The organism is Flavitalea plasmicola, assembly GCF_030546645.1.
Taxonomy (GTDB): Bacteria; Bacteroidota; Bacteroidia; order Chitinophagales; family Chitinophagaceae; genus Puia.
The window spans coordinates 1-115,343 of record NZ_JAUOTO010000013.1 but is presented as its reverse complement, the minus strand read 5'-3'; the positions used below and the strand labels follow the sequence as shown (position 1 = coordinate 115,343).

88 protein-coding genes (1 of these 88 running past the window's edge) are annotated in these 115,343 nt (G+C 50.5%); 50 read left to right on the top strand and 38 right to left on the bottom strand.

Annotated elements, in window-relative coordinates:
* On the top strand, nucleotides 1–416 hold the 3' portion of the coding sequence (locus Q4E93_RS34075) for a hypothetical protein (protein ID WP_303592559.1). It extends 178 nt beyond the left edge of the window; 416 of the gene's 594 nt are visible here — the last part of the coding sequence; the start codon falls outside the window, past its left edge; its stop codon occupies nucleotides 414–416.
* Nucleotides 417–488: 72 nt separating this feature from the next.
* Here Q4E93_RS34075 and Q4E93_RS34070 read toward each other — a convergent pair whose 3' ends face one another.
* The 3 genes from Q4E93_RS34070 to Q4E93_RS34060 all read right to left on the bottom strand — a co-directional run bounded on the left by Q4E93_RS34070 (nucleotide 489) and on the right by Q4E93_RS34060 (nucleotide 1,921).
* Nucleotides 489–1,190 (bottom strand): DUF1826 domain-containing protein, encoded by a 702-nt coding sequence (locus Q4E93_RS34070; RefSeq protein ID WP_303592557.1) that lies wholly within the window; start codon nucleotides 1,188–1,190, stop codon nucleotides 489–491.
* Nucleotides 1,191–1,445: 255 nt separating this feature from the next.
* Nucleotides 1,446–1,736 carry a hypothetical protein gene (locus tag Q4E93_RS34065; RefSeq protein WP_303592555.1) on the bottom strand — a complete coding sequence of 97 codons (291 nt, stop codon included), beginning with the start codon at nucleotides 1,734–1,736 and terminating at the stop codon, nucleotides 1,446–1,448.
* Complete coding sequence (locus Q4E93_RS34060; protein ID WP_303592554.1) at nucleotides 1,733–1,921, bottom strand: hypothetical protein; 189 nt, start codon at nucleotides 1,919–1,921, stop codon at nucleotides 1,733–1,735. The genes Q4E93_RS34065 and Q4E93_RS34060 overlap by 4 nt, the downstream gene beginning before the upstream one ends.
* 358 nt (nucleotides 1,922–2,279) lie before the next feature.
* On the opposite strand from Q4E93_RS34060, the gene Q4E93_RS34055 reads away from it, so the two are divergent.
* Entirely contained in the window at nucleotides 2,280–2,780 is a 501-nt protein-coding gene (locus Q4E93_RS34055) for a cupin domain-containing protein (protein ID WP_303592552.1), read from the top strand.
* Nucleotides 2,781–2,843: 63 nt separating this feature from the next.
* Here Q4E93_RS34055 and Q4E93_RS34050 read toward each other — a convergent pair whose 3' ends face one another.
* Entirely contained in the window at nucleotides 2,844–3,542 is a 699-nt protein-coding gene (locus tag Q4E93_RS34050; RefSeq protein WP_303592550.1) for a response regulator transcription factor, read from the bottom strand.
* Between the two features lie 10 nt (nucleotides 3,543–3,552).
* A complete protein-coding gene (locus tag Q4E93_RS34045) occupies nucleotides 3,553–4,986 on the bottom strand; it encodes a sensor histidine kinase (protein WP_303592549.1) in 1,434 nt (477 codons plus the stop codon).
* A 102-nt stretch (nucleotides 4,987–5,088) separates the two neighbouring features.
* On the opposite strand from Q4E93_RS34045, the gene Q4E93_RS34040 reads away from it, so the two are divergent.
* The 5 genes from Q4E93_RS34040 to Q4E93_RS34020 are packed head-to-tail and all read left to right on the top strand — an operon-like array spanning nucleotide 5,089 to nucleotide 13,864.
* On the top strand, nucleotides 5,089–6,870 hold the full coding sequence (locus Q4E93_RS34040; RefSeq protein WP_303592545.1) for an alpha-L-fucosidase: 1,782 nt from the start codon (nucleotides 5,089–5,091) through the stop codon (nucleotides 6,868–6,870).
* Between the two features lie 35 nt (nucleotides 6,871–6,905).
* Entirely contained in the window at nucleotides 6,906–10,043 is a 3,138-nt protein-coding gene (locus Q4E93_RS34035) for a SusC/RagA family TonB-linked outer membrane protein (protein WP_303592543.1), read from the top strand.
* A 16-nt stretch (nucleotides 10,044–10,059) separates the two neighbouring features.
* On the top strand, nucleotides 10,060–11,949 hold the full coding sequence (locus tag Q4E93_RS34030; protein WP_303592542.1) for a RagB/SusD family nutrient uptake outer membrane protein: 1,890 nt from the start codon (nucleotides 10,060–10,062) through the stop codon (nucleotides 11,947–11,949).
* 21 nt (nucleotides 11,950–11,970) lie between these two features.
* Complete coding sequence (locus tag Q4E93_RS34025) at nucleotides 11,971–13,158, top strand: DUF5000 domain-containing lipoprotein (RefSeq protein ID WP_303592540.1); 1,188 nt, start codon at nucleotides 11,971–11,973, stop codon at nucleotides 13,156–13,158.
* Nucleotides 13,159–13,168: 10 nt separating this feature from the next.
* Nucleotides 13,169–13,864: a DUF4998 domain-containing protein gene (locus Q4E93_RS34020; RefSeq protein WP_303592538.1), complete on the top strand. Its 696-nt coding sequence runs from the start codon at nucleotides 13,169–13,171 to the stop codon at nucleotides 13,862–13,864.
* A 41-nt stretch (nucleotides 13,865–13,905) separates the two neighbouring features.
* On the opposite strand, the gene Q4E93_RS34015 is transcribed toward Q4E93_RS34020, so the two are convergent.
* The gene (locus Q4E93_RS34015) at nucleotides 13,906–16,410 is read right to left on the bottom strand and encodes a YfhO family protein (RefSeq protein WP_303592536.1); all 2,505 of its coding nucleotides are present in this window, start codon (nucleotides 16,408–16,410) and stop codon (nucleotides 13,906–13,908) included.
* A 341-nt stretch (nucleotides 16,411–16,751) separates the two neighbouring features.
* On the opposite strand from Q4E93_RS34015, the gene Q4E93_RS34010 reads away from it, so the two are divergent.
* A complete protein-coding gene (locus tag Q4E93_RS34010; protein WP_303592534.1) occupies nucleotides 16,752–17,066 on the top strand; it encodes a hypothetical protein in 315 nt (104 codons plus the stop codon).
* Between the two features lie 106 nt (nucleotides 17,067–17,172).
* Nucleotides 17,173–18,354: a metallophosphoesterase gene (locus tag Q4E93_RS34005; RefSeq protein ID WP_303592532.1), complete on the top strand. Its 1,182-nt coding sequence runs from the start codon at nucleotides 17,173–17,175 to the stop codon at nucleotides 18,352–18,354.
* Between the two features lie 33 nt (nucleotides 18,355–18,387).
* Here Q4E93_RS34005 and Q4E93_RS34000 read toward each other — a convergent pair whose 3' ends face one another.
* The 4 genes from Q4E93_RS34000 to Q4E93_RS33985 all read right to left on the bottom strand — a co-directional run bounded on the left by Q4E93_RS34000 (nucleotide 18,388) and on the right by Q4E93_RS33985 (nucleotide 22,944).
* Nucleotides 18,388–20,322 (bottom strand): tetratricopeptide repeat protein, encoded by a 1,935-nt coding sequence (locus Q4E93_RS34000; protein WP_303592530.1) that lies wholly within the window; start codon nucleotides 20,320–20,322, stop codon nucleotides 18,388–18,390.
* Nucleotides 20,323–20,458: 136 nt separating this feature from the next.
* A complete protein-coding gene (locus Q4E93_RS33995; protein ID WP_303592529.1) occupies nucleotides 20,459–20,944 on the bottom strand; it encodes a hypothetical protein in 486 nt (161 codons plus the stop codon).
* 22 nt (nucleotides 20,945–20,966) lie between these two features.
* Nucleotides 20,967–21,992: an aldo/keto reductase gene (locus Q4E93_RS33990; RefSeq protein WP_303592528.1), complete on the bottom strand. Its 1,026-nt coding sequence runs from the start codon at nucleotides 21,990–21,992 to the stop codon at nucleotides 20,967–20,969.
* A gap of 130 nt (nucleotides 21,993–22,122) precedes the next feature.
* Nucleotides 22,123–22,944 (bottom strand): alpha/beta fold hydrolase, encoded by an 822-nt coding sequence (locus Q4E93_RS33985; RefSeq protein WP_303592527.1) that lies wholly within the window; start codon nucleotides 22,942–22,944, stop codon nucleotides 22,123–22,125.
* Nucleotides 22,945–23,135: 191 nt separating this feature from the next.
* On the opposite strand from Q4E93_RS33985, the gene Q4E93_RS33980 reads away from it, so the two are divergent.
* On the top strand, nucleotides 23,136–27,248 hold the full coding sequence (locus Q4E93_RS33980; protein WP_303592525.1) for a T9SS-dependent choice-of-anchor J family protein: 4,113 nt from the start codon (nucleotides 23,136–23,138) through the stop codon (nucleotides 27,246–27,248).
* A gap of 48 nt (nucleotides 27,249–27,296) precedes the next feature.
* Here Q4E93_RS33980 and Q4E93_RS33975 read toward each other — a convergent pair whose 3' ends face one another.
* The 3 genes from Q4E93_RS33975 to Q4E93_RS33965 all read right to left on the bottom strand — a co-directional run bounded on the left by Q4E93_RS33975 (nucleotide 27,297) and on the right by Q4E93_RS33965 (nucleotide 29,891).
* Complete coding sequence (locus tag Q4E93_RS33975; RefSeq protein ID WP_303592523.1) at nucleotides 27,297–28,394, bottom strand: Gfo/Idh/MocA family protein; 1,098 nt, start codon at nucleotides 28,392–28,394, stop codon at nucleotides 27,297–27,299.
* Nucleotides 28,395–28,438: 44 nt separating this feature from the next.
* Complete coding sequence (locus Q4E93_RS33970; RefSeq protein ID WP_303592522.1) at nucleotides 28,439–29,074, bottom strand: hypothetical protein; 636 nt, start codon at nucleotides 29,072–29,074, stop codon at nucleotides 28,439–28,441.
* A 73-nt stretch (nucleotides 29,075–29,147) separates the two neighbouring features.
* The gene (locus Q4E93_RS33965; protein WP_303592521.1) at nucleotides 29,148–29,891 is read right to left on the bottom strand and encodes a ThuA domain-containing protein; all 744 of its coding nucleotides are present in this window, start codon (nucleotides 29,889–29,891) and stop codon (nucleotides 29,148–29,150) included.
* Between the two features lie 174 nt (nucleotides 29,892–30,065).
* Here Q4E93_RS33965 and Q4E93_RS33960 point away from each other — a divergent pair, with 174 nt between their 5' ends.
* The gene (locus Q4E93_RS33960) at nucleotides 30,066–30,353 is read left to right on the top strand and encodes a hypothetical protein (protein ID WP_303592520.1); all 288 of its coding nucleotides are present in this window, start codon (nucleotides 30,066–30,068) and stop codon (nucleotides 30,351–30,353) included.
* A gap of 21 nt (nucleotides 30,354–30,374) precedes the next feature.
* On the opposite strand, the gene nifJ is transcribed toward Q4E93_RS33960, so the two are convergent.
* Entirely contained in the window at nucleotides 30,375–33,947 is a 3,573-nt protein-coding gene (gene nifJ, locus Q4E93_RS33955) for a pyruvate:ferredoxin (flavodoxin) oxidoreductase (protein WP_303592519.1), read from the bottom strand.
* Nucleotides 33,948–34,000: 53 nt separating this feature from the next.
* Between nifJ and Q4E93_RS33950 the strand changes: the two genes are divergently transcribed.
* Nucleotides 34,001–36,517: an outer membrane beta-barrel family protein gene (locus Q4E93_RS33950; RefSeq protein ID WP_303592517.1), complete on the top strand. Its 2,517-nt coding sequence runs from the start codon at nucleotides 34,001–34,003 to the stop codon at nucleotides 36,515–36,517.
* Between the two features lie 63 nt (nucleotides 36,518–36,580).
* On the opposite strand, the gene Q4E93_RS33945 is transcribed toward Q4E93_RS33950, so the two are convergent.
* From Q4E93_RS33945 to Q4E93_RS33930, 4 genes are all read right to left on the bottom strand, one after another.
* The gene (locus tag Q4E93_RS33945; RefSeq protein ID WP_303592515.1) at nucleotides 36,581–37,144 is read right to left on the bottom strand and encodes a hypothetical protein; all 564 of its coding nucleotides are present in this window, start codon (nucleotides 37,142–37,144) and stop codon (nucleotides 36,581–36,583) included.
* A gap of 133 nt (nucleotides 37,145–37,277) precedes the next feature.
* Nucleotides 37,278–37,586 (bottom strand): helix-turn-helix domain-containing protein, encoded by a 309-nt coding sequence (locus Q4E93_RS33940; RefSeq protein WP_303592513.1) that lies wholly within the window; start codon nucleotides 37,584–37,586, stop codon nucleotides 37,278–37,280.
* A gap of 340 nt (nucleotides 37,587–37,926) precedes the next feature.
* Nucleotides 37,927–39,381, bottom strand: coding sequence for a M56 family metallopeptidase (locus Q4E93_RS33935; protein WP_303592511.1), 1,455 nt, complete (start codon nucleotides 39,379–39,381; stop codon nucleotides 37,927–37,929).
* Nucleotides 39,378–39,749, bottom strand: coding sequence for a BlaI/MecI/CopY family transcriptional regulator (locus Q4E93_RS33930; RefSeq protein WP_303592509.1), 372 nt, complete (start codon nucleotides 39,747–39,749; stop codon nucleotides 39,378–39,380). Before Q4E93_RS33930 ends, Q4E93_RS33935 begins: the two co-directional genes overlap by 4 nt.
* A gap of 103 nt (nucleotides 39,750–39,852) precedes the next feature.
* Here Q4E93_RS33930 and Q4E93_RS33925 point away from each other — a divergent pair, with 103 nt between their 5' ends.
* Genes Q4E93_RS33925 through Q4E93_RS33915 form a run of 3 tightly spaced genes read left to right on the top strand, consistent with a single transcriptional unit; the run spans nucleotide 39,853 to nucleotide 44,200 of the window.
* Nucleotides 39,853–42,360: a circularly permuted type 2 ATP-grasp protein gene (locus tag Q4E93_RS33925; protein WP_303592508.1), complete on the top strand. Its 2,508-nt coding sequence runs from the start codon at nucleotides 39,853–39,855 to the stop codon at nucleotides 42,358–42,360.
* Nucleotides 42,357–43,178: a transglutaminase family protein gene (locus tag Q4E93_RS33920; RefSeq protein ID WP_303592506.1), complete on the top strand. Its 822-nt coding sequence runs from the start codon at nucleotides 42,357–42,359 to the stop codon at nucleotides 43,176–43,178. The genes Q4E93_RS33925 and Q4E93_RS33920 overlap by 4 nt, the downstream gene beginning before the upstream one ends.
* The gene (locus Q4E93_RS33915; RefSeq protein ID WP_303592504.1) at nucleotides 43,175–44,200 is read left to right on the top strand and encodes a zinc-binding metallopeptidase family protein; all 1,026 of its coding nucleotides are present in this window, start codon (nucleotides 43,175–43,177) and stop codon (nucleotides 44,198–44,200) included. Before Q4E93_RS33920 ends, Q4E93_RS33915 begins: the two co-directional genes overlap by 4 nt.
* On the opposite strand, the gene Q4E93_RS33910 is transcribed toward Q4E93_RS33915, so the two are convergent.
* Nucleotides 44,197–47,628 (bottom strand): transglutaminase family protein, encoded by a 3,432-nt coding sequence (locus Q4E93_RS33910; RefSeq protein WP_303592502.1) that lies wholly within the window; start codon nucleotides 47,626–47,628, stop codon nucleotides 44,197–44,199. The two genes, Q4E93_RS33915 and Q4E93_RS33910, sit on opposite strands and share 4 nt — an antisense overlap.
* A gap of 118 nt (nucleotides 47,629–47,746) precedes the next feature.
* Nucleotides 47,747–49,165: an AAA family ATPase gene (locus tag Q4E93_RS33905; protein WP_303592500.1), complete on the bottom strand. Its 1,419-nt coding sequence runs from the start codon at nucleotides 49,163–49,165 to the stop codon at nucleotides 47,747–47,749.
* Between the two features lie 221 nt (nucleotides 49,166–49,386).
* Between Q4E93_RS33905 and Q4E93_RS33900 the strand changes: the two genes are divergently transcribed.
* From Q4E93_RS33900 to Q4E93_RS33890, 3 genes are read left to right on the top strand one after another with little or no spacing between them, the layout of a single operon-like run.
* A complete protein-coding gene (locus tag Q4E93_RS33900) occupies nucleotides 49,387–49,896 on the top strand; it encodes an RNA polymerase sigma factor (RefSeq protein ID WP_303592498.1) in 510 nt (169 codons plus the stop codon).
* On the top strand, nucleotides 49,886–50,443 hold the full coding sequence (locus Q4E93_RS33895) for a hypothetical protein (protein WP_303592496.1): 558 nt from the start codon (nucleotides 49,886–49,888) through the stop codon (nucleotides 50,441–50,443). The genes Q4E93_RS33900 and Q4E93_RS33895 overlap by 11 nt, the downstream gene beginning before the upstream one ends.
* A gap of 33 nt (nucleotides 50,444–50,476) precedes the next feature.
* Entirely contained in the window at nucleotides 50,477–50,833 is a 357-nt protein-coding gene (locus Q4E93_RS33890; protein WP_303592494.1) for a hypothetical protein, read from the top strand.
* A gap of 50 nt (nucleotides 50,834–50,883) precedes the next feature.
* Here the strand turns inward: Q4E93_RS33890 and Q4E93_RS33885 are convergent, their stop codons facing one another.
* Nucleotides 50,884–51,081 (bottom strand): hypothetical protein, encoded by a 198-nt coding sequence (locus Q4E93_RS33885; protein WP_303592491.1) that lies wholly within the window; start codon nucleotides 51,079–51,081, stop codon nucleotides 50,884–50,886.
* Between the two features lie 100 nt (nucleotides 51,082–51,181).
* Between Q4E93_RS33885 and Q4E93_RS33880 the strand changes: the two genes are divergently transcribed.
* Nucleotides 51,182–53,836 carry a T9SS type B sorting domain-containing protein gene (locus Q4E93_RS33880; RefSeq protein ID WP_303592489.1) on the top strand — a complete coding sequence of 885 codons (2,655 nt, stop codon included), beginning with the start codon at nucleotides 51,182–51,184 and terminating at the stop codon, nucleotides 53,834–53,836.
* On the opposite strand, the gene Q4E93_RS33875 is transcribed toward Q4E93_RS33880, so the two are convergent.
* Nucleotides 53,727–55,301, bottom strand: a complete 1,575-nt coding sequence (locus Q4E93_RS33875) for a lipase maturation factor family protein (protein ID WP_303592487.1) — start codon at nucleotides 55,299–55,301, stop codon at nucleotides 53,727–53,729. The two genes, Q4E93_RS33880 and Q4E93_RS33875, sit on opposite strands and share 110 nt — an antisense overlap.
* A gap of 192 nt (nucleotides 55,302–55,493) precedes the next feature.
* On the opposite strand from Q4E93_RS33875, the gene Q4E93_RS33870 reads away from it, so the two are divergent.
* Entirely contained in the window at nucleotides 55,494–56,291 is a 798-nt protein-coding gene (locus Q4E93_RS33870) for a hypothetical protein (protein ID WP_303592485.1), read from the top strand.
* A gap of 22 nt (nucleotides 56,292–56,313) precedes the next feature.
* On the opposite strand, the gene Q4E93_RS33865 is transcribed toward Q4E93_RS33870, so the two are convergent.
* Nucleotides 56,314–57,492 carry a LacI family DNA-binding transcriptional regulator gene (locus Q4E93_RS33865; RefSeq protein WP_303592484.1) on the bottom strand — a complete coding sequence of 393 codons (1,179 nt, stop codon included), beginning with the start codon at nucleotides 57,490–57,492 and terminating at the stop codon, nucleotides 56,314–56,316.
* Nucleotides 57,493–57,669: 177 nt separating this feature from the next.
* Between Q4E93_RS33865 and Q4E93_RS33860 the strand changes: the two genes are divergently transcribed.
* The 17 genes from Q4E93_RS33860 to Q4E93_RS33780 all read left to right on the top strand — a co-directional run bounded on the left by Q4E93_RS33860 (nucleotide 57,670) and on the right by Q4E93_RS33780 (nucleotide 85,737).
* Complete coding sequence (locus tag Q4E93_RS33860) at nucleotides 57,670–60,708, top strand: SusC/RagA family TonB-linked outer membrane protein (RefSeq protein ID WP_303592483.1); 3,039 nt, start codon at nucleotides 57,670–57,672, stop codon at nucleotides 60,706–60,708.
* A gap of 51 nt (nucleotides 60,709–60,759) precedes the next feature.
* Nucleotides 60,760–62,244 carry a RagB/SusD family nutrient uptake outer membrane protein gene (locus Q4E93_RS33855; RefSeq protein WP_303592482.1) on the top strand — a complete coding sequence of 495 codons (1,485 nt, stop codon included), beginning with the start codon at nucleotides 60,760–60,762 and terminating at the stop codon, nucleotides 62,242–62,244.
* Nucleotides 62,245–62,295: 51 nt separating this feature from the next.
* Entirely contained in the window at nucleotides 62,296–63,192 is an 897-nt protein-coding gene (locus Q4E93_RS33850; protein WP_303592480.1) for an alpha/beta hydrolase, read from the top strand.
* A 5-nt stretch (nucleotides 63,193–63,197) separates the two neighbouring features.
* Nucleotides 63,198–65,213 (top strand): glycoside hydrolase family 2 protein, encoded by a 2,016-nt coding sequence (locus Q4E93_RS33845; protein ID WP_303592479.1) that lies wholly within the window; start codon nucleotides 63,198–63,200, stop codon nucleotides 65,211–65,213.
* Nucleotides 65,214–65,225: 12 nt separating this feature from the next.
* Nucleotides 65,226–67,502, top strand: coding sequence for an FAD-dependent oxidoreductase (locus tag Q4E93_RS33840; RefSeq protein WP_303592478.1), 2,277 nt, complete (start codon nucleotides 65,226–65,228; stop codon nucleotides 67,500–67,502).
* Entirely contained in the window at nucleotides 67,495–70,041 is a 2,547-nt protein-coding gene (locus tag Q4E93_RS33835) for a glycoside hydrolase family protein (RefSeq protein ID WP_303592477.1), read from the top strand. Before Q4E93_RS33840 ends, Q4E93_RS33835 begins: the two co-directional genes overlap by 8 nt.
* Nucleotides 70,042–70,051: 10 nt before the next feature.
* Nucleotides 70,052–71,713 carry a sodium:solute symporter family protein gene (locus tag Q4E93_RS33830; protein WP_303592475.1) on the top strand — a complete coding sequence of 554 codons (1,662 nt, stop codon included), beginning with the start codon at nucleotides 70,052–70,054 and terminating at the stop codon, nucleotides 71,711–71,713.
* Nucleotides 71,714–71,769: 56 nt separating this feature from the next.
* On the top strand, nucleotides 71,770–73,182 hold the full coding sequence (locus tag Q4E93_RS33825; RefSeq protein WP_303592474.1) for an amidohydrolase family protein: 1,413 nt from the start codon (nucleotides 71,770–71,772) through the stop codon (nucleotides 73,180–73,182).
* Nucleotides 73,183–73,198: 16 nt separating this feature from the next.
* A complete protein-coding gene (locus tag Q4E93_RS33820; protein ID WP_303592473.1) occupies nucleotides 73,199–74,929 on the top strand; it encodes a tetratricopeptide repeat protein in 1,731 nt (576 codons plus the stop codon).
* Nucleotides 74,930–75,199: 270 nt separating this feature from the next.
* The gene (locus Q4E93_RS33815; RefSeq protein ID WP_303592472.1) at nucleotides 75,200–75,769 is read left to right on the top strand and encodes a restriction endonuclease subunit S; all 570 of its coding nucleotides are present in this window, start codon (nucleotides 75,200–75,202) and stop codon (nucleotides 75,767–75,769) included.
* Nucleotides 75,769–77,364, top strand: coding sequence for a type I restriction-modification system subunit M (locus tag Q4E93_RS33810; protein WP_303592471.1), 1,596 nt, complete (start codon nucleotides 75,769–75,771; stop codon nucleotides 77,362–77,364). Before Q4E93_RS33815 ends, Q4E93_RS33810 begins: the two co-directional genes overlap by 1 nt.
* An 11-nt stretch (nucleotides 77,365–77,375) precedes the next feature.
* Nucleotides 77,376–78,359 (top strand): virulence RhuM family protein, encoded by a 984-nt coding sequence (locus tag Q4E93_RS33805; RefSeq protein ID WP_303592469.1) that lies wholly within the window; start codon nucleotides 77,376–77,378, stop codon nucleotides 78,357–78,359.
* Between the two features lie 52 nt (nucleotides 78,360–78,411).
* Complete coding sequence (locus Q4E93_RS33800) at nucleotides 78,412–78,726, top strand: hypothetical protein (protein ID WP_303592467.1); 315 nt, start codon at nucleotides 78,412–78,414, stop codon at nucleotides 78,724–78,726.
* A complete protein-coding gene (locus Q4E93_RS33795; protein WP_303592465.1) occupies nucleotides 78,723–79,961 on the top strand; it encodes a restriction endonuclease subunit S in 1,239 nt (412 codons plus the stop codon). Before Q4E93_RS33800 ends, Q4E93_RS33795 begins: the two co-directional genes overlap by 4 nt.
* Nucleotides 79,962–80,033: 72 nt before the next feature.
* Nucleotides 80,034–83,195 (top strand): type I restriction endonuclease subunit R, encoded by a 3,162-nt coding sequence (locus Q4E93_RS33790; protein WP_303592464.1) that lies wholly within the window; start codon nucleotides 80,034–80,036, stop codon nucleotides 83,193–83,195.
* On the top strand, nucleotides 83,192–83,887 hold the full coding sequence (locus Q4E93_RS33785; protein WP_303592462.1) for a M48 family metallopeptidase: 696 nt from the start codon (nucleotides 83,192–83,194) through the stop codon (nucleotides 83,885–83,887). Before Q4E93_RS33790 ends, Q4E93_RS33785 begins: the two co-directional genes overlap by 4 nt.
* Before the next feature lie 119 nt (nucleotides 83,888–84,006).
* The gene (locus Q4E93_RS33780; RefSeq protein WP_303592461.1) at nucleotides 84,007–85,737 is read left to right on the top strand and encodes a TolB-like translocation protein; all 1,731 of its coding nucleotides are present in this window, start codon (nucleotides 84,007–84,009) and stop codon (nucleotides 85,735–85,737) included.
* Here the strand turns inward: Q4E93_RS33780 and Q4E93_RS33775 are convergent.
* The gene (locus Q4E93_RS33775; protein ID WP_303592460.1) at nucleotides 85,734–87,890 is read right to left on the bottom strand and encodes a molybdopterin cofactor-binding domain-containing protein; all 2,157 of its coding nucleotides are present in this window, start codon (nucleotides 87,888–87,890) and stop codon (nucleotides 85,734–85,736) included. The two genes, Q4E93_RS33780 and Q4E93_RS33775, sit on opposite strands and share 4 nt — an antisense overlap.
* A gap of 33 nt (nucleotides 87,891–87,923) precedes the next feature.
* Nucleotides 87,924–88,721 carry a hypothetical protein gene (locus tag Q4E93_RS33770; RefSeq protein WP_303592459.1) on the bottom strand — a complete coding sequence of 266 codons (798 nt, stop codon included), beginning with the start codon at nucleotides 88,719–88,721 and terminating at the stop codon, nucleotides 87,924–87,926.
* Nucleotides 88,722–88,889: 168 nt separating this feature from the next.
* Here Q4E93_RS33770 and Q4E93_RS33765 point away from each other — a divergent pair, with 168 nt between their 5' ends.
* The gene (locus tag Q4E93_RS33765; protein ID WP_303592458.1) at nucleotides 88,890–89,252 is read left to right on the top strand and encodes a TfoX/Sxy family protein; all 363 of its coding nucleotides are present in this window, start codon (nucleotides 88,890–88,892) and stop codon (nucleotides 89,250–89,252) included.
* On the opposite strand, the gene Q4E93_RS33760 is transcribed toward Q4E93_RS33765, so the two are convergent.
* The gene (locus Q4E93_RS33760; RefSeq protein WP_303592456.1) at nucleotides 89,249–91,636 is read right to left on the bottom strand and encodes an ABC transporter permease; all 2,388 of its coding nucleotides are present in this window, start codon (nucleotides 91,634–91,636) and stop codon (nucleotides 89,249–89,251) included. The two genes, Q4E93_RS33765 and Q4E93_RS33760, sit on opposite strands and share 4 nt — an antisense overlap.
* 294 nt (nucleotides 91,637–91,930) lie before the next feature.
* Here Q4E93_RS33760 and Q4E93_RS33755 point away from each other — a divergent pair, with 294 nt between their 5' ends.
* Both Q4E93_RS33755 and Q4E93_RS33750 read left to right on the top strand, forming a co-directional pair.
* A complete protein-coding gene (locus tag Q4E93_RS33755; RefSeq protein ID WP_303592454.1) occupies nucleotides 91,931–92,686 on the top strand; it encodes an SDR family oxidoreductase in 756 nt (251 codons plus the stop codon).
* Nucleotides 92,687–92,884: 198 nt separating this feature from the next.
* Nucleotides 92,885–93,076 (top strand): hypothetical protein, encoded by a 192-nt coding sequence (locus tag Q4E93_RS33750; protein WP_303592452.1) that lies wholly within the window; start codon nucleotides 92,885–92,887, stop codon nucleotides 93,074–93,076.
* A gap of 37 nt (nucleotides 93,077–93,113) precedes the next feature.
* Here the strand turns inward: Q4E93_RS33750 and Q4E93_RS33745 are convergent, their stop codons facing one another.
* The 5 genes from Q4E93_RS33745 to Q4E93_RS33725 form a co-directional block, all read right to left on the bottom strand.
* On the bottom strand, nucleotides 93,114–93,392 hold the full coding sequence (locus tag Q4E93_RS33745) for a hypothetical protein (protein WP_303592450.1): 279 nt from the start codon (nucleotides 93,390–93,392) through the stop codon (nucleotides 93,114–93,116).
* Between the two features lie 26 nt (nucleotides 93,393–93,418).
* A complete protein-coding gene (locus tag Q4E93_RS33740) occupies nucleotides 93,419–94,561 on the bottom strand; it encodes an NAD(P)/FAD-dependent oxidoreductase (RefSeq protein ID WP_303592448.1) in 1,143 nt (380 codons plus the stop codon).
* A 24-nt stretch (nucleotides 94,562–94,585) separates the two neighbouring features.
* On the bottom strand, nucleotides 94,586–95,245 hold the full coding sequence (locus Q4E93_RS33735; RefSeq protein WP_303592446.1) for a peroxiredoxin: 660 nt from the start codon (nucleotides 95,243–95,245) through the stop codon (nucleotides 94,586–94,588).
* Nucleotides 95,246–95,578: 333 nt separating this feature from the next.
* Entirely contained in the window at nucleotides 95,579–96,319 is a 741-nt protein-coding gene (locus tag Q4E93_RS33730) for a response regulator (RefSeq protein WP_303592444.1), read from the bottom strand.
* Nucleotides 96,320–96,324: 5 nt separating this feature from the next.
* On the bottom strand, nucleotides 96,325–99,528 hold the full coding sequence (locus Q4E93_RS33725; protein ID WP_303592442.1) for a histidine kinase dimerization/phosphoacceptor domain -containing protein: 3,204 nt from the start codon (nucleotides 99,526–99,528) through the stop codon (nucleotides 96,325–96,327).
* A 218-nt stretch (nucleotides 99,529–99,746) separates the two neighbouring features.
* On the opposite strand from Q4E93_RS33725, the gene Q4E93_RS33720 reads away from it, so the two are divergent.
* Nucleotides 99,747–100,073: a hypothetical protein gene (locus Q4E93_RS33720; protein ID WP_303592440.1), complete on the top strand. Its 327-nt coding sequence runs from the start codon at nucleotides 99,747–99,749 to the stop codon at nucleotides 100,071–100,073.
* 17 nt (nucleotides 100,074–100,090) lie between these two features.
* On the opposite strand, the gene Q4E93_RS33715 is transcribed toward Q4E93_RS33720, so the two are convergent.
* From Q4E93_RS33715 to Q4E93_RS33705, 3 genes are read right to left on the bottom strand one after another with little or no spacing between them, the layout of a single operon-like run.
* Nucleotides 100,091–100,612, bottom strand: a complete 522-nt coding sequence (locus Q4E93_RS33715; protein ID WP_303592439.1) for an SRPBCC family protein — start codon at nucleotides 100,610–100,612, stop codon at nucleotides 100,091–100,093.
* A 41-nt stretch (nucleotides 100,613–100,653) separates the two neighbouring features.
* Entirely contained in the window at nucleotides 100,654–101,034 is a 381-nt protein-coding gene (locus tag Q4E93_RS33710; RefSeq protein WP_303592437.1) for a nuclear transport factor 2 family protein, read from the bottom strand.
* Between the two features lie 41 nt (nucleotides 101,035–101,075).
* Nucleotides 101,076–101,543 (bottom strand): SRPBCC family protein, encoded by a 468-nt coding sequence (locus tag Q4E93_RS33705; protein WP_303592435.1) that lies wholly within the window; start codon nucleotides 101,541–101,543, stop codon nucleotides 101,076–101,078.
* A gap of 157 nt (nucleotides 101,544–101,700) precedes the next feature.
* Here Q4E93_RS33705 and Q4E93_RS33700 point away from each other — a divergent pair, with 157 nt between their 5' ends.
* The 6 genes from Q4E93_RS33700 to Q4E93_RS33680 all read left to right on the top strand — a co-directional run bounded on the left by Q4E93_RS33700 (nucleotide 101,701) and on the right by Q4E93_RS33680 (nucleotide 106,466).
* Nucleotides 101,701–102,690: a GlxA family transcriptional regulator gene (locus tag Q4E93_RS33700; protein WP_303592433.1), complete on the top strand. Its 990-nt coding sequence runs from the start codon at nucleotides 101,701–101,703 to the stop codon at nucleotides 102,688–102,690.
* 39 nt (nucleotides 102,691–102,729) lie between these two features.
* Nucleotides 102,730–103,179, top strand: coding sequence for a Cif family virulence factor (locus Q4E93_RS33695; RefSeq protein ID WP_303592431.1), 450 nt, complete (start codon nucleotides 102,730–102,732; stop codon nucleotides 103,177–103,179).
* Nucleotides 103,133–103,240, top strand: coding sequence for a nuclear transport factor 2 family protein (locus Q4E93_RS34515; protein WP_368501919.1), 108 nt, complete (start codon nucleotides 103,133–103,135; stop codon nucleotides 103,238–103,240). Before Q4E93_RS33695 ends, Q4E93_RS34515 begins: the two co-directional genes overlap by 47 nt.
* A 127-nt stretch (nucleotides 103,241–103,367) precedes the next feature.
* Nucleotides 103,368–104,480, top strand: coding sequence for a hypothetical protein (locus tag Q4E93_RS33690; protein WP_303592429.1), 1,113 nt, complete (start codon nucleotides 103,368–103,370; stop codon nucleotides 104,478–104,480).
* A 142-nt stretch (nucleotides 104,481–104,622) separates the two neighbouring features.
* Entirely contained in the window at nucleotides 104,623–105,468 is an 846-nt protein-coding gene (locus Q4E93_RS33685) for an SDR family NAD(P)-dependent oxidoreductase (protein ID WP_303592426.1), read from the top strand.
* Between the two features lie 80 nt (nucleotides 105,469–105,548).
* Entirely contained in the window at nucleotides 105,549–106,466 is a 918-nt protein-coding gene (locus Q4E93_RS33680) for a helix-turn-helix domain-containing protein (RefSeq protein ID WP_303592424.1), read from the top strand.
* A gap of 18 nt (nucleotides 106,467–106,484) precedes the next feature.
* On the opposite strand, the gene Q4E93_RS33675 is transcribed toward Q4E93_RS33680, so the two are convergent.
* On the bottom strand, nucleotides 106,485–108,884 hold the full coding sequence (locus Q4E93_RS33675; RefSeq protein ID WP_303592422.1) for an ABC transporter permease: 2,400 nt from the start codon (nucleotides 108,882–108,884) through the stop codon (nucleotides 106,485–106,487).
* A gap of 151 nt (nucleotides 108,885–109,035) precedes the next feature.
* On the opposite strand from Q4E93_RS33675, the gene Q4E93_RS33670 reads away from it, so the two are divergent.
* The 3 genes from Q4E93_RS33670 to Q4E93_RS33660 all read left to right on the top strand — a co-directional run bounded on the left by Q4E93_RS33670 (nucleotide 109,036) and on the right by Q4E93_RS33660 (nucleotide 111,027).
* On the top strand, nucleotides 109,036–109,896 hold the full coding sequence (locus Q4E93_RS33670; protein ID WP_303592420.1) for an SDR family oxidoreductase: 861 nt from the start codon (nucleotides 109,036–109,038) through the stop codon (nucleotides 109,894–109,896).
* A 24-nt stretch (nucleotides 109,897–109,920) separates the two neighbouring features.
* Nucleotides 109,921–110,481 (top strand): SRPBCC domain-containing protein, encoded by a 561-nt coding sequence (locus Q4E93_RS33665; protein ID WP_303592419.1) that lies wholly within the window; start codon nucleotides 109,921–109,923, stop codon nucleotides 110,479–110,481.
* Between the two features lie 126 nt (nucleotides 110,482–110,607).
* Entirely contained in the window at nucleotides 110,608–111,027 is a 420-nt protein-coding gene (locus Q4E93_RS33660) for a hypothetical protein (RefSeq protein ID WP_303592417.1), read from the top strand.
* Between the two features lie 68 nt (nucleotides 111,028–111,095).
* On the opposite strand, the gene Q4E93_RS33655 is transcribed toward Q4E93_RS33660, so the two are convergent.
* The 3 genes from Q4E93_RS33655 to Q4E93_RS33645 all read right to left on the bottom strand — a co-directional run bounded on the left by Q4E93_RS33655 (nucleotide 111,096) and on the right by Q4E93_RS33645 (nucleotide 115,260).
* Nucleotides 111,096–113,036 (bottom strand): tetratricopeptide repeat protein, encoded by a 1,941-nt coding sequence (locus tag Q4E93_RS33655; protein WP_303592415.1) that lies wholly within the window; start codon nucleotides 113,034–113,036, stop codon nucleotides 111,096–111,098.
* Between the two features lie 888 nt (nucleotides 113,037–113,924).
* Nucleotides 113,925–114,320 (bottom strand): hypothetical protein, encoded by a 396-nt coding sequence (locus Q4E93_RS33650; protein WP_303592413.1) that lies wholly within the window; start codon nucleotides 114,318–114,320, stop codon nucleotides 113,925–113,927.
* A gap of 274 nt (nucleotides 114,321–114,594) precedes the next feature.
* Complete coding sequence (locus Q4E93_RS33645; protein ID WP_303592411.1) at nucleotides 114,595–115,260, bottom strand: S-4TM family putative pore-forming effector; 666 nt, start codon at nucleotides 115,258–115,260, stop codon at nucleotides 114,595–114,597.
* Between the last annotated feature and the right edge of the window lie 83 nt (nucleotides 115,261–115,343).

Genomic DNA, 115,343 nt, shown 5'->3' with positions numbered 1-115,343 from the left:
TAAAGAAGGCCTTGGGGCGTTTGCGGGACGTGAAGGGCATCTATTTGGGGCTGGATACTCTGAATATGGAAGATGGCAAAGGTTCCAATGTTGAAATAGGGATAAATGCCAACTGTGATCCTACCGAGATCTCCGTCGATTGGGCCTTCGACTGTGATACTTACGGAGACAGACACCTCATAAAAGGCCTGTATTCTTTTTTTGCAAATTTTGCCGAGCCCGATGATCAGAATAAAGACCTGGCCGAATACGTCATTTTCCTTGGTTACAGCGGCCTCGTCCTTAGAGAAGCCTTACTTAAGGCCAATATCGAAAGCGACTTTATCTCCTGTTGGGGTTTTCACGATGGAGATTTATTACTGTTGATGAATAAGATTGGGCAAAAGATAACTTTTTTGGCAAATAAGGAATTCTAGTGTCTGGTGTATGCCTTTTCCCGGCGGCGTTTGTATTATCGGAGCGGTCAATTGCTTTATAATGTAAGCAATTCAGCAAATCATCAGCAGCCTACGCTGCCCGGATTTTTCCTTCGGGGCCCGGTGAATACAGGGAGGAACTTTGCTTCCAGGATGGGCAACCGCCAACCTCCATAGGTGACCGAGGCCTGCACTTATCGGACGTGCATGGGGTGCAGCTGCGTAATGCAGATCAAAGCAATGGTCACGTAAGAACGATTCAAAGCCTTCTTCGGGTCCATTATATTCTTTTTTAAGGGCGTCACGCACTGTCGGAATAAGCACTTTCTTTTGGGCCTGGGCATTGGGCAGTATTTCACTCGGATCGCCGTAATAGGTGCATAAAAAGGTGTCGATCGGTATGGGAGCGCGGTCTACATGAAAAGAATACACATCGGTGGGGAAAAACGGGTGGGTATCATCCCGGTCATAATGGGTGATCACATTGAGGACGGGTGATGCGCCATGTGCTTCTAATGCCTTCCAGTCACTTAAAAGAATGTCGCGGGCAAGTTGCCCCTGCTCACTCAGTTGAAGTGCGGCCAGGTCCGCCGGTTCAATGGACGTTATATTTCCGCTCAGCGCTACCTTTTCTACAATTTCACCAAAATCGCCTCTCAGTTCGCGCGTCCAACAAATCGCATTGGTCGCTCCACTAAAAGGCGTGGAAACAAGGTCTTGAAAATTGGTGACACATTGAATGGGAGAATCAGCATGCGGTGAATTTGTCATCATAGCTGCTATAAATATAGGAAGACAAAAAAAAAGGCCCGGATAGAAATCCAGCCCGTTTTTAAATCCAATATCCTATGAAAAACCGAAGAGTGTAATTCAATCGACGTGCCAATGTTTTTGTATTTATTTAATTTGCTAAAGATCAATTAGATACAGTTGTTTTTGGCTGACACAAGCCATGGTTCCCGCGCCTGAATATTCCCATCAGGAGAAAATCGTTCCCAATATTTTCCGCCCGAAACATCCAACGCAGGACTAGCCAAGATATTGATTCCCCACAAGCGTGATCGCCACGAGCAAAATGGCATACCAATAACGTTTCAGGAGGTACATTCCGATGGCGATCAGGAGCATGATAGCGCTGATAACGGCCTGTTGCAGGTACGACTGATTGATGTGTTGAACGATCGTGTCGGGTATCAATGGGCTAATCAGCTCCTGTCTTGTCTGATACACGCGGAGAAGGTCGTTGATAATGGTCAGCGCCAGCAAACCCAGACAGATCATCGCACAGGTTTTGAGCCTGCGGGTCGCTCTTGCTTTCATCGCCGTTTTGTCCATAGATGGAGTTGAGGTGTGCCGAAGATAAGTACCGAGAGGATATGGTCTCTTTCATTTTCCTCCATCGTTTTTATGGGGCCCTCCGGTGCGGTGTCCAGGTGTTCCTTTGGCGCTGGAAGGCTCAGCAGCAATACTTGTTTCAAAACAGTTTTTGCCAACCTTATTTTCATAAACCAGGCCATTTTGCTACATAAATAAAACGCATAGAAAAAGATCCGTGTACTGCTGCTTTGTAAGCGTGTTTTTTTAATAGGCTACCACTTAAAGATAAACACAAAACACCACTTAATGTCGCGGTATTCTTCGCCAAACCGCGAAATACCGCGTTGGCTGCGGTTTTTATTATGGGGATAATTGTTGATATACAACTGATTAAATAAATGGCATTTGCTTTGGCTTATGGTGGCGTATAAAGCAAAGCATGGCCGCCTATCGTCAAAAATAAAATGTGGGCAGGAATCCCGTGCTTTCAGAGAGGGCGCTTTCATGACTTTTAAACCATTCAACATCATCAATAAAATACAGTTTATGTATACACGTAAGACTATAACAGGAATAATATGTATGTTAATGCTTTATTGTGCTACTGCAAGTGCACAGCAGAACGATAGCGGGCAGCTTCGTATGACACCACAGGAAATCTTACATACAAAAGCAAGCGGACCGTCGGCTCCGGGCTCATCCAACCTGGGGGCTGTCCGGGTAGTTGTTATCCATGGCGACCCTTCAAAAGCTGGTTTGTATACCATCCTGCTTAAAGTGGCAGCCCACACAAAAATCCCTGCACATTTGCATCCTGATGACAGGGTAGGGACTGTCGTTTCGGGAACCTGGTACTTTGGTTATGGCGATAAGTTTGATGAAGGCAAATTAAAAAAACTGCCTGTTGGCAGCATTTACTCTGAAGTACGGGACCAAAACCATTTTGCTATGACAAAGGATGAACCCATCATCGTTGAGATTACAGGCTATGGGCCTTCCGGCGTAACTTATGTGAACCCGAACGATGACCCGGGAAATAAAAAGTAAGTACCGGGCTCAAACAAACCGGCAGTGTTTCATTGGGTCTATATCCTGGACGGTGAAGGCTTACTACCGCACCTTCAGAATAAATCCCACCCCGTACACATTGTCAATGCTGACATTCATGGAAGGAGAAAGGTATTTTCGCAGCCTTGAAATGAACACGTCTACGCTTCTTCCGCCGAATGCCTCATATTCCCCCCATACTTTAGATAGAAGCTCTTCCCTCTTTATGATCCTGTTCTCGCTGCCCAGGAGTATCTCCAGCAGGCTTGCTTCACGGGACGTCAGCTCGATGGGGGCATTGTTCCCTACGAGGAGCGTTAATGTGTCTTTAAAAAACCGGACATCACCCAGCTCCAGGCGCGAGGTGGCTGCAGGCGCCGGCTGGCCTGTCCTGTTCCTCCTGATAATATTTTGTATGCGCAGCACCAGTTCGTCGATGTCGAAAGGCTTTACGATATAGTCGTCCGCGCCAAGTTTCAATCCATGCAGCCTGTCGACTTTCTCGTTTCGTGCGGTGACGAACAGGAAAGGCGTATGCACACCCAAGGCCAGTATTTTCGCCGTAAATTCGAAGCCGTTGATCTCCGGCATGCTGACATCTATCAGCAGTACGTCGAACACTGCCTTTTCCACTATGAGCTGTACGAGGGCCGATTTTGCATCCAGGCACCAAACAACGGAAAAATTGTGCGCTTCCAGGTACCGGCTGATCAGCCCGCCTAAATCCTGTTCGTCTTCCATCAGCAAGATCTTATACTGCATATACTTCCAATTATATATTCAAAGGGATGATCAATGAAAAAACGCTGCCCACGCCGGGACGGCTGTCTACCTCTATTTTCCACCGATGTGCCTGCACGGCCATCTTTACATAATATAAGCCCAACCCAAGCCCTTTGCTTTCTTTTTTCACCTGGTCAGGCGCCCGGTAGAACTTCTCGAAAATATACTTTCTTGTGCTTTCGTCCATACCGCAGCCATTATCGCGCATCTCGACCAGGAGATGCTTCCGGAAATTACTGGTGGATATCTCTATGCCCTTTACCTCCTTATCATTGTATTTCACCGCGTTGTCGAGAATATTGATCACAATGGTCGAGAACCAGAAAGGGTCGGCCATGACCGTATCCGACTGAGCATGTTTGCCCAGAGAGATATCAAAATGGGAGGGGTCCTGTTTCACACGGTAGTCCTGGATGATGTCCTCCAGCATACCATGAACGGACACCAGCTTGCTGTCCGGGATGATCTTGTTCATGGTCGTTATGTCCAGGACATGCTGAATCATGGATTTTAGCCGGTGGCTCTGCCGCTCGATGACATTGGCCAGCGGGTCGATATGATCCACATGGGTAGTGAGCTTTTTATTCTGCAGCGTTCTATTCGCAATAATAATGGTCGCCAGCGGCGTGTGAAATTCGTGGGTGATGCTGTTGATAAAATCCGACTTCATTTCGGACAGCTGTTTCTGAACCCCCCAATTGCGGAAGGCGAGGTACGAAATGACCATGACGGATAGGATGGAGAACACGGACAGCAGGAAGGCAGGCATCATGAGCCGGATAATGGCCCATCGGCGCTCGCCCGTATCTGCAAACAAGGCGAACCGCAGGCGGTAGCTGTGATCATTACCCGAAGCAACGGTGATCTCGACAACCGAGTTGGTAGGCGCGGGTTCTCTCAATGTTCCACCTATCAGCGCACCCGCAGAAGTCTGTACCGCCTCATCCATGAAAATGTTCTTTTCACCACGCGTATACAAAGGATAATACCTGGCAGGAGAAAAGCATATTTCCAACATGGAAAGATATAGCCCATACTGCAGGCTTCCGATGTGGGGATTGCTTTTTAAGACGGGAGCCAGCACACTGTCCATATTGTTCTTCTCACGCAGCGCCCTGACTACGCTGTCTCCCAGCTGCTGCCGCACGGTCCTGAAGGCGGCGGTATCCCTTATTAAGATCTTTTCGAGGGTATCCATGCGTCCCAATATATAGCTGTCCAGGATCGCAGCGCCGCCCGGATAGACCTTGTCATCCTTGATGCTGTTGCCATATGCCTTTTCGATGCTGGCCGCGCAGGTGAGATGGTACTGGGCATTCTTCAACTTATAGGTGTTATACAGCAGAAAGAACTGTACCCCACAGAGAATGATAAAGCTGACAACCGCGACCACCGTCAATGTAAAAATCTTCCGCCTGAACATGAGCCCCGCAACTTTTAATTTTTGTTTACAATGTTTTAGAAGTGTGTTGACAACTTCCTGTTGAAGGTAATTTTAATTTCATTTTCAAATTGTAAAATACCCATGATAAATTTTCTAAGCCGTTGTATTTCAGCGGTAGGACTTCTATTTTCCGTACTTTCCACCTGTGAAGCGCAACCCCTTAACCCTCCTGATCGGCGCACCATTTCGGCCGTAGAGCCCCCTGCCCCCAACAAAATGGACTGGTGGCGCAAAGCGAGGTTTGGCATGTTCATACATTGGGGCGTCTATTCCGTCCCCGCAGGCATCTACCACGGTAAGGCTTATGATGGCCTGGGAGAGTGGCTGATGCAGGACGCCCATATTCCCCGTGCGGAATATGCCGCCTTTGCCAGACAATTCAACCCCAAGCATTACGATCCTGAAAAATGGGTATTGCTGGCCAAACAGGCAGGCATGAAATACATTGTCATTACGGCCAAGCATCACGACGGCTTTGCCCTATTCCCCTCCAAAGCCAGCAGCTGGAACATTGCGGATGCAACCCCTTATCGCAAAGACCTGCTGATGCCGCTGGTCCTGGCCTGTCGTAAACACGATATGAAAATAGGCTTCTATTATTCCCAGGCCAACGACTGGTATAATCCTGGCGGAGCGGCCGCCAATGGCCATTGGGACAGCGCACAAACCACACGCACCATGGATGAATACCTCGATAAGGTAGCCGTTCCGCAGGTGAAAGAAATATTGACCCGTTATGGGGATGTGGCGGAACTCTGGTGGGACGTTCCCTCTGACATGACACAAGAGCGGGCAGCCAAATTCAATGCAGCCCTCGCCTTGCAGCCCGGCATCGTCACCAACGACCGGTTGGGAGGCAATATTCCCGGCGATATTACCACTCCTGAACAGTACGTACCCGGTACGGGCGTTCCCGGCAGGGATTGGGAAACCTGTATGACCATCAACGATACATGGGGGTATAAGGTCAATGACAATAACTGGAAAAGCACTTACGACATCGTAAAGAACCTCATCGACATCGCCAGCAAAGGCGGCAATTACCTGCTGAATGTAGGTCCTGATGCGGAAGGCCGCTTCCCCGAAGCGATCGTTGCCCGACTGCAGGGCGTAGGCCGATGGATGGAAAAATATGGCGAATCCATCTATGGCACGACGGCAAGCCCATTTACCTGGCTCCCCTGGGGACGCTGCACCCGGCGGGTGGACGATGCCGGGACCACGCTGTATTTTCATGTCCTCCACTGGCCGAAGGACGGCCGTCTTTTGGTCCCGGGGTTTGCCGGCAAGGTGATTTCCGCGGAGGTGATGCAGCGTCATGACAAGGTGACCACCCTACCTGGCGATGAAGGGCTACTGCTCGATGTCTCGCAGGCATCCCCTGACAGCCTGATCACGGTGATCAAACTGCGCATCGACGGAAAAGTGATGACGCCGGACTACGTCGTTTCACCGGACCCTTCCGACTCCTATAACCTCCTCCCACAGCAAGCTGTAATCGACAATCACGGCGCCAACGGATATGCTAGGATGGAAGGCGGCGAGGACAACCATAATATTGGCTATTGGACGGACACCGCCAGCAACGTAGCCTGGAAGATAAAAGTGCCGCGGGGGGGTACCTACATCATTTGGGGTACCCTGTCGACATCATCGGACGCCAGTGCGTTTGCCATAGAGATAGGTAATGAGACGCTGAAATGCCGGCTCCCGGACACGGGAGGGTATGAGGATTATACAAAAATGAATATGGGGCGGATCACAATACCCGGACCAGGGATCTATACTGTCCGCATGACCCCGCAACCGGATGGCTGGCAGCCCGTGAATGTCCGGAGCATACAGCTGAAAAAGACCAACTGACCCTATTGTAAAACCGTAAACCAAAACTTCTGCATATGTCTTTTTTCTTCTTCCCGCGCAGCCGGGGCATAAAAATAGTATGCCTGGCATGCACGCTGCTTTGGCTGCGAACGGCTGCCCAGGACAACAATATCGTTGTCCATGGGACGGTGCGTTCCGACACGGCCAGCCTGCAGGGCGTCACCGTCTTTCTCAAAACCAGCGGAGGCAAAGCCACCGCGACGGATCAGCAGGGGCATTACCAGATAAAAGTGCCTGCCAACGGCACGCTGGTATTCTCCTTTGTCGGATTTAAAAAACAGGAGATCGACATCAAGGGCGACAATGTCATCAATGTCACTTTGAAGAGTGAACATAATACCATGGATGAAGTGGCGGTAGTAGCGTATGGCACCCAAAAGAGATCCAGCATGGTCAGCGCCATCACCACTGTCAATCCCAAAGAGCTCAAGGGGCCGACGAGCAACCTGACCACCATGCTGGCAGGCACTGTAGCAGGCGTCATCGCCTTTCAACGCAGCGGGGAGCCGGGCGCCGACAACGCCAACTTCTTTATCCGGGGGATTACCACCTTCGGCACGGGCAATGTCAATCCACTTATTCTCATCGATGGAATGGAGTCTTCCGTCACTGACATGGCAAGGCTGCAGCCGGACGATATCGCCGGGTTCTCCATTCTCAAGGATGCCACTGCCGCCTCGCTGTATGGCGCCCGGGGCGCTAATGGCGTAATCCTTGTCACCACCAAAACAGGTGAGGCAGGAAAGACGAAATTCGGGTTTCGCGGAGAGAATTCGCTATCCTCCAACACCAGGAGCTTCAGGTTCGCGGACAATATCACGTACATGAACCTTGCCAACGAGGCGGTGACTACGCGCGCGCCCTCCCTTCCCACACCCTATTCACAGGAGAAGATCGATAACACCGCCGCCCATGCCGACCCCTACCTTTATCCGTCCAATAACTGGATCAAGCAGCTGATCAAGGACTACACGGATAACCAGCGTTTCGACCTCAATATCACGGGCGGCAGCAAGAATGCCCATTATTATGTCTCTGGCACCTACAATATCGACAACGGGGTACTGAAAGTGGACAAGCGCAATAATTTCAACAGCAATATCCGCCTTCGTAATTACGAGATACGTTCCAATGTCACCCTGGACTTTACACCTACGACCCAGGCCATCATCCGTACTTCCGGGCAATTCGACGACTATAACGGCCCCATCGGGGGCGGAGGCCATATCTTTCACAATGCCCTTATGGCCAATCCCGTCATGTTCCCTGCTGTCTATCCTGCCTCCTATGCACCCAACCTTCTCCATCCACTGTTTGGGAATGCCATTCTTTCGGGCACCTCGCTCTATGACAATCCCTATGCAGACATGGTCTCAGGATACGGGCAGTTCCAGAATTCCACCCTCATCGCCCAGCTGGAGCTGAAGCAGGACCTGCGATTTCTGATACCAGGTCTCACGGCACGTCTTATGACGTATACCAACAGGTATTCACATTATGACGTATCGAGAGGGTATCATCCTTTTTATTATGCCTACTCCGTGGTGCCCAATACCAAGACGGGGCAGCTGGCGCCTCTGAACAGCAACGGGACAGAATACCTTGGCTATTCGGAAGGAGCCAAAAATGTCACCTCGACCAATTACCTGGAGATAGCGGCTAATTACAACCATGATCTGGGCAATCGTCAAACTGTCAGCGGAATGCTGATCGGCACCCTGTATGGCCGCCAGGAAGGCAACAGCGGGTCCCTGGCAGGGTCCCTGGCCCATCGTAACGAGGGTGTTTCGGGAAGGTTTACCTATGGCTATGACAACCGCTATCTCGCAGAGTTCAACTTTGGCTATAACGGTTCTGAAAGATTTGCCCAAAACCACCGCTTTGGGTTCTTTCCCAGTTTTGGGGTAGCGTATAATATCTCCAATGAAGCCTTCTTCGAACCCCTGACAAAAGTACTCTCCCGGCTTAAGCTTCGTGCCACCTATGGTTTGGTGGGCAATGACCAGATAGGAGATGCCAACCAGCGCTTTTTCTATCTTTCCGACATCAACCTGAACGATGCCGGTAAGACCCAGTATTTCGGAACGAATTTCGGGTTTTCACAACCGGGTATTACCGTCAACAGATATCCCAATGCCGACGTCACCTGGGAGAAATCTTATAAGACCAACATCGGCTTTGAAGCCCAGCTCTTTCATCTCCTGAATGTAGATGTGAATTTTTATACGGAGCGCAGGAAGAATATCCTCATGGAACGGTCTACCATTCCCAATACGATGGGATTGAGCAATACGCCGCTGGCCAATACAGGAGAAGCCTCAGGCAAAGGGATGGAAGCGCAGGTGAACTTACAAAAGACATTGAGCAAGGCATTCTGGGTGGCTATGCGGGGCACCTTTACGTATGCCACGAGCAAAATGCTGGTGAATGAAGAACCCAATTACCCTGAAGCGTATCGCTCGCACGTAGGTCATCCGCTGTCGCAGCAATGGGGACTGATAGCCGAAAGGCTTTTTGTAGACGACAAGGAAGTAGCCAACTCGCCCGTACAAAATTTCGGCGAAGTGCGTGGCGGTGATATTAAGTACCGCGACGTCAATAAGGATGGACAAATAGACGGAGCAGGCGACCAGGTGCCAATCGGTCTCCCTACTACGCCGGAGATCACCTATGGCTTTGGGTTCACGCTTGGATGGAAGAATTTCGAGCTCAGCACTTTCTGGGAAGGCAATGCAAGGACGTCCTTCTTTATTAATGCCAATGATATCCAGCCATTCGCGCTCAATACATCCACGGGACAGCAGAATGGGCTGCTGAAGGTGATTGCGGACGACCACTGGTCGGAAGCGCGTCAGAATCTCTATGCCTTCTGGCCCCGGCTCAGCAGCCAGGTGATCACCAACAATCAATGGACATCTACCTGGTGGATGCATGACGGCGCCTTCGTGCGGCTTAAGTCGGTGGAGCTGGCATATAATTTCAATTCGGCTTTCCTGCACCGTTACAGGATCAGCAATGCCCGGCTGTATTTCAATGGCCTCAACCTGCTTGCCATCAGCAGGTTCAAACTCTGGGATCCGGAGATGGGGGGTGAAGGATTGGGCTATCCCGTCCAACGGGTGTATAACACCGGGCTGTTGCTGTCATTCTAACAACAAAAAGAAGATCATGAAAAATCTCATCATAACTTTATTTATTGCCTGCGGACTAGCGCAGCTGCCGGGGTGCAAAAAATACATCAATATCGTTCCCGACGATGTCGCCACCATCAATAATGCCTTTACCCTACGTCAGGAAGCCATAAAATATCTGTTCACCTGCTATAGCTACCTGCCGAACGATGGGTCGTACAACAATAATCCTGCGTTTGGCGCAGGCGATGAGGTCTGGCAAAGCCCTTATTTCCAGAATACCAGCCAGGACCCGATCCATATAGCCATGGGGCAGCAGAATTCCAACGGTCCCCTGATGAGCATCTGGGGCAATATGTTCAATGCGCTGCGCGACTGCAATATTTTTTTGGATAACATAGATCATGTTGTGGACCTGGAGCCCTATGAAAAAACCCGGTGGGTAGCGGAAGTCACCTTTCTGAAGGCTTATTATCACTGGCTCCTGCTGCGCCAGTATGGCCCTATCCCCATCGTGGAGAAGAACCTGCCGATATCCGCGGGCATCGACGAAATGAAGATCAAACGGGTCACCGTGGATTCTGCCGTCAACTATATATGCCGGCTGCTGGATACGGCAGCCAGCCGCCTGCCGTTGACCATTGCGGATCAGAGCAGCGAGCTGGGACGCATCACACGTCCCATCGCCCTTTCGATAAAAGCCCGTGTGCTGGTGACAGCTGCGAGCCCGTTGTTCAATGGCAACACGGATTATGGTTCCTTTAAAGCACTGGACGGAAAGCCCTTTTTCAACCCCACCTCACAGCCTGCCAAATGGCAACGCGCCGCCGATGCCTGCCTTGCCGCCATTCAGGCGTGCAATACGGCAGGTGTCAAGCTGTACAAGTTCAGCAACAGCCTGATCACCCTGCCTGATGTCCTGAACACGGAAATGAGCATTCGCAATGCCATATGCCAGAAATGGAACTCAGAAACCATCTGGGGTAATCCAAACAGCCGTCCTTCTGCATGGGATGGTAACGGCGCTACCAGTATGCAGACCCTTTGCATACCCCGGCTGGATCCCAGCCGGCTAGCCAACCAGGTGCCGCAGGCGCAGCTGGCACCCACGATGAAAATGGTGGAGCTGTTCTATTCCATGCATGGGGTGCCTATCAACGAAGACATTACCTATAACTATGCGGACCGTTATTCCCTGCGGACTGCTGTGGACTCGGAAAATTACTACCTCCAGTCGGGCTATCAAACGGCCACCATCAATTTCGACCGGGAGCCACGCTTCTATGCGGACATGGCCTTCGACGGCTCGCAATATTTCATGGCCAACCAGATGTGGGGGATCCAGGCAAAAATGGGACAATCGCAATCGCAGAAGAACACGTCCGGGTATTCCATAACGGGCTATTTCACCAAGAAGCTGGTGAATTGGAATTATGTCATCCAGGATGGGCAGAGCGTCACTACCGACGACTATCCGTGGCCGGAGATGAGGCTGGCGGACCTTTACCTGCTGTATGCAGAGGCGCTGAACGAGGCGGACGGTCCATCCAGCGATATATATCAATACCTCAATCTGATCAGGGCAAGGGCCGGGCTGCCAGCTGTACAGGACGCCTGGACACAGTATTCCAACAATCCTTCCAAGTTCCAGACACAGAGTGGGCTGCGTGATATCATCCGTCAGGAGCGGGGGATCGAGCTTGCCTTCGAAGGGTCACGGTTCTGGGACCTGCTGCGCTGGAAGACGGCGATCACGGAGTGGAATAAACAAGTGGTAGGATGGGATGTCACCCAAGCGGACCCCAACTTCTACTATCGCCGCAAGATATTGTATACCCAAATTTTCCAACCTCGCCAATACCTGTGGCCCCTGGCGGTACAGGATGTGACCATCAATCCCAACATTTTACAAAACCCGGGCTGGTAAGCCTTTCAAAATAGCAAATCCATGCGATCCAAATACACCCAAGGCATTTTTACAGGAGGGCTCTTATGGCTCCTGATCCTGTGTGCCTGTAAAAAAGAAACCCACGATCCGACGGTGCCCGGAGGGCCCAAACCTGCTCCTGTTGCGAATGTGCAGGTGAAGAACCTTCCTGGCGGTGCGGAGCTGACCTATTCGTTGCCGAACAGTGACGGGCTGCTGTATGTCCTGGCCACTTTCGACAGAAGTCCCGGTGATGTACAGCAGGTGAAAGCCTCTTACTATAACAATTCCTTGCAAGTACTAGGCTTTCCGGATACACTGCCGCACCAGGTAAGTCTCTATGCCGTGACAAGAGGCGAGGTGAAGTCAGACCCTGTGGTGGTTACGGTGAACCCTACGCTGCCGCCCGTGATGCGGGTATTCCGCAGCCTTACCGTAAAGGCGGATTTTGGAGGCATCAATATCCTGTTCACCAATCCCGACACCGCCCATATCGTCATCGTCACCTGCAGCAACGACAGCACAGGTAAGTATACGGCGGTGAACAACCATTATACCAATGCCTGGACGGATAGTTTCGCCGTTCACGGTTTTGACACGGCACGCCGGAAGTTCGGCGTTTTCATAAAAGACCAGTATGGTAACCACAGCGATACGCTGACCGTCTTTCTGTCGCCCTATTATGAAAAGTTCGTGGATAAAGGCACATTCAGCGAATTGGACCTGCCCGGCGATATACAATACGACTGGGGCCTGCCCATGCCAAATCTCTGGGACAATTCAATCGGCGATTGGAGCATCTGGCACTCACAGCCCGTACCCTCCGGGGGATGGCCTGTATGGATCACGTTCGACATGGGAAAGACGGTGAAGCTCAGCCGATGCGCGCTGTGGCAACGCCAGTCGACAGATTGGATCTATGCCCAGAACAATCTCAGAGTGTTCGAGATATGGGGCTCCACCCATCCCAATCCCGACGGCAGCTGGGACAACAGCTGGTTCAAGGTGCTTTCACATCAGATCATCAAACCCTCAGGGCTGCCCGAAACACAAGACAGCCAGGCAGATATCGATGCCGCTGTGGCGGGGGAACAGATGAACGTTTCACTGGATGTACCACCTGCCCGCTATATACGTATCAAAATATTCTCTACCTGGTCGATGAATGCCGCCAACATTGCGGAAATCTCCTTCTGGGGCACTTATTAAAAAACAGCTCATGAAAAATGTTCTTATACTGATCCTGCTTATTACGGTGGGTGTCTGGACTTCCTGTATAAAGGCCAACAACTATAAAAAATACACCGCTGGCGGGGAAGAGATCTACCCCGGCAAGCCGGACTCTTTACAGGCTTTTCCGGGCCGCAACCGGATACAGTTGCATTTCCTCGTCCAGGCTGACCCAACGGTGGTGGGTGCAAGAATATTCTGGAACGGGCATGTCGACTCGTCAGACCTTCTGCTGAAACGGACATCGGGCGTAGACACTGTCAATACCATTATCGATGGCCTGGCTGAAGGAGCCTATAATTTCGAAGTATTTACCTATGATGCGAAAGGTGATCATTCCGTCACCACCTATATCACCGCAAGAGCGTACGGAGCGGACTATGAAGCCTCTTTGCTGAATATCCCGGTGGCATCCTCTGCTATCACGGATGATCATGCCGGCATGGTGGTATGGGGTGCTTATGACCCTCTTGGAGGACTGGTCGGCGCCCGCGCTTACTACACGGACATGGATGGCGTAAGTCGCGATACGACAGTACCTGTCAATGCGCAAAATGGTTTTGCGGAGTTCGCCCATTTCCCTGATGGCGGCACATTGGAATACCGGGCCCTGTATTTTCCGGAGCCCATGGCTATCGACACGTTTGCCAGTGCCGCGGCCACCATCACGATCAGCCCGCAATAACGCTGTATCCGGCCCCGTACGATGAATGGACCTCGCCATCGTTAGAAGCTTTTTTTTCTGATCGTCACTACGATGGCCGTGATCAGCAGCAGGTAGCCCAGGATACTGCACCAGGTGGTGATCTTGTTGCCTAAATAATAGGACTTCGGCTCGAAGCGGAACTCGATGGCGTGATCTCCCGCCGGGATGGGCATACCCCGGAGAACATAGTCTACGCGGATAACATCGGCCTTGTTGCCATCTATAAAAGCAATCCAACCCTTGTCGTAGTAGATCTCGCTAAAGACGGCGAATTGATTGGTCTTTGCGGAGAACTTGTAGGTGATCTTGTCGTTCAGGTTTGCCACCAACTGGATCTTTGCCGTGGAATCTTCTACGGGTTGGAATTTCACCAGGGGTTGATATTGTTGTTGGATAATGGCGGTATCACGGACGTTCACGCTATCCAGGGCTTTCATTTCCTCGTTACCGTCCTTCACGTAGTGGATGCTTTTCACGAGCCAGCAGGGACCAAAGGCGCCGGGGTTGAGCCTTGCCTCGGGCTGCCCGTTGCCTCCGGGCTGGATGAAGTATTTTGTGTTCAGCATATTGAACACTTGCATATTTCCTTTTGTCAGCTGATTTTCGATGAGGTCCTGGTAAAGACCTAATTTGGCGGGGCTATACCCGCCGACGGAATTGTGATGGTAAGAGGCATGGGAATCCTGGAAGGGATCACCGGGCGTCTGGTCGAACACCCTGAAATTCTTTTCGGGATCGGCTTTTATACGTGTGTTGGCTGTCGTGGGCGCCATCTGGCTTTCATATTCCGTCGGATCGACAAAGCTTTCCTGATTGAGATAGCGACTACCTACCGCCAGGAGATCGAAGGAACTGAGTACCAGCAATCCGGTCAAGAGTAGCGCCTGCTGCTTGTATTTGCCTTTCAGGTACCGGGCGATAAGCGTCGCCGCCAGGGCTATGAGTATAAAGGTACGCAGCAAGTCGCTGCCGAATATCGACTGTCTGTCTGCCCGTATGCCGCTCATCAGCGAGCTGGCGAGCTCGTTAGCCTGCTGGTGCATCTGTGGTGTCTGCTGCCCTCTGGATGCCATCTGTACAAAGCTTTGCTGGATCATGGCATCGGCGTCGCTCTTATAGCCGGCCGTGAAATAATAGCCTGCCGTCACCGCCAGCAGGCCTGCCGTGATGATCATCGCCTTTTCGAACTTCTTCCAGAGGATGCCGGCCGACTCCTGGCTGCGGATAAGCGCATTCAGGCCCAGTGCACCCAATAAGGATATCCCGAATTGCGGCAGCACCATGGCAATGGTGGGGGCCCTGAACTTATTGTAGAATGGAAGATGGTAAAGCAGGAGATCATTGACGGCGGAAAAGTTCTTGCCCCAGGCCAGTACGATACCTACGATGGTGATGCTTACCAGCCACCATTTTTGCCAGCCTTTTACAAATACCACCCCGAGAATGAACAGCATCCAGCAGACGGCACCCATATAGGCCGGACCTGCAGTACCGGGTTGATTGCCCCAATAGCTATATTTATTTTCGATGGCGAGGGCCTGGTCTTCCGGCACCCCGACTTCCGTCATCTTGTCGACAAATTTCGAATTGCCCGTTACGGCCCTGCCGAGAAACCCGGGTCCCTGCGCATTCGGAACCAGCAGATTGAATGTCTCTCCTATACCATAGCTCCACAAAAACGCATATTCAGGGCTGAGCCCGCCTTTGCTCATCGTTTTACCTGCATTACTGCCCGTCAACTCTGTCCTTCCGCCGCGCATCGTTTCCCGGGCATATTCATTCGTCGGCAAATTGGATACGGCGTAGGCGCCAAAACCAATGCCGAAGGCGCCTGCCGCAATGGCCATTCCGATGAATAATGGCTTCACTTCTTCTTTCTTCCTCCAGCTGTCGATGAGATAATATATAGTGAGGAAGCCTGCGCTGATCAACGTATAATACACCACCTGCAAGTGCTGGGTGCTGACCTGGAAATAAGAGAAGCAGACGAAGAGTGCCGCGCCCCAGAGCCATCGCCGCTGATAGAGGAGCAGCAGGCTGGCGATGACCCCCGGAGCATAAGCAATGGCCAGCATCTTGGTGACATGCCCTACGGCGATGATGACGGGATCATAGGTGGCATATGCATAGGCGAGGGCTGCCAATACGCCGACCCAGGGATTGATACGCAATACCTGTGAAAGGATATAGAAACATACACATGCCAGGAAGAAATAGCTGATGGGCGCCGGCAACCCCAGCATCAGCGGGTAAGACAGCCAACCTAATGATATCGGACTTTGCTGCTCCAGCGCAATGGTATACGCCGGCATACCGCCAAACATGCTCTCTGTCCATAAAGGGAAATGCCCGTATTTTTCTCTGTACTCAAACGACTGCTGCGCCTCGCCTTTATAGCCCAGCGTATCATGCTGGTTGACCACCATCCCTTCCAGGGCAGGCTTGCAAAACACAACGGCAACGATGAAAAAAACAACAATAGCTATGACATGAGGCAGCGCTTTTTTCAAAAACGGTGAGTTCATATAGGATGAGTTAATCCTGCCAAAAATAATGGTATTTTGAACTAGTGTAGAGAATATTCCCGATCAACACTTGAAAGATTTATGAATAAACACCTCTACGGGCTTTTCCATCCATATTAAGCGATTTATATGTGTGGCACGCTTTTTTATCATTTACTTAGGTAGTGAATTGCGAAAAACGCGTCATCATAAAATTCTAATCATATGTACATCGGCATTGGCACCCTGGTTTTAATTGTGATACTTTTCCTTATTTTCAGGAGAAGGTAATTACTCCTTCCAAATTCGCGAAGGGGCCGGATTACTGAGGCAATTAAAGTTACCTTTAGGCAAAACGGCCAATGACCAGTCATGAAGTCAAAATTCAACTTACGGCGATACGGGAAAATCTGCCTTTGCAATATTCGCAGAGCGGCGCCCGCAAGCTGATGTCCTCCTATGAGAACTACAAGCATATCCTGCAGGTCCTGGGTCAAAGCTATTCCAGCATAAGTTCTCCGGTCCGGGAGGCATTGCCTGTTATCGAAACGGCCATCAGGCAGGCAATCAAAGGCACACCGAAAAAGGAAGCGGAAGAATGCTTTAGCGAGGCAAAACGACAGCTGACGGAGGGTATCAACAGCATCCTATCGGCTGACGCAAAGAAGCTGGAGTAGCGGTAATGCCCTTCCGAAGGCTATTGGGTAGACACCAGCTGAACTTTCGGGAAAAAAGGTAAAAATCTTTAAAATATTTCCCGGGGTCGATCGTCTACCCTGTATAATGGCAAAAAGACTCCCCCTGATCATCCTGCTTTGGCTGGCCGCAGATGTCTACTTTTATCAGGCTCTAAGAGCCGTGGTAGATCCCAGTGCATTTTTATGGGCTTATTGGCTCATCGACTTATTCTTAATTATTGGCATAGTCGCTGCCATTTACGTCCGGCGCGGCTCCCGTACCCAGCATACATTGATTACCTGGCTGTTAGGGCTTATGCTGCTGTCATTTATCCCCCGTCTGTTTTCGCTGCCTTTTTTGTTGGTGGAAGATATCATCCGGCTGTTTCGCGGGTTTCCGCCGCGGGCGTGGTGGGTAAGCGAATTGACGCTGGGTATGGCCGCCGTGCTGTTCCTCCTTGTGCTGTTCGGTATTACGCGCGGGCGGCATTTTTATCGAGTACGGCGTGAAACGATCTATTTCCCTGATCTGCCCGAGGCTTTCGATGGGTTTTCCATTACACAGATAACGGACGTCCACTCCGGCAGCTTTACCAACGCCGCCGGCGTCCAAAAAGGGCTGGACCTGGTGAATGCCCAGCAAAGTGAAATTATTTTGTTCACCGGGGACCTGGTGAATAACCTTGCATCTGAAATGGACAGATGGATACCAGCTTTTGCCGGATTGACCGCACCGATGGGGAAATTTTCCGTGTTGGGGAATCATGATTACGGCGATTATATTCAATGGGCGACGCCCGAAGCCAAACGTGACAACCTGGACCGGCTGAAGGAGGTCCACGCCGAGATCGGCTTTCGGCTGTTGCTGGATGAGGCGATCACCCTTTTCAAAGATGGACAATCCATTACCCTGTTAGGTGTGGAGAATTGGGGTAAGGGCGGCTTCCATAAATACGGGGACTTAAAGAAGGCCACCACGGAAGTGCCTGATGATGCCTTTAAGATCCTTATGTCGCATGATCCCTCCCACTGGGAAGCTGTAACGCTGGATCATCACCAGCACGTCCACCTTACGCTGTCGGGGCATACGCATGGCATGCAATTTGGCATCGAGCTGTTCGGCTTTAAGTGGAGCCCTATCAAATATGTGTACAAGCAATGGGCCGGACTTTACCGGAACAACGGGCGTTTTTTGTATGTTAACCGGGGGTTCGGCTTCCTGGGATTAAAGGGGCGGATCGGCATGTGGCCGGAAGTGGCAGTGATCACATTAAAACGTACATCGTAGCTCAATTATGGTGGCGGCTCTACTATTGGGTCATTATTTACAGTAGACCATCCGTTCGATCTTGGCATCGTCCGAGCCGAGGGATTCTGCCTGTTTAAGGTCGGCGCATGCTTCTTCTTTTTTTCCGAGTTTTTGATAGAGTTTCCCCCGCATTAAATATGCCGATGTATACTTCTTATTATAATGTACGGCTTTTGTCAGGTAGTCGATTGCCCCTGGAACGTCCGTTTCGGCTATCATCGATGCATAGTTATTATACGCGATGGCGTAACCGGGATTGATCTTGAAGAGCAGCTGATAATCCTTCTTTGCACCTTCGATATCATTCAGATATGCTTTTGCCACTGCACGGGCTGCAATCGCGTCGGAGAATCCCGGTCGCAGGCTGATGGCCTTGTTATAATCCCCAATGGCTCCTGAGAAATCATTGAGCTTTCTTTTGGCGGCGCCTCTATTGTAGTAGAGAGTGGGGGAGTCCGGCAGTAGCGCCAAGGCCTTGGTAAAGGATGCAATTTCGGCATTAAACATTCCCATGGCATATTCCTTTTGTGCCTGGAGTATGTACGGTTGTGCCAGGACCAATGGCTGCTTTTTGTAGGCAGCGCAAGGATGGGCGGTGATATATTCATGACCGTCTATCAGACCGCCTTTCAAGGCCTCGAAAGCGAATTTGCATGCGTTGGCGTTGTCGTGGAGGGAGTCATATATATAGGCTTTTTCCATATTATAAGCCATTGGAGAGTCTGGATAATGCTTTATGCATTGATCCAATGTGGAAATCGCACCCATGGGTTCACCGGTGTAGCGCTGGATCTGATATTTATGCTCCAATAAATATTTATTGTCCGGCTCGATCTGTAAACCCTTGTTCAAATAATAGAGGGAGCCTTTATAATCATTCTTATGTGCCACGGAAGCCGCACATTCCCGGTAGGCTATGAGTTTGGTGGGATCGATCGAGATGGCTTTTTTATAATCCGCTATCGCCTTATCGAAGTCTCCCAGATCATCATACGCATCCCCTCTTTGAATATATGGGTCATAATAATCAGGTTTCAATGCAATAGCCTTATTACAATCTGCAATGATCTCCTGGTATTCATGTGCGTCAAACCTGGTCAAAGCCCGTAGATTGTATGCTTTGGCGTTGTTGGGATCGATGGCTATGGCCTGCATGCAATCCTCCATCGCCGCTGCGTCATCGCCGGACCGGTCTTTTATATCGGCTCTTAGAAGAAGGGCGTCTATGTTCTTGCCATCCAGCGCAATGAGCTTATTGCAATCGACGAAGGCTTGTTCCATGTTCCCTGATAGCATATAAGTATAAGCCCTGTCGTACCAGGCATTCAAATAGTCAGGGTTGAGCTCGATCACACGGTCGAGTACGGCAATCGCTTCCTCGTATTTTTTCAGGTTGCTTAAGGCAGATGCTTTATTTACGTATGCTTTATAAGTGGTTTTGTCCTTCGAAATGGCTGAATCAAGAACCGTGATGGCTTTCACATAGTCTTGTTTTATCAACAGGCAATAACCCCGCAGTTCATATATGCGCGCCGAACCTGGCTGCATGCGCATGGCTGTCTGCTCATCTCTCTCTCCCTTTGCTTTTTCCTTTTCGACATAAAACAGCACTGCTCTGTTTAAATAGGATTCTGCAGTTGGCTGGATCCTGACGGCATGGTCAAGATACAAAAGTGCGGAATCCAGCCGCCCAGTCTCCCGCAAGGAAATGCCCATTCCCAGGTTGGCCGCATAATTTTCAGGGTATTGTTCAAGCACTTTTGCGAACTGCCCAATGGCAGCGGAATAATTACCTTTTTGCAGCTTGGCCAGGCCGTCATCTAATATGGATACTTCCGTAAATTGAGCATTACAGAATAGTGGTGGGAGCAGCAGGAAACATATTGTAAACTTATGGATGCGCCGGAATAGAACGCTCTTTTCAGCGAGAGAAGATTGGTTAATCATTGGATCATATATGGTTTTCGGGTTATACTGACCTGATCACTTTCCAAGATATAAGAAAGAATTTAATTCTCATAATTGGTTGGTAGATCTGCGCAAGAATAAAGGAATATCAGGGTAAAGAGGGGAAAGTCCCGGATCATTGCTTTTTTGTATTCGCCCTGTAAACCGGATACACGGGATAGCTGCCTCTTTCCACTCCAAAGCTGCCCGATATGGAAAAGGTCTTTGCATCGTTTGTGTAGATCAGGCCGCCTTCCACCCTGGCATTCAGGCCAAGGTTGTAGCGATTTGAAAACCCGTTCCCGGGGTAGGAGGGGGTTTGCGCGGGATAGGTATAGAGCCGGTTGAAACTGAAAACGGTGGGTGCGGCGGAAAGGCCCGCAAATGCGGTGACATTGTTATTCAGTGGGCGAAACAGCATTAGTCCTACAGGGGCGGACAAATAGGAGATGCCGCCATTGAGAAAAACATATCCTGCGGACAGGCTGGCATAGGGCTTTAATTGCCATTTGTAATTCAGCTTGCCGCTGTCATGCAAGGGGTAGGGGGTAATGGGTAAATGCGACTGCGCCTTTGCGGAAACCAGGGTCGCCGAAATAAGTATCGTCAGTAGTAGTCGCATTTTGTTGATTTGTCTACTAAAGTTACTGATTCCGGGGAATGATCTGGTGATAAAATCCTCCAAAATTATTCTGGCGTACGCCTTCTTCTTTGAAGAACTTGCCGGGAAAGCCCAGGTCGATGGCACTGACCTCGTTCAGCTTTTCGATGTCGTCACCGGGAATGAGGAGGTCGATCGTTTTGAGATTTTGCTCCAATTGTTTCACAGCGGTGGCGCCTACGATGGGGATGCATTCGAAGCCTTGCTGGCGGGTCCATTGCAGCGCAATATGACTGGGCTCTACCCCCAGTTTGTCAGCGATCGCCATTACTTCCCGTGTTATACGTGTGCTGTTGTCGTCACGGCGGTTGCTTTCCGGCTTGATGCGGCCTTGTTCGCCCCTGAGGTATTTTCCTGTCAGGGCGCCGCCGGCCAGAGGGGCCCAGGGCGTGACGGTCATATTATAGTGCTTAGCCATGGGTATCAGATCCCGCTCCGGCGTGCGTTGCAGGAGGCTGTATTCGACTTGCAGCGTGATGAACTGGCTCCAGCCCATCAGTTCGGCCAGGGTATTCCCTTTGCTTACGATCCAGGCCGGCGTATCGCTGATGGCGGCATAATTGACCTTGCCCTGGCGAATGAGGTCATCGATCCCCCGCAACACTTCGTCGATGGGGGTAAGATCATCCCAGATGTGGAGGTACAGTACGTCGATGAAATCTGTTTGCAGCCGTCGGAGGCTTTGCTCGACGCTGCGCATCATGTTCTTCCGGTTATTGCCGCTGGCATTCGGATTGGTCGTGTTATCCTTCAGCGAATATTTCGTAGCGATGACAAAATAATCGCGGTCGCGGGGGTGGATGAACTCGCCAATGATCTTTTCACTGGTGCCCAGCTTGTAAACATTGGCGGTGTCCAAAAAGTTGCCGCCGGCGCCGGCAAAGGCGTCCATGATCGCGAAGCTGGTGTCCTTATCGGCGCCCCAGCCTGCCTCGGTGCCAAATCCCATCGTCCCCAGGCATAATTCGGATACTTTCAGGCCACTCCGTCCCAGTAATTTGTACTTCATGTTCAAAATTGTTACTGGGTGCTAAGATAGGAACTTATAAAGTTATCGTTCAATTACGTTGGTGAAGGGGTAAAAAAAAGACGAGTGCAAGGTTATGCACCTGTCCGATGAATTGAAGGTCTTTTATTTACTAGGATTTGATAAAAGCTAAGAGGTCTGCATTGATGGTTGCGGCTTCAGTCGCGGGCATTCCATGTGGGAAACCCGGGTATGAAATAAGCTTTCCTTTTTTCAGGAGCTTTATGGACTTTGCACCGGAAATGGGGAAAGGTACGATCTGGTCGTCTTCTCCATGTAGAATAAGTACCGGTATATCCACGCTTTTCAGGTCCTCTGTAAAATCTGTTTCGGAAAAAACTTTAATACAATCGTATTGCGCTTTTATTCCGCCCATCATACCCTGGCGCCACCAATTATCCCTGATACCCTGGGATATTTTAGCCCCCGGGCGGTTGTATCCATAAAAGGGCATGGTGAAATCCTGGTAGTATTGCGCCCGTTTGGTTGCCGTGTTCTCGCGGATCTCATCGAATACAGACAAAGGGATGCCTTCCGGGTTGTTCTTATTTTGAACCATTATCGGAGGGACCGCACTGATCAACACTGCTTTGGCGACCCGGCCTTTGCCGTGTTTTGCAACATACCGGATCACTTCTCCGCCACCGGTGGAGTGACCAACGTGTATTGCATCTTTCAGATCGAGGGCCTGGGCCAGCTCAGCCACATCTGCCGCATAGGTATCCATATCATTCCCGTTGACAGTCTGGGTAGATCTTCCATGTCCTCTGCGATCATGGGCGATAACCCGGAATCCCTGATTGAGGAAAAACATCATTTGCCCATCCCAGTCGTCTCCTGATAGCGGCCAACCATGATGAAAAACAATGGGTTGCCCTGTTCCCCAATCCTTGTAGAAAATTTCTGTACCGTCCTTTACTTTGATCGTGCTCATATTCGTGATTTTAGTGGTTATAACAGTGTAAAGTTCGAATAAGTTGATAATTCGATGGAGAAATTCTGATGGGAAAAACAGCGGATTTTGATGTATGATTTACTTTTAAGCAAAGATGTTTTTGTTTTCCGGTGAATTCGATAGATTTATGTAATTAAACACATTCCTTGTAAATATTAACTGTTTTGTCCATGAGAAAACTTTACCTATTAGTCCTGGGCTTTTTATTGCCAGCCATGTCCTATGCCCAGATCGTCTGGGATTTTTCTTCCGCCACTCCTCTGTCCGGCGTCCCTGCCGGGGTTTCCGTCTCGGCTGTCGTACAGGGTAACAACAACGGCACAACCACGCTGCTGACCACCACCTCTGCTTCGTCGGGGTATACCGGCGCTACCGGTGGCAATAATGCCGGCGCCGCGGCCAATGTGGGGACTTTCAGACCGGACACTACCACTTATTTCGAATGGACGTTGACACCCGTCGCGGGCGTGGCCATCACCGTCAGCCAGATCAATTTCGGAAGCCGGAGTACCAGCACGGGGCCTCAAGCTTATGAAGTTCGCACCAGCCTTGATAATTTTGCTACGGCGGCCGCCTCTTCCACGCTGGTCAACAATAGTACATGGGCCCTTCTCAGCAATGCGTTGTCCGTCGGCGGCGCCCCGGGGCAGGCGATCACTTTCCGCCTCTATGCCTATAATGGCGCAGGGAATGCGTCGAAGAATACTGCTAACTGGCGCGTCGACGATCTCAGCGTCCTCGTTACCACCTCCGGCAATGTACCTTCGCCCACGCTGACAGTGACGCCTTCTTCCTTGTCCTTCAATGCACTATCCGGAAGTCCGTCCGCTGCGCAAGCGGTACACATCGGTGGCGTCAATCTAACTGCCGACATCACTGCCGTCGTTTCCGGGGGTTACGAAATTTCGGGAGATGGCAATGCTTACTCCACTTCCTTCACGCTGCCCCAGCACGGTGGGACGGTGGCCGACACGCCCATCCTGGTAAGGCTCAGTGCAAGCGCACCAGCGGGGACCGTGAATGGGTTCCTGGCGCTGCATTCTGCCGGAGCAGATTCGCAAACGGTGTTGCTATCCGGCGCTGTGACAGCACCAGCGGCAAAAGTCGTCGTCAACCAGGTCTATGGTGGGGGCGGCAACTCCGGTTCGGCCTTCTCCAACGATTTTATCGAGCTTTTCAATGACGACGATACCACCGTGAACCTCAACGGCTGGAGCGTTCAATATGCCGCTGCAACCGGTGCTTCCTGGCAGGTGACCTCCCTGGCGGGAACCATTCCCCCCCATGGGTACTTCCTGGTGGCGGAGTCGGCAGGCGCTACCCCCAGCACACCGCTGCCAACGCCGGACGTCACGGGCGGCATCGCGATGAGCGCTACGGCAGGCAAGATCCTCCTGAGTAATTCCACAGCAGCCCAAACGGGGGCCAATCCTTCCGGGTCCACCGTCATCGACCTGGTGGGATATGGACCGACCGCCACGGGCTTCGAAGGCGCCCCCGCGCCGGCACTGACCAATTCCACTGCGGACCGGCGCACTCCAGACGGACAGGATGCCAACAATAACGCCACGGATCTTGTAGCAGGCACGCCCAACCCGCGGAACAGCGCCTTTACCACTGCGCCGCCTGCGGTACAGACCCTCGTACCTGTCAACCATGCAAGCAATATCCCGTCCAGCATTGTCCCGGTGCTGGTGTTCAGCAAACCCATTTTCAAAGCCAGCGGGAGCGTCACCCTGGTGACCAATGCCGTAGACGGCACGCCCATCGCCGTAAGCGATGCCCGCGTCGTGGTCAGCAATGATTCCGTCACCTTCCATCTGCCGTTGTCGGGGGGTAATACCTATTCGATCCGTATATCGGCAGGCGCCTTCGTGGATGTCTTCGGCAACAGTTTTGCAGGATTGACGAACAATGACGCCTGGACCTTCAGCACTTTTAATAACACTATCGCCCAGCCGCTGCCTTTCACCACCAGTTTTGACAGCTGCCTCGGCAGCGGCCAGTTGCCTAACGGGTTCACCGCCTTTAGCGTAACAGGCGACCAGGTGTGGGATTGCACTCCTTTCGGCAGGGACAGTACGGCTCCCGCAGGAACCACGCCATCCGGACATGCCGTGCAGATCAACGGATTTGCCAGTGGCGTCGACCATGCCAACCAGGATTGGCTCATCACGCCGAAGTTCGACCTCAGCGGAACCACCTATCCTTTGCTGCGTTATTGGAGCCGCAATGCATTTGCCGGCGCCCCGCTGACGCTGAAAATATCCACGGATTATACGGGATCCGGCGATCCTTCTCTTGCCCACTGGACAGACCTGAATGGAAAATTCCCCAGTCAGGCATCCGATGTATGGACGCAGACCGTCCCTATCAACCTGTCCGCCTTCAAGGATTCGAGTGTATATATCGCCTATGTATATACGTCTACAGCGCAGGACGGATCCCGCTGGACACTGGACGACATCAGCCTGATCAATTCACTGACGCCGCCACCTCCGAGCCTTACGCTGAGTACGAATAACCTGGAATTCGGGTATGTTGCGGCCGGCGCCTCCGCCGTACAGAGACTGGTGGTTACAGGCAATGATCTTATCGGAAATATCACGGTCACCTCTTCCGGCAACTTTAGTATTTCGACAGACAGCGTACATTTCGGCGATTCCGTGTCGCTGAACGCGGCAACGGCCAATAATACTCCGGTACCCGTGTTCGTGCGCTTCCGGCCTTCGGCCGCCAACAGCCAGTCGATCGACTCGGTGCTCGTCACCATCTCCGACTCGACGGCCGTCGTTAGCGTCAAAGGGAACAGCATCGATCCCGCCTCTACGCTCAGCGTGATCGACTGGAACCTGAACTGGTTCGGCACCCCGGACCCGACCCTCGGCCCCACTGACAAGGCCCTGCAGAAAAAGAATGTGGGCATTGTCCTGCCCAGCCTGCATGCCGACCTGTACGCCCTGGAAGAAGTTTGCGACGAGCAGGCCCTGGATTCCATCGTAGCCACGATGCCGGGCTATGCCGTGGTGGTGGGCCAATACGGATCCTATTCCAATCCTTTTGTTCCGGGCGGTGCGGACTCGCTGATCGCGGTGCAGAAGCTGGCCTTTGTATATAATACGACGAAGATCTCGATGATCCGTACGGATTCGCTGCTTACGCTGGGTGTGACCAATCCGCTGGATCCTTCCACGCGGTATTTTAATGATTGGGCGAGCGGCCGATTCCCGTACATGCTCACGGCCAACGTGACCCTGAGCGACAATCGCGGCGGGACGAATACCAGGACCGTCCGATTCATCAACGTCCATGCAAAAGCGAACACGGCGCCCGTGCTCACGGCCTATGGCCGTCGCGCGAATGGCGCCAATGCGTTGGATTCGCTGCTGAAAGCACAATACCCGGCGGACAATGTGGTGATCCTCGGCGACTTCAATGACGACCTGAATACGACTATTACTGCCGGGGTCAACCCGCCGGTGACTTCCTGGAGCGCATTCACTATCACGGATTCCGCCTTGTATTCCTTCCCGACCCAGCCGTTGAGTCCGGCCGGACAACATTCCGATGTCAATTTCACCAGCGTGATCGATAATGTGATCCTCACCGATTCGATGAGCAGATATTATCTGCCCGCTTCGGCTACGGTACGCTCCGATGTCGCCACCCTTGTTGCCAACTATGGTACCACGACGACGGACCACTACCCTGTGTTCACCCAATATTCGTTCACACCGCCGGGGTCCCAGCCTGCGCAGCCACCGCTGGTCTTTACCGCGGTGAAAGAAGGGAACAAGGCCCTGTTGCAGTGGACCACCACCACGGAGAACAAAACCAAATGGTTCGAAGTGCAAAAAAGCCTCGACGGAAGGCTATTCCTGCCCATCGGCCTGGTGCCGGCAAAGAACAGCACCGACCCGACTGCCGACTATAGCTTTGTGGATATCCTGCCCCTGCCAGGTACCAACTACTACCGGCTGAAAGAGATCGAATCGATCGGTCATTCCACGCTTTCCAATACGGTGAGCCTGAATTTTGCACCGCCGCTGAAAGTGCTCATTCTTCCCAACCCGGCGATCGGGACGACCAACCTGATCGTGACCAATGCAGACGGTGCGTATAGCATCCAGATCATCGATGGCAACGGGACGGTCGTCAGGCAGCTCAGCGGACTGCCGAGCACAGCCGTCATCCCGGTGGGCCTGCATGGGTTGCGTGGGATCTATACCGTGAAGGTGACTACATCCAGCGCCGTGGCGACAGCGAAGTTGCTGGTGCTGTAGAACTATAAAATAATCTGAAGGGGGCTGCCTGGTGATGGCAGCCCTTTTTTATTTCAGCAATACGATCTGCCCGGTGCGGACGGAGGTATCACAGGCAAAGGCTATGCGCAGACTGGCGATCGCGTCTTCTGTCGCGTCGGTCAGGTCGAGATCTTCCTGGATGGCCCGTAAAAAAAAGCGTTGTTCACGATTGCATAATTCCTGGTGACCGGGTTCGTCTTCCAGGTTGATCCAGGAATCGGGCGACCGGAAATTGTCTTTTTCATCCAGGTCAGCCCGATGGTAGCGGAGGGATTCTGTCTTTGTGTGCGCTTCGATGGAATCGGATTTACCGGAAGCGCCCGCCTGTTTTGCTACGATGGACAGGGAACCTTTGGGACCGATGACGTCCTTGACGAAAAAAGCCGTTTCGCTGATCATGGGGCCCCATCCCGCTTCGTACCAGCCTACCGATCCGTTTTCAAATCGGATCTGGAGCTGGCCGTAATTATAGTTGCCGGCGGGGATCTCTTCGGTGAGCCTGGCTCCGATGGCGCTGACCTGCAGGGGCCGGGAGCGGGTCATCTGGCACATTACGTCGATGTAGTGGACGCCGCAGTCCACGATGGGGCTGAGGCTTTTCATCAGATTGCGGTGAACGGTCCACATTCTTCCCTGGCTTTGCTGGTTGAGGTTCATGCGCATGACCAGGGGAGTGCCCAGTTCGCGGGACATTTCGATGAAGCGTTGCCAGGAAGGATGATGGCGCAGGATATATCCTACCACCAGTTTCCTGCCGGCCCGGGAGGCGGCCTCTGCGACGCGCGTGGCGCCTTCGACGGTGTCGGCCAGCGGTTTCTCTATAAAGACGTGGCAGCCTTGATCGAAAGCAGCCAGGGCAAAGCTTTCATGGGTATCCGGGTAAGTGGAGATACAGACGGCATCAGGGCGGGTGGCTGCCAATGCCTGTGCATAATCATCGAATAAGGAGTAGTGGCCGCCCAGCGTCGCGTTGAGCGTTGCCTTGCTGTCACCTGTGGAGACGAGACCGACGATGTCGAAGCCGTCGAGCTCGTGATAGGCGGTGGCATGGGATGCGCCCATATTACCACAGCCTACTACAAGAATTCTAACCTTTTTTGTTTGTTCGGGTGTTGTTGAGCTCATGGTTGTTGTTTGAGACACTAAGACCCGAAGATATAAGGGAATTCTTATTTAGAAGCCAATTCGCCGAGATTTATACTTTTTGCCACGGATCTTAGAAAACTCTCATCGCCCTCGCCATTGGTTTCAATATTGATGATAAAGCGGTCTCCTGCCACCAGCACCATTTCAGCCTTTTTTTCTGTTTTGTAGAGGGTCTCATAAGCGGCCACATTTTTGACGCCTACATCTACCGATGCCTGCTTTTTGTAATCATCTTCCGAGGAGAAGCCCATACCAAACATAGCTGTCATGCCCATGAAAGCCTGCTGCGCCGAATTATAGTCAAATATTTTAACTGAAACCTTTTTGTCCCCGTTGATATATTCCTGTTCGGCTTGTGACCAGGCACCCATGCCATACCCGCTCATCTGGCTGCCTTTGGGGCCTCCATCTTTGGAATAACCATTTATCTCGGGTAAATAAGCCTCTAAGTCCTTGTAGGGTATAGCCAGTGTATCTCCTTTGGCTCTTCTTTCCGCCCAGCGGTCGGATGAGGCCTTCATGTTCTTTTCTACGGTCTGCGAAGCATCCTTCAAATCGCTGACAGATTCAATTTTACCGGATGATCTATCCTTGTTCTTGCAGGTAGCTGAAAACAATACTGCCGGGATAATACCCAGGAAGAAGATTAGCTTTTTCATACATAAACAGTTTATCGTTTTAAATTAACATATGGCGAAATTAACATATGTTAAGATAAATTAATGAACTGAGCTAATTTTTATTATCAATTGCCCACTCAATAGCCTGCCGGATCAGTTTCCGGAAATTCGGATTGGAATAAGCGGAGGGGCCGTGACCCAACTGGATGCAAATGACATCGGAATGCTCATAATGGTTGATCCAGGCGAGGTAACGCATACTTTTGGGAAGCGAGGTGCTGAGCAGGGGTTGAACACGCGGTAATATCTCGACGTCACTGTACACTTCATCCTCTATTTCAAAATCACTGATGCCCCGGGTCACCGGATGGTTTTTTTGTTCCACTTTTACGGGAATAATCACTCCATGTTCGTAGTTAGCTCTCAGGGTATCGCCATTCACCAGTACGGGAGCCGTGTGGTATTGGCCGCCTACGATCTTTATGAATTCAGGCCAGTGCTGGTATGACACCAGCGAATGATGGAGGAAGACCATAGATGCGCCTTTTTTCAGGAGGCTGATATAGGCCTGCTGCTGTGCGGGGGAGATGGAATCGGCCATGTCGTAGAACACGAGTACGTCATACCTGTTTACTTCCGGGGAAGCGATAAGGGCATTGGCCTGGGGCTGGACCAGGGTATCGTATGTAATGGAGGGGATGGAATCAAAGACATTGTAAAAAGGTTTGTGTTCATATCCATGTCCTCCGGTGACGATGAGCACCCTGATCTTTTTTTGCTGCGCGAAGGAGGAATGGATACATGCTGTCAGCATGAATATTAAAAAAAAGAGGATGAAAGCCGAAATTTTACGCATGGGATCCAAATATAAGATTTGGAATCCATTTTGTTTTGCCGTAACTTTCTTATTCCACTCATTTTCCTTCTCAAGCCTTATCAGGAGCCTTGTCAGATCTTTTCCGCGTACTTCTGTTCTACTCCCACCCTGTGTATCGGGCAATTTATTTATTAACTGCATAAATTTCAAGCCATGCTAATTATTGCTCATCACGACATCAGCGACCCTGAAAGTTTCTGGGCTGCTGCAAAAGACGTTACTATGGACCTGCCTGCTAATTTAAAACTGCAAGGGGTTTATCCTGCCAAGGACGGCAAAACGGGCACGTGTCTTTGGGAAGCCGATTCCGTCACGGAAGTGCAACAGTTCCTGGACAAGCATTCGGCCAAGTATGCCAGGAACTTCTGTTACGAGGTGGATGAAGAAAAGGCCATGGGGCTGCCTAATGTTCATATGACAGAGGCGCACATGGATCATTGATCAGGAAGGGCTGGCGCCGTCTCACAACGCCGTCAGCATCTTCAGCCTTTCCCATTTTTCTTTTGCCGCCTCTTCTGCCTGTGTCAGGAACGTTGCTGCAGCCGTGGGATCTTTTGCCCTGATGACTGAGAAACGATTTTCCCTGTACATGAAATCGGAGAGGGGTAAGGACGGTTCTTTTGAATCGATGACAAATCTTTGCCCTTTTGGTTTCAGGGGATTGTAATGGAAAAGAGGCCAGTAGCCTGTTTTTACGGCAAGGTCCTGGTCTTCCGTACCATGATCCATTTCGATCCCGTGCGCAATACAATGTGCATAGGCAATGATCAGGGATGGGCCCGGGAAGGCTTCGGCTTCAATGATGGTCCGGAGGGTATGTGTATCGTTAGCGCCCATGGCGATCTGCGCTACATAGGCTGTTCCGTGTGCAATTGCCTGAAGCGCCAGGTCTTTTTTGCCGCTTGTCTTGCCGTTGACGGAGAATTTTGCGCTTGCTCCGATGGGGGTGGATTTTGATTTTTGTCCGCCGGTGTTGGAATATACTTCCGTGTCCATTACCAGGATGTTCACATTTTCTCCCGTCGAGAGGACATGGTCCAGTCCTCCGAAGCCAATGTCGTATGCCCAGCCGTCGCCGCCGATGATCCACAAGGTTTTTTCAGATAGAAAATCGGCCAGGTGGAAGAGGTCCTTGGATGCCAAAGAATTCATTTCGCTGAGGCGATGCCTGAGTTCTTTGATCAGGCCCTGTTTGGCCTTTATTTCGGCTTCCGTTGTTTCCGGTGCATGGATGATGGCATCGGCGAGGTCTTCGCCTACGTCCAACCGGAGTTGATCGAGCAGGGAGATAGCGGATTCCTTTTTCTTATCGTTGGCGAGTTTGATGCCCAGTCCAAATTCTGCATTGTCCTCGAACAGGGAGTTGGCCCAGGCGGGTCCTCTGCCTTCATTGTTCTTTGACCATGGCGTGGTGGGCAGATTTCCGCCAAAAATGGAGGAGCAGCCTGTGGCATTGGCTACGATCATTCTTTCGCCGTATAGTTGCGTCAACAGTTTTAAATAGGGGGTTTCTCCGCAACCCGAGCAGGCGCCGGAGAACTCGAACAGCGGCTGAAAGAATTGCGACCCTTTCACGGTATTCCGATTGACCCTTTCTCTTCCTACTTCAGGAATATGAAGAAAGAATTCCCAATTCTCCTTTTCGGCCGCCTGTATGTCCGACTTGTCATACAGGTTAACGGCCTTATGCCCGGGGGTGGTCTTGCTGGTGATGGGGCAGAATTCCATGCAGAGGTTGCAGCCCGTGCAATCTTCCGTTGATACCTGCAGGGTATATGCTTCCTTTGTTTTATCCCATTCTTTACCGATGGGGTCCATGTATTTGAAAGTGGAAGGCGCCTGATCCAACAGGCTTTTATCATACACTTTGGCGCGGATGGCGGCGTGCGGGCAGATCAGTACGCATTTATTGCATTGTGTGCACAAACTGGTGTCCCATACCGGTACTGCATCTGCTATATTGCGTTTTTCCCATTTCGTCGTGCCGGAGGGGAAGGTCCCATCACCCGGGAAGGCACTGACAGGAAGCTCTTCTCCATTGCCGGCAATGATCTTCCCCAGGACCTCTCTAACAAATTGAGGCGCCGAAGCAGGCAGTGCATTGTCCAAAGGTGTGTCGCCAATAGCGTAGTGGGAATAATTCACCTCAAATAAATTCATGAGGGTCTTATCCACCGCCTCATAATTTTTTTTCACCACTTCCTCTCCTTTCTTCCAATAGGTCTCATAGATGGCTTCCTTGATCTTCGAGATAGCTTCGTCGCGCGGAAGGATATTACTGATGGCAAAAAAGCAGGTCTGCAATATCGTATTGATGCGGGTGCCCATGCCGGCTTCTTTCGCAACGGCATGTGCATTGATCGCATAGAATTTGAGTTGTTTCTCCACGATCTCCTGCTGGATCCGGCGTGGTAATTTTTCCCACAGTTCATGCTCCGGATATGGCGCATTCAAGAGAAAGACCGCCCCCGGCTCCGCATCTTTCAGGATATCGTATTTGGTGAGATAATTAAAATGATGACAGGCTATGAAATTGGCCGAATCGATCAGGTAGGTGGATTGGATCGGCTGTTTTCCAAAACGGAGGTGCGAGACGGTGAGCGATCCGGATTTTTTCGAGTCGTAGACAAAATAGCCCTGGATGTAATTGTCTGTTTTGGTTCCGATGATCTTGATGGAGTTCTTATTTGCGCTTACGGTCCCATCTGCACCGAGGCCGAAGAACAGGCCGCGGAATAGATGTTGTTTATCCAATGAGAAGGACCGTTGGTATGCGAGGCTCAGCCTGCTGACGTCGTCTTCAATGCCAATCGTAAAATGCCGTCGCGGGTTTGGGTTATCCAGCTCTTCAAAGATCGCTGTTACCATTGCCGGCGTGAATTCTTTTGACGACAAGCCATATCGTCCGCCAGTGATGACAGGACGGAAGTCGAATTTACTGTCATTGAAAGCGTTTACAACATCCATAAAAAGCGGCTCACCAATGCTGTTGGGTTCTTTGCAGCGGTCGAGCACTGCAATACGCCTGACTGTTGCCGGTGTGGCGTCCAGGAAGTCCGCGATGGAGAAAGGCCTGAATAATCGTACGATCAGGACACCGACCTTGCTGCCTTGCTGGTTCAGGTAGCGCACCGTTTCTTTTACCGCACCTGCACCGGACCCCATAATGATGATAAGACGATCCGCTTCTTTATGCCCTTCATATTCAAAAAGCCCGTATTTTCTTCCGGTCAATTCGTAGAACTGCTGCAATTTCTCTTTTACCGTCGCCGCGACCGCCGCATGGTATTTATTAGCAGCCTCCCTGTTCTGAAAGAAGACGTCGGGATTCTGCGCAGTACCGTGAATGGCGGGGTTGTCGGGTGATAAGGCCCTTGCCCTGTGCTCATTCACCTTATTCATGTCGATCATGGCGCGGATGACGTCATCGGGAATGACATCGACTTCAGTCAGCTCATGTGAGGTGCGGAAACCATCGAAGATATTCAGGAACGGAATTCGGGTGGAAAGCGTCGCAGATTGAGCGATCAGGGCCATGTCCATCACTTCCTGCGATGAATTGCCAAACAGCATACTGAAGCCGGTGGAGCGCACCGCCATCACGTCGCTGTGATCGCCAAAGATGGACAAAGCATGTGTTGCCAGGGTCCTTGCCGCAATATGGAATACGGCAGGCAGGAGCTCCCCTGCAATCTTATACATATTGGGGATCATCAATAACAATCCCTGGGAGGCAGTGAATGTGGTGGACAGGCTTCCCCCCAGCAAAGCGCCATGTACCGCCCCGGCGGCTCCTGCTTCACTTTGCATTTCAATCACCTTTGGGACCTGGCCGAATATATTTTTTATTCCTTTTGCATTCCATTCATCGGCCCATTCCCCCATGGTGGAAGAAGGCGTAATGGGATAGATGGCGCATACTTCATTGGTTTTATAAGCGATGTAGGCTGCCGCTTCATTCCCATCCATGATGGCAAGCTGGCTTTTCTTCTTTTCAGTCTGCTGACTGGAATGAGGCGCTGATGAGATGTTCATGCTAAAGCTATTTCATGAAAAGGTAATCAGAAAGCGGGGTAAAGCAGATGACCATGGTCAATCGCGCAGGTGATATTTGTTTGACCGGCGGCGAAGGGGGAGGTTCAATGGCTGCGCTTATTGGGCGTTCTGGAGGATCTTTGTCGTCAACCATGAAGGACTCGTATTTTATCCCGATGATGCTTTTAATGTTGCCGGTGTGGGCCTTTTCCCAAACCGGAGGCGGAAGCGGTTTTTCGCTGGTGATTGTCAATGAGCGCCGGCAGCCGGTGAGCGGGGCGACCGTCAGGCAGCTGCAAAAGGGGACGGTGGTCAACAGCCAGGTGGCAGGTGAAGACGGGCGGGCGGTGTTCGCCCCTTTCAATAAGGGCACTTACAGGTTCCTCATCAGCAGTGCGGGCTACCAGCCGAAGACGACGGATGAATACCGGTGGCCGGGGCCGGGCAGTGATACGGTGAGACTGGTGCTGCTGAACACATCGTTACAGGAAATGACTGTAACGGCCCATCTGCCGCCTGTAGAAAGGAAGCGGGATAAAACGGTGGTGAATGTGGAGGCCTCGGTGACCAATACCGGGGCGACCCTATTGGAAGTGCTGGAGCGGTCGCCGGGTGTAACGGTCGACAGGAATGGCGGGATCTCGTTGAACGGAAAGCAGGGCGTGCTGGTGATGATAGACGACAAACCTACTTATCTATCAGGGGAGGACCTGAACAATCTGCTGAGCAGCATGAGCGCGTCACAGGTGGCGCGGATCGAGCTGATGCCGAATCCCACGGCCAGGTACGATGCCGCGGGAAGCGCGGGTGTCATCAATATCAAGACAAAGAAAAGCAACAGTGATGGTTTAAACGGCAGCTTCACCACGTCCTACGGCCAGGGGGTGTATCCCAAGAACAATAACAACCTTGTGCTGAACTACCGGAAAGGCCCGCTGAATATATTTTTCAATTATAGCTTCAGCGTTACCAAATACCTGACCGATCTCTATGCGTACCGAAGATATTTTGCCGACGATAAGTCTGTTGTGGCCATACTGCAGCAATCTGCCTATTTTACGGGTACGGTAGACAACCACACGGTGAAAACGGGGGTGGAATACCGACTATCGCAAGGGACGACGGTCGGGATGGCCCTGACCGGCGTACATATCCACCGGAAGGGAAACAATGCTGCCCATGCCGACTGGCTGCAGACGGACGGAAAGGTGGATTCATCCGTCCTTACCCAAAGCAGGCCGGTGAATTTTTTCCGGAACGGGGCGATCAACCTCAACGCGAGGCAGCGGCTGTCGGAGAACGCCGATCTCAGCGTCGACCTGGACTATCTGCATTACGCGGTGGAACGCAAGCAGGATTTCGATAACCAGCTGCTTGCACCGGGGGGCTATCATGAAGTATTCAGGAGCAATGTCCCCACTACGATCAACATTTTTTCCGGTAAGCTGGATGCTACGGTGAGGGTCCATCCCGGTGTGACCCTGCAGGCCGGACTGAAATCCTCATCGAACCATACGGACAATGCCTCCGCCTACGAGAACCTGGAGAACCAGCAATGGGTGAAGGATGACACGCGGAGCAATCATTTCGTTTACCAGGAGAACATCCACGCAGCTTATGGAACGATCGAGGGGAAATATCACCGGCTCAGCTACCAGGCGGGATCAAGATATGAATACACCTCCTACCAGGCGCATCAGCTTGGGAACAGGCTGCAGAAGGATTCCACCGTATCGCGCAATTACGGCAGCTTATTTCCAAGCGGTTACCTTTCCTATAAGCTGGATACCCTGAACAGCTTAACGCTCACGGTGGCGAGAAGGATAGACCGGCCGCCGTTTCAAAGTCTCAATCCCTTTTTATATATCATCAATAAATACACTTACGAGACGGGGAATCCTTACCTGCTTCCGCAATACAGCTGGAATTACGAGCTTACCCATCAGTATGGGAGCCTGCTAACTACCGGGGTGTCCTACAGCCGTCTGTCCAACTATTTTTCACAGATATTTTTATCGGACACGACGAAGACCATTCTGTATTATACACAAGGGAATGTCGGAAGGGCCTATAATCTGGGATTATCGGCCAGTGTCAGCTTGTCCCCCCTGCGATGGTGGTCGGTGGAACTGTCCGCCGTCTACAATCATAAGCAGCTGAGGGGCTTTTCCGGCAACAACTACATGTCTACTATTGACCAGCTGCATGTGAACGTCAACCACCAGCTGGATTTCGGGAAAGGGTATACCGGCGAGCTTTCCGGTTTCTATACTACCCGTTCACGCGAGGATATACAGGAATTGCTTTACCCGGCCGGGCAGGTCTCCACGGGAATGAGCAAGACGGTGCTAAAGAAGAAGGGAACCTTAAAGGTTAGCTACCGCGACATCTTCTATACGGGTGCGATGGAGGGGCTGACCTCGTTCCCCGATGCCACAGAATATTTTAAGATGAAAAGGGACAGCCGGGTCGTTTCCGTAGCATTCACGTACCGATTTGGAAAATCCTATAAGATCAGCAGGCATTTGGAGGGAGCCAGCGAGGAAAAGGAAAGGGCCCCGAATGGATAGGTATTAATTGTAGGTAATGCAAAAAGTCCCCGAAGGGACTTTCTATTGGATGGGGTTGGCGTATTATTTTGATTTTTTGGGAGGGGCCGCTGGTCTTTTGTATTGATACACGAGGTCAGCCTTACCGTCCTTGTTGAACCTCCATGTCTCCTGCAGTTCGGTGGAATCGATCTTACCACTTTTGTAAGTGTCTGTCTCCGTCCCCCAGATGAGGGCCCAATGCTCGTTCTTATCCGTGCTCTTGACGGCTAATACCGCGTGCACCCGATCGACGGCAGCCTTGAACGAATTTCTATAAGTTTGCACGTTTGCAAGCAGGCTATCCCGGGAAGCCCGCATAACAGAGCCATCCCCCCAGTAAGTTACGACGGTGTCGGCAAACATGTCTTTGGTGACGTTGAGATCGCCGTTGTCATAGGCTTTCCAGATGGCTAGCAGGGACTCGGCATTTTTGGGGTCGTCCATGACAAATTTTGAGGAATAGGTAATATCATAGGGAGATTGAATGGATTTCACCATAGCGCCCGAATCCTGGGTAACTTTTGCGGAATCAGCGTTCGTGGCAGGTGGGTGGCTGTTGCATGCGGAGAGAAGCGCCAGTGCGGCTACCGTCAGGGATCTTTTCATTTTAGTTAATTTTGATTAATAAAAAAAACCTGCGAAGGCTTCAAAAGGGAGGCTGCCAATAGGTAAAGGGGATGGAATCTGATATGTAATATAGAACATATTATTAAAACTAACAATAATATGGTTTGGGGGCTTAATGGATGTCGCTTCGTTCATTCATTTTGTGCAGCTCTGCCTGCAGCCTGTCATTATCAGCCTTTAATGTTTGGATAATGATCCTACTGCTCAGTAAAAGATCCAGTTGTTGCGCGGATTCGAAGAAATAATGCGTTTCAGTTTTGTATAATACTGCCATTTTTCGCGCCTGTTCGTATGTAAGGAGGACTTCACCGGATTCTATTTCCCGGTAGACGGAAACAGGTATGCCTATTGTAGCGGCTACTTTTTTGGGGCTGTAGTGCATGGTGCGCCGGCAATACACCAATAAGATGTTTTGGGTCATAACGGTCGGGGTTAGTAATAAGACAGGAAAAACCGGCCATAGTCCTAACCCGGATAAAAATTCCCGGGTGTAAATGAAAAAACCTCCGGGATCAATCAGAGGTTTCTCAAAAGAATCGGATCAGCTTTCGTGGGTACGGCAAACGGGCCGGGGTAAGGCGACGGGTCAGGTAGGGTTTTGCTTTCGGATCTTCGGATATTGGATCAGGGTACGGCTGGTTGCTTTTGACAGATCAAAGATGCGGCGGAATGGGATGGAAACCTGAGATTATTGCGTTCGGTTTCAGGTGTTTATTGGTAAACTTATGAGGGGGTAGGAACAAACGCTTAGTGCCGGGCTATTATGGTACATCAAAATAGAAGATAACGTCATAGGAGGACAGGTCGAGGCCGGGAACCTGTTTTATATTATTTCCTCCCACACCGCTGGCGCCATGGAAGGAGGCTAACAGCTTTTCGACTTCACCGATCTGGTCTTCGTTGTATAATTTATTGCCCACCAGGATGCCCATTTTACAGTTCTTTTCACCTGAAGCGTTGATGGAATTTTTGCCATTCGGAAGATTGATAAACAGCTTATCAAAGTAACCACCATCTTCTTTTTTGAGTGTAAGACGATGATAGAACCCTGTTCTGGCTACACGCTCTTTTGCCAGGTTCTCTCTTTCGGTGGCTGTAATGTTGGTGACGCCCTTCTCCCCGGTGGTGATGATCACGGCCCCATCCGCTGCGGCTGGGCCGTATGTTTTAACGGCCTGGCCCTTGAGAAATATGGAGGTGCTTCTTATGCAGGATGGGCTTATTTTCGACAGAATACCGGAAGGGTATTCCTTACCATTGATCCGCACGTAGGGATGGGCTCCCAGGTTCTCAGTGCCGGAGATCGTAAAATCATTTTCCGGGAGATCCTGCTGGGCCCTGATGCTTGTGCTGAAAAGAAAAAGGGCGACGAGGAGTAAGGGGAACATGGCCAGTTTTTTAACCAGGATGTTTTTTCTGTTGGGTGTTGTCGTAATCATGATCAATCTTTTTTTAGTGATCTTATAATTCAGCGGACTGCTTAAAGAAAAAGGGGTGGTTGGATTTACCTTGTTTAACAGGAGATATTGGTATTGTCTGGGGTTCTGACATGCATCTATTACGGCAGCATCCGCCAGGAATTCGTGATTGAGCTGGATCGCCCGTTTGTACAGCTTCAGCAATGGATTGAACCAAAAAAACACCAGGAGCAATTCCACCAGCAGCACATCCAGTGTATGCCGCTGTCTGACATGGGCCAGCTCGTGCATGAGCACTTCCCGTTCCAGCAGGCCTTCCCTATATTCTGTTTCATTTATGAATATGGTCTTATGGAAGGTGTGGCATACCAATTTTTCCGGCGTCAATATCAGCCGTGCATCATCCAAGAGAATGTGCGGGTGCGCGGAGGCCCGCCGCTGGATGAGATATAGATTGCGTATAAACCGGGTTAAGATAGCCAGCGTTACCAGGCTATAACAGAGCAACAGGATGGAGTTGAGGGGAATGAATCGTGCCGGCTGCCATGCGCCGCCTGCTTTTGCAGCAGGGGCAGCCACCAACTGGCTTATGGCGGCAGGTAATGCCGGGAAGTCATTCAGTTTAACCGAATGAAAAGGGTCCATCACCGGGAGAAGGGGAACGATAAAGGAAAAAACCAGGCTGAACAGGAGATATGCGCGGTTGAAATAAAACATTTTCTCTTTTTCCAGCAGGAGCCGGTGTGCCACCAGCAGCACCAGCAAACAGCCGCCTGATCTAAGCAGATAGAGGATCATTTTTTCTTGTTTTTGATTTCTTCGTCTACAATTTTTCGCAGCTCTTCCAGCTCTGAAGCGGTTAAATTCGTCGCTTTGGTAAAAAAGGAGGCAAATTGCAGGGCGGAATTATTAAAGTTGTTCTTGATCATTCCCTTGACATGGCGGGCGAAATAATCCGACTTGGTAACCAATGGATAATATTCACGGGAATTTCCATACAGCTTATGGCCGACAAATCCTTTGTCACTCATACGCTTCAACAAAGTAGCCACCGTGGTAGCAGCCGGCGCAGGCGCCGGGAAGGCGTCTATCAGGTCTTTTAAAAATGCTTTCTCCAGCCGCCAGATGATCTCCATTAGCTGCTCTTCTGCTTTGGATAGATTCATATTCTACACTTTGAAATGTTGTTCTACAAACATAGAACAAAGAAAGATAGCAACCAAATTTTATTTTGTATCTTTTGCGCTAACTGATGTAAGCGGAGAAAACATGATACCTGAACTGCAGCTGGATGAATTATTAGGGAAGGATGGCAAATTGCGTCCTCATTGGGAAACATTTTTTCAGTCTTATTCCCAATTGGGTAACGAGGAGATCGCGGGGCGGAACGAGGATATGGAGCGGCTGCTGAAGGAGAATGGCGTTACTTATAACATATATGGCGATCCTTCGGGGTTGAACAGGCCGTGGAAACTGGACATCATCCCTTTCCTGATCAGCAAGAGCGAATGGCCGGGGATCGAGGCGGGGTTATTACAGCGGGCGGAATTGCTGAACCTGGTACTGGAAGATATTTATGGGGAAAGGAGGTTGATACGAAGTGGGATCCTCCCTGCGGAGCTTGTTTATAACCATGCGGGTTTTCTGCGGCAATGTTCGGGCATCCGCCAGCCGGGCAAGCATCAGCTGATCATGTATTCGGCGGACCTGGCCCGCAGCAAGGACGGGCGGGTCTGGGTCGTCAATGACCGGACGCAGGCGCCTTCGGGCTCGGGATATGCGCTGGAGAACAGGACGGCGATGACGAGGGTGATGCCCGAGCTGTTCAACGGGCTGAAAGTGCGGCATCTATCGCCCTATTTTTCCGCATTGCGGGATGGGCTGAATGAGATAGCTCCTCACCAGCGGCTGAACCCGCGGATCGTCATTCTGACACCGGGGTCCAGCAATGAAACTTATTTCGAACATTCTTATCTGTCTTCCTATTTAGGATTTACATTGGTGCAAGGCAATGACCTGATCGTAAAAGACAGCCATGTCTGGTTGAAGACGATGGGCGGATTGGAGAGGGTGGATGTGATCCTGCGGAGGGTAGACGATATTTATTGCGATCCTTTGGAGCTGAAAGAAGATTCTCAACTGGGGGTGCCGGGACTGTTGCAAGCGGTCCGTAGCGGACATGTAAGCATTGCCAACCCCATCGGGAGCAGTGTCCTGGAAAACCCGGGCCTGATGCCTTTTCTCCAGCCGATTGCCCGATTTTTTTTATCGGAGGACCTGATCATTCCCACCATCGCCTCCTGGTGGTGCGGCCAGCCGAAGGAGCTGGATTATGTGCTGGCGCATCTTCCGACACTGGTGATAAAAAAGATCTTTCGCAATCCTACAGGCAGCTCGTCCGTGGATGGTTCTTCATTATCGGCCAGGGAGCTGGGCGAATGGAAGCAAAGGATCCGGGCCAATCCTTCTTTATATGTGGGTCAGGAGAAGGTGGATATTTCTTCCACGCCGTCGCTGATCGATGGCAAAATAGTATCCAGGAATGTGTTGTTCAGGAGTTTCCTGGTAAGCAACAAAGAAGGATATGTGGCCATGACGGGGGGATTGTGCAGGACTGCATCGAGTGCGGGCAATTTTATCATCTCCAACCAGTCGGGAGGGATCAGCAAGGATGCCTGGATATTGTCCCCGGAACCCAGTCGTGTCGTGAACGTATTAAAGGAGACGGCCGAAAGACCGGCCGCGGGCTATAACGACATGCTGCCCAGCAATGCCGCGGAGAACCTGTTCTGGGTGGGTCGCTATACGGAGCGGGTCCTGGGTAATGCGCGGCTGCTGAGAACGGTGATGCAATTCGTGGCGGAAGGCAATAAACAGGTGACGGATGCCAATAGCCAAACGGAACGAAGCCTATTGGTGGCGCTGACAAAATACAGCTATACTTATCCGGGGTTTGCGGGCGAGGGAAGCGAAGAGAAACTGGCCCATCCCTGGGAGGAGCTGAGGGAGGTCCTGCTCAATGAGCAGCGCGTGGGAAGCCTTAAGTATAATTTTATGCAATTCAACCGGAGTATCCACGAGGTCCGCGAACATTGGTCGACGGATACCTGGCGGGTGCTGCGGGTAATGGAGGAGGAATTCCGGCAGGACATATCCTTATCTCACCAGGGGCATATCCGGATGCTGCACACGCTGGATAATGTCATTACTTTCATCGTGGCTTTTATCGGGCTCAACAGGGAAAGTATTTCCCGCGAACAGGGGTGGATATTGCTGGACCTGGGGAGAAAGATCGAGCAGAGCCTTTTGCTTATCACCATGCTAAGGGTAACGCTGGTGGGCCGGCATACTGACCAGGTGGAATATAATTTGCAGCAGAGTGTGCTGATGAGCCATGAAAGCCTGGTGAACTACCGGTATAAATACCGGATGCCTATTAATAATGGACTGGTATTGGATCTTATGTTGTTTGATCCGAATAATCCCCGGAGTTTGACCTACCAGATGGACCGGCTGAAGGCTTACCTCAGGAATTTGCCCAGGGGGCTGGATGGTCACCGGCTTCCGGAATACGAACGGCTGATCCTGGAGGCTGATACTTTGTTGAAACTGGCGGATAAGGAGGAATTGGTTTCGGCTGATGGCGATTGGAGTGAATATAGGCGATTGGATGAATTCTTATCGAAAATGTATCTATTGCTGTCGGCTATACCGGACGTGATCTCGAGGACCTATTTTAAGCATGAATTGACTTCTAAAACGATCGCTTTCAGATGAGGTATAGTATTCACCATACGACGATCTATAACTATTTAGAGCCCGTGAGCCTATGTCACAATGTGCTGCGGCTGGCCCCGCGGAATACCGGAAAGCAGGTGTGCAGGGACGTCACTGTCAAGATCCATCCGGAACCAGATACGCTCCGGGAATACGAGGATTTCTTCGGTAATAAAGTCCTCTATTTCTCCATTGAAAAGGAGCATGGGCAGTTGAAGGTGGAAGTTCGCTCCGAGATTGAAAAAATGACTGCCGTGCCGGAAGACAGGCAGGAGGCGGAAGAGATCGGCCAGTTTATTTTTGAGACGCCGATGACGGCGTGTACGGAAGAGATAGCGGCCTATGCCCGCGTGTCTTTTGATGGCAAAAGGCCCGTGCTGGAAGCGGCCGGGGACCTGATGCACCGGATCTATAAAGATTTCCGCTTTACGCCGGGGTTTACCACCATCTCCACTCCCCTGTCGGTGGTCATGCGGGAGCGCAAGGGCGTATGCCAGGATTTCGCTCACCTGGCGATCGCCTGTGTACGGAGTGTGGGGTTGCCTGCCCGCTATGTGAGCGGCTATATAGAAACGATTTCGCCGCCGGGGGTGGAAAAACTGATCGGCGTGGATGCGTCACATGCCTGGTTCAGCGTATATGTGCCCTATGTCGGATGGGTCGACCACGACCCTACCAATAATGTACTGCCGGGGGATCAGCATATTACCATCGGCTGGGGAAGGGACTATGCGGATATCGCACCGATGAAGGGGATCATCATCAGCAGCGGCCACCATGGGCTGTCGGTGTCAGTGGACGTAAAAAGATTGACATGAAGGTATATGTCTGCGATAATTGTCAGAACCCGCTGTATTTTGAGAACAGCCAGTGTCTTAAATGCTCCCATCCCGTGGGTTTTGATCCAGTGAGCCTGACTATGATCACGCTGACGGCTGGCAAAGAAAGGTACTGCAAGAATGCGGAGTATGGGGTCTGCAACTGGCTGGTCCCTGCTGCTGCGGAGCCTTCTTTTTGTGTGGCCTGTGCGATGAACCGGGTGATCCCTACGTTGGATAGCGACCAGAACAAAGTGCGCTGGAAGAATATGGAAGTGGCCAAGCACCGGTTGATCTATTCCCTGCTCCGCCTGCGCCTTCCGTTCCATGTTACCAGGGATGACAAGGAGGAAGCCATCCAATTCGATTTTATGGCGGATACCCCGAATGGGGACAAGGTGATGACGGGGCATGATAACGGGATCATTACCATTAACATTGCAGAGGCGGACGAGGCGGAACGCGCGCGTAACAAGCAGGACTTCGGGGAGCGGTACCGGACGCTGCTGGGGCATTTCCGGCATGAGATAGGACATTACTATTGGGATGTGCTGATAAAGGATGGGACGGCCCTGGGAAAATACCGTGCGCTCTTTGGCGATGAGCGCAAGGATTATGCGGTGGCGCTGGAAACCTACTATGCCAATGGGGCGCCGGCGGACTGGAACCAGCGATATATCAGTCAGTACGCCACGGCCCATCCCTGGGAGGACTGGGCGGAAACCTGGGCGCACTATTTACACATGATGGATACGCTGGAGACGGCCTGGTCATTTGGGATCCGGATCGATCCCGTGGAATTAGAGGATGATGCGGGGATCAAGATCAGCCATTTGCGTGAGCCGTATGACCAGACGGATTTCAACCGGCTGATCAAAAGATGGCTGCCGCTTTGTTTTGCGGTGAATAGCTTAAACCGGAGCATGGGGCATGCCGACTTCTATCCTTTCATCCTGTCTGCTCCTGTGATCGAAAAGCTCCGGTTCATCCATGAGCTCTGCTATGCTGGTGTCAAGGCTTAGGTGCTTTTACGGAAACGTCTCAAGTCCAACGTATAGGGATACTCTTTATTTACTTCTTCCTCCGGCGCGTCGCAGAGAAAGGGCAGTCTGTCCTGTGCGATGTACCGGCTTACGGCTGACAGTCCGGGAGAGGGACGCAGGACGTCCTGGGTATGGGCGGTGACCCCAAAACGGTTGACCCTCCGGGATTCCGCCTCATAACTATTGACAGGGAAGGCGTCATAGCTCCGGCCGCCGGGGTGGGAGACATAGTAGGTGCAACCGCCGATGGACCGGCTGTTCCAGGTGTCGACAATGTCGAACGTGATCGGGGTGTCGATACCAATGGTGGGATGAAGGGCCGAGGGAGGCTGCCAGGCGCGGTAGCGAACGCCGCAGACAAATTCTTCTTTGACGCCCGTGGGCACCAGGGGGACTCTCCGGCCGTTGACCAGCAGGATGTAACGGGAGCCATTCAAGCCTTTCAGTCTTACCTGTACTTTTTCCAGCGAGGAATCCACATAGCGGGCAGTGCCGGAGCCGGACATTTCCTCTCCCAATACATTCCAGGGTTCGATGCCCATGCGGATCTCCATTTCGATGCCCTGTAGCTTTACCGAGCCGTAGTGCGGAAAACGAAATTCCAGGAAGGGGTCGAACCAGCTTATGTGGAAAGGGTAGCCGGCTTCGTTGAGGTCATTCACTACTTCCTGCATGTCTTCCTTTACAAAATGGGGGAGCATGAATTTATCATGCAGCTCAGTGCCCCAGCGGACGAGGTTGTGTTTGTATGGTTTTTTTGAGAATTTCGCGATCAGCGCCCGGATCAGCAGCATCTGCACCAGGCTCATTTGTTTGTGGGGCGGCATGTCGAAGGCGCGAAATTCCAGGATGCCCAGCCTGCCGGAAGCCGTGTCGGGAGAATATAGTTTATCGATACAAAATTCGGAGCGGTGCGTATTGCCCGTGAGGTCAGTCAGCAAGTGCCGGAAGATGCGGTCCACGAGGTAGAAAGGGATGAAGCCTTTTTCGGGAACCTGGCTGAATGCAATTTCCATCTCATATAATTTCTCATTGAGGCCTTCATCCATGCGGGGCGCCTGGCTGGTAGCGCCGATGAAAGCGCTGGAGAACAGGTAGGAGAGGCCGGGGTGGTGCTGCCAGTAGGCGATGAGGCTTCTCAGCAGATGGGGCCTTCGGAGCAGCGGGCTGTCAGATGGCGTGGAGCCGCCGATGGTGATGTGGTTGCCGCCGCCTGTTCCGGTGTGTCTCCCGTCGAGCATGAATTTTTCCGTGCCGAGCCTGGACAGGAATGCCTGCTGGTAGAGGGTGTCGATGATATTGACCAGGGCGGGCCAGCTGTTGGCGGGATGGATATTCACTTCGATGACGCCGGGGTCGGGGGAAACGACCAGTCGTTCCATCCTATAATCCCGCGGCGGCTCGTAGCCTTCTATGCGGACGGGGATGTTTAATTTTTCGGCTGTCGCCTCGATGGAGGAGATGGCGTCCAGGTAATGTTCCAGGTAGTCCATTGGAGGAAGGAAAATGTAGAGGATGCCTTCGCGGACTTCGGTGCAGAGGGTGGTTTTGATGACGGGAACGTCGTGTTGGATGGTTTGAGGGGATTGAGGTTGTTCTATGCGTGCGGGCGTTTGGACGTACCGGCTATTGACAGTGTGCTGATAGTTTCCCAGAGTGGGCAGCTCTTCGAAGAGGCTGCGTTCCACTTTTTCCTCTTGGTGGTCTTTGGCGACGACGGGGAGGGAATCCAGGGGCAGGCGGAGCCCGATCGGGGAATTGCCGGGAACCAGGAACAGGTGCTCCCTGTTGAGGATCCATTTACAGCTCTGCCATTTGCCTGCTGCATAATTCCATTTTAGCGGAAGGGTATAACCGACAGGTTCGTCGATGCCTGCGTCCAGGAGCCTGTAAAGCGTCCTGCGTTCCAGGGAATCTTTCAGGTCGACCTTGAAAGGGTCAATGTTGGCGGGCATCTTGCCTTCGGTCCATAAGAGATAAAAGGCGTCTTCATAGGCGGGGCTGATATTGTCTTCGCTCACTGCCAGGTACCTGGCCAGCTCTTTGATGAATCTTCCAGCATCGCCGGCGCCGTAAATCTTGGGTGTTTTTTCATGGGCGATCAACCGTCTGTTCCTCCACACGGGGAAATGGTCTTTTCTCCAGAAGAGACCGTATTGCCAGCGGGGCAGGGGTTCGCCAGGGTACCACTTGCCCTGTCCGTAGTGGATCATGCCATTCGGGCCGAACTTATCACGCAAGCGGAAGATCAGCTCGTGTGAGAGCAGCCTTTTTTCAGCACCGTCGGCTTCGGTGTTCCATTGGGCGGATTCCATATCGTCGATGGAGACGAAGGTCGGCTCGCCGCCCATGGTCAGCCTGCAGTCGGTGGCTTTCAGGTCTTCATCGACCTTATAGCCTGTGGCGTTGATGGTAGCCCATTGCTCATCCGAATAGGGCTTTGTCACACGGGGGTCTTCGTGGATGCGGGTGACCGTGTTGGAAAAGGAGAATTCCGTCTCGCAAATATCTGTTGCGCCAACTACGGGAGCTGCGCTGACATAGTGGGGAGTGCAGGCCAGCGGGATATGACCTTCGCCGGCAAACAGGCCGGAGGTGGGGTCCATGCCGATCCATCCGGCGCCGGGAATATATACTTCGGCCCAGGCGTGCAGGTCTGTGAAATCTTTTTCGGGACCAGAAGGGCCGTCAAGGGATTTAACGTCGGCGGTCAGTTGGACCAGGTAACCGGAAACAAAACGTGCCGCCAGGCCCAGGTGGCGCAGGATCTGAACCAGGAGCCAGGCGGAGTCGCGGCAGGAGCCCAGGGCACGGTGCAACGTCTCTTCGCAGGACTGCACGCCGGGCTCCATACGTATATTGTAGGCGATGTCTTTATTCAGGCGTTGATTGATGGAGACGAGGAAGTCGTTGATGGGGACTTTGTCTTTGGTTTTGGTTTTTGGGGATGGGGTACGTGGCAGGGGGTCGGTGCCTGCGGGGTCGAAGCGATCTTTGATATAGCCTGTCTGATGCAGCCACTGCATGAGCTTTGGGCCGTGATCATTTATCTCCAGGTAAGGGATCAGCTCCGCGGCCAGGTGATCCTTGTAGGTAAAAGGATATTTTTCCGCATAGTCCTCGACGAAAAAGTCGAAGGGGTTGATGACGACCATGTCGGCGATGACCTCTACTTCTATGCTGAGCTCTTTTGTCTTTTCGGGGAAGACCACCCTGGCCTGGTAGTTGCCGAAGGGGTCCTGCTGCCAGTTGATGAAATGATCCTTTGGGGATACTTTGAAGGAGTAGGCTTCGATAGGCGTGCGGGAGTGCACGGCGGGTCTGAGCCGGAAGACATGGGGAGACAGGGAGACGAGGCGGTCGTAGCTGTAGGTGGTCTTGTGATTGATGGCTATCCTTATGGACATAGATCCAGCGTTGTTTTGGTTTGGAATAGCGAAGCAATCGGAGAAATTATTGGTAGCTTGGGCTATCTGAAGATAGGTAATTTATATCGGAAAGAGAAGGGGAAGGATAAAATAGGTATTAACCGAAAAGTTCTTCCATGGTAATGGAATTTTGTACAAATCCAAGTGAATAGGTGTTATTCTCCAGTCCAAAAGGCGTAATCATGGTCAGAAAAACGGATTTGCGTGTTGCAGTAACAGTCCTGAATGCAGAAAGCTTTTTTTCCAGTTCAGCACGGTAAGCTTTTGTGATGCTGTAAGGATCTTTCGAAAATTTTATTTCGCATAAACAGATTACCTGATCCCTTCTATCGATGAGTAGGTCAATCTGCACTCCTTTTGCAGCATTCGACCAGGACGATATTTCAGTATAGACGCCACTAATGCCAAGGGCCTTTTTGAGATTGCCGATGTGCAAAAAACAAATATTTTCGAAAGCATATCCACTCCAGGCTCTCCAAGCAGGGCTATCTATGCGACTGAGCCATGATCCTTCTCCAAAGGCTCTTTTATCTTTCATGAATTTTAGATAGAAGAGGGAATATTGATCAGTCAAGCGGTACATAGCTTCTTTAACTTTCTTTTCAAATGGATGTGTCCGTGTGATAAAGCCACTCTCTTCCAGTTCCATCAGGGCTTTCGTAGTATTTCCTCCATTGCTTAAGCCGCTGGTTTGGATGATCTCAGCCCGGACCATTCCTTTGTTCTTTTGGGATAGGGCTTCAACGATGGTCATATGTCTTTCTGCACTTTTAAAAAGAGATCGATAAAGATTTTGATATTCATTTACGAGTAGTCCTCCATCTGTAAAGCAAAGTCGGTCTATTTCCTGGAAGGCGCTTTTGCCGGGCATTATTTCATTCAGATAGAATGGTATGCCACCTATTGCCATATAAAGCTGTATAATCTGGTAACGGTCCAGGACAATGTTTTTTATTTTAAAATAGGCTTCTGTTTCACCGAGCGTGAACGGCAAGAGCCTGATCCGTCTGGTTACGCGGTTGTGCAAGCCACCTTTATTGTTTATCAGCTTGCTTAGCATCCAAGATGCCGCTGAACCGCATACTACCAGGATAATATCGGTTCTGGCGGATGCCCACGCATTCCAAAAATGCTCCAAGGCAGAGAGAAAATTTGAATGTGGCGTGTCGATCCATGGGAGTTCATCAAAAAAGACGACTTTTTTTCTCGCGGTGCTTTTTTGTAAGAAAGACCGAAGCATTTCAAACGCTTTGAACCAATCGGCGGGCCTGGTCTCATTGGAATTATTGGGGTCTGCGAATTGTAAAGCGGAGAAAAAATTGGATAGTTGCTGGTCCGAACTGGCGTCGGCAATACCTGTCATCTGGAACACCATTTCTTTCTGGTAGACATTTCGGATCAGAAAGGTCTTGCCGACTCTTCTTCTGCCATACATGGCCAGGAATTCGGATCTATCTTCCCGTAGCAATTGCTGCAACAATTGTTGCTCATTGATTCTACCCGCTATTGCTTCCATGGGGCATTTTTTGGCTAAAAGTACTTAAAAAAGTAACATTTAGCCCTATAGAATGAAAAAATAGGGCTAAATCTATATCTTTTGGATAGATTTAGCCATGAGACCTGAGAATGAGGTTATTGTATTCAGAAAATGGAGCATGAATCTATTTTCGAGATGGATATCATTGCTTTGTAAGAATTCGGCCTTTTGCCGTTACTAATAGGAAAAACATCATTCACGTGACAGCAGCGGAGCAGCAACATATTTTCGAAAGCTGGCTTAGCCAGTATAAAGGGCTATTCTTCAAGATAGTGAGGGCGTATGCTGTCAGCGGGCCGGAGCTGGATGACCTTTTCCAGGAGATTGTCATTCAAGTGTGGAAGTCGGTGCCTGCGTTCAGGGGTGAAAGTGCCGTGTCAACGTGGGTTTACAGGATCGCGATCAATGCGGCGCTGAGCTGGGTGAGGAAGGAGGGCCGGCACCGGGCGATGGAGGATATCGGGAAGGCTGCATTCGTTTTGCAGGAAGGGATTGGACAGGCGGATGAGCGAGTGGCGTGGCTGTATGCGGAGATCCATCGGATGGATGAGATCGACCGGTCCATCGCGTTGTTGCTGCTGGAAGGGTTCAGCTATAAGGAAATGGCCGCGATCCTGGGGATCACGGAGTCGAATGTGGGCGTGAAGATCAACCGGATCAAGAAGCGCCTGATCGCTACATCAAAAAAACAAGATTGTTATGGAATTTGAAGAAGTGCAAAGCATATGGGGTGCGCAGGATGCGCAGCCGATCTTCCGGGTGGATGAGAAGGAATTGCATGAGAAGGTATTGGGTAGGAAGAAGAAGGCGTTGCGGATCACTAATATCAGTGAGCTGATACTGATCTTTACATACCTGGGAGCGGGAAGTTATGTATGGTATTTAAATGTACGGGGTGTTTTTTTTATGTACCTGATGGCGGGATGGATGATCGCCATGGCTTTGTTGGGTATTTTTAGGCGGGTGCGGCGGATCGTTGCGGGAAGGAGGTTTGACAGGACCGTCCGGGGTGAGCTGGAGCATGCGCTGGCGGTGGCGAGGTACCAGGTGAAGCTGTCCCGGATGGGGCGGTGGAATATCATTTTGATAGGCGTATTTTGTGTTTTTGGGATGTGGGAGAGCGGTAAGTCGCCATGGGTAGGTGTTTGGGTGGGATTGTTCTTTGTCTTTACCTATTATTTGAGTGGGTTCGAGCATGGGTGTTATAAGCGGCAGCGGGAAAGGTTGGAGGAATTGTATGATAAGCTGGGAGATTAATTTGTTGAGATTGTTTACTTAAAATAATAAAATATGAAGACGTTATTATTAGTTATTGGTTTTATGGTTTTCGCTGTTATCGGATATGGCCAGGAGTTGAAAGGTCAGTGGAGCGGGACGTTACATGTACAGAATGTCGATCTCCGGGTGGTTTTTCATGTTACGAAGACGGATACGGTCTATAAGGCGACGATGGATAGTCCGGATCAGCAGGCGAAGGATATTGTCGTGAATTCGGTTGTTTTTAAGCATCCGGAGGTGAGGTTTGAGATAGCCACCATCGGAGGGTTGTATGAGGGGCGTATGGTGGATGGGCGGATCGTGGGTAAGTGGATGCAGTCGGGTATTACGTTGCCGTTGGAATTGGTGAAGGATGTTGTGAAGGAATGAGGATCAATTTGGCATTACGAACATCGAAATCGGAATATCCGACATCGGCATCACCAGCTACCCGGAGGCAGCGCTTGTTTTTTTTCGACAGCGACGATGTGATCTCCTTCTATAATAATAGCCGGTGCATCGATGACGGCGCCTGTGCCATCGATCAGGGCTTTGCAAAGAATGGCTGTCTTTTGACCATACAGGCTGGTGACGGCCAGCATCGGGAGCATAAAGGCAGAGAGGGTGAGCGCGCGCATGAGCAAATTAGTTATGGGTTATCATGGAAGATATGAAATAAACTTATGCTTTTTATTTTGGATATGAACAACCGGAGATTTTTTCTATTTTTCGGTATCCATGAAAAACCTGATCGCAGGCATTGTCCTGATATTCCTATGTTACCCCGTAGTTGCTCAATCGTCTATCCAGGTGACGGTGAGCGCCAGCGCTTCTACTTGTGGAAGCTATAACTCAACGATACTCGTTATAGGAACGGGCGGAACGCCGCCTTATAGCTATTCGCTCGATGGAGGAGACTGGTCAAACAGCCAGATCTTTCTCACGGGTGGCGCGGCAACACATACCGTCACGGTGAGAGACGCCACGGGGCAGACGACCAGCAAGCCTGTGACAATAAATAACTATTATAGTCCGCCGACGGTGCGTGTGGCGGCGAGCTCGAACCCATCCGGTTGTACTGCACAGGATGCGAGCGTGACCTTGCAGGCGTCGGGGGGAACGCCGCCTTATACCTACAGCCAGGATAAGGTGAACTGGACTGCCAACCCTACTTTTTCCGGCCTGCCCGGGGGCTGGTATTATTTTTATGTAAAAGACTACTATGGCTGTACGGCCAGGGTACAGTACAGCAGCCTCCCGACCTGTGGGGGATATAGTTTCACCAATGTGAATGCCAGCTGTGGACAGAATGGAGAGGTGCATATCAAAGCGGATCCCTCTACGATCAATCCTCCCATTACCTATTCATTAGACGGCGTCCATTATCAGGCCACGGGCGACTTTACGGGTCTTACGCCGGGCCGTTATATTATACGTGTAAAGGATGGTACGGGTGCGGATCTTCTTGCGGGCTCGTATATCATCGATGAGTGTCCTTTGTCGATACAGGGGGCGGCGCAGGATGCCACCTGTGGTAACAATAACGGCAAGATAACGGTCTCGGCCAGCAATGGCACTCCCCCCTACATGTATACGATCGACGGATTCCATTACCAGAACAGTACGGTCTTTATTAATCTGGCCCCTGGCAACTATACTGCCGTCGTCCTGGACTACAACGGAAAAATGCAAGGGGCGGTGGTGACAGTCGAGAGTGATTGTCCCCGTGTAACAGCTGTGCCCACGAATCCAACCTGTGGCAACAGTGACGGCAGCATTACCGCCACCGGCGTCAGCGGGACGGCTCCTTATACCTATTCGCGCGACGGGGTCAATTTTCAAAGCAGCCCGGTCTTTGCAGGGTTGGCGCCGGGTGGTTACACCATCACGGTGAAAGATGCGAAAAACTTTACGGCCACGGCTACTGCAACAGTGGGCGATGGCTGTCTGCACCTGATGGGCCTACCCCAAAATTCGACCTGTGGTAAGCGCAACGGTGAGATCTCGGCTATTGGTGCGGGGGGAACGCCACCTTACACTTATTCGCTGGATGGGGTGAATTATCAGGCCGGCGATGTCTTTAACGGGCTGGTGGCCGGCCATTATACGCTTATGATGAAAGATGTCAATGATCAGACGATCTCCACTGGCGTGACGGTAGGAAATAATATGCCGCCTCCCCTGATACAGGTGAGCGCAATGCCTGCTTCGTGCCGGAACAATGATGGAAGCCTGGATATCGCGGGCAGCGGCGGGACGTCGCCCTTTCAATATTCCATCGATGGAAGCAATTATTCCAATAATGGGGTGTTCGATCATCTTTCTTCCGGCGGGTATATGGCTTATGTCAAAGATGTCAATGGATGTATTGTCAATCAGTCTTCGGCAGTCGTCCTGAATAATACACTCACCGTGGATGCCGGTCCGGTCCTTACCATTTGCGAAGGGGAAAGTGGCGTCATACAGGCGAGATCCAACGGCAGCAGCTTTTCCTGGCAACCATCCTCAGGGTTGAGCAAAGCGACAGCGCTGCAGCCGGCGGCATCTCCTTCTATCACGACCTTGTATACGCTGACGGCCGTCGATGGGGTCTGTCAGCAAACGTCGACGGTCAATGTGATCGTCCGTCCCGCACCGGTGGCCGATGCCGGTGCGGATGTAATCACTTGCTATGGGAAGCAGGCATCATTGAAAGGGGGTGGAGGGAGCGTTTTTTCCTGGAAGCCTGCTACCTATCTCAGCGATCCAGCTGTCCCTGATCCCGTGGCAGATGCGCCTTCCGGAAGCATGACCTATTCTCTGACGGTGAAGGATGGAAATGGGTGTCAGTCGTTGAACAAGGCATCGGTGACAGTGACCGTGACGCCTCCGGCGGGGCTATTTGTGGGAGCGGATACTGCTGTGCTGGCCGGGCAGCCCGTGCCCTTGTTTGCGCAGGATGTCAATAACAGCGGATTTACAACATTCACCTGGAGCCCTGCGGAAGGATTGAGCAACCCCGCGATCCAGGATCCGATAGCGATATTGCAGGGAGGGACAAGGACGTATCGCGTGACGGCTGTAACGGACGCAGGTTGTTCGGCTACCGGCAGCATTATCATAAAGACCTTCAGTGCATCCGACATATTTGTACCGGCGGCATTCAGCCCCAATGGGGATGGTCACAATGATCTGCTGAGGGCTGTGCCGATGGGGATGAGGGAATTTAAATATTTCGCGATCTTCTCCCGGTGGGGGCAGCGGATATTCTATACTTCAGACCCTGCGGCAGGCTGGGACGGCACTATCGACGGGAGGATAGTAGAAGCCGGAACGTATGTTTGGATGACGGGAGGGATCGACTATAGGGGGCAATGGATACAGCGGAAGGGTACGGTGATGTTGATCCGGTGAGCCGTGGATCTTCCTTTGCCATTGCAGGAAGCCAGGTGTCGCCTATTTGCCGCCGATGCCAGTATAGGTGTGCGGGATCGTTCGTCGGGGCGAAGGTATAACGATAGAGGACGGCCCTGATATAGTGCGGTGGTTTACCGGGGAAGGGATTGGCGGCGAAGAGGCTGAGGGCGTCCGGGTCGTTGTGAAGGAGCTTTGAGACGAGGGTGATCGTCCAGGGGTATTCATCGGGGGTGGACATGGCGGCGAACCACATTTGCCAGTCGAGGCGGAGCTGGTAGGGTGCAATTTGAGGGGGGCGTTGATCCAGGGCAACGGGCAGGCCTTTGTAGGGGTATGGTATCCAGATGGTTTTATCGTTGGCGAGGCTGTCGTTAGTGCCTTCGAATATTACGTTGTATCGCTCCCGTCCCACAGAGCCGAAGGCCCCATAGGTGTTGACCAGGTTGAGGGGATCGTAGGAAGTAATCATGATCTGGTTGGGAGAGAGCATATTGAGCGCGGGTTGGATGCTGAGGAAAGCGATGACGACAGTGACGACCCAGGCGGTGATGCGCATGGGGCGGGAGGGTTCGGCCTGGTCGTTGGCGATCCGGGCACGTTGTACGAGGGGGCGGGGGAGGAGCTTTGCCCAGAAGGCGTCGTCGAAACAAGCAAGGGCAGGAATGATGGTCAGCCAATTGAGAAAGGAGAGGTTGCCGCTGAAGATGAGGAAGACCTGTAAGCAAATGATGATGGATCCCGCAATGTGACGGGCGAGGCGGGGCCAGAAGACGAACCAGGGTGCGACCAGCTCGGCCAGGTGATTGAAGAGCACGCCGGATCGTAAGATCCAGCGGGGAAGGAAATGGAACCACCGGCTCAGGGGACCGGGGATGGGCTGGGTCTCAAAATGATAATAGAGGGCGGTCCAGTTACGCCATACATCGTCGCCGCGGATCTTGATCAGGCCTGCCCCCAGCATGATGCGAAAGATAAGCCAGCGGAACAGGGTGATGATGGGCATGGGGGGAGCTTGTTTTGGGAAGGGGCGCATGTCTATCAACGGGCAGAGGAAGATCGCGAGGAAGCCGGTCTCGAGAAGCTGGATCTCCCAACCATAGCCGTACCATTCCTGGCCGATGTTGACGAAGGACATATACAGGAACCAGAGAACTGTCATGAGCGGGGCGTTGGCGAAACCGGCCAGCACGACGCAGGAGAGGACGAAGCCGATCCAGGCAGTTGCCAGCAGCATTGCGTCGGAGTGGTTGATCCAGAAGATGGAGGGGAGGCGGATGAAACTGGCGGTAGGGCCGATGATGTCGGAGTACCTTTTTATGAATAGGTTTGCGGGCGTTAGACCGTTATGTCCGATGAGGGGGATGACCTGGTTGATCGCAACGAGAAAGGCAATGGCGTATACTGCGCCCAGCAGGCGAAGGATGAGAAAGCGGGTGAGCCAGTATGATGGACGGGCATCCATATATTTGTAATTTACCGATTTAAGTGTATGTTTGGAAAATTCGAATATGCTAGAACAAGAATTCAAAAACATAACCGGGGACGGGTGTTGGGAATTTGCCGCCAGATATTGATGCGTATTTAATCTCTTTTTAAGCAGGATTGCTATGATTTGAGCGGGAAAGTTTCGAATTTAGTAGAGAATGCCCCTATTATGAAAAAGCTCTACCTGCTGTTGTTTCCCCTTCTTATCTTCCGGGTCGCGAATGCCCAGACGGCAGAAAAATATGAGATGCTGTCGCTGGATGCCGGTACATTCTTTCCCAAGGGACCGGGACGTGATATTACCGCGAATTTTCCTTATACGGTGACTTCTTTTGCTTCGGGTACGAGGGATCAACAAACTTTTGATGGATCGCTGCGCGGAAAGTTCACCAGCCCTGCTTATATGCTGGGATTGAGCTTCGGCGTAGTCCGCATGCATAGCCATATCGATGTGGGAGGCGGCCTGCTGCGCGAGGATGGCGGCGATCATGGCTATTATTTGAAAGGCGGCTATGGGTATGGAGTGTCGCTGGGCGGATTGATTGTAAGGCCTACCCTGGATATATACTACCTGGCGGAGAAAAATAAAATGGGCACTATTGACAACACACGGAAAGAGATCAGCCTGCTGGGATATACGGCCTATGAGCAATACTCGAAACAACTGGATGATGGGGACGGGGGTACCTACGAGGCTACGTATAATGCAAATCACCTGGATATCAATTACCAGCGGTCTAGTTTTCTTGCGAATCCGAAGATAGTGCTGACGCCCAGGGTCATGGGTAGGTTTGTGTTTGGCCTGGAGCTGGGATGGATGATACAGGTGACGCAGCGGTGTAAACTTCAATTGGAGCAGACGACCACGTCGTCGGAACAGACGAATACGGTGGGGAAGGTTTCCGTGGGAAATAATGGCGCGTTGAGCGGGCCTTATGCTGCGTTGAATATAGGCGTGCGGTTTTAGGTTTGAGATTTAGTTTTTGGTTTTAGGGATGATCCCTAACGGATGATTGCCGCACGATGAGATTGGTCAGCAGCTTTGTATGTACGGGTTTATGGGGACCGGGACCCAGTTTGATCTGGTCCAGGAGGATGCGCATGGCGATCTGGCCCATTTCGCTGACGGGCTGTTTGACTGTAGTGAGCTGGGGCTCGATGATGGAAGAGATGGGGTCGTCACTGAAGCCTACGATGCCCAGCTGGTCCGGGACTTTGATGCCGATGCTTTTGGCGTACAGGAGGGTCTGGATGGCCGCGGGATCATTGACGCAGAAGATGGCGTCGGGCCGCGACCTGAGGGAGAGTAATTTTTTTGCGCTGTCGCTTGCGTTGGCAGCGGTGAGATCATGATGAATGATCCAGCTGCGATGGCTGGGCAATTTATGGGCCTTTAGCGCATCCAGGTAGCCATTGATCCTGTTCTGGCTCAGGCGCAGGTTGGGAGGACCACTGATATGAGCGATCCTGCGATATCCATTGGCGATGAGATGTTCCACTGCGTTGTAAGCTCCTTCATAGTCATTTACCATCACCCGGGAAGCCGGGATCTTTTCACAGATGCGATTGAAGAATACGATGGGAACGCCGTGGCGACCGAAAGCCTTGAAATGGTCGAAGTCGCTGGTCTCCCTGGTCATGGAGATGATGACACCTTCTACACGGCTGGCCAGTAAAACTTTTGTATTGGCTATTTCTGTCTTGACGGATTCCTGTGATTGGCAGATGATGACGTTGTAGCCGGCTTCGCTGGCTATCTCCTGTGCGCCCATGATCACAGCCGGAAAGAAGTAGTTGACGAATTCCGGCACGATGATACCGATGGTGTTGCTTTTACTTTTTACCAGGCTCTTGGCCAGGAGGTTTGGCTGGTAGTCCAGCTTGCCGGCCATCTTCACTACGGCCTCGCGCGTCTCTTTCTTTATATCTGTATGACCCTGGAGGGCCCTGGATACGGTGGATTTGGAGATGTTCAGGGCTTTAGCTATGTCCAGAATGGTGGCGATGTGGCCGGGGCGGGGGCGTTTTGTGCCGGCGACTCCCGTGTTTCCGGGATCGGGCAAGGTGAAATAAATATGGCAGTCCTTGCAGTAATACCGTTGCTTTCCGCGGACCATCCCGGATTTGGCGATGGCGTGCACCTGACCGCACTTCGTACAGCGTATCATTCCCATAAGCTTCGCGAATATAAGATTATAGTTTGAACTACCGGGAACGATACCGCAATCGTTCCCGGTAGATACTGATGCCTGAAATGCCTTCGTCCTCTTTTTTCAATGGAGAACTTGTTTAAAATTGCACCATCGAACTCAGTAACGTATTGCATCAAATTAAACAACTGCCATATGAGTAGCGCGTACTCGTTCAACCATTTCTTGCACCGGCTCTTTCTTTTCCTTCCATTTGCCGTCATCGCCTTTTGCCCTGGCCAATTGCTGGCACAGACAGTCGTCACGGGGCGGGTCTACGATGCGGAAAATCATCCGGTGGCCAATGCCAGCGTCTCTGTAAAAGGTACAAAAAAAGGCATCACCACTGACGTCAACGGTGAATTTACATTAAAAGGTGTTACCTCCGATGCCATCCTTCTCATTACATCCCAGGGCTACGAGGATGAGACGGTGGAGCTGAAAGGACAGACCTCCCTTTCCATTGTTTTAAAGCGCAGGGTCGGCAAGCTGGATGACGTCATCGTGGTGGGCTATGGTACTCAGCGCAAGGCTGCCACCACGGGATCCATCGCCTCCGTCAAAGCCGCGGAGATCACCCAGACGCCCGTCACCAATGTGGCGCAGGGCCTGCAGGCCCGGGTTTCGGGGATCCAGATCACCCAGAACAATGCTGCGCCGGGCGGCAATATCAGCGTCCGTATCCGCGGGACGAATTCCATCAACGGATCGTCGGAACCGCTGTATATCATCGACGGGATCCAGATCTCGAATGGGGGCAGCGTCACGGACCCCAGCCCATTGTCCACGATCAACCCCAACGACATCGAGTCGGTGGAGATCCTTAAGGATGCGTCGGCCACGGCCATCTACGGCGCCAGGGGCGCCAACGGGGTGATCATTATCACCACCAAGCGGGGCAAGAACGGACCTTCGCGCGTCCAGATGGAAACCTACCAGGGATTCCAGGAGGTGACCAAGCGGATATCCATGCTCAATGCGGCGCAATTTGCCAAGCTGGAGAATGACGTGTACAATTCGGCCATTTATCCCAACCCGGACAGCCTGGGCAAGGGGGTGAACTGGCAGGACCTCATCTTCCGCAAAGCGCTTATCCAGAATTACCAGGTATCTGTCAGCGGCGGCTCGGAAAAGACGCAATTCTCGTTGTCGGGTAATTACTTCAACCAGGATGGGATCATCATTCATTCCAACTTTAAAAGGTATTCATTACGGTTGAGCCTGGACCATCGCATCAGCGATCATTTCCGGGTGGGCACTACCATACTCGGATCCAATTCCATCAACAATAACATTCCCACGGGCGTCAACAGCATCGACGGACCCGTGGTCACGCAGAGCATCGTGGGTGCGGCTCTCGGTGCGCCGCCAACTCTTCAGCCTTATAAGGCGGACGGCACATTGTATCCTTTTTCCGACCAGTTCAATGGCCGCTACCGGGAAGTGACCAATCCGCTGGGCCTGGCGGCGGTGCTCAACCAGAATACCATCCGCAGGACCCTGGCCAATGTGTATGTAGAAGCAAAGATCATCGAAGGCCTGACTTACAGGGCCTCTTTCAATGCGGACCTCTCCGGCACGCTGAATGATTATTACAGCCCCATCTATATTTTGGGAGCGGTGGAACGCAATGCCAATTCCGGCAGCGCGAGCAAGGGGAATGTCAATACCACCGGGTTGCTGCATGAGAGCATCCTCACGTACCTGCGTAATTTTGGCGACCATTCCATCAAGGTGACCCTGGTGGGCGCTACCCAGAAGGGCTTGTACAATGCGAATTCCATCAGTGCCAGCGGGTTCCCGAATGACGCCACCACCAATGAGGCGCTGGGCCTGGCTGTCAACAGGACGGTGAGCAGCAGCCGGAGCAAGGACAGGCTGGACTCTTACCTGGCCCGTGTCAACTATGGGTTCAGGAACCGGTATTTCCTGGACCTGACGGCCCGCCGGGATGGGGCTTCTAAATTCGGGGAGAACAATAAGTATGGATTTTTCCCTGCCGCCTCCGCTGCGTGGAGGATCATCGAAGAATCGTGGATGAAGGGGCAGCAATTGTTCAGCGACCTCAAGCTGCGGGCCAGCTATGGCGTCACGGGGAATGCCGCGGCCATCGATCCTTACCAGTCGCTGGCCCTGGTGGCATCCGGCAGCAATTACCAGTTCAACCATGTGTATACGGTGGGGATCAGTCCTACCGGCATCGCCAATAAGGATCTTAAATGGGAGCGGTCTACGCAGACGGATGTGGGCCTGGATATCGGCCTCTTCAATAACCGGCTTACGCTGGTGGCGGACTATTACCGTAAGCGGACGAACGATCTGCTCTTTATCAAGAACCTGCCACTTTCCAGCGGCTATGCGTCTATCACGGGTAATTTCGCCAGCGTAGAGAACAAAGGATTTGAATTTGCCTTTAATACGCGCATCCTGGAAGGCGCCGTCAAGTGGGACCTCAGCGGTAATATCTCATTTAACCGTAATAAACTGGTGGGCCTTACCGGTAGTCTTCAGGAGTATGTGGTGAACCCGTATGTGGTGCTTCGCGTGGGGCAGCCGCTGGGTGTTTTTAAGACCTATGTATTCGACGGCATCTACCAGACGGGTGAGACGATCCTTCCCGGCTCGGGCAGCCGCACCGGCGGGGTGAAGGTGGCGGACATAAAAAAAGACGGGCAGATCACGGGAGACGACCAGCGCATAACCGGCAACGCCAATCCGAAATATATTTTCGGAGCCTCCACGAATCTATCTTATAAGAATTTTGACCTCAGCGCTTTTATCTCCGGTGTGCAGGGCAACCAGATCTACAATCTCAGCCGCTATACATTCGAGAACGCGCTGGGGCAGCGCAATGTGTTGGCCGGGCTGGCGAACCGGTGGAGCCCCACGAACCCCAGCAATGAATATGCCAGCGGATTCCAGGGAGGGCGGCTGCCCGTCTCGGACCGGTTTGTCGAGAACGGCTCCTTTGTCCGGCTGAAGAATGTCACGCTGGGCTATACGCTGCCGGCTTTCAAAGGCATCAGCCGGCTGCGGGTCTACGTCAGCGGCAATAACCTGGCGACCATCACCAAATATTCCGGCTTCGATCCGGAAGTGAACTCATTTGGCGGCAGCAATACGCAGGTGGGAGTGGATAACCTGGTGTATCCGGTGGCCAGAACGTTTTTGGCTGGGGTGCAGGTGACCTTCTAAGTGTCGGGAGTTCAGAAGAAATTTAATTTATTAAACGGTAAATGACGAAATATGCAGCTTCATAAGATATATATCGCCTCTGTGATGACCGTGTCGTTCCTTGCCTGCAGTAAGCTGAAGGAACAGCCGTATTCATCCATATTCACTTCCAATTTCTATAAGACCGCGTCTGACGCCGAAGCGGCGCTGACAGCGGCTTATTCTCCAATAGCCGACCTGTTCAACACGGCGGCTCCTTCCGCGTCGGATTGGAGTGCGGACCAGACATATCCGCGGCCTGTGGTGGGCCGCAATACGCTGACGCTGTTCAACTACGATCCCAACTATACGACGCAGAAAAGTTTTAGCCGCCTGTTCGAGTCGCCGCAGCAGATCTGGACCAGCTGTTATGCAGGGATCGAAAAAGCCAATTGGGTGATTGAGAAGGTGCCTTCCACCAGCATGGACACCGCCCGTCGTGCGGTGATCATTGCGGAAGCTTATTATCTCCGGGCGTTCTATCATTTTATGCTGACGAAAAATTTCGGGGATGTCGTGGTGAAGACCAGCGCCAGTAGCAGCCAGGACAAGGCTATTGTAGGCAAAAGCCCCCGGGCGGATGTATATAAGCAAATATTTGCGGACCTGGACCTGGCCGTGCCTGCGCTGCCCAACTATTCGACTGGCATCCAGAAAGGGCGACCTTCAAAGGAGGTGGCATTGACACTCTATGCGAAGGCCGCTTTGTATGCTGAGAACTGGGCGCTGGCGCTGGATAAGGCGAAGCAGGTGCTTATTAACAATAAGTATTCGCTGATGACGGATGTGCGGGATGTATACAGTGTCCCGAAAGAGGATGTGGCCAGGCAGGAGAATATGTGGGCTTATGAGTGTGAAAGCGCTACGCCCGGACAGAGCAGCCAGCTGATGAGCCTCTTCGGACCGAGGAACAGCGACGGGCCCGCCTACGGGAATTCCAGCTTTGGCTCTATATTCGCTTACCAGTCATTTTTCGATAGCTTCAATCCCTTGGACAAGCGGCGGCAGCTGCTGGATACCAACTATATCAATAAATCGGGGCAGACGGTGGCACAGAAAGACATTACGCCTATTACGCAAAAGGGTGTATTGGTGAAGAAGTACATGGACCCCAATTCCATCGGCGGCGCCGGGGCGATCAATATCCCTATTTTCAGGCTGCCTGACGTCTACCTCATTGCCGCAGAAGCGGAGGCGCGAGCGAATGGGGCGACGACAGCTGCTTATGGGTATATCAAAGTGGTGAGGGACCGTGCGGGATTGCCGGACCTTACGGCGGGATTGTCCCAGGGAGACTTTGTGGACAGTGTTATCCGGGAACGCAGCTGGGAATTTTTTGCGGAAGGGGACCGGTGGTACGACCTCACACGGACCAATACATTCCTCACGGTGATCCCTGCGGCGGTGAATGATGTTTACCCGACGCGTACGCCGATGGCCAAGCACCGGTATTTTCCCATACCGCAGGATGAAATAAATGCAAACACATCGCTGGAGCAAAATCCGGATTGGAAATAGGGGTTTGAAACAGGGGATTGAAATAGGGGTTTGATATAAATGCTGTATTGTATGAGATATTTTTTGATCGTTTTGATGTTGATGTATGCTGCCGGTGCGTCGGCGCAGGCGGATGATACGGTGGCCATCCCTGCTGTGACGTTGCTGAAGAACATCCGCTATGGTTCCGTGGATCCGAAGCAGAACTTCGATCTTTATGTGCCCAACGATGTGAAGGGGCCGCTGCCCGTGATGATCTGGATCCATGGGGGCGGTTGGCGGCTGGGCGGCAAGAAGAATATGGAGATACCGTACCTCGCGAAGCATGGCTATGCGATCGCCAGCATTGCTTACCGGTTCAGCCAGGATTCCGTTTTCCCGGCGCCCGTGCAGGACTGCAATGCTGCGATCCATTATTTATACCAACATGCCCGGGAACTGGGGGTGGATACCTCCCGGTTTGTGCTGGGGGGCGCGTCCGCGGGCGGGCATCTGGCATCACTGATCGGCATGAGCGCCAATAATCGCAGGCAGGACCTTTATCCCTATCCGTTGAAGGGGCGGGAGCCTCGCTTCAAGGGGGTGATCAATTTTTATGGTCCCGGTGATCTCTATGCATTCCATGGGGACAATGCGGGGTACCAGGTGGATTCTGCCGGGTCTTCGGTCAGCAAGCTGCTGGGCGCTTCGTGCCTGCTGCGGCCGGACCTGGCGAGATGGGCGAGCCCTGCCACGTATGTGGACAAGGGAGATCCGCCAGTGCTGATCCTGCATGGGGACAAGGATCCTATCATTCATTATTACCTTGGCGTGTTGTTCTACCATGTGCTGCTGACGTCGGGCGTGCGGGCGGAGATGATCACGTTGCCTGGCGCAGGGCATGGAGGCCCTGTTTTCTCCGATGCGGAGCGGCAGGAGCAGGTATTGACTTTTTTGAGAAGTGTTGCGCCTTCGGCGAGCAATAAATAAAGTATATGAAAAAGATCCGGATATTATTAAGTGTGTTGGTAGTTTGTTTATGTGAAGTTGGTTTTGGGCAGGGAAGAAGTATTTTACCACTGAATGGGAACTGGACGTTTGCGCTGGACCCTGTGCAGGTGGGGGAGAATGAAGGTTGGTACAGGCCGTCGGTAGTCTCCGATAGGTTCGATGAGGTGACGGTGCCGCATTGCTTTTCCGTGGACAAACGGTATGAGTTCTATACGGGCAAGGCGTGGTATTTAAAAAAGTTCTCTTCCCGTGGTGCAGGAGAGGCGCACATGCGCAGCTGGCTGCATTTCGATGCGGTGTTTTACAGGGCCAGGGTGTGGCTGAATGGCGAGCGGGTGGGGGATCACGAGGGGGGGTATACGCCATTTGAAGTGGAGATGACGGGCAAGCTGAAGCAGGAGAACGTGTTGGCGGTGGAGGTGGACAATTCCTGGGATACGACCACTATACCCGGCGCCAAGACGTCTGTGGCTTATCAGGCGTCCAATGTGGGGCAACAGTATCCCTGGATCAATTACGGGGGGATCACGCGGCCTGTGACGCTCGTTACGCGGCCTGAGGTTTTCATCAGGAGTGTCAAGGTGAGCACGGATCCGGATCTGAAAAAGAGTACGGCGAAGATACGGGTGAGAGCGGTGGTGAGTGGGGTTTCGAGGGTATTGGTTGGAGGAAGGATATATAGGGAGGGGAAAGTTTTGCGGGATTTGAAGGCTGTGCCTGTTGCTTCGGATGGGACGGTGAATTTTGAGACGGTGTTGCCGGCGAAGGATGTGGCGTTGTGGGACCAGGATCATCCGAACCTTTATAAGGCGGAGGTATTCCTGGGGGATGATACGTTGGCTACTGCATTTGGGATACGGAAGCTGGAGGCGCGGGGCAACCAGCTATTGTTGAACGGCGAGCCTATCAAAATGGGCGGTGCGAACAGGCCGTTGGACCATCCTGACTATGGCTCCATGGATCCGGCGGAAGTGTTGGATAAAGACCTCGGATTGATGAAGGGAGGGTGTATGGAAATGTCGCGGATCAATCATTATCCTGTGCCCGAGTACCTGCTGGATTGGGCGGACAGGAACGGCTTACTAATCATCGAAGAGGCCGGCAACTGGCAGATGACGCCTAAGCAGATGTCGGACACGATGATGCGCCGCAAGTGGCAATCGCAGATGAGGGAAATGGTGGAGCGGGATTGGAACCATCCCAGCATCTTCGCGTGGTCGATGGGCAATGAATTTCAATCACAGACGGCGGAGGGAAAAAGCTGGGTGAAGGATATGGGTGCATTTACGCGCGGCATCGACTCTACGCGGCTGATCACATTCGCCAGTATGATGGTGTGGCGGGAGACGGTGAAGACCGCGCAGGATGAGGCATCTGCGTTCGTGGATTTCATCAGTGCGAATATTTATGGCAATTATCTTAAGAACATACAGCATATTCATGAGGTCTATCCTGACAAGGCCGTCTTCCTGAGTGAATTCGGTATCCGGGCCGACCAGGTGAAGGATGAGGGCCAGCGGGTGGCGCATCTGCAAAATGCCATGGCGGCTTTCCGGCAGTGTGATTATGTCATCGGGGCCTGTGTATGGACGTTCCAGGACTACAGGAGTCGTTTTCCGGGATCGAATGTCAATGGTTACCGGCCGTGGGGGCTTGTCGGGCCGCAGCGTGAGGTGCGGGGGATGTATACGGCCTGGCAGGAGGAGTTTGCGCCGGCGGTTGTGGAGAAGGTGGTGGTGGGGGGTGGACCGTCAGGGTCGGGTGGATCGGGGGTTCAGGCAGGTGGATCCACAGGCAAGCTGACGATCCGGGTAACGGCACGAAAGGATTTTCCTTCCTATACATTGCGGGGTTATACGTTGAAATATAATGGCCAGTCCTTGCCGTTGCGAACGCTGCGGCCGGGTGAAAGCCAGGAGCTGGTGGTCGATGCCGGCGGTGAGACAAAGGTTTCGTTGGTAAAGCCTGGCGGCTTTGTCATTCTTACAAAATCATTTTAAATAGCCAGCATTATGATCAGATCATCCGGTGTACCCGAGCGCTCGTTCCCGCATGTCATCCTTGAAGCCGACCTGGTAGTAGTAGGCGGGGGGCTCTCCGGCGTCTGTTGTGCGCTGACAGCGGCACGGAAGGGCGTCCATGTCATCCTGGTCCAGGACCGGCCGGTGCTGGGCGGCAATGCTTCGAGCGAGGTGCGGCTGTGGATCCTGGGCGCCACTTCCCATATGGGCAACAATAACCGCTGGGCCCGGGAGGGCGGCGTCGTCGACGAGATATTGGTGGAGAATACGTATCGAAATCCGGAAGGCAATCCCGTGGTCTTCGACATGGTGTTGCTGGACAAGGTGATGGCGGAACCGAATGTCACGCTGTTGCTGAATACGGCGGTCAACGAAGTGGTCAAGACCGATGAGGGGACGATCGGGACTGTCAAAGCGTATTGCAGCCAGAACCAGACGGCCTATGAGCTAAGGGCGCCGCTGTTCACGGATGCGTCCGGTGATGGAGTGGTGGGATTTCTTGCAGGCGCTGCTTTTCGCATGGGGGCGGAGTCGACGGAGGAGTTCGGGGAGCTGTTTGCGCCTGCGGCGGACTATGGGGAGCTGCTTGGACATTCGCTTTATTTTTATACGAAGGATACGGGCAGGCCTGTCCGTTATGTGCCACCGGCTTTTGCGCTGGACGATATCACGAAGATCCCCCGATTCCGCAGCTTCAATACGGAAGACTATGGGTGCCGCCTCTGGTGGATCGAGTATGGCGGTCGGTTGGATACCGTGCATGACACCGAGACGATCAAATGGGAATTATGGAAGGTGGTATATGGGGTATGGAACTATATCAAGAACTCGGGAAAATTCCCTGAAGCGGAGACCCTTACGCTGGAATGGGTGGGGATGATCCCGGGTAAGCGGGAGAGCCGTCGATTTGAGGGTGACTATATCCTCCGGCAGCAGGACATCGTGGCGCAGCGGCCATTTGAAGATGCCGTCGCCTATGGCGGCTGGTCCATCGACCTGCATCCATCGGATGGGGTCTTCAGCGAAAAGCCGGGTTGTAACCAATGGCACAGTAAGGGGATATATGCTATCCCATACCGGTGTCTTTATAGCCGGAATATCGGCAATCTATTTTTCTCGGGGAGGTTGATCAGCGCATCTCATGTGGCTTTTGGCTCTTCGAGGGTAATGGGCACGGGAGCCTATTTGGGACAGGCTTCCGGCATGGCTGCAGTCCTATGTCACCGGCATGGGGTTTTACCCCGGCAGTTGGGTCAGGGAGCTTTTTTGGCTGAATTACAAAAGGAATTGATGCGATCCGGCCAATATATTCCCGGGATGGTGCTGCGTGATAAGGAGGATCTGACAGGTTCTGCTGCGGTTACTGTTTCTTCGAAGCTGGTGCTGGAGGAGTTGAAGCCGTTTGAATGGCGGGTGTTGGAGCTATCCACTGCGCAGATGCTGCCGTTGGGGGCGGGGGGGTGTCCCTCGTTTCTTTTGTATGTTGAGGCGCTGGAAGATACAGTGCTTGAGGTGGAGCTGAAGGTCAGCGGCAAGGCGGGGAATTTTACACCGGATGTCAGTTTGGCTAAGCGAAGTTTTCGGTTGAGGCCTGGCCGGCAGGAAGTGGTGCTGGATTTTGGCGTAAGCTTTTCAGAGGAGTGTTATGGCTTTGTTTGTCTATATAAGAATCCGCTGGTGAAGGTGGCATTTAGCGCGCAGCGGATCAGCGGAGTATTGTCCGTTTTCAACCTGGTGAACGAGGCTGTCTCGAATTATGGGCGGCAGACGCCGCCGGAGGGGATTGGCATGGAGGAATTCGAGTTCTGGTGTCCGCAAAGGCGACCGGAAGGATTGAATGTGGCGATGAAGATCAGTCCCGGGCTGGATGCATTTGAAGGAAAGAATATTTGCAATGGTATTGCGAGGCCTACGGTGCGACCTAACGCATGGGTGGCAGACCCGAATGATCCTGCGCCGGCGATCCGGCTGACCTGGGAGGCTCCCCGGCGGATCCGCCGGGTCGTGATCAAATTCGATACGGATGCGGATCATCCCATGGAGTCGGTGCTGATGGCGCATCCGGAGACTGTCATGCCGTTTTGTGTCCGTGATTTCCGATTGCTGGACGGGAAGGGCGAGGTCTTGTATGCTGTGACAGGTAATTACCAGACCATTCGGGTCATTGATTTTGCGGAGCCTGTGATGACACAGTCGCTCATGCTTTTTCTGGAGCATCCTTCCCTGGATACTCCTGCTGCGATATTTGAAATCCTTTGTTATGAGTAAGATCTTGTTGATTGTTTTATTATGTGCCGGGGGGATTGTTTCCGGTCAGACTGGTGTGTTGAAGCTGTCCAATGAGCGGGTGAGGATCTTCTGGAAGCATACCGCTAAGGGGTGGGTGATCACGACTGTACAGGGGAAGGTAAAGGGGGCATGGGTGGATGTCGGCAAGCCATCGGGGGAATATACGCTGGTATATTCGAAAGACAAGCCTTCGGATGTACCGCAGGAGACTTTCCATACCTCCACCGGCGCAGGCTGGCCGGATACTGCCTATAAGTACCAGATCAATATCTGGAAACAGGCAACTTCGCCTGTGGCCATGAATACGGCGGGGGAGGCGGTCAGTTTTTATCCTTCGAAGGCGGAGGCTTTTCGAGGCGGGGTTAGGTTCACGTATGAGGGTTCGCGGGCCACTGTGATCACGGAATGGAGGTTGGATAGTGCTTATGCAACGGATGTGCGGGTGAGCCAGACAGTGGTAATACGAACGCCGGGCTATTTTTCTCTTGCGAGCCCTTCGCTGGCGACCGTGGCTCCCAGCGACCTGGCGTGGGCTACCGTTCCTGGTTATTTTCAAGGGTCCCGGCTGCAGCCGGACTTTGTCTCAGCCTATGCGTATGGACAGGGGATCCCGGAGCGGCCTGTCATTTACCGGGAGCGATGTGCCAGTACGCTATCACCTATTATCAGCACGGCGCAAGGGCTTTCACTGTCGGTGATAGCGGACCCCGGAGTGGGGAGAGACCCCTGGGCGAAGGATCATTATACGCACCAGGACTGGCAGGTGGGCCTCTCGCATATGAACCGGCGCGCGCAACTGACACCTACGCTCTGGAGCCCTGTGTTGGGCGAGCCGGCTTCTGCCGGTGAGGCGGGAACTGTATTTCATTGTAGTTATAGATTTAGTATTAGCGAAGGGGATTGGTATGTATCGCTCCATCACAGCATCAACGATATTTATCGATTCGAAGAAGGGCTGGCGTTGCGTCATAATGAGCATTCACTTACGGACCGGATGTTTCGCATGCTGGGCTACCTTGCCGACACGCGAACGGCTCTATGGCATGTGGAGGAGTACAAGGGTATGCAGATCGGTGCGCAGTCGTACCTGGGCGGCGTCGTCGGATCGCAGCGGGACGCGATGAAGAACGCTGATTATGGGGCCATGTGGATGGTGGGAGCGATCACGGGCCTGGGCTGGTTCCGGGACAGCATCCTGCCTTATGCCCGCAACTTCAAACTGGTGCAGCAACAGACGGACACCGGTTTTTTCAGCGGTGCGGCCATCGGGCAATATTACCTGGCTAAGCGGAAGAAGTTTGTGGAAGAGTGGGGAGAGTTCGTGGAGCCTGTCAGCCTGACCTACTACACCCTGCTCGACCTGGGGAATGTGCTGCTATTCACGCCGGAGGATACGCTGCTGCGGGAGCGTCTCCGGCTGGGGGCGGAACTAATGCTGCGATGGCAAAAACCTGACGGGAGCTGGGACGTGGCCTATGACCGGCATAGTCACCAACCCTTATTCACCGACCTGCAGGACCTGCGGCCGACTTTTTACGGGCTGCTGGTGGCTTATAGGATATTACAGGATCGCCGATTTTTGGATGCGGCAGAAAAAGGCGCCCGCTGGTATATTGCGCAAGGCGTCGACCAGGGACATTTTATAGGGGTATGCGGCGATGCCCGTTATGCTCCCGATTTTGCTACTGCGCAGACTGCCCAGTGCCTGCTGGATCTTTACGATCTTACCGGCGTCGAGGCATACAAGCAGGCTGCTATCCGTGCGGCACGGATCTATACAGCCTCTATCTATACGCATCCCATCCCGTCGCGGGACGGGCGATCCGTCAAAGGAGTGCCCAGGGAAAGCTGGGAGATCGCGCAGGCGGGGCTTAGCTTCGAACATGGAGGGATCATCGGCTCCGCCAATGGGGCAGGGCCCATCCAGCTTTGCAGTCATGCCGGACTTTTCATCCGGATGTTCCGGCTGACAGGAGATACGCTTTTCGCGGATATGGCGAGGGCGGCTGCCATCGGCCGGGATGCTTTTGTAGACAGCGCTACCGGAGTGGCCTCCTACTATTGGACTGCCATGAACAAGGGCGCGGGACCTTATCCGCATCATGCCTGGTGGCAGATAGGCTGGATAACGGATTACCTGCTGGCGGAAGCGGAGCTACGGTCCGGCGGAACCATTTCTTTTCCCCGGGGATTTGTGACGCCGAAGGTGGGGCCGCATGAGAGCTGTGGCTTTGCGCCGGGTGTTATCTCCGGCGTATCTGTCAACCTCATCGTCCGGCCGGGGCTGGCGGGCCAGGATAATCCTGACGTAGAGATCATCACGGCTTTGGCGACGAATGGCCGGCGGCTGTATGTCATCGCTTTAAATGACAGGAAAAGTCCGGCGGAGACGCAAGTCCGGCTGGACATCAGTAAATTGTCGGCGGATAAGGCATTCAAAGTGGTCAATCACGCGACGACGTGGCCTGTAAAGCTCGCGGCTTACGGCATCCAGGTCCAGGCAATAGACATAGAATAAACTGTACTGTATGGGAAAATTGGATCTGATAGTCATGGTGGTATTTGGGGTGATGATCTTTGCCATCGGGCTGGTCTTCACCCGGGCGGGCAGCAAGAGCGGGCAGGCATTTTTCGAGGCAGGAGGAGAGACGCCCTGGTGGATCAATGGACTTTCTCTTTTTATCAGCTACTTCTCTGCCGGTACATTCGTGGTATGGGGTTCCATTGCCTACAAACAGGGCCTGGTGGCCAATTCCATCCAGCTGACCATGGCCGTGAGCGGTATCCTGACGGCCCTCTTCATTGCGGGCAAATGGAAGAAGACGGGTGCAAAGACGGCTGCGGAGTTCATCGGGAAGCGATTCAATACGGGGACCCAGCAGTTCTATACGTATCTTATTTTATTGTTGAGTCTTTTCAATACGGGCGCGGTGCTCTATCCCGTCGGGAAGATGGTGAGCGCCGCCACACCACTCTCTTTGAATATGTGCATTGTCATCATTGGCGTCATCATCGTGTTGTATACCGCTGCCGGCGGCCTCTGGGCCGTGCTGGTGACGGATGTGGTGCAGTTTGTCGTGCTGCTGGCGGCCGTGCTCATCGTCGTCCCCGCCGCTTTTAAGGAAGTGGGAGGTGTTGCCGGTTTTGTAGGGAATGCGCCTCCCGATTTCTTTCACTTCTTTTCGCAGGATTATACGTTGGGATTCATGCTGGCATTTGTCATCTACCAGACCGTGTATATCGGCGGCAACTGGAGCTATGTGCAGCGGTATACCAGTGTGGCCAGCGAGCGGAACGCTAAAAAGGTGGCTTATTTATTTGGCGCCCTGTATCTCGTCAGCCCTGTCATCTGGATGCTGCCACCTATGATCTTCCGGGTGATCCACCCCGGACTTACGGGGCTGCAGCCGGAAAATGCCTATATGCTGCTGTGCCAGCGCGTGTTGCCTGCCGGGCTCATCGGGTTGGTATTATCGGGGATGGTATCGGCCACGTCCAGCAAGGCCAATACAACCATCAACCTGGCGGCCACCGTGTTTGCGAAAGATGTTTATTTAAAGTTGTTGCGGCCTGCAGCTTCGGAGAAGGAGCAGATCCTGGTGGGGCGACTTTTCACATTGGTCTTTGGCGTGTGTACGATATTAGTCGCCATGGTGATCCCGCAGGCGGGCGGGATCGTGGAGGTGGTGCTGAGTATTGCGTCTATTGCGGGCAGTGCGCTTTTTGCCCCTGTGATATGGAGTTTGTATTCGCGGCGGCAGACGGCTTTCTCGGTGGTGACCGTCACGGTCGTTGCGCTGAGTATAAATATGTTCTTTAAGTTCATTAGTCCGTGGATGTTGGGATTCAAGCTGAGCAGGACCTGGGAGACGGTGTGGGGGGTGGGGATACCGCTGGTGTTGCTGGGATTTTTCGAGGTGGCGTTGAGAGGGGGAGTGAGGTATAGTGGGTTCGAGGCTGATAAGGTTCTGGCGAGTGATAAGAATTTGGAGGCGCATAAAGAGGCGGACCGGCAGAACAAGTTTGGGGTGGCTGTGATCGGATGGGCCATTGGCTTTACGGGCGCGGGCATCCTGCTGCTGGGTGTCCTTTCTTCCGGCGGGGCGATCGTCTGCTGGGTCGGGGGTGGTATTGCTTTATCGGGACTTTATATATTAAGATTGGCGGGGAGGTATGGGCGGGTGAGATAGGGGTTTTGTTGAATCGACGGGAAAGGATTATTTTGTGGGTACACAAAATCTTCCTGATGAGAAAATTGCTTTCTGGCTTTTGCTGCCTGGTGCTCTGCTGCCAGGGGTTCTCACAAATCTCCTACGCACCGGGAGTAAAGAAATTCATCGATTATGATACTTCGTTGGTTGTGTTTACGCACTGTAAGCTGGCGGATGTGGCAGGCATGAAGTTCCAGGATGATCAGACGGTGATCGTACGCAATGGAATGATTGCTGCGGTGGGCGACAGCAAGAAAGTGGCTGTGCCTCCTGGCGCCGCGGTCATCGATCTTACCGGGAAAACGCTTTTGCCGGGATTTGTCTTATTACACGAGCATATGTATTATTCGGCGTATCCGGAGGACTTCAGCTATCTGCATTGTAAGCAATTGCCTATAACTTTTCCCAGGATGTACCTGGCGTGCGGCGCGACGACGATCCGGACGGCGGGATGCCTTGAGCCGTATTCGGACCTTAATCTCAAAAGGGATATCGACCGGGGAAAGATATTGGGACCTGCCATGGATGTGACGGCACCCTACCTGGAAGGAAAGGGAACTGTTTTCCCGCAGATGCATGAATTGAGCGGGCCCGCCGAGTCGAAGGCGTTTGTGGATTTCTGGGTAAGCCAGGGCGCTACGTCATTCAAGGCCTATAACTACCTGGATAAGGCAACCTTGAAAGCTGCGATCGACGAGGCGCACGTGAAGGGATTGAAGGTGACCGGCCATTTATGCTCCGTCACTTACCGGGAAGCGGCTGAATTAGGGATCGACCAGCTGGAGCATGGTTTTTTTGCCGCCACCGATTTTTTTCCCAATAAGAAGGAGAATGCCTGTCCTGCCGGCTCGGCTCCTTTTACGCCGGTGGATAGTAAGGGGGTGAAGGACCTGACGGCCTTGCTGATCTCTAAGAAGGTGATCCTTACTTCCACGCTGGCGGTGCTGGTCAATCTCAGCACATTGGACACAGTGCTGCGGCCGGAGATATTGGAAGCAATGGCGCCGGATACACGGAGCATGTATTTGAATGTATACAATAAACGAAGAAGCCCGGCATTGAATAAGATGTTGTTAGAGGAAATGAAGATGGAGAAGGCATTTGTAGATGCCGGTGGTTTGCTGACCGTGGGTACCGATCCTACGGGGAACGGGAGTGTGCTGGCGGGTTATGGGTCGCAGCAGTCCATTGAGCTGCTGGTACAGGCGGGGTTCACACCCCTGGAGGCGGTGCGTATAGCTACCTTGAATGGCGCCCGGGCGTTGGGATTGGAGAGCAGGATAGGTTCCATCGAAGTGGGGAAGGCTGCGGACCTGGTGGTCATCAATGGGGATGTGTCGCAGCATATCCAAAATATCAGAAACATCGTCTGGGTATTCAAGAAGGGAGTCGGATTCAATTCGCAGAAGATATTTGCGTCTGTAAAGGGGGAGGTGGGGAAGTATTAAATCAAACGAGGTGCATATGAAAAAAGCAGTTGTTGTAGCCTGTGTTGTCTCCAGTTTCTTCCTGGCTGCGGCTTTCCGTTTTATTACGAGGAGAAGCGCTGATGTGAGACAGGTGATCGCGTGGAAACGGCCATCTTCCCTGAGCTGCAGGGTGGCACCTGAAGGTTTAGCCGAGGCGGTGGATATACCTCCTATGACCGGTTGGGGTCCTCACAGATGGAAGATCACTACTAATTCCGACAGCACGCAGTTCTATTTCAACCAGGGGGTCAATATGTATTATGCCTTCCACACGCTGGAAGCCCGGGCTTCTTTTGCGAAGGCGCTGCGATTTGACAGCACTTGCGCGATGGCTTACTACGGGAAAGCGCTGGCGCTTGGTCCGACGATCAATTTCGGTAATGGATTCCGTGCAGAGGCAGCTGCTTTTGAAGCGATACAAGCTGGGGCGAAATATGTTTTGAAGTGTTCGGAACTGGAGAAAGGGCTAATTCGTGCGATGTCGCAGCGATATAGCGCGGATACGGCTGCCGACCTGAAGCTATTGCAGGAGAATTATGCGTCCGCCATGCGATCGCTGGCGGACGCGTATCCGAAAAATGCGGATGTCGTTGTTCTGTACGCCGATGCGTTGATGCTGGAACATCCATGGGACCTGTATGACGCGGCGCTGCAGTCAAGGCCCTGGACACCGGAGATCCGAAGGATCCTCGGAAAAGCGCTGGCCATCGACTCACTGCACCCGGGAGGGCTTCATTTTATGATCCATACGGTGGAAGGTTCTCTTCATCCTGAAGACGGCGTAAGGAGCGCGGAGCTGCTGGCGAACCTGATGCCGGACGTAGCGCATGTGGTACACATGCCTTCGCATATCTATATCCGGAGCGGTCATTACAGGAAGGGGATCGATGTCAATGACCGGGCGGTGACTGGCTACAATAAATATGTGCAATTATACCAGCCGGTGACGGAAGGGGCGGGGCTGTATCTGCTGCATGCGGTGCATATGCAGATCGCCTGTGCCATGATGGCGGGGAATTTCAAAGAAGCCATCGCCAGCAGTGATACGATACGTACGTTGATAACGGCTGCGGACCTGAAGGCGCCCGGCGGCTTTGGGAACTTTGTGCAATACGTGTATCAGTTCCGGCTGTTCACGTTGATCCGTTTTGGGAAGTGGGAGGAAATATTGAAGGAGCCGGCGGCTGATAGTTCGACTGCGTATGTCTATGTGCTCGATCATTTTGCCAGGGGTATGGCTTTTTGCGGTCTGGGGCGGTTGGCTGAAGCGGGACGGGAGCTGGGGTTGCTGGAAAAGGGATTGCAGTCCGCGGCTTTGAAGGCCTCTTATGATCCTTTCAGCAATGCATATGACGCGGGGCTGGTGGCTAAGGGTATTCTGGCAGGTGTGCTGGCGGAGAAGAAGAAAGAAAATACCTCGGCGCGGGAGGCGCTTCAGGGAGCGGTGGCGGCGGAGGATGCGTTGATCTATGATGAGCCGAGGGATTGGGCGATCCCGGCCAGGCAGTATTTAGGGGATCTGTTGTTGAGGATGGGGAGGATTAAGGAGGCGGAGATAGTTTTTCGTCGCGATCTGGAGATCAACCCTATGAATGGATGGTCGTTGACGGGGATGCAACTGGTGTATAAGGCGATGGGGGATAAGGTTGGGTTAAGGAGGGTGAACGGGGAGTTGGGCAAGGCGTGGGAGATCAGGGATCAGGAGGTGGGGAGGGCGGTGTTTTAGGGGGATATGAATTTGATAATGTACCTTGTTTCTGTAGCTCCACTTAGAGCATATGCCCACCTTTTCGGGGAAATTTTATTTTATGGCATTGAGGGACATCCTTCGGCTCTAGGATAGTTAAATTAATGATTTTCAGATAATTTTATGGCACTGGAGAATTTAGTCTGAAAAGCTACTGCTACCTCTTAGCTTGAGTAATTTAATTACTCGAATATTTTTTATTTTATACTTTCGATGTTTTCCCTATCTTAGTTCCTGTCATTACAAAAAATGCAGGTTTCAATAAGATATATAGCGGATCTAATTAGCGGTATTTATGTGAATACTTCAGCTTCCAAGGGTAAGCTTGTCTATTATTTACAGTTGGGACATTGGAATAAGGAAAGGAAATGGGCCGAATTTGTCAAACCCGAATTGTGCGAAGAAAATAGATTATACAAAAACTATTTGCAGGTTGGAGATATTTTACTTGCAACAAAAGGTATGGATCGCTTTGCTGTGTTATATGACGGACGCTACGCTCCCGCCGTTGCTTCGTCTGTTTTTACCGTATTGCGCGTTAAGGACGTAAAAACTATTTTACCAGCTTATCTTCAATGGTACTTGAATCACCCGGATACCGCAAAAAAACTTTCTGCGGCGTCCAGAGGAACTTCTACGCCACTTATAACACATGAGGTGATTGAACAATTGGAGCTACCTGTGCCTTCATTGGATAAGCAGGGAATTATAATACGAGCACAGAATCTACAAAAACGGGCAACACAACTACGCACGCAGATAAATAAACTCAACGAAATTATATTTCAACATAATCTCTTACAAATAGCTGACAGATAATGACACAAAAATTGATTAGCGCCGATGATATCAACAGGATTGTATGGAAAGCTTGCGACACTTTTCGCGGATTGATCGACCCCAGTCAATACAAGGATTACATACTTACCATGCTATTTCTAAAGTATGTAAGCGATGTCCATGAAGATATTTATCAGCAGTACATGGTTAAATACAAGGGCGATAAAAGCCGCACCGATCGGGCCATGAAGATGGAGCGATTTCTTCTGCCGGCACAGTGCAGTTTCAACTATCTGTACGAACGAAGGGCCGCAGCCAATATCGGTGAACAGATCAACACCGCCTTGAACGATCTGGAAGAAGCTAACCGGGAGAAGCTATTCAGCGAAGACGGTACAGGTATTTTTCGCAATATAGATTTCAATAGCAGCAACCTGGGCGATGTGAAGGACAAAAACACTCGCCTGAGGAACCTGCTCATCGACTTTAGCGAACTGGATCTCAGCCCCTCGCACCTTGAACGCAATGATGTTATCGGAGATGCATATGAATACCTGATCGCTTCTTTTGCCTCGGATGCCGGCAAAAAAGCAGGCGAATTCTATACTCCGGGCATGGTATCTACCTTGTTGGCTAAACTCACGAAAGCGCAACCGGGGGCACGTATCTGTGATCCTACCTGCGGTTCCGCATCCTTGCTTGTCAAAGCGGGACGTGAGGTAGGTTCTGCCAATGTTTCGTTATATGGACAGGAAGCCAACGGCAGTACATGGGCGTTAGCAGTACAGAATATGTTTCTGCATGGCTTTGACAGCGCAGTCATCCGCTGGGGCGATACCATCCGCAACCCTAAACTCAAAGAGGGAGACCATCTAATGAAGTTTGATATAGTGGTTGCAAATCCTCCCTTTTCATTGGATAAGTGGGGGGCAGACGATACGGAAAAAGAAGAAAAAAAGAAGGGTGATAAAAACAATGCTGGTCAACCACAGAGTGGTTACAAAGCAGCTGCCGACCCATACCAACGCTTCTGGCGTGGTGTGCCTCCTAAAAGCAAGGGAGACTGGGCGTTTATCAGTCATATGATCGAAGTCGCTTATGAAGGACATGGTAAAGTAGGGGTGGTAGTGCCGCATGGTGTGCTCTTCCGAGGCAGTAGCGAGGGTAAAATACGCCAGAAAACTATTGAGGACAACCTTCTGGATGCAGTGATCGGCCTACCTGCCAACCTGTTTTTCGGAACAGGCATTCCCGCTGCCATCCTTATTTTCAATAAAGGGAGGCGCAAACGTACTGACGTGCTTTTCATCGACGCAAGCCAGCGATATGAAAGTGGCAAGAACCAGAATCGCCTGCGTGAAAAGGATGTGGAAGAAATTGTGCAAACCTATCAGCGTTTTGCCAAAGGCAAATTGCCTGCCGGTGTAGTAGAAGAAAAATATAGCTATGTAGCTACGCAAGAAGAAATAGCCGGCAACGACTACAACCTTAATATTCCCCGCTATGTGGACACTTTTGAGGAGGAAGCTGAGATTGATATAACCGCAACTCAGAAAGAAATAGAGCAGCTTAAAACGGATCTGCTTGCGGTAGAAAAAGAAATGGCGAAGTATTTAAAGGAATTAGGTCTATAAATGAACTACTTATGAGGCACGAATCAGAAATATTGATTTACCAGTCGCCACAGGGTAATACCAAGGTAGAAGTACGTGTTGAGGGGGAGACGGTATGGCTGTCTCAGGGGCAAATGGCCGAGCTATTTCAAACTACTAAGCAAAACATAAGCTTACATATAAAAAATGTTTTTAATGAAGGAGAGCTCACCGAAGATTCAGTTGTCAAGGAATACTTGACAACTGCCGCAGACGGCAAAGACTATCGTACCCTTTACTATAACCTGGATGTCATTATATCAGTAGGCTACCGGGTCAGATCTCATGTAGGAACTCATTTCCGCATTTGGGCAACACAGCGCCTACGCGAATATATTATCAAAGGCTTTGTGTTGGATGACGAACGGTTAAAACAAGCCCGTGATCCTTATTTCGATGAATTGTTGGACCGGATTCGCGACATCCGAAGTTCAGAAAAGGTATTTTATCGCAAAGTTTGCGATATCTATGCTACCAGTATCGACTATGAGCCCAAGTCAGATATGACCAAGGAATTTTTTGCGACCGTACAGAATAAGTTTCACTGGGCGATACATGGACATACGGCAGCCGAATTGATCCTGCAGCGTGCAGACAGTTCAAAACCTAATATGGGGCTAACCAATTTCCCGGGCGAACAAATAAAAAAAGCGGATGTAAAGGTGGCTAAAAACTACCTCAACGAAGGAGAGCTTAAGCAGCTGAACCTTATTGTATCTCAATACCTGGATTTTGCAGAGTTGCAGGCCATGAACCGGAAGCCGATGTATATGCAGGATTGGAGTACCAAGTTGCATGGTTTTCTGACGCTCAATGACAGAGAAATATTGGACGACGCCGGCACCCGCAGCGCCAAAGACGCTGAAACACATGCCTTACAGCAATTTGAGCAATACAGGAAAGCGCTGGATGCAGGACAGCCGGATGAACTTGACAAGGCTATAAAGCGGTTACATGGTGGTAAAAGTAACAAATAACAGTATGCGATCATTTAGCCAGAGGGGGATGATATGGTCAACGTAAAAAGATATGAAAGAGATAACGATTATTAATATTACCCAAAAGGACTGTGATCGGAAGCAGATTCGCATTCTGGCGCATCAAAAAGAGCTTTTTCCGATGGAGGGACCTGGATATCCGGAGACGTATGAGATAACAGTAGTCTGGGAAGATAAATCTTATAGATGTGCCTACAGGATTGGTTCAAGGGATGGTAAATTGAGAAGTGGTGTGTTACGATTAAAGGATGGGTTAGCGGAAGCGGTGGGCAACGGTGTGAGAAAGACATTAATATTGAATCGGACGGGCAGTAATGAATATCATTTAACATCGACTAAATTATGAGTAAGAAAGGATATAAACAAACGTCTCTTGGATGGATACCGGAGGATTGGGAGGTGAAAAGAATAAGGGACATTGGTAAAATTAGTTCAGGAACTACACCAGCACGGAGCGTTTCAGAGTATCATTCGAATGGCACCATACATTGGGTAAAGACAACAGACTTAAACAATTCAGTTATTATAGAGACTGAAGAAAAAGTTTCAGAAAAAGCTCTTTTAGAGACTTCTCTTCGAATGTATCCCAGAGGAACTGTTCTCGTAGCAATGTACGGAGGGTTTAATCAAATAGGTAGAACCGGATTGCTTGGAATTGAGGCAACAATAAATCAGGCGCTTTCGGCAATAACTGTTGATATTGAAAAAACTGATCGGCAATTTCTTTTGAACTGGCTAAACGCAAACGTTGGATTATGGAAATCTTTTGCGGGGAGTAGTAGAAAAGATCCAAACATAACAAGTAATGATGTAGGAGATTTTCCAGTCATTGATATGCCTCTTTCAGAGCAGCGACAGATAGCCGCCATCCTCTCCACCTGGGACGCAGCCATAGCTAAAGAAAAGCAATTGATTGATGCCCTGCAGACTCGCCACCGCGCATTGATGCAGCAATTGCTAAGCGGGAAAAAAAGGTTGAAGGGGTTTAGAGGGAAATGGAGGGATGTGAGGATGGGGGAATTATTTAAAGAAATAAAGGATACTAATGATGGGAAGGGTCATTCGGTAATGACCATTTCAGCGAGACATGGATTGATTTCTCAGCAGGATAAGTTTGATAGGATAATTGCAGGTGATAGTTTGGAGAAGTATACTCTCTTGAAAAAAGGTGATTTTGCCTACAATAAAGGCAACTCCAAGCTCTATGAAATGGGATGCGTTTATTTGTTAGACGGTGTAGACAGTGCAATTGTACCTTTTGTCTACATCTGCTTTCGCCCAACCAATTTGGTTGAATCATCGTTTTACAAGTACTGGTTTGCTGCACATGGCTTGGATAGGCAGCTAAAAAGAATTATTACGTCAGGAGCCAGAGGTGATGGCCTCTTAAATGTAAATACTGATGACTTTTTTAAGCTTAATGTGCCATTTCTTCAACGAGAAGAACAATCGGCCATAGCTGCTATCCTTAATGCTTCTGAAAAGGAAATCCAAATTCACAGCCGACGTCTCGCTGCTCTTAAGCAACAGAGGAAAGGGCTCATGCAGGTGCTGCTTACGGGAAAGGTGAGGGTGATATGACTGAATCTTAGAAGTGTGTCGAAGGTTGGACAATATTACGTCAGAACACTTGCTGAAATAAACCTATAATCAATGTTCCACCCATCCTTCCGGGAAAATGATGTTTCCCAGCTGCCCGCGCTTCAATTGTTGATGCGTATGGGCTATACCTACCTCAGCCCCGAGGAAGCCCTGGCAGCACGCGACAACAAGACCAGCAATGTGCTGCTCGAGGATATATTACGTACGCAGCTCAAAGCCATTAATAGTATACGGGTAGGTAGCAGTAAGACAACTGTGTTTAGCGACGGCAATATCGAAGCTGGGATTCAGGCGCTCAAGGATCTGCCGTTTCAGGATGGCTACATCAGCGCCAGTCAGCATGCCTATGAACGCCTTACGCTTGGTAAGGCCCTGGAGCAAAGCATTGATGGTGACAAGAAAAGCTTTACGCTGCAATACATCGACTGGCAGCACCCGGAGCGAAATGTATATCATGTTACCGAAGAATTCGAGGTAATGAGAACGGTCAGCCGCGAACATCTTCGCCCTGATATAGTATTGTTCGTGAACGGTATACCATTGGTCGTTGTCGAATGTAAACGGCCGGATATGAAGGATCCGGTAGCCCAGGCTATTTCCCAGCACACCCGCAATCAGACGGAAGACGGCATTCGTCCACTGTATGCCTACAGTCAGTTGCTCCTTGCCTGTGCTACGCTGCAGGCAAAATATGCCACAACCGATACAAAATCGGAATTCTGGTCGATCTGGAAGGAAGAGACGAAATACAAAAATGAACTAGGGGCCCTGCTTAATCAACCTATCACCGCGGAAGAACTAGCCGCATTGAGGGCTACCCGAAGTGCAACAGAAATAGATGCCTGGTCGCAACGCCTTTTCAGCGGAGTAATAGCTAGCATACAGGACATGTATATTTTTAACCTTTGCCGCCCGCTGCGCCTGTTAGCGCTGATCAAAGACTACATTTTGTTTGAAGGGGGGCGATACAAAAAAATAGCCCGCTATCAGCAGTATTTTGCTATTGAAAAGATTGTCAGGCGTATACAAGAAATAAACGAAGGCAGACGCCATGGCGGCGTAATATGGCATACCCAGGGCAGCGGCAAAAGCCTGACCATGGCCATGCTGGCGCGCCGGATTCACCAGGAAGTGCGTAACCCCAAGATTGTGCTGGTGACTGACCGGGTAGACCTTGACACCCAGATCACAGAAACCTTCGGGCAGGCAGAAGTACCCGTACATCGTGCCCGTACGGGGGCCCAACTGGTCGAACTCTTACAGAGTAAAAGCGATGCTGTGGTGACAACTGTCATCAATAAGTTTGAAGCCGCCGTAGAACGACTGGGACGCACACCATTGGCATCGCCCGACATTTTTGTACTTATAGACGAAGGGCACCGTACCCAATACGGTAGCTTTAATGTGAAGATGCAGAAAGTACTGCCGAATGCTTGTTTTTTGGCTTTTACGGGTACGCCGCTCATGAAGCAGGAAAAAAGCACTGCGCAGAAATTTGGTGGAATTATTGATGCTTATACCATCCGCCAGGCAGTCGAAGATGGCGCTATAGTGCCGATTATCTATGAAGGGAGACATGCGGTTCAGGACGTAAACCAGAAAGCGCTGGACCGCGGTTTCGACCATGTTGCCGAAGGCCTGAGTCCTTTTGAAACAGCTGATCTGAAAAGGAAATACAGCCGAGCCAACCTCATTGGCAAAACGGAGCAACGTATCGACGAAATAGCCCGAGACATTAGTGATCACTATACGCACAACTGGGGTCTGGATCGAACTGGCGAGCGCAGCGGCTTCAAAGGCATGGTGGTTACACCGGATAAAGCCACCGCTATTAAATATAAAAGGGCTTTTGACCTTATCGGCAAGGTCAAAAGCGAAGTGATCATTTCGCCACCCGATATGCGCGAAGGCTATGAGGATATCCATGAAAATCCTTCCGACGAAGTGATTACCTTCTGGAAGAAAATGGAGACCAAATACGGAAAGGATTTTGAAGCCAGCGTCATTACCCAGTTCAAAAAAACGGATTATCCAGACCTGCTGATCGTAGTGGATAAGCTCCTTACCGGCTTCGATGAACCACGAGTAGTAGTTATGTATCTCTGCCGCAAGTTGAAAGATCATACCTTGTTGCAAGCCATAGCCCGTGTAAACCGTGTAGCACCCGGAAAAGACTGGGGTTATATCATCGATTATGAAGGCGTGTTGGGCGACCTGGACGCGGCAATGGATATCTATTCCAGCCTGGAGCAGTTTGAGGCGGCCGATCTGGAAGGAGCGGTAACGGACATAAAATCGATAGTGGCACGCCTACCGCAGGTACACTCGGAACTGAATGACATTTTCCACAGCCTGCCTAACAAACAGGATATCGTCAGCTACAGCAACTTGTTGGCAGACAAAGCGATCCGGGAAACATTCTATGACAAATTCAGCGAGTTTGCCCGATGTCTGAAGCTAGCTCTCTCTTCGATTGATTTTGAAAACAATACGGATGAGTACCGGAAAAATCTATATAAAGAGGATCTGAATTTTTTTACCCAACTGCGTAATGCTGTCTGTCAGGCCTATTCCGACAAGGTAGATTTCAGCCGCTATGAAAAACAACTGCAGAAACTGTTGGATCAGCATGTTACTACAGAAGAAGTTATCCGGCTGACGGAACAGGTAAGCATACTGGATGGGGAGGCTTTTGAACGGGAGCTCCAAAAAGTGATTGGAGAGAGGGCCAAGGCGGAAACAATTGCCAGCCGCACGTCCCGTCACATCACCGAACGCATGGATGAGGATCCTGTGTTCTACAAAAAGCTGTCAGAGCTTATACAGCAAACTATCGCCGATCTACGGGCGCAACGCCTTTCGGAAGCAGAAGCCTTGAGAAAACTTAATCAATACCGGGAGCAGGCGATCAATCGCGACGGGGAAGATGTGCCACAGGTATTGAAGGACGCGGCCGAACCTATTGCATTTTACCGATTGGGCATAGCAGAAGGTAAGTTGTCCGAAGGGCAAAGCATAGAATTTGCACAAGCTACCGATCGCATCATCCGGCAATATCTTGTTGTGGACTGGCAGCACAAGTTGGATGTGATCCGGAAAGTAAATTTTTATATTGGAGAATACCTTATTGATGAACTACATTTGTCTATAGAGCAGGCTGAAGCGCTTGCTGATAAATGTATGCATATAGCGAAAGCGAGATACAAAGCATGAAGAAGGAATTACAGTATGGGTCGAAAAGGATATCCTATAACCTCGAATACAGTAAACGGAAAACACTCGGTATTACTGTAACTCCTGATATGGAGGTATTGGTGAAAGCGCCCGAGGGATCGCTACAAGAGTGTATTGAGGAGAAGCTGGAGAAACGTGCTCAATGGATATTGAAACAACAAAGCCACTTTCTTCGCTTTTACCCCAAAATGCCGGAAAAACAATACCGTGGCGGTGAAACGCATTTGTATCTTGGAAGACAATATCGATTACGCGTTGCAACTGCTAAGAAAAATGCAGTACATTTTACGGGCAGAGAGATTCATGTATTTCATACCCCGAGAAACTCCGCAAAATCCGTACTTATCAATTGGTACCGTCATCGGGCAAAGCTAAAATTTGCAGAGATAGCCGAACCCTGGATCCAACGTTTCGAACAATACGGCGTGCAGCCCGAAGGATTGTTCATCCAGGAAATGCGGACTCGCTGGGGCAGCTGTACGACAAATGGCAAGATTATTCTGAATCCGGAACTCATTAAAGCGCCTAAACCCTGTATCGAATATGTTATTATACATGAATTGTGTCACCTGATCCATAGGCACCACACACAAAGGTTTTTTCAATTACAATCGACGATTATTCCGGATTGGGAAAAATGGAAAAACAAATTAGAATCAATGATGATATAGGTGGGGGTGAGCGTGAAATTGTCTTTGATAAAGAGGTAAGCGTTAAAGAAAAGGGGTTATTGGTTGAAATCAGTTGGCTGGCGCGTAAAGCAACCTAATCTTTAGGAAAAACTTGCTTTATGGCCAGGAAATTCTTAACTGCTGCTGCTTTAAGCTTATTGTTCATGGGGGGGTATGGTCAAGATGGCGTCGTGGACGAACATGCTGTTGCGGTCCCTTTTGCGCCTTCCATTTTTTCCAACCCGTTTGCGGAGTGGGCCACTTCTTTCACGCCCGGCAATAAAACAGTCTTTTTTTCGAGGGGTAACAATGCCGGATCCGGCATTTTTTATTCCAATTACGATCATGGAGGCTGGGGCAAACCCCGGCTGGCGTCCTTTTCCAGTAAGTGGAAAGATTTCGATGGTTTTGTCAGTCCTGACGGATCGCGGATTATTTTTTGCAGTAACCGTCCGATGGAAGGTGCGCCGCAGGATCGGGCCAATCCCAGGACCCATCTGTGGTATGTGGAGCATATCCGGGGTGACCGGTGGGGTGTTCCGCATCATATTGAGGGAGGTGTAAATATTGACGGGAGCAGTGATTATGGGCCGTCGGTCAGTGCGAGCGGGACGTTGTATTGGTGTAGCCGTGAGCGTGAGGGGCATAAGGGAATGCAAAGCTTTTATTCCACCTGGCTGGGCGATCATTATGACTATCCGAAGATGGTCAGCATTCCCGGGGTGGAATCTGTACAGGATCCATTTATAGCGCCTGACGAGCAATATATTGTTTTTTTGAGCGGTCATGATCTTTTTATCTCTTTTCGCCAGGGTGATGCGTGGTCTACGGCGGAAAATCTTGGTCCGCGGGTGAACACCGGAGAAGATAATTCTTCTCCTTATGTGTCCCGTGATGGGAAGATGTTGTATTACACTACGCCCCAGCATATATTGATGATCCCAATACAGTTGGACAGGCAATCCATGGCCCTGGCGCCGGAAATATTTGCTCCCGGGATCATCTCCGGTCCTGTGCATGACGCGGCGCCTGCTTTCAGCCCGGATGGCCGTACCGTGTATTTCTTTCGTAGCGGGCCATCATTATCGGGTGTGATCCTGGAGAGTCATCTTTCCAATGGAAAGTGGGGAAAGCCTGTGATCGCATCGTTTTCAGGCCACTGGCAGGATATCGAACCTGCCATGGCGCCGGATGGGTCTTATATGATCTTTGCGTCCAATCGACCTGTGGTTGCCGGTGGGCAGGTGTTGAATGGTAGCTGGAGCGGGCAGCATTTTCCCCGAAGTGGCGGAAACCTCTGGCGTGTGGATCGCAAAGGCGCCGGCTGGAGTGAGCCTCGCAGGTTGCCTGAGATCATCAATAGTGATTCCTCTATATTTTCTCCAGCTATCACGGCCGATGGCAGTCTTTATTTCATGAAGCCGCTGGGAGATACAGGGAAGTTCCACATCTATCGTTCGGCCTGTGTACGTGGGCAATTTGAGGCACCGGTGGCTGTCCCTTTCAGTGCTCCGGATTCTATTGGGGATTTTGACCCCGCGGTTGCGCCCGATGAATCCTTCGTTATTTTTTGTTCCAGACGGCCTCCGGCTGCGCAGACGGAGCTGTTTATTGTTTTTAAAAAGAATGGGACCTGGACTGGTGCGGTCCCGATGGGCGTCAACCGATCCGTGGGCAATACGGAGCCCAGGCTAAGCCCCGATCACCGGCGTGTTTATTTTTCCAATTCGTATACACCTACGCCGGGCTATCCTACTGATGCCGCAGAAAAAAAGCGAGCTTTGGAGAGCAGTGCGTGGGAGACTGGTGCGCAGAATATATGGTCCGTCGCTTTGGATAAGTGGCTCTAGGAGGGGGATTTGATCAAGGGCAGGTAGCGGACCCTCGTGCCAGTCGCGCGATAGACCGCATTGGCGATGGCGGCGGCGGCCGGTCCTTGTGCGGCTTCGCCGGCGCCTACGGGTTTTTCCGTGGGGCGATCGATGACGATGACTTCCGTAGCGGGGGCCTGGGGGAACCGGGATACGCGGTAGGTGTTCCAGTTAAGGCTGGTGATATGTCGCTCGTTAAATTTAACTTCTTCGTATAGGGTCCAACTGGCGGATTGGACCATGCCGCCTTCCGTCTGGTTTTTTATACCATCGGGGTTGATGGCTTCGCCTGCGTCGATGACGGCCCACATTTTATGTACATGAATATTTTTTTTGGCGTCGAGGGATACGCTGGCGGCGACGGCGCAATAGGATTTGGTGTTCTCGTACCTTGAAAAGGCGATGCCGAGGGAAAGCTGCAAGCTACTAGCCTCAAGCTGCAAGCTGGTGGTTGTAAGTTCTTTTAGTTTCAGGAGGACGTCTTTGGCCCGTTGGTCTTCCAGGTGGAGGAGCCTGAATTCGTAGGGATCTTTGCCGGCTTTTTCGGACAGCTCGTCCATGAAGGATTCGATGGCGAAGAGGTTGGCGTAGGCGCCCAGGCTGCGGAGGGAGGATGTTCGCAGGGGGCCGTCGAAGAAATGGGCTTCCACGAGCTGGTTGGGTATGGAATAATAGGGTGTTGCGTTGCGGTAGGCGCCTCCGCTGAAGCCGGAAGGTTTTGCTGTGAAAGGGCTTTCAATATAACGGGCTGGGAGGAGGTTGTCGGCGTTGCCACCGGGGCGGGCGCCGTGTGTGTCGGACCACAGACCATATTTCCAATGGGTGATCTTTCCATCCTTGTCCAGGCTCGCTTCCACGTCCATGACCATGGCGCTGCCATAGGGCTCCCAGGCGTTCTCATCCTCGCGCATCCATTGGACACGGATATGTTTGTTGGGATAGGCCATTGCCAGCAGGGCGGCGTCGGCTGCCACGTCATCGGCGCCATTGTGTCCGTAGCAGCCAGAGCCGGGAACGCCTTTGACATGGATGTTGTCGACGGGGAGGCGCAGCATTTTTGCCAGGGATTCCCGTAAGGGGTATACGCCCTGGCTGTGGGTCCATATATGGAGGATGTTATTCTCATATAGGGCTATGGCGCAGGAGGGGCCAGTGGCGCCGTGCATGATATAGGGTTTGAAATAGCGGGCTTTCAGGCTTGGGGTATAGGTCTGGGTTAGGTTGCCCTTTTTAGTGACCTGCTCGGTTTTTGCAGGCAGGCTCAGGAGGTAATCCGCCAGTTGATGTTCGCTGTCGAGTTTTGGTAAGGGAGGGGTTGCTGACCAGGTAGCATTTTTCCGGAGCAGCTGTTGCGCCTGTATGGCTTGATATTCATTCTCTGCGATGACGGCGAGGAAACTGCCGTTGATCACCGTTTTTATTATGCCGGGGACATTTTCAGCGTGGAGGAGCCTGGCGCCATAAGCGGGCGGGCGGACCACACGGGCGTGTACCATGCCGGGAAAGCGCAGGTCGTGGACGTATATAGGGTCCCCCTTGACAATTTTAGCGGTGTCTTCGCGGGGGATGGGTTTGCCGACGAGTTTGTATGCGTTCTTTGGTTTTAAGGTTATCTGTTGTGCGACTGATCCTGTCAGCTGTCTGCCGTCCAGGATCTCGGCAAAGGTTAAGGGGTTTGCGCCGCTGTTGGTGCTGATCCTTCCCCGGGAGAGCACCAGGTCATTGGGCGGAACTTTTAATTTCTCCGCGGCCAACCTGATGAGCTGTTCCCGGGCGGCGGCGGCGGCGCGGCGGACGGACATGGCGCTGCTCTCTATGGAGTTGCTGCCGGCCGTATAGCCTTCGTTAGGAGTGCGGCCAGTTTCTGCCATGGTCACCTCCACCTGCGACATGTCCATGTCCAACTCTTCTGCAGCCACCTGGGCTACGGCAGTCCGTATGCCTTGTCCCAACTCCAGCTTGCCTGTGAGGACGCGCAATCTACCATCGGCCAGTATTTCCAACCAGGCATCGATGGACGCATTGTCCCCAGGGTTCGACGAGGCGGGCTGGGGCCAGGGCCTTCCACCGAGGCAGAACCCGATGGTAAGGCAACCGGCTGTTTTAAGGAAGTCTCTTCTTGTCCTTTGCATGGCTTACTGAAGTTAAGCCATTTCCTCCATCAACTAATTGCAGAGACTTTTACTTTTGGCCGTCTCCAAAAGCGCTTTGGCCCGTTTAAGCAAATCCTGTGCCCGGATATAGGGAGCGCTGTATTCTTCCGGAAATTTTTCGTTGCTATTTGAGAATCCATCGTATAATAAATCTTTACCTGCGTCGACACAGCGTTCGCAGTCATTGCTGTAGCTTTCAATGTCGGAACAATTAACTTTTTTGCCATCGTTGATATCTTTTTCGATTAATGTGAGTTTTTGATCAATGTCGGGGAAATTCAGGTTTGCTTTTGACTTAAAGGTGCTGAGCCTGCTGTCGTAGTAGCTTTTGGAGCCGTAGTACACCCGCCTGTCGGAGATCATCTTGTATTTATGGGCGGACATGCGTTCGATGCTTTCCTTTATCTGTTCGATGGCTTTTTTATGTTCGTCGTCGCCACCTTTCCAGCATCTGTCTTCCCTGTATTCGCGGGCTTCCCTGCATTTTTTGGCGTTTTCGAGCATTTTGTCGAAGACGTCCACCAGCACCCGGCCATCAGCCGCGAGCGCGGCCTGGTATTCGTCGCTGGATTCGGGCGTCCAGCCTTTGCCGAAGGCTTTGCAGCAGTCGTCTACTTTGCCTGTGAGGTCGTTTAAGGTGGACTGATCGCAGGCGGCGCATTTCTTTTTACCGTCCCTTGTTTCCACGCAGTACAAACCGCTCTCGCAGGGAATGGCACTGCATTCTTCGTTCACTTTTTGCGTTTGGGCGCGGATGGGATTGCCGTGGGCCAAACCGATGAGGGTCATCAACAACACAAGTCTTTGCATAATCTTTTTTTTACAAAGATTGGGCTGTAGACGAGCATTAGCAATACCACTTAGTGGCCACTTTTCCCAGGTGGGAAGAGAGGTTCACCGAATGGAGGGTTTTGGTTTCCGAAGGGGGGCGGGGGCGGTGATGGGGGTGAGGTTTTGATAATTTTTGTATATTTATTTATGCCTTATAGTGAAAAATTAGCCGACCGGATACGAGTGGCCCTTGTGGACGTGCCGAAGGTGGAGGAAAAGGTCATGTTCCGGGGGATCACCTTTATGGTGGATGATAAGATGTGTATCAGTGTTGGGCCCGACAGGATCATGTGCCGGATCGATCCGGCGCTGCATGATCAGTTGCTGGAGGAGAAGCCCTGCCGGGCGATGGTGATGAAGGGCAGGGAGTATAAAGGGTATATTCTTGTGAACGAAGCTGATCTTTCCAGGAAGGCTGAATTGGATTTTTGGATCAGGCTTTGCCTGGATTTTAATAAGCATGCGAAGTCGTCTAAGAAAAAAAAGACTGTTAGAAAGAAGCAGTCCTAATCTGCTTTGAGGCTTTTTACGGGATTTGCCACGGCGGCCCTTAATGCATGGAACATGACGGTGAGCAGCGTGATCAGCAAGACCGAAAGGGCTGACAGCAGGAAGGGGGTAGCGTTCAGGCCAGTGTTGTATGGGAAGATCTTCAGCCATTTGCTCATGAACAGCCAGGCGACCGGGAAAGAAATGAGGCAGGACAGGCCCACGAGGTATACGAAATTTCTTGTCAGCAGGGGAACGATCTGCCTGATGCCGGCGCCCATTACCTTACGAATGCTGATCTCCTTTTGTCTTTGTTCGGTGGTGAATGCAATGAGGCCAAGGAGGCCCAGGCAGGTGATCAGGATGGTGAGGATGGAGAAGGCGGTGAAAATTTTCCCTCGTTTCTGGTCGGCTGCGTATTGCGAATCGAAGTCCTGGTCCAGGAAAGTGTAGGCGAAAGGCAGGTCCGGGAAGTATGTCTTCCAGGATCTTTCGATACTTGTTACCGTGGCGGGGATGTTCCTGCCGTCCAGTTTCAGCTGTATACGATTGCTGTTGTGCGTGTAGTAGAGCACCAGCGGGGTGATGGGATTGTAGAGCGACTTCTGATTAAAGTCTTTTACCACGCCTATTACCACAAAATAGGCCGTTGTGTCGCCGGATTGTCTAAGCCGCTTGCCAATGGGGTTCTCCCAGTTGAAGTATTTTACCAGGCTTTGATTTACGATGACCCTTCTCAGGGTATCGCCCAATCCCGTGAAGTTCCTGCCTTCTTTGATCTGCATGCCCAGGGTGGGAATAAAATGCTCGTCTATGGCATAGTTGTCCACGCCTTTGTCTACGAAGCCATTTTTTGTCTCGATGCTGTGCAGGCTGAAGCTGATCTCATCAGCGCCGGGTGTGGCCTGGGAAGTACTTACGGAGGTTATATTGGGATTTTTTCGGAGGTCGTTCTGGAAGGCTTCTACCTTGGGTCTAATGTCGTTGTTGCTATTGGCCGCCAGCGTGAGGACCTGCTGTTTGTTGAAACCCAGATCCACTGTACGCAGGAAGTGGAGCTGGCTATAGACCACCCAGGTGCAGATGAGCATGATCATGGAGATGGAGAACTGCACTACTACCAGTACTCTGCGGAGGGTGGAATTGCTGGAGCCTTTGGAGAGATTGCCTTTCAGAATGCTGATGGGATTGAAGCCCGAAAGGTAAAAGGCGGGATAGCTGCCGCCCACCAGGCCTACGAAGATGACGACGGCCAGCAGGATCAGGAAGATGCCTGGTTTCAGGATGTCATTAAAAGAAATTTGTTTGCCGGCAAGGGTATTGAAGGTCGACAAGAGCAAGGCGATCAGGCCGATGCTGAGCAGGAGGGCGAAGAGGGCAGTCAGCGTGGATTCCACCAGGAATTGAGTGACCAGTTGGGGTTTCGTCACGCCTGTGACCTTGCGTATGCCGATCTCTTTTGCGCGTCTTGCCGAGCGGGCGGTGGTCAGGTTCATGTAATTGATGCAGGCGATCAGGAGCATGAAGAGGGCTACAGAGGCGAAAATATAGATATAGGAGACATTTCCCAGCTCTTCGGGTTCATAGCCCATGTCCGAGTGCAGGTGGATGGATTTGATTGGTTGAACGCCGTACCTGATGGTGATGTTGAACTGGGCGAAGATGGCAGCCATGTGCTTTTTATACATGGGCAGGAGCTTTTTTTCCAGGGCGGCGGGGTTGGTATTTGGCTTGAGGAGGACATAGGTGAAGATGTTGAAATTACCCCAGTTGTCGGCACCAAAATCCTTGGGCATGGTGCTGAAGGAGATCAGGATATTGAACCTGATATGGGAATTCCTGGGCACGTCCCTGATGACGGCTGTCACCTTATAGATCTCGCCCTTGTCATTTTGCAAGGCCTTGCCAACCACGGACTGGGTCTTGCCAAAATATTTCCTGGCGATGGATTCTGTCAGGACGAGTGACCGTGGGGCCAGGAGGGCTGTATTCGGATCGCCTTCGATGAACTGGTAAGTGAATACCCTGAAAACGTTGCTGTCCGCGACGTATACTTTCTCCTCATAAAACCTTGCATCGCCATTTTTGAACATGGGCTTGCCGGCTGCGATGAAGCGGGTGGCTTCCTCCACTTCCGGAAATTCGTTCTTAAGCGCGGCTGCCAGCGGGACCTGGGTAATGGCCATTTTCAACGTATCCTTTTCAGGTTCCTTGATATAGGAGGTGATGCGATAGAGCCGGTCGGCATTTTTATTATAAGCGTCGTAGCTCAGCTCGTCTTTTATATAAAATATGAGGAAGAGGCTGAAAGTGATGCCGATCGTCAAGCCCAGGATGTTGAGCAGGCTGTACCATTTATCCCTTTTAAAATTACGTATAGCTACGAGGAGGAGGTTTTTGAGCATGACGGTCGGTTTTCGAGAGTTTTTTTTTATTTCCGTAATATACGGAAACGCGGCCGTTGAATACCCGGGGCCGGCCGGAAATAGATGAGCGGCGGCCATTGAGGATGAGATGCGTTTGCGGGGAAAATGGGTATTACGCAAGTTATATTCTCCCTTCATATGATGAAGGCCATCGTGCTTTCACGAAATACAGTGAAAAATAAGTGGGCCTGATCTGTCCATGTTATTTGTTATCAAGGACATGTGTGTTTGGCATTCTGTTAGATTTCCCATAGGAAACTAAAAATCAAAATTATGAAAATCGTAGTCATCGGAGGCACCGGCCTCATCGGAAGCAAAGTAGTCGCGAAACTTCGCGGGTCAGGTCACGAGGTCATTGCCGCCTCTCCGGCGGGGGGCATCAATACCATTACAGGAGAAGGATTGGCTGAGGCATTGAGCAACACGGATATTGTCGTAGACCTGGCCAATTCTCCCTCATTCGAAGACGATGCCGTCCTGCAATTCTTTCAGACGGCCGGCCGCAATTTACTGGCGGCGGAGATCAATGCGGGCGTAAAGCATCACCTGGCACTTTCTATCGTAGGCGTGGACCTTATGCAGGAAAGCGGATACATGCGAGCTAAGAAAGTTCAGGAAGACCTGGTGAGGAAATCCGGCGTTCCTTACACGATCATCCGGAGCACTCAGTTCTTCGAGTTCCTGGCAGGTATCGCAAATCAGGCTATGGAGGGGGATATAGTACATATTTCGGATGTACAATTCCAGCCCATCGCTGCCGAAGATGTGGCTTCCTTCGTATCAGCCGCTGCGCTGAAGGCGCCCATTAATGGTGTAACAGAGATAGCCGGTCCGGAGCGTTTTACCATGCCTGAGCTTGTCACCCGGTATCTGCAAGACATGAGTGATCCGCGCAAGGTGGTGCCCAATAGCAAATCCACCTATTATGGGGCCTCTATTGGCGCTGCTTCATTGGTGCCGGCCGGAAAAGCACAACTAGGAACTATCAACTTTGAAGCATGGATGGCAGGGCAACTGCAACATGCCTAAAGGTTAGTGGTCTGCTGGTTGTTGGAACGAAGATGACGGGTGTCAGTTTGCCGAGGCGGTTGTAACGGGAGTGCACTTTCCACCTGTTCGTGCACCAGGATATCCCTACGCCGGCGTATGATCCTTGCGAAAACCGGTCAACAACACGGCAAGCCGGCAGGCAGCAGACCAATTTTTTCACTATTTAAATCAAGCATCATGCATTTTTTCTTTTTTCATCCCATCAAGCGCAGTGTGGTAGACGAGCCTGTGTTGGTAACCAGCCATGAGCTCCCGCGGAACACCAGCGAAGGGAGCGAATTTCTCGACGACGCCATTCGTATGGAGGACCTGTCGTTGACGCACACAGAAGAAAGCGTTGCTGCCGGAAGCCCGCTGAACTTATTGTAAGGCTGTCGTTTGAAATATTAACCGCTTAAAATTGGGTTTAGGTCCCGGCGGCATTGGCAAACTGCTGAATATCGCTTTTGGTGAATCTTATCAATTCGATGATGCTGGCAGAAGGCCTTAAGAAAGGGGGGACAACCCGGAGCGCCTCATCTTTGCTGGCAAAGTCGTCTATGAACCACGATTTGTGGACCCCGGATTTGCAGCCCCAATGCGCGTTTGCCAGTAAATGCGAGCCGGATTCAACAAACAATTTGATAACCTGCCTGCATTCGAAAGTATTTTCCGAGTGAGGGATCTCAATTAAATAAGTAGGCATTTTTTTAAATTTAGTGTCATTAGAAATCAGGCTGTGTTTATTCCAAACCAGCGGGCTTTGCGGCTTGAACCAAAGTATTCCTTGTCGGCTGCCAGCGCTGCTGATGCGTCATGATGGATCCCAAAAGGCTTGGGACCGGAGAAGAAATCAACGTCCACGCGTCCTATTTCACCCTTCCCGAACTCGATATAACAGGAGCCTGCCCCGGTGTAGGGTGATTGGTTTTCCTTCTTGTTAAACGCTGCGATAATGGAAGCCGCTGCGGTTTTTGCGGCACCTTCTGCAAATACGCCTGCCTTTGGTGTTCCCACGCTCGTAACATCGCCAATGGCATACACATTTGGGAACTTTGTCAACAGATGTGCCCTGTCAACCGGGATCCATCCATTTTCGACCATCCCGCTTTGCAATACGACGTCTGGCGCAACATGTTTTGGGATACCGAGGAACAGATCGAATGGCATTTCGGTCCCATCATCCAAAACGGCCAGTTTTCGTGATCCGTCGATGGACGTCACTTTACGCTGCGGTATGAATTGAATATTCCTTTCCTCAAATGCTTTGATCAAAGCCTTCGATGAGTCGGGGGAAGGGGGGATGGGAGATCCATAGGGTATCACCAGGCTTATGGTACAGGCGTCACGGATCCCTGCGGTACTGAGATAGTCGTGCAACATCAGCGCGGCTTCACTGGGCGCCGGCGGGCATTTGAACGGCGCGCCACATACACCAACGATGGCATGCCCTTTTCTAAAAGAGGGAATCACCTCCCTCAGTTTTTCAGCGCCTTCAAAAGTATAGTATTCGTTGCCGAATTCCACCAGCCCGGGCGTGGCCTGGATGTCGTAATCAGCGCCCAGCGCTACTACCAATACATCGGCTTCATAGACAGTGTTTTGAGTAGTAACGGTCCTGGTGGCCGGCTGAATGGATGTAATCGTTTCTTTCCGGAATTGCACGCCTGGTTTTGAGATGCTGCTGTAAGGAATTTTAACAGCATCCGAAGACTTGCGTCCAAACATTACGTCCAGCTTGGAAAAGCCAAAATAGAAGGAATCATTTTGATCTATCAGCGTAAGATCAAGATCGTCTCCCAGCGTTTCAGAAAGAATGGAGCTTAGCTCCATTCCTCCAAAACCTGCACCTAATACTACAACACGTAATTTCATTGCTGTATTTTACATTGTTAGTTATTACCCTGGCTGAGCGACGAGGCGCAAATACGGTTTGACTGTTTTCCAGCCTTGCGGGTATTTTTCTTTTGCTTCCGCATCCGATACCGCGGGGACGATGATCACATCCTCTCCCTTGTTCCAGTTGACAGGGGTGGCTACCTTGTGTGCTGCCGTAAGCTGCATCGAGTCAAGCACACGGAGGATCTCATTAAAATTGCGCCCGGTGGTCATTGGATACGTAAGGTGCAGTTTGATCTTCTTATCAGGGCCGATCACAAAAACCGAACGAACGGTGTGATTGGTGGCTGCTGTTCTGCCCTCTGAAGTGCCAGCCTCGTCTGCGGGAAGCATATCATACAATTTTGCAATGGAAAGGGTGGGGTCTCCGATCATAGGATAGTTGACTGCATATCCCTGCGTTTCTTCAATATCTTTTTCCCATTTTAAATGGCTCTCCACCGGATCTACGCTCAAGCCAATAACCTTGCAGTTCCTTTGCCTGAACTCAGGTGCAAGCCTGGCCATATATCCAAGCTCGGTGGTGCAAACCGGCGTGAAATCTTTTGGATGGGAGAAAAGAATCGCCCAACCGTCACCTATCCATTCGTGAAAATGAATGACGCCTTGCGTTGTGTCGGCCTGGAAATCCGGTGCGATGTCGCCTAATCTGATACTCATTGTTACTGATTTTGAAGGGTTTATAATAAGAGATGCTTTTTTTTACAGTTTTCGCATTCGAAATGTTTTGGTTTAATGGTTCCAAGGGAGATCAGTTTAATAAAGCGGCCTGTCATGGACCCTTTTTGGGTCATTACGAGGTTGCCTCCACAGTTCGTGCAGCGGATGCCCAGGATGGTCCTTTTAATGATGATCTTATCTAAATCCAATAGTGGCATTGCATGGGCAAATTTGCCCCCGCCATAAAAGTCTGCAAAATAAAAGGGATGAATCCGCCTGGGTGGGGATGAATTACGCCTGGTTTGTGAGGGAAATGATCAGGGCTGAATTTGGTCAGTCCTCTTTTATTCCGAGGGCCTTAAAAAGGTTGTCCCTGAATGATCTACCAATAGGGATCTTAACTCCGGCGACCGAGATCTCCGTGGGGAAAATATCATCAATCAAATTGATATTGACGGAATAGCTGCGATGGACCCGAATGAAACTCTTTTCGCCCATCTGCCCGATAAAATCGTTGAGCGTAGATCTTACCATCACTGTTTTTTGAGATCTTAGATGAAGGGTGACATAATTGGCATCGCTCTCCATGTATAATAGCTCATTGAAGAATATTTTCCTAAAAACATAGCCATCTCTCACAAACATATAGCCCTTGCTGCTATATGAGGCTGCCTGCTCCGTCTTCGTATTCGATAGATTGCCGGTGAAATTGCTGAATGCGATCTCAATCGCCGCAAACAACTCTTCTTTGGTAAAAGGCTTGACAATATAGGCATGGGGCTTTACTTTTTTTGCGCGGTCGATTGTTTCAGCATCGCTGTTGGCTGTCAGGAAAATAAACGGGATCTGGTAAAACTCATTGATCTTTTTGGCCAGATCAATGCCATCTTTCTTTCCCGACAATTGAATGTCGAGCAACAGCAGATCGGGTTTGTCATCGTCCAGCATTTCTATTGCCTCCGTATAGCTTATTGCGGGACCACAATATGAATACCCCAATTCGCCAAGCGTGCTCAGGATAGTACGGGCTATCACCAGCTCATCCTCTACAATTCCTATTTTTAGAACGGACATAAGCGTTAATCCTCGTTTTTGCGCATATTGCGGTTAGTAAAATTTATTGTAAACATGGCGCCATTGTTGTTCTCATATTTCACTTTCCCTCCTATTTGCCTGCTGAGGTCATTGATGAGCTGCATGCCCAGCGTTTTTGCTTTTCTCACATCAAGATCCACCGGTAGTCCGGGGCCGTTGTCGGAATAGGTCAGGTCGTATTTCCCTTCTGTCCGGGTGCGGATCTCAAGGTTTATTTCCCCGGACTTGCCATTATTAAAGGCATATTTAAAGGAGTTGGATAATAGCTCATTCATGATCAATCCGAGTGGAACGGCCGTGTCAATATCCAGGTGCAAGTGAGGTACTTCTATATTCATCACCACCTTATTCTTCATATGAAACACGCTTTCTACCTGCCTGCACAGGTCATTTACAAATCTCCCGAGCTCAATCGTACTGATGTTCTCGAACTGGTAGAGGTTCTGGTGTATCAATGCAATACTTCTTACCCGGCTGCGTCCATCCTGCAATGCATCCCGTGCGGCCTCATCATTCAGGCTTTTGCTCTGCAATTCCAGCAGCCCGGAAATAACCTGTAGATTATTTTTTACCCGGTGATGAATTTCTTTCATCAATACATCCTTCTCAACCAGCAGTTCAGCCTGGGTTGATAGTGATTGTTTTAACTGTGCGGTCCTTTCATTCACCAATTTCTCCAGCTTGTTCTTTTCCGCGGCCAGCTGTTTTGTTCTCCTGTTTATTATCCAGTAAACAGCTGTTGCAAATGCCAAAGTTATTAAAGCGAGGAACCACCATTCAAGATAGAATGGTTTTAGAACTATCAATGGGATGCTCAATACGCTTCTGCTCCATGCACCTTCACGGCTCTGCGCTTTAATATGCAGGGTGAATCTCCCGTATGGCAATCCGCTGATGCGTATGGAGTTTTCACTGATATAATTCCATCTTCCATCTATCCCTTCAATTTGGTATGCGTATCGGGACACTTCATTTTTTGCAAAATCCAGCAATTGAAATTCAAGTGTGAAGAATTGATCGTTAGGCGCCAGTTTAATTTGTGAAGTGTTCAATAGATCGTTTGTCTTATTAACCAGCTCACTGCGGGATCCTATAAATTGGTGGAAAGCAATGATCCGAAATGGTATATTAAATGCATTGGTATCTGTTGTAAAATCTTTTGGATCGAAGGCGTTTACGCCATCCAGGCCGCCAAAGAAAAGCCTGCCATCCTTAGCCCTGAATGATGAAGTCCTGTTGAACTCATTGTGAGAAATGCCATCGCCAGTGGTGTACGTTCTTACGGACAATGTCTTCCTGTTGAAACGGATCAAGCCGTAATCCGAACTGATCCAAAGGTTGTCATAGCCGTCTGGTTCCAGCCTGTACAAAACATCTGAAGGGAAGCCGGAAGTGATATTGAATTGCCGGAAGGAATCTGCTTTCCGGTCCCAGCGATATAAGCCCTCGCCATTGGTAGCGAGCCAGTATATTCCGTCAGCATCGGCGTATGTATCCTGTAAGATCAGCGCATTGATCACCGGCGACCGCTCATAACTTACTGACCAGTGGCCATTGGCGGCGGCTATTTTGTATAACCCGTTTTCGGCAACGGCCCACAAAGTGTCGTCCTTGTTTTTAAAGAAACGATATACAAACCTGGCTTCAGGGATATTTTTATTGGCAGGAGAAAGTGAGTCGATCTTGCGCGTGTTGGAATTGAACAACGAAAACCCGCTGGTCCTTCCCAGCAGCAGCAGGCTGTCATTGAGCGAAAACATTGACCATATTTCGGATCGTTGTCCCGTCGCGAATTTTACGGTCTTGTTTTTTTTATCATCATAATAGAACAAGTCGTTGCCTCCACAATAAAGTTCCGAATGGTGTTTGATGAGCGCATACTTGATCTCTTCATTCGCCGTATATTGCATTTTTCCGTCCTGTTGCATGAAAGTGTGCGTCCATATATTGGCCACTATCCTGCCTGAGTCATCGGCATATATACCACGGACCTGGCTGTTCGGCTGAATATTTTGTTGTTTGCCTGTAAAGTATTGTCTGAAACGGCTTTTTTCTATCTTCAGCTGTAATACGCCATGTGAAGTGCAGAGCCAAAGGTTTCCTAAATTGTCGGGAAAAAGCTGGTAAAGGAATAGATTTTCAAAGGCTTTCATCTCCGACCTGGCAACTATTTTCAAGAAAGCAGATTCATTCCAGAGATAAAGTGCATCCGTGCTTATATAAAATATGCATGAGGCGCCATCTGCCGAGCCCGCGGCCTGGTACCAGTACCTTCCTTTAATGCTGTCTGTATTGAAATTTTGCAGATGGGCTGGAAACTCACTATTGCCCGTATGGGATATCATCCCTACGTTAAAGGTATTACTTTCTGTTTTGGTGTTATAGGCGATCAGGAGATCGTTCTGGCTTGTGAAACCCATTGGCAGCGACCTCAATGCATCCTTTTGAGTAAATGCAATTACGGTGTCAGCTGATATCAAATATTGTGTTGACTGGTTGAACAATTTCAACAGCGCTTTTCCCTTTGCGAACATGCAGAGCGGTCCTGTGCTGCGATAATCAACCAAGGGCAAAGTGTCATACCTGTTCCAGTCTTTAATTTCATAGCGAAGGTGGAATCCGTGTTTAGATGAGTATTTCCAGAGCCTGAAAGGAAAGGCGGTGAGGAAATTAATTTCATCTGTTCCATCATTCGAGATCCAGTAAACGTCCTGCTCTTTGAAGGGCATGTTTGGAAAGGCAGCCGTAAGGGTTTTTACTTCTTGTGTAGCGGCATTCATTACATCCACCTTGCCGATGGTGCTGAGCTGAAAACCCGTACTGCTGTATTCTATAAACAGGCGATCAGCATCGTCTTTTGCCAGCTGCACCACTTTATTATCCTGCAGGTTATTTCGCTGGTGCGTGAAGAGCAGACAATTTTTGCCATCATAGCGGTTCAGCCCATTGCGGGTGCCGAACCACAGGAAGCCTGCAGTATCCTGCAGACCGCAAAATACTTCGTGGGATGCCAGTCCGTCTTCGATGGAAAGAAACCTTTTATTGATGGTGTATCCGGCATTATCATTTGCGGGATTGCTTTGTGCAAAAAGACAAGGGCCGGATATCGCCCAGGCCAGGACGAGTATGCAGCAAACTGAGCGGTTGACGAGCCGGGGATCTGCTTTTATAAATATTGACCAGGGCATTCCGGATTGAAGATAATCACTATTTGTAATAGGCTGTATGCGACAAGTTAATATTTGCTTATTTATTTGATTTATAGTATTTTGAAGGTATATTCAACCTTTGGCCTATGGTGATCTCCCGTACACGATTTTATTGCCTGGTAATACTAGCTATTATTGGTGTCTGTCTTCTATATCAGGGCATATGGCTTTTCAGTCGGGTAGCTAACGGAGAGGTTTTGGGATTTGGGCATGGCGTTGGCAGAAGATATCGATCTGTTCAACATGCTGCGATAGCTTATACGGTCGATCATAAAGTGTATGAGGAAAATTATCTTCGAAATGGCGTCAGCGATACCACCACTACCATGGAGATCCGATATCTTGTTTTCTGGCCGTCTATATCGAGGGAGAATACCTGGGTGGGCAATTGGGGGGGACCGCTCCTTTTCTTTATCATTGCATTCGTCATTACGTCGATCGTTTTTCTCCAGGATGGGGTCATTCCCTTCGCGAGTAGATTTCAGCTGGATAAGAAATATCCTTTTGTGCGTGTGCTGTCCTGATTGCAGAGCCTTCCATCCTAGCCATTTGCCAATTTCCATCTTTTGGCTTGTATGGGATTGAAGGCCTTTTCCTCCTTCGGATTGGGATGGCCTTTTCCTTTCGTGATCAGGCCGCGCAAGCTGATATTTATCAGATCGGTCCAGGCGCCATCGCACACGTCGTAACATTCGTACGCCGGAACTAAACCCTGGTGGGTGAAAAGGAGCTGGGTTTTATCGCCTTTCCTGGAAATTTCAAAGCAAATTTTGGTATCCTTCCATTCATTTTGGATCTTAGTAAAACTGAAGCGGCTGTCTACAACAAGCCATGTCACTTTTTTGCCGGGCGTGAATTCTATAATTTTCATTTTGGCAATATGGATATCCCGGTAATACTGAAGAAATTCGGCATTGAGCTGGTCGGTGATCCCTTCGATGGACTCCGACCACCATCCGCGAACATTGTTGACGGCATCAAATACTTCTCCCGGGGATTGGGTTACCAGCAGCGTAGTCGTGAAACTTTTATCTTGCAGCGTCTGGCTTTCTGTTTTTTTCATCCTGATCGTTTTATGTTATGTAGAAATACCTGCCTTATTCACTAGTAGATAAATTGCTCCAACACAATTTGGCCATTCTTAACTTCGTAGAGCATTATCTGGTCTATCTGGATCCTGCCATGGCCTTCCACCGTGATATCTGTCAATCTTCCTACGGCGAAGTGATTGCCGGCCACCATGGGCTCTGTGGTAAAGAGCCGGTGAACCGCGGTTATACGGCTGACGAAATCTTTTCCTTTTTTGCGAATCGCTTCTCGGCCTTCGGCATAGCCAAAATAGGGGGAGCCTGCTGGTTCAATGCTTCTTGCATTATCTGCAAAAAGCTCGTCCTGGATCTCGAACCATTTTTCCTCCCTGGCAAGTTCGTTGAAACGAGCGGCAATTTCCCGGGTTGTCATTACCTTGTTATTTGTCTGTGTCATTGTTAATTTCTTTATTATGGTTATAATTGTGGGTACCTGTTTTACTTTATCGCTTTAATTCTTTTTCCTTCAAGATTAGGATCGCCTTTGCCTGTGGTGATCAAATTGAACAAACTGTGTTGTATGTACTCCGTCCATGCGGGTGAGCAGGCGTCATAGCATTCCACATCGGGAGTCAGACCTTCGTGTGTGAAGACCAGCTTTGTTTTATTGCCGGCTTCGGTGATATCGAAAATGACTTTCGTGCCTGTCCATTCGTGTTTGTCTTGAATGAAGCTTAAGTGACTGTCCGTAGTTAGCCAAACGACTTTTTTACCCGGAATGACTTCTGTCAGTTTATGTTTGGTGTAATGGACGTCTTTTACCTGGAATGTAAACTCATCGTTGAGATTACTGGTGTTGCCTTCGATGCCTTCCGACCACCAACCACGTACGTTGTTGATCGCGTTGAAAACGTCCAGCGGCGACTGGTCTACCAATATGGTAGTCGTGAAATGCTGCTTTTGCATGATCTTTGTTTTTATTGTTTGTGATGATTTACCATACAAAGATACCATCCCCCGGGAGCCGGTAAAAGTGGCTAAACTGACAACAATGAGGTTGATAATGCCAAATTTGTGTAATTTACAGGGTAACTGGATCATTACTCATCACAGAAGGTGTTTTATGAAAATTGGTATACTGAATTATACTTACGCTGTGCCGACAAGCGTAAGCGGGCCCGCTGATATTTTTGCAGCTTTAATGAGGACCTATCCTGTTGTAAGTGGGAAGGCATTGGATATTGATTTTGAGATTGATCTCATTACAGAGGAAAAGGGCGTTTTCTGGAGAAAGCCTTTTAGTGAAAATACACAGCAGAAGATAACAAAGAAGGATGTTTATGACCTGGTGATCATTCCAGCAATGTTCTCCACGAAAATTGAGGAAGTCCTTCAAAAGGAGGCCAGGATCATTGAGTGGCTGAAGGAGCAATATAAAGGTAATACCGAGCTGGCAAGTATTTGCGTAGGCAGTTTTCTATTGGCTGCCACAGGGCTTTTAAATGGCAAAAAAGCAACTACCAATTGGATGTTTGCCGATTTGTTCCGGAAGAAGTATCCACAGGTGACGGTGGAGGACGATAAAATTATCGTTGATCAGGGCAGTATTTATACCTGCGGCGGCGCTTTTAGCTTTACTACTTTCATGATATACCTGATCGAAAAGTTTTGCGGACATGAGGTAGCCATTACCGCTTCCAAGATCCTGATGATCAATATGCACCAGCAGCCACAAACCAGCTTTTCCATATTTCAGTTTCAAAAAGGCCATGCTGATGATGCGATCGCAGTTGTGCAGCAATATATGGAGAAGAACTACACCAAGACCATCACGGTGAAGGAAATGGCTGGCATCAGCAATATGAGTCCCAGAAATCTGATCCGGCGATTTGAGCAGGCGACCAGTAACACCCCGCTGGAATACCTGCAACGTTTTAGAATTGAGAATGCAAAAAAGATGCTGGAGAATAAAAGTTATGGGATTGAACAGGTGGCTATGAAATGCGGATATGAAGACATGAGCTTTTTCAGAAAGGTATTTAAGCGGCATGTAGGCATGACGCCACGGGAATATAAAGATAAATATGGCCGGGGGTCGCTTAAAATGAAGTGATGAGGGAGCGGGAATGATCTCCAACTAATAATCAGAATTATGGGAAACATATTACCTATGAACAAGGGTAACTGGCAAAAAAAGGCCTTTTCTGTCCTGTGCCTGGTTTTTGTTATGACAACCCGATCGTGGTCACAAACTGGCGTGGCAGAAGGTCTTACGGACTCCGTATCCCTTGTTCAAACGGTGAATAATTTTGTCACCTCGTTCTCCATGTTGGATTGGGATCGTTTTGCCGGTTACTTTGAAGACAGCGCAACCGCCTTCTTTCCCCCTTCGGCCAGGTTTACAGGCAGGGCAAATAATAAAACAGAGATCGAACGTGTTTTTAAGCCTTTTTTTGATAAGGTCAGGAGCGAGAAGGATCATGGGCCCTACCTGACAATCGTCCCCCCAAAGTTTAAAAATACAGCTGTTGGGGACCGTAGCCATCGTAACATTCGTGTTGGAAGACCCGGGTATGTTCGGCAGACGGACGTTAGTCTTTGAAAAAAGGGATCATTCCTGGTTTATCATTCACCTTCATGCATCAGGCATATCCAACAAATGAAAAAATATTGCCATAGCCAAGACTGTTATACACCGTAAATAAATAGTCCTTAGGTTTTGGATCTTCCCGGACTTTTGTATATTTATCCGTGTTTGCAACCCTATTTAAAACCCTGTAACCTTTAACCATGAAAACCCTTATTGCCCTACTTTCCCTTTTATTTATCTGTTCAATCATTACTGTCGGTCAGGGAACTTTCTCTATAGGGAAGGCCGTGCAAGCGGTTGGTAGCGCGAAGAAATCCAGACAAGGAGACGATGCGTTGAACTTTCGGAAGATCAACGAGGCCATGGAGCCTGAATTGGTCATAATAGGGGACGACAGCTTTTATTACAAAAAGATATCCCCGAAAAGTCTGGCGGAAGTGTGCGATTACCCTCCTTACAACGCTCAGCGGAAGGAAGCTTATAAAGCGCTTAGCAGAGACCTGGATCACCTGGATGATTGCATTTCTGGTGTAGCGAATAAGCATAGTCTGTACTATGCAACGAAAGTATCCGATCTCAAAACCACTATTGACAATTTCAAGAGGGATTATCCGCAGTTTGCCATTGGCAGTTATGAAACCATCTATGCCGCTCTGCAACAAAGGCAGGACAACGAAAAAGAGCAAGAGCGACTGGCTGAAATAGAGCGACAGGACAGGGAAGCTGCCTATGAGAAAGCACAGGACAGCCTGAAGACTGTGGCCGAGCAGCAACAAAAGCAGGCCAGCCAGGCATCCCTCAAAGACGATGGGGATGACAGCAAGACGATGATGACGGTGGAAGAGGGGGGACAGGAATATGAGATTGGAACGCGGAAGGAATACCATGAGCAAGCAGGCCTTGCCAGCCAGTCATCTTACCTTTGCCGGTTCATGGGTTTCAAATTCTATTGGGTGCTGAGTATTCCCAAATTCCTGGTGGAGGAGGGGACCTTCGATCTGCAAAATGCCGAATTAGGTGCGAATAACCTAATGGTCATCAATATGATCCCATCTTCGCGCACACAGGCGCTGTATGGGAAGCTACAGGTCAAAGCAAAGGTGGATAAGGACGGACGAGTCACTTCTATGGTTGTTACAGGGAATCCCGTCAGCCTGATCCACCTGTTTCTCTGGTATTGGCCGACTACTCCGAGGCTGGCTAAGGGTTCCAACCTGAAATCGGGTCTTGTTTATAAGAAGCAGGTTTATGATGAGAGTATCACTTTTAATTACACTGCTACGCCCAGTATTGTTATTGCAAAGGTGAAATGAGATCGCTGCAGGGAAGGCTGTTTTCAATAGGGAGCAAAAGGATAGGATTCCTCATTTTGGCTACAAATACCCCCGATTAGGTTAGACGCGACAAACGGCGTCTGTTGACCTTTGTTGTATCACTCATCTAAAATATCGAGTAATGGTACGACAAAATAAAACTAATAAAGTATGGTTTATTACCGGCGCATCCCGGGGTTTTGGACGTGTTTGGGCCGATGCTGCACTTAAACGTGGCGACAAGGTCGCTGCTACGGCCCGCAGGTGGGAAAGCATTGCCCCTCTCAAAGAAAAGTATGGTGAAAATGTCCTCACGATGGAACTGGACGTGACCAGGCCCCATCAGGTGAAGGAGGTCGTGGCAAAGGCCCATGCCCACTTCGGAAGGCTCGATGTCATTGTCAATAATGCCGGCTATTCTCTGGTCGGCACGATAGAGGAGGCCAGTGAGAGCGAAGTCCGGGCGCTGTATGACACGAACATTTTTGGCGCAATTTCTGTCGTTCAAGCGGCCCTACCGTTGCTGCGAAAACAGGGCTGGGGGCATATACTTGGTATATCGAGCGGCCTTGGTCATGTGACGATGCCATTGATCGGCTATTATTGTTCGTCCAAATGGGCATTCGAAGCGATCCACGAGAGCCTTGCCGCAGAGGTTAAGCCTTTTGGTATTAAAGTGACAATCATAGAACCTGGCGCCTATGCGACCGAGTTTGGGAGCCAGTCATCTTTGAAGTTTGCCGGAGAGCTAGGTATCTATGCAGAGCTTAGGACGCACTTTATGGGACGTTTAAGGAACGCGGAAAGAGGCGATCCGAATGCGACGCCAGAGGCCCTCTTTAAGATTGTGGATGCGGAAAACCCGCCGCTGCGTTTGTTCCTCGGCAGCCAGAATTTGCCTTGGGTGCGCGCCGCCTATGCCGAGCGGCTGGCCACCTGGGAAGCATGGGAGTCTGTTTCGAATTCAGCCCAGGGCCAATCAAAGTAAAGAACCTCTGAAATCCTTTGGAGGGGAATACATTACAACCGATTTTTTGGGGTCGGTTGTAATTGTGTTAAATTGTATCGATGAAAAAGAAAGAAAGTATCCCTCAAAAGTTTGCCTCTTTATCCGAGGCACATCGGGCGCTTGGCCTGCCTAAGCCGCTACATCCATTGATAAGTTTAATAGATCATGCAAAAAGCAAAGTCGAAAGTAACAGATTGCCCCAGTCCCATGTGCTGAATTTTTATAAAATATCGTATAGGGAGAAACTTAGCGGGAAGCTAAAATATGGCCAGGATTATTATGATTTTGATGAAGGCGGCTTAATGTTCGCGTCTCCTAACCAGATAGTCGGCGGCAATGGTGAAGTCGGCGCCTGTTCCCGGTATGCTTTGCTGATACATCCGGATCTTTTATGGAATTATCCTTTGGCAAAGAAGATCAAGCAGTATGGTTTTTTCTCTTATTCAGTCAATGAAGCATTGCACCTTTCTGAAACTGAGAAAACGACTATTATTTCAATTTTTAAGCTAATAGAACAGGAGCTAAAAAGCAGGATCGATGATTTTAGCCAGGATGTGATCGTATCCCAAATTGAATTATTGTTGAATTATGCCAATCGTTTTTACAAGCGGCAATTCATCACCCGAAAAGCAATGAGTAGCGATCTGTTGCAAAAGCTGGAAGAAATTTTAGACGAATATTTTACCAACGAAATGTCTTTAAGCCGGGGAATACCGACGGTGCAATATCTTTCGGAACGCCTGAACTATTCTCCCAGTTATTTAAGCGATATGCTGCGTTCGCTTACGGGTCGGAATGCACAGCAGCACATCCACGATAAACTTATAGAGAAAGCTAAGGAAAAATTGTCTGTTACCCGTTTGTCTGTAAGTGAAATTGCATATGAATTAGGGTTTGAACATCCGCAGTCATTCAGTAAGTTATTTAAAACAAAGACGCACCTTTCGCCATTGCAATTCAGGCGATCTTTCAATTAAGAGAAGGGGTCCCATCTTTCACTCCATTCTCAGGGCATCCGTCACATTTAGCCACGCAGCCCGACTGGCCTTCATTCCTACAATCAGCACAGCTATGCCGACTGCAGACAATGGGGCGGCGACCAATATCCACGGTTGCAGCTGCGTACGATAGGCAAATCCTTGTAGCCAGCTATGCGACACCCAGGCGCCTACCGGTAACGCGATGGCAATGGCCAGTCCGATAGCGGGCACATAGTCTTTCAACAGGAGGAGCGCCAGGTCCGCTGCCCGGGCGCCCAGTATCCTCCGGATCCCCAGTTCTTTGGTTCTTTGTTCCGTCGCCGCCGACACAAGGCCAAACATTCCTAAACCGGCGATAATGATCGCAAGACCGGAGAAGAGGGTAAAGAGGCTGCCAGTCCTTTGATCAGCCTCATAAAGGCGATGGAAATCCTCGTCAAGAAACGAATAAATGAAAGGATGTCCATTCGCCACCTCTTCATATCTGCTCCTGATAGCCTTCAGGGTGCCTGTCATATTCAAATGGGACAGCCGAAACGTAACGGCACTGCCATCCCGCCCAAGGCGGAATACCACCGGATCGATGGGATCGCGAAGGGAGCCAGTGTTGAAGTCCTTCACGACACCGATGATCCGGAACCCCGAAGCCGAATCTGTCCCCGTATAGATCTTTTCGCCCAGCGGCCAGGCGTATCCGAGCACCCGGGCGGCGGTCTCGTTGATCAGCGCGCACGCCGAATCGGTAGGCAATTGAGGCGAGAAATTCCTCCCGATGACCAGTTTCATATCCAAAGTTCTCAGATAATCGGCATCGATCTGCCAGTCACCCAGCAGGGCCGTCGAGGTTACCGAAGCGCTCCTATCCTTAAAAAAGCCCCGGTAGACCACTTTTTGGTGAGGTAGAGACCCTGATACGGTGGCGCTAACCACTCCAGGTAAATTTTTCGCCTCATTGGCAAAGGTCCATACCTGGTCGCCCAGCGTACGGGTATCCTTTATCGTGACCACCTGCTGGCGGGTGTAACCCAGGTCATGGCGCCGGATGTAGGATAGCTGGGAGTAGATCACCCCTGTACCGATCATCAGCACCATGGCGACGCTGAATTGGAAAACCAGCAGCACCGTCCGCAGTATCGTAGTGCGGCTCCCCAGCGTCGTATGGCCCCGCAAGATATGCAGGGGGGCGATGCGTGACAGCGCCAGCGCAGGATAGGCGCCGGATACAAGGCCAACCAGGCCTGTCGCCAGCAAGAAGGCCGGGACCATCCATGGGGACAGAAGGATGGAGGCAGTAAAGGACTTGCCGGCCAACTGATCAAAAAAGGGAAGGAGGATCACTACCAGGAAAACCGCCACTCCCATGGCGATCCCGGCCATGCATACGGATTCCACCAGGAACTGTGCGACCAGGCGTCGCCGGCCTGACCCCAGCACTTTTTTCACCCCGATCTCGCGTAGCCGCCGCAGGCTGCGGGCAATCGAAAGATTGACAAAATTAATACAGGCGACCACCAGGATCAGCACCGCCACGACCATTAAAAGGACCACATACTGAATACTCCCGTTGGGTTCAAATTCGTGACCCAGATTGGAATAGAGATGGATCCGGGTCAACGGCATGCAATAATACCGGAAATGATCTCCGTTGCGCCGCAGATCGGCTGCGCTGTTGTGGAGCTGTTCATGTATTTGCGGATCAACATATTTCTCAACGGTCTGCGCCAGCATCCCGTCTATATCGGCCGCCCGAATGCCGGGGCGAACCAGCACGTAAGTGGCGGCAAACAGGTTGATCCATTCCTCCTTCTTTTGCTGGAGCGATCTTATCAGTTGAAAATGGATATGTGATGCCGCGGGCATATCCCGGATCACTCCCGTCACTACATAGACCGCGGTATCCTGGTCGAACCGGAGGGTTTGTCCCACCGCCTCCGTAGTGTTGAAGTACCGTTTCGCAAGTGTTGCTGACAGTACGACAGCGTTCGGCGCTGAAAGGACGGTGCGGGGATCTCCATCCATCATCGGAAGCGTAAAAACGGAGAAAAGCGAAGCATCCGCCAACATGACGCCGGGCTCGGAAAACACCTTGCCTCCGACGTGAACGGCCACGTTCTTTTGTACGGCCCGAATGCGCACCGCATTCGCCACGGAGGGGAAATCCCGGATAAGCGCGGCTGCCATGGCCGGCGGGGTTGCCACATCATTGATGCTGCCGCCATTGATATGGAGATCGGAAGCGATACGGAAAATGCGGTCGGCATTGGCATTGTACCGATCATAAGCGAGTTCGTTCACTACAAAGAGGGTGATAAAGATACAGGCCGTCAGGCCCAGCGCCAGGCCAAAAACAGTCATAGCGGTGAAACCCTTCTCCCGCTTAAGGTGACGCCATGCGGTGCGCAGATGGTTTGCCATAACCAGGTGAAATGCAAAACAGGCGGAATTCCATAAAAAAATATATCGGACGGGTCTTTTAACCGGAGATATGGCAATATCGCCATGGGTATATGGCACTAGTGCCACCCATGGGTCACCATTCGGTTACCTAATTTTGGAAAAAAAAGCAATGAAAAAAGTCATATTCATTACCGGGACGAACAGCGGATTTGGTTGGCTTGCGGCAAACAGTTGCGCGACTGCAGGGCACAAGGTATATGCTGCCATGCGCGATACGAAAGGGCGTAATGCCGATAAAGCAAAGGAATTGGCTCAGCAGGCAAACATTGAAGTAGTAGATGTGGATGTTACCGACGGAAAGTCTGTAACTGATGCTGTCGCTATGATCATCAGGAAAGAAGGCAGCATCGATGTGGTGGTAAATAATGCGGGCGTCTATGCGACCGGAATTGCCGAGACGTTTACAGAAGGGGATCTGGAGAAAGCTATGGATGTGAATGTGAAAGGCCCCTGGAGGATCATCAGAGCGGTATTGCCTCAAATGCGCAGGCAGGGAAAGGGGTTGATCATTAATATTTCAAGTGTCGCAGGCCGTTTCTCATTTCCATTTCAAATGGCGTACAATTGTTCCAAGTTCGCATTGGAAGGATTAACGGAGGGCTTGCACTATGAAGTAAGACCTTTGGGCGTGGATGTAATTATGATACAACCCGGGGCATTTCCCACTGAAATTTTTGGAAAAACAATGACCGGCTCAGATGCTGCCGTAATAGCCGGATATGGAGATCTGGCAAAAGTCCCTGAACAAATTGGAGCAGGTGTCGGGCAAATGTTTGAAGCATTGAAACCCAATCCGCAATTGGTTGCCGACGCAGTGCTGCAGCTCATTAATATGCCCACAGGTGAAAGGCCTTTAAGGACTGTTGTGGATCCCGCAACCGGGAACTATGCGGAAAGTGCCAATAAGCATGTGAAAGAGCAATACGAGCAATTTTTGACTGCATTTGGTATGCAGGGGATGTTGAATTGAAACAAAATAAAAATTACAAAGAAAATGACTACGCCAGATTTTACCACTACCATATTGGTAGACAAAACACCGAAAGAAGCTTTTAATGCCATTACCAATGTCCGCGGGTGGTGGTCGGAGGAAATTGAAGGCAGCACGGATAAGCTCAATGATGAGTTTCTATACCATTTCGAAGACATTCATCGTTGTCAATTGAAATTGATAGAAGTCATCGCTGACGAAAAAGTCGTTTGGCTTGTAATGGACAATTATTTTAAGCCTGGAATTTTCGATGTTCCTTCCCGTCAATTGGGCAGTAACGCCAGGTTCACGGAAGACAAAAGCGAATGGGTTGGTACAAGCATCAGTTTTGAAATCTCCAAAAAGGATAATAAGACGCAAATCCGTTTCACTCACCTGGGTTTAGTTCCCGCGTATGAATGTTTTGATGTCTGTTCGAATGGGTGGACCCACTATATACGGCTGAGTTTGTGGAGCCTGATCACCACGGGTAAGGGCCAGCCGAACAGCACTGGCAAGCCCATGACGACAGATGAAGAACAATTTCATGCTGCCGCAGGCAATATTTCAGATTTGTCGAAGTGAGAACTGTCATATTTGATCACATGCGGAAAATGAAGTCCGCATGCAACAATTGGGAAAGAAAAGCATTCCCTGGCCAGCTCATTTCTCGTTATTTCCCCCGCATCGAGGCGCGCAACGGCCTTTCTCTTGACAGCTATACTGCAATGGTGGTGCTTTTGGAGCTATAACTGGAATGAGTATTACAAGCCTGAGCATAGAGCGTTGGAAGCCGATGCGTTTTCCGGTTTCTATATGGATTTGGCAAAGCAGTATGCATGGAGCCAGATCCAATCTTACTATGCCAATGTTTATTCCAATGGCGATTACTTTTTTAGCGATCCTAGCCACCATGGCACGCCAGATCAGCGGTTTCAAGCGGCCTATTTGCGGGTAACAACTGCCATCATGTGCGGAAGTTATATCCAGGGAATTGACTTCCTAAAGCAAAAGCCTGCAAATAAGCTCGTGAACATAGGTGTAAGTGGACTGGCCTGTGTATCCTCTGCCTTCACTAGTGCAGTTGGAATGAGGTATTTTAATCCAAAGTTTATAACCAACGGTTTATAAGTGATTCACCCTCTGCAATACAGATACTATTGTATTGGCCCCATTGAAGCAGCCTTTGGCAACAAGCATTACAAAGGCTTGCAGGGCAATGCCAGGTAGAAGATGCTGCCTTCTCCAGGCTTGCTTTCCACTGTTAATAAGCCATTATTTAATTTGGCCAGTTCATAACATAACCGTAAGCCCAGGCCTATGCCCTTTTCATCTGCCGTACCAAAAGTGGAAACCATTTGGCCCTGGTTTAATTTTTCCAGTGTTTCCGGTGGTATGCCTATCCCGTTATCTGCCACGCTTATGGTAACTACAGCATTGGAGGTGCTTACCGAAACGGTAATAGTATTACCCGTATTACAAAATTTAATAGCATTGCTCACCAGGTTACGAATGATAACCTGTATCATATTCATGTCGGCCCATACAGTTATTTCCTCAGCTGTCAATTCATGCTTAAGCTTAATGCCTTTTGCCTCAGCCTGTTTAATAAAAATTTGCAAAGCATCGGTTATGACCTGGTGTACAGAAAATATAACGGGCATAACGGAACTGCCCCTAAACTGGCTACTGGCCCAGAACAGCAGGTTATTCACCAAATCTGAAGAATAATTAACGTCCCGGCGAAGTTCTTCCAATATCTTTTCGATATTTTCCTTTTCCTGGTAATTTTCTCCCAGCAATTGCAGTATCACTTTTAGAGAATGTAATGGCACTTTCAGGTCATGGGAAATGATGGAGAACATGTTGTCTTTTTCCTGGTTATTTTTCAACAATAACAGGGCTTGTCGCTCTATTTCTTCATTTTTGGTTTCCAGTATCAGGTTGTTCTTTTGTTTGATTGCTCTACTTCTGATTAGTAACAGAACCAGCAGACTAAGTAACAGGATCAACAGCAAAGCAATGAAAATCTGCAGTTCCTTTTTCTGAACAATACTTTTATTCAGGGCATCCTTTTTTTCCTGGGCAGCATTTAAAAGCGCTTCCTTTTTCTCGAATTCATAGCGTGCCTCCAGTTGTTCTGTTTTCTTACGCATTGTTTCATTAGCAACACTGTCCGAAGCCTGCTTTAATAATTTGAAATACTTCAATGCATAACGAGTATCGCCCAGTGCTTCATAAGTAGCTGCCAGTTCATTAACGGCGTTCAGAATATGGGGTTTACTTTTTACCGCCTGCGCCTTTTGTAAACTTATACTGGCATATTTTAAAGCCATTGGGTAGTTCTTTAACTGAATATATACGTCAGCAACCTCGCTTGCGCATTGGGACTGGCGTGTCATATCATCGGTATTACTAAAATAATCCCAGGCTTGAAGTAACGATGCCAATGCTTCTTTGAACCTGCCTTCAGCCTGGTAAAGCTTTCCAATTTGATCGTTGACTATCACAATGGCATACCTGTCTTTCAGGGCAGTTGCAACCTGTAATGCACGATTAAAACAAGACAACGCCTCTTCGTACTTTTTATCATTGGCCCAAAGCGACCCAATTACAGTTATTGCCATGTACCAGGCAAGGCTGTCTTTCCTGATTTGAAAAATATCGCTTGCCTTTTTTATTATATTCCGGGCGTCCTCATTTCTTCCTATTACATGATAGGCATTATTCCCTATATTGTACATGGCTTTCGCCATTAATAGCGAATCGTTCTCCTTCTCTGCCACGCGAAGTGCATCCTGGTAATACAGTAACATTTTTGAATAGTCGCCCAGTTCAAAATAGGCATTTCCTTTATGCCTTAGACTTATGGACTGGCCCCTGGCATACCCGATTTGGGTTGCAAGTTCCAGGGCTTTGTCGCTGTAGAAAATCAGGCTGTCGACGCTAATCCTGAAATAGGAAAAGGCCAGGCTGTCAAGTAATTCAACATAGGCTGTATCTTTTAAATAGCCAGGGTGCTGTTGCCTGGCAAGTATCTTGCTTCGTAACCGGGAAATGTTGGCAGATTGCGCCCAGCAGGGCTGGTATGGTTGCAGCGCTATCAACAATATACCAATAACAACGACTGTTTTACTCATAAGGGGAGAATGACTGGGGCTAACTTTTAATCATCATCGAACACACGCTCTCGACTAATATAATGAATTTTACAAAGTATAAATAACTATTTTTTAAGCATTACTGCGATTTTATCAGGTCTAGGCTGTCTCCGATCGATTGAAATATATTGCCTGCTTTTTCAACTAGCACCAAATGGAATGAATTCGAAGGTTTAAGTCTGTTGCCTGAGGCAGGAAGATCTAAGTAAGAAAACGATCATTGGCTGACGAACAACCTTCTTTTGATCTCGTAAACCTTTTCCTGCAAGGTTTCCAGGTAGGCATTCAAATGTTTAGTGCTGTTTTTGGCAAGTAAATGGGAACTTCCCTGTGGCAAATCCTTTTAAAGGTAAAAGAGCAAACCGAAACTCTGCCCGAGAAAAGAGGATAAAACCAGGCGAGAGTAAAAACTAAAAAGCCAGCAAACGTGCGTCGTTGCTGGCTTCTTTCTTTATTTTAATCTATGTTAACCAATATCTGCGGAGAGGGAGGGATTCGAACCTAACCTCCAATATGGTTTATTTTCAATGTATTGTGCTCGTGTGGCTGGCGGTGCACCGAATTTTCCACCGAAGTCTTTTGCAACGATTTGAAATAACAGTTACAATTTAGATCAAATAATTAATTGAGCAAAATCAGTCTTATAACCTTTTTGAGCATATTTTAAACCTTTTCATAAAGCCAAACGACATTTGATACCGGAGGTAATTTGAATTTTTTTGCAAATTATCTCATTTTCTAAAATCTGGGTCTAAACTCTCCTGTCGGTAGATATCCAAACTTTTTGACTTTTTCTTTGTGAATGACAAGGGGCAAACTTCCATTGAAAATTGGCCAGTTTACATAAATATCCTGGCGCATTGTAAATTATTTACTGACGGAGTTTCCTTCTACAATATGTACAATTTTTCCGGCAGTTGCAGGTAATGCTATCATTACTTCCAATCGAGGTGGCCGTCTTTCGCCGACATCAGGACAATGGTTGCTAATTTTTGCTTCCCAGTAATCCCGATATAAGTCAATGCGATTTGGACCTGGCTCAAAATCTAACCAGTTCGAATCTAAATTCCAAAACCTGGTTGCATATATTTCGATTATTGGGATTGGGTGTTTTGGCTTCGGTTCAATGGAGTTGGCGAAAACAATAGCTTCTGGGATGGAGTTTGCGGCAAAGATTGATTGTAATCTTGAGGAATACAAATGATATCTGGGTTCACGTTTAATCGTTTCCAAATAGTACTCCCGCAGTTGCGCCGAATTCATTTCCTGGATATTTGCGGATTGTATGATGGGCCAATACACTCTTCCAAAATATGAAAGATTATCCTCACCCAATGCTATTTCTTGCCCTTGCTTCAAGGATGCGTCCCGATCAGCATGATAAAATATTTGTTTGCACATCTTTGTACATTGCTTGGTAAATTAAAAATTATATTCTTTGAGGTCATGGTTCCTCTAAATTAAAATCATAACAGATTAGAATGAGGGAATGATGATATCCTATCGAAAATCTTCCCCCTTATAATTACAGGAAATATCAATGATCCGCATTTGCTTTCATCGCCTTTTCAAGTCTTGAACGCCTCCATTTATAATACCATTCTGGAACAAGCGCGCTATCCTTTCTGCTACAATATATCTTATCTTGGACCTGGCGTAACTCTTGCATCGTTGGATCTTGCTGGCTTAATTTTAATTGCAATACTGTTTTTTTTAAGTCTGAAGATGCTGACAAAGATTTCCTATTTTCCATGATTGTCTTGAGCGTTATGGTAATCACAGGCAAGACAGGAAGTAGGACAGTCGTAAGGTAGGTGCGAACTTTAATATCTGTAATAATTGCAATACCCAGAGAAATTACAAAAACAGATATGCAACAGAGGATATTTGCAGTTTTAAAATGTTCCCTCAGCTTGCCATCATAAAATAAATTCGTCTCCTGGCATAATAAAATACTTCTTTCATTTGACAAACCGTCTAAATTAATATCGTACCAGTTTTCTAATGGCATTTTTGGATCCGGCACCAATTTTTCCGCATTTTGTTCTATTATATGAGCTTCGGGTTTAGTGCCACTATTTGTTCCGTTCCAGGACAGGCCAAATAAATTGCAGTCAAATAATTCCTGCACCTTGGCTGCATTTGTTCTTAAACCTGAGATATAGACATTGAAGAACAAAATATCGGCAAAACAAATTAGCAATGATAGTGAAGCCTTATCGCTTTTAGGACAAGGTTGATTTAGACTTTTAATTCATTCTTCCTTTACAAAGATCGATTGTTTTT

Excerpts from the sequence above, each read along its gene's own strand:
- Q4E93_RS33945 (WP_303592515.1), bottom strand. The coding sequence starts at position 37,144 with ATGAAAAGATCCCTGACGGTAGCCGCACTGGCGCTTCTCTCCGCATGC.
- Q4E93_RS33995 (WP_303592529.1), bottom strand. The coding sequence starts at position 20,944 with ATGCGACTACTACTGACGATACTTATTTCGGCGACCCTGGTTTCCGCA.
- Q4E93_RS33650 (WP_303592413.1), bottom strand. The coding sequence starts at position 114,320 with ATGAATTCGGCGCAACTGCGGGAGTACTATTTGGAAACGATTAAACGT.
- Q4E93_RS33825 (WP_303592474.1), top strand. The coding sequence starts at position 71,770 with ATGAGAAAATTGCTTTCTGGCTTTTGCTGCCTGGTGCTCTGCTGCCAG.
- Q4E93_RS33665 (WP_303592419.1), top strand. The coding sequence starts at position 109,921 with ATGACTACGCCAGATTTTACCACTACCATATTGGTAGACAAAACACCG.
- Q4E93_RS33960 (WP_303592520.1), top strand. The coding sequence starts at position 30,066 with ATGCTAATTATTGCTCATCACGACATCAGCGACCCTGAAAGTTTCTGG.
- Q4E93_RS34005 (WP_303592532.1), top strand. The coding sequence starts at position 17,173 with ATGGCAAAAAGACTCCCCCTGATCATCCTGCTTTGGCTGGCCGCAGAT.
- Q4E93_RS33690 (WP_303592429.1), top strand. The coding sequence starts at position 103,368 with ATGAAAACCCTTATTGCCCTACTTTCCCTTTTATTTATCTGTTCAATC.
- Q4E93_RS34020 (WP_303592538.1), top strand. The coding sequence starts at position 13,169 with ATGAAAAATGTTCTTATACTGATCCTGCTTATTACGGTGGGTGTCTGG.
- Q4E93_RS33745 (WP_303592450.1), bottom strand. The coding sequence starts at position 93,392 with ATGCCTACTTATTTAATTGAGATCCCTCACTCGGAAAATACTTTCGAA.
- Q4E93_RS33695 (WP_303592431.1), top strand. The coding sequence starts at position 102,730 with ATGGGAAACATATTACCTATGAACAAGGGTAACTGGCAAAAAAAGGCC.
- Q4E93_RS34055 (WP_303592552.1), top strand. The coding sequence starts at position 2,280 with ATGTATACACGTAAGACTATAACAGGAATAATATGTATGTTAATGCTT.
- Q4E93_RS33775 (WP_303592460.1), bottom strand. The coding sequence starts at position 87,890 with ATGCAAAGGACAAGAAGAGACTTCCTTAAAACAGCCGGTTGCCTTACC.
- Q4E93_RS34045 (WP_303592549.1), bottom strand. The coding sequence starts at position 4,986 with ATGTTCAGGCGGAAGATTTTTACATTGACGGTGGTCGCGGTTGTCAGC.
- Q4E93_RS33765 (WP_303592458.1), top strand. The coding sequence starts at position 88,890 with ATGCCTTATAGTGAAAAATTAGCCGACCGGATACGAGTGGCCCTTGTG.
- Q4E93_RS34025 (WP_303592540.1), top strand. The coding sequence starts at position 11,971 with ATGCGATCCAAATACACCCAAGGCATTTTTACAGGAGGGCTCTTATGG.
- Q4E93_RS33705 (WP_303592435.1), bottom strand. The coding sequence starts at position 101,543 with ATGCAAAAGCAGCATTTCACGACTACCATATTGGTAGACCAGTCGCCG.
- Q4E93_RS33845 (WP_303592479.1), top strand. The coding sequence starts at position 63,198 with ATGAAAAAGATCCGGATATTATTAAGTGTGTTGGTAGTTTGTTTATGT.
- Q4E93_RS33905 (WP_303592500.1), bottom strand. The coding sequence starts at position 49,165 with ATGGAAGCAATAGCGGGTAGAATCAATGAGCAACAATTGTTGCAGCAA.
- Q4E93_RS33735 (WP_303592446.1), bottom strand. The coding sequence starts at position 95,245 with ATGAGTATCAGATTAGGCGACATCGCACCGGATTTCCAGGCCGACACA.
- Q4E93_RS34040 (WP_303592545.1), top strand. The coding sequence starts at position 5,089 with ATGATAAATTTTCTAAGCCGTTGTATTTCAGCGGTAGGACTTCTATTT.
- Q4E93_RS33675 (WP_303592422.1), bottom strand. The coding sequence starts at position 108,884 with ATGGCAAACCATCTGCGCACCGCATGGCGTCACCTTAAGCGGGAGAAG.
- Q4E93_RS33760 (WP_303592456.1), bottom strand. The coding sequence starts at position 91,636 with ATGCTCAAAAACCTCCTCCTCGTAGCTATACGTAATTTTAAAAGGGAT.
- Q4E93_RS33785 (WP_303592462.1), top strand. The coding sequence starts at position 83,192 with ATGAAGAAGGAATTACAGTATGGGTCGAAAAGGATATCCTATAACCTC.
- Q4E93_RS34050 (WP_303592550.1), bottom strand. The coding sequence starts at position 3,542 with ATGCAGTATAAGATCTTGCTGATGGAAGACGAACAGGATTTAGGCGGG.
- Q4E93_RS33830 (WP_303592475.1), top strand. The coding sequence starts at position 70,052 with ATGGGAAAATTGGATCTGATAGTCATGGTGGTATTTGGGGTGATGATC.
- Q4E93_RS34035 (WP_303592543.1), top strand. The coding sequence starts at position 6,906 with ATGTCTTTTTTCTTCTTCCCGCGCAGCCGGGGCATAAAAATAGTATGC.
- Q4E93_RS33700 (WP_303592433.1), top strand. The coding sequence starts at position 101,701 with ATGAAAATTGGTATACTGAATTATACTTACGCTGTGCCGACAAGCGTA.
- Q4E93_RS33950 (WP_303592517.1), top strand. The coding sequence starts at position 34,001 with ATGGTCAATCGCGCAGGTGATATTTGTTTGACCGGCGGCGAAGGGGGA.
- Q4E93_RS33670 (WP_303592420.1), top strand. The coding sequence starts at position 109,036 with ATGAAAAAAGTCATATTCATTACCGGGACGAACAGCGGATTTGGTTGG.
- Q4E93_RS33810 (WP_303592471.1), top strand. The coding sequence starts at position 75,769 with ATGACACAAAAATTGATTAGCGCCGATGATATCAACAGGATTGTATGG.
- Q4E93_RS34065 (WP_303592555.1), bottom strand. The coding sequence starts at position 1,736 with ATGAAAGCAAGAGCGACCCGCAGGCTCAAAACCTGTGCGATGATCTGT.
- Q4E93_RS33685 (WP_303592426.1), top strand. The coding sequence starts at position 104,623 with ATGGTACGACAAAATAAAACTAATAAAGTATGGTTTATTACCGGCGCA.
- Q4E93_RS34030 (WP_303592542.1), top strand. The coding sequence starts at position 10,060 with ATGAAAAATCTCATCATAACTTTATTTATTGCCTGCGGACTAGCGCAG.
- Q4E93_RS33795 (WP_303592465.1), top strand. The coding sequence starts at position 78,723 with ATGAGTAAGAAAGGATATAAACAAACGTCTCTTGGATGGATACCGGAG.
- Q4E93_RS33910 (WP_303592502.1), bottom strand. The coding sequence starts at position 47,628 with ATGTCCATAAGGATAGCCATCAATCACAAGACCACCTACAGCTACGAC.
- Q4E93_RS33655 (WP_303592415.1), bottom strand. The coding sequence starts at position 113,036 with ATGAGTAAAACAGTCGTTGTTATTGGTATATTGTTGATAGCGCTGCAA.
- Q4E93_RS33840 (WP_303592478.1), top strand. The coding sequence starts at position 65,226 with ATGATCAGATCATCCGGTGTACCCGAGCGCTCGTTCCCGCATGTCATC.
- Q4E93_RS33870 (WP_303592485.1), top strand. The coding sequence starts at position 55,494 with ATGAAAAAGCTCTACCTGCTGTTGTTTCCCCTTCTTATCTTCCGGGTC.
- Q4E93_RS33925 (WP_303592508.1), top strand. The coding sequence starts at position 39,853 with ATGATACCTGAACTGCAGCTGGATGAATTATTAGGGAAGGATGGCAAA.
- Q4E93_RS33975 (WP_303592523.1), bottom strand. The coding sequence starts at position 28,394 with ATGAGCTCAACAACACCCGAACAAACAAAAAAGGTTAGAATTCTTGTA.
- Q4E93_RS33885 (WP_303592491.1), bottom strand. The coding sequence starts at position 51,081 with ATGCGCGCGCTCACCCTCTCTGCCTTTATGCTCCCGATGCTGGCCGTC.
- Q4E93_RS33965 (WP_303592521.1), bottom strand. The coding sequence starts at position 29,891 with ATGCGTAAAATTTCGGCTTTCATCCTCTTTTTTTTAATATTCATGCTG.
- Q4E93_RS33730 (WP_303592444.1), bottom strand. The coding sequence starts at position 96,319 with ATGTCCGTTCTAAAAATAGGAATTGTAGAGGATGAGCTGGTGATAGCC.
- Q4E93_RS33980 (WP_303592525.1), top strand. The coding sequence starts at position 23,136 with ATGAGAAAACTTTACCTATTAGTCCTGGGCTTTTTATTGCCAGCCATG.
- Q4E93_RS33780 (WP_303592461.1), top strand. The coding sequence starts at position 84,007 with ATGGCCAGGAAATTCTTAACTGCTGCTGCTTTAAGCTTATTGTTCATG.
- Q4E93_RS33930 (WP_303592509.1), bottom strand. The coding sequence starts at position 39,749 with ATGAATCTATCCAAAGCAGAAGAGCAGCTAATGGAGATCATCTGGCGG.
- Q4E93_RS33820 (WP_303592473.1), top strand. The coding sequence starts at position 73,199 with ATGAAAAAAGCAGTTGTTGTAGCCTGTGTTGTCTCCAGTTTCTTCCTG.
- Q4E93_RS34070 (WP_303592557.1), bottom strand. The coding sequence starts at position 1,190 with ATGATGACAAATTCACCGCATGCTGATTCTCCCATTCAATGTGTCACC.
- Q4E93_RS33805 (WP_303592469.1), top strand. The coding sequence starts at position 77,376 with ATGAGGCACGAATCAGAAATATTGATTTACCAGTCGCCACAGGGTAAT.
- Q4E93_RS34060 (WP_303592554.1), bottom strand. The coding sequence starts at position 1,921 with ATGAAAATAAGGTTGGCAAAAACTGTTTTGAAACAAGTATTGCTGCTG.
- Q4E93_RS33875 (WP_303592487.1), bottom strand. The coding sequence starts at position 55,301 with ATGGATGCCCGTCCATCATACTGGCTCACCCGCTTTCTCATCCTTCGC.
- Q4E93_RS33740 (WP_303592448.1), bottom strand. The coding sequence starts at position 94,561 with ATGAAATTACGTGTTGTAGTATTAGGTGCAGGTTTTGGAGGAATGGAG.
- Q4E93_RS33865 (WP_303592484.1), bottom strand. The coding sequence starts at position 57,492 with ATGATACGCTGTACGAAGTGCGGTCAGGTGCACGCCATCGCCAAATCC.
- Q4E93_RS33895 (WP_303592496.1), top strand. The coding sequence starts at position 49,886 with ATGGAATTTGAAGAAGTGCAAAGCATATGGGGTGCGCAGGATGCGCAG.
- Q4E93_RS33890 (WP_303592494.1), top strand. The coding sequence starts at position 50,477 with ATGAAGACGTTATTATTAGTTATTGGTTTTATGGTTTTCGCTGTTATC.
- Q4E93_RS34015 (WP_303592536.1), bottom strand. The coding sequence starts at position 16,410 with ATGAACTCACCGTTTTTGAAAAAAGCGCTGCCTCATGTCATAGCTATT.
- Q4E93_RS33915 (WP_303592504.1), top strand. The coding sequence starts at position 43,175 with ATGAAGGTATATGTCTGCGATAATTGTCAGAACCCGCTGTATTTTGAG.
- Q4E93_RS33750 (WP_303592452.1), top strand. The coding sequence starts at position 92,885 with ATGCATTTTTTCTTTTTTCATCCCATCAAGCGCAGTGTGGTAGACGAG.
- Q4E93_RS33710 (WP_303592437.1), bottom strand. The coding sequence starts at position 101,034 with ATGACACAGACAAATAACAAGGTAATGACAACCCGGGAAATTGCCGCT.
- Q4E93_RS33920 (WP_303592506.1), top strand. The coding sequence starts at position 42,357 with ATGAGGTATAGTATTCACCATACGACGATCTATAACTATTTAGAGCCC.
- Q4E93_RS33680 (WP_303592424.1), top strand. The coding sequence starts at position 105,549 with ATGAAAAAGAAAGAAAGTATCCCTCAAAAGTTTGCCTCTTTATCCGAG.
- Q4E93_RS33940 (WP_303592513.1), bottom strand. The coding sequence starts at position 37,586 with ATGACCCAAAACATCTTATTGGTGTATTGCCGGCGCACCATGCACTAC.
- Q4E93_RS33850 (WP_303592480.1), top strand. The coding sequence starts at position 62,296 with ATGAGATATTTTTTGATCGTTTTGATGTTGATGTATGCTGCCGGTGCG.
- Q4E93_RS33990 (WP_303592528.1), bottom strand. The coding sequence starts at position 21,992 with ATGAAGTACAAATTACTGGGACGGAGTGGCCTGAAAGTATCCGAATTA.
- Q4E93_RS33860 (WP_303592483.1), top strand. The coding sequence starts at position 57,670 with ATGAGTAGCGCGTACTCGTTCAACCATTTCTTGCACCGGCTCTTTCTT.
- Q4E93_RS33970 (WP_303592522.1), bottom strand. The coding sequence starts at position 29,074 with ATGAAAAAGCTAATCTTCTTCCTGGGTATTATCCCGGCAGTATTGTTT.
- Q4E93_RS33770 (WP_303592459.1), bottom strand. The coding sequence starts at position 88,721 with ATGCAAAGACTTGTGTTGTTGATGACCCTCATCGGTTTGGCCCACGGC.
- Q4E93_RS33935 (WP_303592511.1), bottom strand. The coding sequence starts at position 39,381 with ATGATCCTCTATCTGCTTAGATCAGGCGGCTGTTTGCTGGTGCTGCTG.
- Q4E93_RS33715 (WP_303592439.1), bottom strand. The coding sequence starts at position 100,612 with ATGAAAAAAACAGAAAGCCAGACGCTGCAAGATAAAAGTTTCACGACT.
- Q4E93_RS34010 (WP_303592534.1), top strand. The coding sequence starts at position 16,752 with ATGACCAGTCATGAAGTCAAAATTCAACTTACGGCGATACGGGAAAAT.
- Q4E93_RS33880 (WP_303592489.1), top strand. The coding sequence starts at position 51,182 with ATGAAAAACCTGATCGCAGGCATTGTCCTGATATTCCTATGTTACCCC.
- Q4E93_RS33790 (WP_303592464.1), top strand. The coding sequence starts at position 80,034 with ATGTTCCACCCATCCTTCCGGGAAAATGATGTTTCCCAGCTGCCCGCG.
- Q4E93_RS33835 (WP_303592477.1), top strand. The coding sequence starts at position 67,495 with ATGAGTAAGATCTTGTTGATTGTTTTATTATGTGCCGGGGGGATTGTT.
- Q4E93_RS33855 (WP_303592482.1), top strand. The coding sequence starts at position 60,760 with ATGCAGCTTCATAAGATATATATCGCCTCTGTGATGACCGTGTCGTTC.
- Q4E93_RS33800 (WP_303592467.1), top strand. The coding sequence starts at position 78,412 with ATGAAAGAGATAACGATTATTAATATTACCCAAAAGGACTGTGATCGG.
- Q4E93_RS34000 (WP_303592530.1), bottom strand. The coding sequence starts at position 20,322 with ATGATTAACCAATCTTCTCTCGCTGAAAAGAGCGTTCTATTCCGGCGC.
- nifJ (WP_303592519.1), bottom strand. The coding sequence starts at position 33,947 with ATGAACATCTCATCAGCGCCTCATTCCAGTCAGCAGACTGAAAAGAAG.
- Q4E93_RS33755 (WP_303592454.1), top strand. The coding sequence starts at position 91,931 with ATGAAAATCGTAGTCATCGGAGGCACCGGCCTCATCGGAAGCAAAGTA.
- Q4E93_RS33815 (WP_303592472.1), top strand. The coding sequence starts at position 75,200 with ATGCAGGTTTCAATAAGATATATAGCGGATCTAATTAGCGGTATTTAT.
- Q4E93_RS33985 (WP_303592527.1), bottom strand. The coding sequence starts at position 22,944 with ATGAGCACGATCAAAGTAAAGGACGGTACAGAAATTTTCTACAAGGAT.
- Q4E93_RS33725 (WP_303592442.1), bottom strand. The coding sequence starts at position 99,528 with ATGCCCTGGTCAATATTTATAAAAGCAGATCCCCGGCTCGTCAACCGC.